Origin of the sequence: Paenibacillus sp. 2TAB26 (assembly GCF_052115145.1) — a bacterium.
GTDB lineage: Bacteria > Bacillota > Bacilli > Paenibacillales > Paenibacillaceae > Pristimantibacillus.
Genome location: NZ_JBFRGC010000005.1, coordinates 173014 through 288356 on the forward strand (window position 1 = coordinate 173014; position 115343 = coordinate 288356).

General features: G+C 43.9%; 88 protein-coding genes (2 of these 88 only partly in view). 10 read left to right on the top strand and 78 right to left on the bottom strand.

Going from position 1 to position 115343, the window contains the following annotated elements:
- The 5 genes in view from AB4Z50_RS06755 to AB4Z50_RS06775 are tightly spaced (at most 51 nt apart) and all read right to left on the bottom strand, a layout consistent with a single transcriptional unit that may run on beyond the window.
- On the bottom strand, positions 1 to 2522 hold the 5' portion of the coding sequence (locus AB4Z50_RS06755) for a transglutaminase domain-containing protein (RefSeq protein ID WP_441877212.1). 124 nt of this gene lie to the left of the window's left edge; 2522 of the gene's 2646 nt are visible here — the first part of the coding sequence; it begins with the start codon at positions 2520 to 2522; the stop codon falls past the left edge of the window.
- 6 nt (positions 2523 to 2528) lie between these two features.
- Positions 2529 to 3554 carry a carbohydrate-binding family 9-like protein gene (locus tag AB4Z50_RS06760; RefSeq protein WP_441877214.1) on the bottom strand — a complete coding sequence of 342 codons (1026 nt, stop codon included), beginning with the start codon at positions 3552 to 3554 and terminating at the stop codon, positions 2529 to 2531.
- A gap of 51 nt (positions 3555 to 3605) precedes the next feature.
- Positions 3606 to 4484 carry a sugar phosphate isomerase/epimerase family protein gene (locus AB4Z50_RS06765; RefSeq protein WP_441877217.1) on the bottom strand — a complete coding sequence of 293 codons (879 nt, stop codon included), beginning with the start codon at positions 4482 to 4484 and terminating at the stop codon, positions 3606 to 3608.
- Positions 4485 to 4517: 33 nt separating this feature from the next.
- Positions 4518 to 5804: an alpha-L-fucosidase gene (locus tag AB4Z50_RS06770; protein WP_441877220.1), complete on the bottom strand. Its 1287-nt coding sequence runs from the start codon at positions 5802 to 5804 to the stop codon at positions 4518 to 4520.
- Between the two features lie 19 nt (positions 5805 to 5823).
- Complete coding sequence (locus AB4Z50_RS06775) at positions 5824 to 7209, bottom strand: alpha-L-fucosidase (protein WP_441877223.1); 1386 nt, start codon at positions 7207 to 7209, stop codon at positions 5824 to 5826.
- Between the two features lie 135 nt (positions 7210 to 7344).
- Between AB4Z50_RS06775 and AB4Z50_RS06780 the strand changes: the two genes are divergently transcribed.
- Entirely contained in the window at positions 7345 to 9645 is a 2301-nt protein-coding gene (locus AB4Z50_RS06780; protein ID WP_441877226.1) for a helix-turn-helix domain-containing protein, read from the top strand.
- A gap of 84 nt (positions 9646 to 9729) precedes the next feature.
- On the opposite strand, the gene AB4Z50_RS06785 is transcribed toward AB4Z50_RS06780, so the two are convergent.
- The 7 genes from AB4Z50_RS06785 to AB4Z50_RS06815 all read right to left on the bottom strand — a co-directional run bounded on the left by AB4Z50_RS06785 (position 9730) and on the right by AB4Z50_RS06815 (position 21631).
- Positions 9730 to 11343 (bottom strand): extracellular solute-binding protein, encoded by a 1614-nt coding sequence (locus tag AB4Z50_RS06785; RefSeq protein ID WP_441877229.1) that lies wholly within the window; start codon positions 11341 to 11343, stop codon positions 9730 to 9732.
- 41 nt (positions 11344 to 11384) lie between these two features.
- On the bottom strand, positions 11385 to 12293 hold the full coding sequence (locus tag AB4Z50_RS06790) for a carbohydrate ABC transporter permease (protein ID WP_441877232.1): 909 nt from the start codon (positions 12291 to 12293) through the stop codon (positions 11385 to 11387).
- Between the two features lie 18 nt (positions 12294 to 12311).
- On the bottom strand, positions 12312 to 13241 hold the full coding sequence (locus AB4Z50_RS06795; protein ID WP_372239018.1) for an ABC transporter permease: 930 nt from the start codon (positions 13239 to 13241) through the stop codon (positions 12312 to 12314).
- 500 nt (positions 13242 to 13741) lie between these two features.
- Positions 13742 to 15172, bottom strand: coding sequence for a glycosyltransferase family 2 protein (locus tag AB4Z50_RS06800; protein WP_441877235.1), 1431 nt, complete (start codon positions 15170 to 15172; stop codon positions 13742 to 13744).
- A gap of 36 nt (positions 15173 to 15208) precedes the next feature.
- A complete protein-coding gene (locus tag AB4Z50_RS06805) occupies positions 15209 to 16258 on the bottom strand; it encodes a HEAT repeat domain-containing protein (protein ID WP_441877238.1) in 1050 nt (349 codons plus the stop codon).
- A complete protein-coding gene (locus tag AB4Z50_RS06810) occupies positions 16255 to 19413 on the bottom strand; it encodes a hypothetical protein (protein WP_441877241.1) in 3159 nt (1052 codons plus the stop codon). The genes AB4Z50_RS06805 and AB4Z50_RS06810 overlap by 4 nt, the downstream gene beginning before the upstream one ends.
- 25 nt (positions 19414 to 19438) lie before the next feature.
- Positions 19439 to 21631, bottom strand: a complete 2193-nt coding sequence (locus tag AB4Z50_RS06815; protein WP_441877244.1) for a family 2 glycosyl transferase — start codon at positions 21629 to 21631, stop codon at positions 19439 to 19441.
- Positions 21632 to 22036: 405 nt separating this feature from the next.
- Between AB4Z50_RS06815 and AB4Z50_RS06820 the strand changes: the two genes are divergently transcribed.
- A complete protein-coding gene (locus AB4Z50_RS06820; RefSeq protein WP_441877247.1) occupies positions 22037 to 24169 on the top strand; it encodes a heavy metal translocating P-type ATPase in 2133 nt (710 codons plus the stop codon).
- A gap of 60 nt (positions 24170 to 24229) precedes the next feature.
- Here AB4Z50_RS06820 and AB4Z50_RS06825 read toward each other — a convergent pair whose 3' ends face one another.
- From AB4Z50_RS06825 to AB4Z50_RS06835, 3 genes are read right to left on the bottom strand one after another with little or no spacing between them, the layout of a single operon-like run.
- A complete protein-coding gene (locus tag AB4Z50_RS06825; protein WP_076269692.1) occupies positions 24230 to 24412 on the bottom strand; it encodes a twin-arginine translocase TatA/TatE family subunit in 183 nt (60 codons plus the stop codon).
- Between the two features lie 26 nt (positions 24413 to 24438).
- A complete protein-coding gene (locus AB4Z50_RS06830; protein ID WP_441877250.1) occupies positions 24439 to 25638 on the bottom strand; it encodes a ZIP family metal transporter in 1200 nt (399 codons plus the stop codon).
- An 18-nt stretch (positions 25639 to 25656) separates the two neighbouring features.
- Complete coding sequence (locus tag AB4Z50_RS06835) at positions 25657 to 26520, bottom strand: multicopper oxidase domain-containing protein (protein WP_372239017.1); 864 nt, start codon at positions 26518 to 26520, stop codon at positions 25657 to 25659.
- Positions 26521 to 27053: 533 nt separating this feature from the next.
- Between AB4Z50_RS06835 and AB4Z50_RS06840 the strand changes: the two genes are divergently transcribed.
- Positions 27054 to 27779, top strand: coding sequence for a hypothetical protein (locus AB4Z50_RS06840; RefSeq protein ID WP_441877253.1), 726 nt, complete (start codon positions 27054 to 27056; stop codon positions 27777 to 27779).
- Positions 27780 to 27793: 14 nt separating this feature from the next.
- Here the strand turns inward: AB4Z50_RS06840 and AB4Z50_RS06845 are convergent, their stop codons facing one another.
- Positions 27794 to 30112 carry a glycoside hydrolase gene (locus tag AB4Z50_RS06845; protein WP_441877256.1) on the bottom strand — a complete coding sequence of 773 codons (2319 nt, stop codon included), beginning with the start codon at positions 30110 to 30112 and terminating at the stop codon, positions 27794 to 27796.
- Between the two features lie 89 nt (positions 30113 to 30201).
- Positions 30202 to 31614: an aminotransferase-like domain-containing protein gene (locus tag AB4Z50_RS06850; RefSeq protein WP_441877259.1), complete on the bottom strand. Its 1413-nt coding sequence runs from the start codon at positions 31612 to 31614 to the stop codon at positions 30202 to 30204.
- A gap of 151 nt (positions 31615 to 31765) precedes the next feature.
- On the opposite strand from AB4Z50_RS06850, the gene AB4Z50_RS06855 reads away from it, so the two are divergent.
- A complete protein-coding gene (locus AB4Z50_RS06855; RefSeq protein WP_441877262.1) occupies positions 31766 to 32674 on the top strand; it encodes a DMT family transporter in 909 nt (302 codons plus the stop codon).
- A gap of 106 nt (positions 32675 to 32780) precedes the next feature.
- Here the strand turns inward: AB4Z50_RS06855 and AB4Z50_RS06860 are convergent, their stop codons facing one another.
- The 3 genes from AB4Z50_RS06860 to AB4Z50_RS06870 form a co-directional block, all read right to left on the bottom strand.
- Entirely contained in the window at positions 32781 to 34235 is a 1455-nt protein-coding gene (locus tag AB4Z50_RS06860; RefSeq protein WP_441877582.1) for a DHA2 family efflux MFS transporter permease subunit, read from the bottom strand.
- A 264-nt stretch (positions 34236 to 34499) separates the two neighbouring features.
- A complete protein-coding gene (gene rsgA, locus AB4Z50_RS06865; protein WP_441877265.1) occupies positions 34500 to 35585 on the bottom strand; it encodes a ribosome small subunit-dependent GTPase A in 1086 nt (361 codons plus the stop codon).
- Between the two features lie 329 nt (positions 35586 to 35914).
- A complete protein-coding gene (locus AB4Z50_RS06870; RefSeq protein ID WP_441877585.1) occupies positions 35915 to 36913 on the bottom strand; it encodes a glycoside hydrolase family 53 protein in 999 nt (332 codons plus the stop codon).
- 234 nt (positions 36914 to 37147) lie between these two features.
- Here AB4Z50_RS06870 and AB4Z50_RS06875 point away from each other — a divergent pair, with 234 nt between their 5' ends.
- Complete coding sequence (locus AB4Z50_RS06875; protein WP_441877268.1) at positions 37148 to 37666, top strand: hypothetical protein; 519 nt, start codon at positions 37148 to 37150, stop codon at positions 37664 to 37666.
- Positions 37667 to 38147: 481 nt separating this feature from the next.
- Here the strand turns inward: AB4Z50_RS06875 and AB4Z50_RS06880 are convergent, their stop codons facing one another.
- From AB4Z50_RS06880 to AB4Z50_RS06905, 6 genes are all read right to left on the bottom strand, one after another.
- Positions 38148 to 44669 (bottom strand): endo-1,4-beta-xylanase, encoded by a 6522-nt coding sequence (locus AB4Z50_RS06880; RefSeq protein ID WP_441877271.1) that lies wholly within the window; start codon positions 44667 to 44669, stop codon positions 38148 to 38150.
- A gap of 1282 nt (positions 44670 to 45951) precedes the next feature.
- On the bottom strand, positions 45952 to 47145 hold the full coding sequence (locus tag AB4Z50_RS06885; protein ID WP_441877274.1) for a winged helix-turn-helix domain-containing protein: 1194 nt from the start codon (positions 47143 to 47145) through the stop codon (positions 45952 to 45954).
- Positions 47142 to 47339, bottom strand: coding sequence for a hypothetical protein (locus AB4Z50_RS06890; RefSeq protein ID WP_076269681.1), 198 nt, complete (start codon positions 47337 to 47339; stop codon positions 47142 to 47144). The genes AB4Z50_RS06885 and AB4Z50_RS06890 overlap by 4 nt, the downstream gene beginning before the upstream one ends.
- 490 nt (positions 47340 to 47829) lie before the next feature.
- Positions 47830 to 48276, bottom strand: a complete 447-nt coding sequence (locus tag AB4Z50_RS06895; protein WP_441877277.1) for a cupin domain-containing protein — start codon at positions 48274 to 48276, stop codon at positions 47830 to 47832.
- Positions 48277 to 48325: 49 nt separating this feature from the next.
- The gene (locus AB4Z50_RS06900; protein ID WP_076269679.1) at positions 48326 to 48769 is read right to left on the bottom strand and encodes an SRPBCC family protein; all 444 of its coding nucleotides are present in this window, start codon (positions 48767 to 48769) and stop codon (positions 48326 to 48328) included.
- Positions 48762 to 49103 (bottom strand): ArsR/SmtB family transcription factor, encoded by a 342-nt coding sequence (locus AB4Z50_RS06905; RefSeq protein WP_208629897.1) that lies wholly within the window; start codon positions 49101 to 49103, stop codon positions 48762 to 48764. Before AB4Z50_RS06905 ends, AB4Z50_RS06900 begins: the two co-directional genes overlap by 8 nt.
- A 510-nt stretch (positions 49104 to 49613) precedes the next feature.
- On the opposite strand from AB4Z50_RS06905, the gene AB4Z50_RS06910 reads away from it, so the two are divergent.
- Positions 49614 to 50591, top strand: a complete 978-nt coding sequence (locus tag AB4Z50_RS06910) for a tRNA dihydrouridine synthase (RefSeq protein WP_430057220.1) — start codon at positions 49614 to 49616, stop codon at positions 50589 to 50591.
- A gap of 263 nt (positions 50592 to 50854) precedes the next feature.
- Positions 50855 to 52063, top strand: a complete 1209-nt coding sequence (locus tag AB4Z50_RS06915) for a GNAT family N-acetyltransferase (protein ID WP_441877282.1) — start codon at positions 50855 to 50857, stop codon at positions 52061 to 52063.
- 109 nt (positions 52064 to 52172) lie between these two features.
- On the opposite strand, the gene AB4Z50_RS06920 is transcribed toward AB4Z50_RS06915, so the two are convergent.
- From AB4Z50_RS06920 to AB4Z50_RS06980, 13 genes are all read right to left on the bottom strand, one after another.
- Positions 52173 to 53090, bottom strand: a complete 918-nt coding sequence (locus tag AB4Z50_RS06920; RefSeq protein WP_441877285.1) for an N-acetylglucosamine kinase — start codon at positions 53088 to 53090, stop codon at positions 52173 to 52175.
- Positions 53091 to 53102: 12 nt separating this feature from the next.
- The gene (locus tag AB4Z50_RS06925; RefSeq protein ID WP_441877288.1) at positions 53103 to 54665 is read right to left on the bottom strand and encodes a glycoside hydrolase family 3 protein; all 1563 of its coding nucleotides are present in this window, start codon (positions 54663 to 54665) and stop codon (positions 53103 to 53105) included.
- A 17-nt stretch (positions 54666 to 54682) separates the two neighbouring features.
- Positions 54683 to 55825: an exo-beta-N-acetylmuramidase NamZ family protein gene (locus tag AB4Z50_RS06930; RefSeq protein WP_441877291.1), complete on the bottom strand. Its 1143-nt coding sequence runs from the start codon at positions 55823 to 55825 to the stop codon at positions 54683 to 54685.
- 25 nt (positions 55826 to 55850) lie between these two features.
- Entirely contained in the window at positions 55851 to 56555 is a 705-nt protein-coding gene (locus tag AB4Z50_RS06935) for a PIG-L deacetylase family protein (RefSeq protein WP_441877294.1), read from the bottom strand.
- A 2-nt stretch (positions 56556 to 56557) separates the two neighbouring features.
- Positions 56558 to 57526 carry a GNAT family N-acetyltransferase gene (locus tag AB4Z50_RS06940; RefSeq protein WP_441877297.1) on the bottom strand — a complete coding sequence of 323 codons (969 nt, stop codon included), beginning with the start codon at positions 57524 to 57526 and terminating at the stop codon, positions 56558 to 56560.
- 3 nt (positions 57527 to 57529) lie between these two features.
- Positions 57530 to 58750 carry an anhydro-N-acetylmuramic acid kinase gene (locus AB4Z50_RS06945; protein ID WP_441877300.1) on the bottom strand — a complete coding sequence of 407 codons (1221 nt, stop codon included), beginning with the start codon at positions 58748 to 58750 and terminating at the stop codon, positions 57530 to 57532.
- Positions 58750 to 59610, bottom strand: coding sequence for a carbohydrate ABC transporter permease (locus tag AB4Z50_RS06950; RefSeq protein ID WP_441877303.1), 861 nt, complete (start codon positions 59608 to 59610; stop codon positions 58750 to 58752). Before AB4Z50_RS06950 ends, AB4Z50_RS06945 begins: the two co-directional genes overlap by 1 nt.
- A 17-nt stretch (positions 59611 to 59627) precedes the next feature.
- Entirely contained in the window at positions 59628 to 60530 is a 903-nt protein-coding gene (locus AB4Z50_RS06955; protein WP_441877306.1) for a carbohydrate ABC transporter permease, read from the bottom strand.
- 105 nt (positions 60531 to 60635) lie between these two features.
- Complete coding sequence (locus tag AB4Z50_RS06960) at positions 60636 to 62090, bottom strand: ABC transporter substrate-binding protein (RefSeq protein ID WP_441877309.1); 1455 nt, start codon at positions 62088 to 62090, stop codon at positions 60636 to 60638.
- A gap of 59 nt (positions 62091 to 62149) precedes the next feature.
- Positions 62150 to 63055, bottom strand: a complete 906-nt coding sequence (gene murQ / locus AB4Z50_RS06965; protein WP_441877312.1) for an N-acetylmuramic acid 6-phosphate etherase — start codon at positions 63053 to 63055, stop codon at positions 62150 to 62152.
- Between the two features lie 571 nt (positions 63056 to 63626).
- Complete coding sequence (locus AB4Z50_RS06970; protein ID WP_441877315.1) at positions 63627 to 64490, bottom strand: MurR/RpiR family transcriptional regulator; 864 nt, start codon at positions 64488 to 64490, stop codon at positions 63627 to 63629.
- Positions 64491 to 64598: 108 nt separating this feature from the next.
- On the bottom strand, positions 64599 to 65960 hold the full coding sequence (locus AB4Z50_RS06975; protein ID WP_441877318.1) for a (Fe-S)-binding protein: 1362 nt from the start codon (positions 65958 to 65960) through the stop codon (positions 64599 to 64601).
- Positions 65953 to 67368: an FAD-binding oxidoreductase gene (locus AB4Z50_RS06980; RefSeq protein ID WP_441877321.1), complete on the bottom strand. Its 1416-nt coding sequence runs from the start codon at positions 67366 to 67368 to the stop codon at positions 65953 to 65955. The genes AB4Z50_RS06975 and AB4Z50_RS06980 overlap by 8 nt, the downstream gene beginning before the upstream one ends.
- Before the next feature lie 116 nt (positions 67369 to 67484).
- Here AB4Z50_RS06980 and AB4Z50_RS06985 point away from each other — a divergent pair, with 116 nt between their 5' ends.
- Positions 67485 to 68201: a FadR/GntR family transcriptional regulator gene (locus AB4Z50_RS06985; protein ID WP_441877324.1), complete on the top strand. Its 717-nt coding sequence runs from the start codon at positions 67485 to 67487 to the stop codon at positions 68199 to 68201.
- Between the two features lie 594 nt (positions 68202 to 68795).
- On the opposite strand, the gene AB4Z50_RS06990 is transcribed toward AB4Z50_RS06985, so the two are convergent.
- The 15 genes from AB4Z50_RS06990 to AB4Z50_RS07060 form a co-directional block, all read right to left on the bottom strand.
- The gene (locus AB4Z50_RS06990) at positions 68796 to 69410 is read right to left on the bottom strand and encodes an undecaprenyl-diphosphatase (RefSeq protein ID WP_441877327.1); all 615 of its coding nucleotides are present in this window, start codon (positions 69408 to 69410) and stop codon (positions 68796 to 68798) included.
- A gap of 1024 nt (positions 69411 to 70434) precedes the next feature.
- Positions 70435 to 74463: an S-layer homology domain-containing protein gene (locus tag AB4Z50_RS06995; protein WP_441877330.1), complete on the bottom strand. Its 4029-nt coding sequence runs from the start codon at positions 74461 to 74463 to the stop codon at positions 70435 to 70437.
- Between the two features lie 437 nt (positions 74464 to 74900).
- The gene (gene groL / locus AB4Z50_RS07000) at positions 74901 to 76535 is read right to left on the bottom strand and encodes a chaperonin GroEL (RefSeq protein WP_076269676.1); all 1635 of its coding nucleotides are present in this window, start codon (positions 76533 to 76535) and stop codon (positions 74901 to 74903) included.
- A 78-nt stretch (positions 76536 to 76613) separates the two neighbouring features.
- Positions 76614 to 76895, bottom strand: coding sequence for a co-chaperone GroES (gene groES / locus AB4Z50_RS07005; RefSeq protein WP_054026679.1), 282 nt, complete (start codon positions 76893 to 76895; stop codon positions 76614 to 76616).
- Between the two features lie 311 nt (positions 76896 to 77206).
- Positions 77207 to 78424 (bottom strand): DUF2264 domain-containing protein, encoded by a 1218-nt coding sequence (locus AB4Z50_RS07010; RefSeq protein ID WP_441877334.1) that lies wholly within the window; start codon positions 78422 to 78424, stop codon positions 77207 to 77209.
- A 16-nt stretch (positions 78425 to 78440) separates the two neighbouring features.
- Positions 78441 to 79571, bottom strand: coding sequence for a glycoside hydrolase family 88 protein (locus AB4Z50_RS07015; RefSeq protein ID WP_441877337.1), 1131 nt, complete (start codon positions 79569 to 79571; stop codon positions 78441 to 78443).
- A 33-nt stretch (positions 79572 to 79604) separates the two neighbouring features.
- Positions 79605 to 81440 carry a hypothetical protein gene (locus AB4Z50_RS07020; RefSeq protein WP_441877340.1) on the bottom strand — a complete coding sequence of 612 codons (1836 nt, stop codon included), beginning with the start codon at positions 81438 to 81440 and terminating at the stop codon, positions 79605 to 79607.
- 186 nt (positions 81441 to 81626) lie between these two features.
- The gene (locus AB4Z50_RS07025) at positions 81627 to 82220 is read right to left on the bottom strand and encodes a TetR/AcrR family transcriptional regulator (protein ID WP_441877343.1); all 594 of its coding nucleotides are present in this window, start codon (positions 82218 to 82220) and stop codon (positions 81627 to 81629) included.
- 70 nt (positions 82221 to 82290) lie between these two features.
- Positions 82291 to 83457 (bottom strand): YhgE/Pip domain-containing protein, encoded by a 1167-nt coding sequence (locus AB4Z50_RS07030; protein ID WP_441877346.1) that lies wholly within the window; start codon positions 83455 to 83457, stop codon positions 82291 to 82293.
- Between the two features lie 203 nt (positions 83458 to 83660).
- Positions 83661 to 84413 carry a twin-arginine translocase subunit TatC gene (gene tatC / locus AB4Z50_RS07035; protein WP_076269790.1) on the bottom strand — a complete coding sequence of 251 codons (753 nt, stop codon included), beginning with the start codon at positions 84411 to 84413 and terminating at the stop codon, positions 83661 to 83663.
- A 129-nt stretch (positions 84414 to 84542) separates the two neighbouring features.
- Positions 84543 to 84788 (bottom strand): twin-arginine translocase TatA/TatE family subunit, encoded by a 246-nt coding sequence (gene tatA, locus AB4Z50_RS07040; RefSeq protein WP_441877349.1) that lies wholly within the window; start codon positions 84786 to 84788, stop codon positions 84543 to 84545.
- Between the two features lie 54 nt (positions 84789 to 84842).
- Entirely contained in the window at positions 84843 to 85898 is a 1056-nt protein-coding gene (locus AB4Z50_RS07045; protein WP_441877352.1) for a molybdopterin-binding protein, read from the bottom strand.
- Entirely contained in the window at positions 85895 to 86389 is a 495-nt protein-coding gene (locus AB4Z50_RS07050) for a MogA/MoaB family molybdenum cofactor biosynthesis protein (protein WP_054026672.1), read from the bottom strand. The genes AB4Z50_RS07045 and AB4Z50_RS07050 overlap by 4 nt, the downstream gene beginning before the upstream one ends.
- 27 nt (positions 86390 to 86416) lie before the next feature.
- A complete protein-coding gene (moaC, locus tag AB4Z50_RS07055) occupies positions 86417 to 86896 on the bottom strand; it encodes a cyclic pyranopterin monophosphate synthase MoaC (protein ID WP_339207238.1) in 480 nt (159 codons plus the stop codon).
- A gap of 82 nt (positions 86897 to 86978) precedes the next feature.
- Entirely contained in the window at positions 86979 to 87578 is a 600-nt protein-coding gene (locus AB4Z50_RS07060; RefSeq protein ID WP_441877357.1) for a 5-formyltetrahydrofolate cyclo-ligase, read from the bottom strand.
- 154 nt (positions 87579 to 87732) lie between these two features.
- Between AB4Z50_RS07060 and AB4Z50_RS07065 the strand changes: the two genes are divergently transcribed.
- A complete protein-coding gene (locus AB4Z50_RS07065; protein WP_339207234.1) occupies positions 87733 to 89667 on the top strand; it encodes an ABC-F family ATP-binding cassette domain-containing protein in 1935 nt (644 codons plus the stop codon).
- A gap of 124 nt (positions 89668 to 89791) precedes the next feature.
- On the opposite strand, the gene AB4Z50_RS07070 is transcribed toward AB4Z50_RS07065, so the two are convergent.
- From AB4Z50_RS07070 to yyaC, 20 genes are all read right to left on the bottom strand, one after another.
- Positions 89792 to 90442, bottom strand: coding sequence for a response regulator transcription factor (locus AB4Z50_RS07070; RefSeq protein ID WP_076269667.1), 651 nt, complete (start codon positions 90440 to 90442; stop codon positions 89792 to 89794).
- Positions 90420 to 92816 (bottom strand): ATP-binding protein, encoded by a 2397-nt coding sequence (locus AB4Z50_RS07075; protein WP_441877361.1) that lies wholly within the window; start codon positions 92814 to 92816, stop codon positions 90420 to 90422. The genes AB4Z50_RS07070 and AB4Z50_RS07075 overlap by 23 nt, the downstream gene beginning before the upstream one ends.
- Positions 92817 to 92848: 32 nt before the next feature.
- Complete coding sequence (locus AB4Z50_RS07080; RefSeq protein WP_339207229.1) at positions 92849 to 93019, bottom strand: competence pheromone ComX; 171 nt, start codon at positions 93017 to 93019, stop codon at positions 92849 to 92851.
- Positions 93020 to 93148: 129 nt separating this feature from the next.
- Positions 93149 to 94078: a polyprenyl synthetase family protein gene (locus AB4Z50_RS07085; RefSeq protein WP_441877364.1), complete on the bottom strand. Its 930-nt coding sequence runs from the start codon at positions 94076 to 94078 to the stop codon at positions 93149 to 93151.
- Positions 94079 to 94126: 48 nt separating this feature from the next.
- Positions 94127 to 94354 (bottom strand): hypothetical protein, encoded by a 228-nt coding sequence (locus AB4Z50_RS07090; RefSeq protein ID WP_441877367.1) that lies wholly within the window; start codon positions 94352 to 94354, stop codon positions 94127 to 94129.
- Positions 94355 to 94417: 63 nt separating this feature from the next.
- Positions 94418 to 95161, bottom strand: a complete 744-nt coding sequence (locus tag AB4Z50_RS07095) for an ABC transporter ATP-binding protein (RefSeq protein WP_076269663.1) — start codon at positions 95159 to 95161, stop codon at positions 94418 to 94420.
- Positions 95162 to 95697: 536 nt separating this feature from the next.
- Positions 95698 to 96510, bottom strand: coding sequence for a class I SAM-dependent methyltransferase (locus tag AB4Z50_RS07100; RefSeq protein WP_441877370.1), 813 nt, complete (start codon positions 96508 to 96510; stop codon positions 95698 to 95700).
- Between the two features lie 104 nt (positions 96511 to 96614).
- The gene (locus AB4Z50_RS07105; protein WP_441877373.1) at positions 96615 to 98180 is read right to left on the bottom strand and encodes a 2-isopropylmalate synthase; all 1566 of its coding nucleotides are present in this window, start codon (positions 98178 to 98180) and stop codon (positions 96615 to 96617) included.
- A 963-nt stretch (positions 98181 to 99143) separates the two neighbouring features.
- A complete protein-coding gene (gene tsaD / locus AB4Z50_RS07110; protein ID WP_441877589.1) occupies positions 99144 to 100187 on the bottom strand; it encodes a tRNA (adenosine(37)-N6)-threonylcarbamoyltransferase complex transferase subunit TsaD in 1044 nt (347 codons plus the stop codon).
- 38 nt (positions 100188 to 100225) lie between these two features.
- Positions 100226 to 100714, bottom strand: coding sequence for a ribosomal protein S18-alanine N-acetyltransferase (rimI, locus tag AB4Z50_RS07115; protein ID WP_339207222.1), 489 nt, complete (start codon positions 100712 to 100714; stop codon positions 100226 to 100228).
- Positions 100711 to 101529 carry a tRNA (adenosine(37)-N6)-threonylcarbamoyltransferase complex dimerization subunit type 1 TsaB gene (tsaB, locus tag AB4Z50_RS07120; RefSeq protein WP_441877377.1) on the bottom strand — a complete coding sequence of 273 codons (819 nt, stop codon included), beginning with the start codon at positions 101527 to 101529 and terminating at the stop codon, positions 100711 to 100713. The genes rimI and tsaB overlap by 4 nt, the downstream gene beginning before the upstream one ends.
- Positions 101526 to 102014 carry a tRNA (adenosine(37)-N6)-threonylcarbamoyltransferase complex ATPase subunit type 1 TsaE gene (gene tsaE, locus AB4Z50_RS07125; RefSeq protein ID WP_441877380.1) on the bottom strand — a complete coding sequence of 163 codons (489 nt, stop codon included), beginning with the start codon at positions 102012 to 102014 and terminating at the stop codon, positions 101526 to 101528. The genes tsaB and tsaE overlap by 4 nt, the downstream gene beginning before the upstream one ends.
- 13 nt (positions 102015 to 102027) lie before the next feature.
- Positions 102028 to 103131, bottom strand: coding sequence for a thiamine-phosphate kinase (gene thiL, locus AB4Z50_RS07130; RefSeq protein WP_441877383.1), 1104 nt, complete (start codon positions 103129 to 103131; stop codon positions 102028 to 102030).
- Between the two features lie 74 nt (positions 103132 to 103205).
- Positions 103206 to 104075 (bottom strand): YitT family protein, encoded by an 870-nt coding sequence (locus tag AB4Z50_RS07135; protein ID WP_076269656.1) that lies wholly within the window; start codon positions 104073 to 104075, stop codon positions 103206 to 103208.
- Positions 104076 to 104276: 201 nt separating this feature from the next.
- A complete protein-coding gene (locus tag AB4Z50_RS07140) occupies positions 104277 to 105359 on the bottom strand; it encodes an HD-GYP domain-containing protein (RefSeq protein WP_441877386.1) in 1083 nt (360 codons plus the stop codon).
- A 121-nt stretch (positions 105360 to 105480) separates the two neighbouring features.
- The gene (locus AB4Z50_RS07145; RefSeq protein WP_256710986.1) at positions 105481 to 107157 is read right to left on the bottom strand and encodes a histidine kinase N-terminal 7TM domain-containing diguanylate cyclase; all 1677 of its coding nucleotides are present in this window, start codon (positions 107155 to 107157) and stop codon (positions 105481 to 105483) included.
- Between the two features lie 124 nt (positions 107158 to 107281).
- Positions 107282 to 108469 carry a class I SAM-dependent methyltransferase gene (locus AB4Z50_RS07150; protein ID WP_441877389.1) on the bottom strand — a complete coding sequence of 396 codons (1188 nt, stop codon included), beginning with the start codon at positions 108467 to 108469 and terminating at the stop codon, positions 107282 to 107284.
- Positions 108470 to 108522: 53 nt separating this feature from the next.
- Complete coding sequence (locus AB4Z50_RS07155) at positions 108523 to 109185, bottom strand: DUF6483 family protein (protein ID WP_441877392.1); 663 nt, start codon at positions 109183 to 109185, stop codon at positions 108523 to 108525.
- Between the two features lie 21 nt (positions 109186 to 109206).
- Positions 109207 to 110070, bottom strand: coding sequence for an alpha/beta fold hydrolase (locus tag AB4Z50_RS07160; protein ID WP_441877395.1), 864 nt, complete (start codon positions 110068 to 110070; stop codon positions 109207 to 109209).
- A 14-nt stretch (positions 110071 to 110084) separates the two neighbouring features.
- Positions 110085 to 110705, bottom strand: a complete 621-nt coding sequence (yyaC, locus tag AB4Z50_RS07165; protein ID WP_441877398.1) for a spore protease YyaC — start codon at positions 110703 to 110705, stop codon at positions 110085 to 110087.
- Between the two features lie 110 nt (positions 110706 to 110815).
- Between yyaC and AB4Z50_RS07170 the strand changes: the two genes are divergently transcribed.
- Positions 110816 to 111043, top strand: a complete 228-nt coding sequence (locus AB4Z50_RS07170) for a DUF1128 domain-containing protein (RefSeq protein ID WP_441877401.1) — start codon at positions 110816 to 110818, stop codon at positions 111041 to 111043.
- Between the two features lie 115 nt (positions 111044 to 111158).
- Here the strand turns inward: AB4Z50_RS07170 and AB4Z50_RS07175 are convergent, their stop codons facing one another.
- The 4 genes from AB4Z50_RS07175 to AB4Z50_RS07190 form a co-directional block, all read right to left on the bottom strand.
- Entirely contained in the window at positions 111159 to 111611 is a 453-nt protein-coding gene (locus AB4Z50_RS07175; RefSeq protein ID WP_076269650.1) for a hypothetical protein, read from the bottom strand.
- A gap of 221 nt (positions 111612 to 111832) precedes the next feature.
- A complete protein-coding gene (locus AB4Z50_RS07180) occupies positions 111833 to 113422 on the bottom strand; it encodes a UDP-glucose--hexose-1-phosphate uridylyltransferase (protein WP_441877404.1) in 1590 nt (529 codons plus the stop codon).
- Between the two features lie 33 nt (positions 113423 to 113455).
- Positions 113456 to 114442: a UDP-glucose 4-epimerase GalE gene (gene galE / locus AB4Z50_RS07185; RefSeq protein WP_441877407.1), complete on the bottom strand. Its 987-nt coding sequence runs from the start codon at positions 114440 to 114442 to the stop codon at positions 113456 to 113458.
- Positions 114443 to 114485: 43 nt separating this feature from the next.
- Positions 114486 to 115343, bottom strand: partial view of a galactokinase gene (locus tag AB4Z50_RS07190; protein ID WP_441877410.1) — the 3' portion only. Its footprint extends 315 nt past the window's final position; the window shows 858 of its 1173 coding nt (coding positions 316-1173); its start codon lies off the right edge, out of view; its stop codon occupies positions 114486 to 114488.

The window sequence follows — 115343 nt, forward strand, 5'->3', positions numbered from 1 at the left end:
AGCAGATGCGGGAAACCCGCTTCGCTAGCTGGCGGCACTGCTATAAAGTCCGGCAAAGACGCGTAAGTTGAATCACGAACAAACACGGTACGCGAAGGCAATCCCTTATAACGAGAAGGATCAAAAGATGCCGTCCATTCGGAATCACCTACGACAAGCACAATCGGCGCTCCAAGCTCGGTCAAAGGCTCAGCAAGCTCGCTAAGTTCACGGAATAAATGTTTGGTAGGCTCACGTTCTGGCTCCAGCCAAGCAACAATCGCCCCATTCATACCGATAAGCTCACCAATCGATTGGTCTGAACCATCGAGCATCGTAAACGTATCGTTTCTGTTCAGCGTCCCGAGTACTGGAATACCTTGCTTCGCACTTCGGAAAGTCAACGGAATATCCATTTGTTCTCCTGCACGCAGCTCAAAATAGGAAAAGCGAACGCATGCGGTACCATCCTTTAACCGAATACCTGTGGTCAATCGATAGCTGCCTTGCGCAAGCTCGAACGGCTCATCATATACATCTGATTTACCATTAGGGTAGACCAACGTTTTATATATGCCGTTCTCCAGCCGGGCGAACGTGAAGTTCTCAGAGTATGAAGCTGCCGGAGCTTCATCGGATGACTTGTTATCTTTAAGAAGTCGCAGCTTGCCGTTTTCCTTCTGCTCCAATTGCTGCATCGCTCGATTTGCAAATAACGCATCCTGCCAGCCACCGTTAGCCATCGCCATGTATTGCGGCTTCTGCTCACTCGGATGCAAGCGTGCTGGAATGCCTATGCTGCGGCAGATCGCCACAAACATAATATCGAGAGAAGCCTGATCCCCTTTCTTGATCTTAAAGGTACCAACTGGGTTGCCTCTGCCCTTCAGATTAGGAAGGTCCTCCCACAACGACCACTCTGAATCCAGATGGCGTATAAGCTCAGCAGTATTTTGCCGGAACGATACCACTTGGGCTTCAGTAAACACCTCTTGGAAAAAATGCTTATAAGGTACGATCATTTCATATAACACTCGCGGACAAAGGATATACCGCAAGAAGATGTCTTCGGGAAGCTCGCCGCGCTGCGACAGAGAACCGATGAGATGATCGTCAAGCTCCTTGCGGAACGAATCGGAAAGATCTTTCTCGTTCAAGCTCTCCAGCAGCTTAAGCGGCCATTCTCCAAATTCAGCGGAGCGTTCCTGCAAGAAGGCTGCGATCTCGCGGCTATTTCCCCGTGCCTTACGCAGCACATCCCACACCCGCTCCTGCGGAAGACCAGCAGCCGCGGCAATATCCGACGCCTGCGCTTCGCTTAGAAATGTTTGTTCATAGCTGCTGCGGATGTTCGTGCCTTCTTCCAGGCGGCTATTATGCCGCTGAACCTTCTCCTCGGAAAGCAAATCGAGAGCTTTACCATTACGTTCAGGAGGTGGAACCATATCAAAGTCAGTTATCACTTCGGGCTGCTGCACTTGATCCAGAACGATATCGAAGCGCACACGATCACTAACTGTAATCTTCTTTTCTCCCCACTTGCCATCCATCACAGCACGAATCAACAGATCTCCGTAGCCTGTCTTAAACGCAGCCTCACCCAGCTCGTTTGTCTTCAGCTCAGCAATCGGATAAAATTCAGCCATATTGTAGAGCTCGAAATAAACATTCGCGCCGCTGACCGGTTGGTTCAGCTCATCCTTCACAGCGACAGTGATGCTTCGAGTAGGCGCATAACCTTCAAGCAAATTAATTTCTGTAAACCAATTATCCGCAAGCGTAATATCCTCAGGGCCCGGGTAATTTGCGAATACCCGAGTATTGATCAGCATTGCCCGCCGGGCTGGAGGAGTGAACCAGCCTTGATCAAGGCGAGCTTCCGGCTCACAGGCGCCGATATAGTGCCACTGCCCGTCAGCCCAAGCTTCTACCCAAGCATGGTTATCGTCACAATGTGCCCAGCGCGGGGTGTACACTTGGCGAGCAGGAATGCCAATGCTCCGAAGCGCTGCAACAGCAAGTGTCGATTCCTCACCACACCGGCCTCGAGCATTTCGAATCATCGTAAGCGGCGAGATCGTCCGCAGATCGCTGCCAATGTAGTTCGCCTTCTCATGGCACCAGTAGTTCGTCTCCAGAATCGCATCTTCCATCGACAAATGCGCGGTACGCTCCGCCAGTTCACTGTACAAGATACCGCGTGAATCCTCGATGTTCTCCGTGTTCACACGGTAGGGCAACACAAAATGCAGGAAGAGATGATCCGGCACCCGTTTCCCCCAAGGCACTTTTCCCCGAATGTCCAGCGTCTGCCGCACATGGCTTAGAAATAACGTACCGTCATAATCAGCCATATCGTTTACAGGCATATAGGCGTACAAATATTTGAGCGCCCATGTCTCTTCATCCGTCAGCGGCTGCTGAAATATATCGAACAGCTCATGCTCTCTCGCCTTAGCTAGCAGCTGCTTCTCACGAAACTTGCGTTCAATCAGCTCCATCGACGCTTGCTCTAATGAAAATACAGAGGTTTGCAATGTCATTCGTACTCACTCCTTCCATAGCTTTCCGTCTTGCCTAATGCAGAAGCTCGACTTCCCATCGCTAGACAGCGTTGTGATTTGGAACATGGAGCGGGTCGTCTCAATGACAGGCGTTATGCTCCACTGCTCCCCGCCATGCATCAACGATCCCGCATCCGCAGTAAATTCACCGTGACTTGCGAAGTAATTGCGCTCACGATAATAGAGCTTGCGCAGCTCCCACTTTATGCGTTCATCCGGCGGCTGTTCGAACGAATCCGGGCCATCTTCCCCTGCAAACATGACATAACCCCATAGCTCAGGATAATGCATATTAATAAGTCCCATCGGAGACCATACCCAGTTGTCCTCTGGATAGGATTTGCCCGTATCCGGATTGATGATCTTGCGGTATTCGCCATCCTTCACTTCAACGCGCCATTCAACGCGGGAGAAATTGACGCGCCAAAACTCGCCATTTACTGGCGCTCTGCCTTCAGGCGCGCATTCGCGCAAGCTTTTCCAAGGCATCGCTACCTCAATGCTCCACTTCCGATTCGCTGCTTCCGGCCGATTCAGCTCGCCGTCAATATGTACGGCTGTCTGAAGCCCGTTAATGTCCCAGCCGTTAATCGGCGGACCACCGTCGCGGTATGGCTTAACCAGCAGCAGGTCCCACACGGTATTCAGCGCGTTAATTTCAAACTCATAATAATTGTGGCTGTCGCCATCGGGATCAATAAATATTTCAAAATCATTATCATAAAAAATGACCGAATCCCGCTCCGTCAACGTCGCCCAAATCTCGTCTTCAATCAATTCTGCCGCAAAATAGAAATAGTCGTCATCCCACAGCATTTTCACGCGGGTCTGCTTCGCAGGTTTGGGCCGAAGATCGCCTTCAATATCTACAAAATCATCCGTCCAGTCCGCTGCTGCCCAGAACGGCTTATCTACTCGCCCGTCAAGAATGAGCGGCTCCGCCGCGCGGCGACATACATAATGTTTGGGTGCATATTCGATGTTCGGCTCCTGCAATCCGCTTAAATTCATGTTATCCCTCCGTTTGAATTGCTATGAATCTATGAAAACGATGAAGCTCGCTTAAAGTACACATTCATGCCAGAAGCGGCGCAGGTTGTCCATCGCAATGCGGGAGGCGGATTTGCACTCTTCCATGCCTTCGAATTCGATCGTCATATAACCATCGTAACCCGATTCCTTAATAAGCTTGACGATTTTACGGATCTCAATATCCCCTTGACCTACAATCGCCCCGCGCAGGTAGTTACCGTTCGAGGTCAAAAACCAATCACCGTCACCCGGATGCTGATCATATGGGCGGAAGTAGAAATCTTTGAAATGGATAAGTGATGCATAAGGCAAGTTTTTCTTAACGCCGATGATCGAATTCTCATCCACGCACATAAAGTTGCCGATATCGAGTGTCGTCTTGAAATTTGGCCGGTCTACCGCATGAAGAACACGTTGAACCCGGTCGCTGGACTGTACGCTGAAGCCATGATTCTCTATCGTCGTTGTAATGCCATATTGCGCGGCATAGTCCGCGATGAGCTGGCTGCCCTTCACCATGAGATGCAGGTTCTCCTCGAACCACCGAATCGTCATCTTCTCCGGCGGAATGGTGAAGGCGGTTACATCATGGCGCATATGATTCATGCCGAGTCGATGCACAAGATCAACATGCAGCTTGACCCGCGCGACTTCCTCTTCAAACAATTGCTCCGTATCCTGCACGAAGTTCGCCGGCATCGAATAGTTGGAGAGGGCAATGCCAACCTCCTTTGCTTTCTCGCGTACAGCATCCGCCAGCTCAGGGTTGTCAACGAGCGTATAGCCATATGGAACAATCTCCATATGCTCGCCGCCGTTACCCGCTATCCAAGAGATGGCATCAAGAATGCTCATCTCTCCCGATTTTATGGCGCTTAGCAAGCTGTAAGAACTTAATCCAATTTTCATCGTTTCTTCCTCCTAAGTAGACAGATCACATGATTAGTTATGCGTTACAACTGCGCCTGAACCACCATACATATCAAGCTCCTCATCAAATTCCAGCTTAAGCACGGTCACTTGCTTGTGAGTGTCTTCCGCTGTCAGATGAATCCATGTCGTCCCCGGAATATTGAACCATGGCACTCCGCCATGAATTTCATGCGTAAGCTCTTTGCCGGAATGCAGCACAGTAATCTTTTTGACCTTGTTGCATAATCCCTTTAGGCATACATTCTCTTTCGGATCATCATACACGAACAGATACAATGACTTTTTATCTTTGGATATGGTGCTGCCCCCCAAATAATAGCGGGTCATAATGCCTTCATCAGTCCCAAACACCGCTTCTTCGTGCGTTCGAATCCATTCGCCTAATCCCAGCAAAATATCCTCTTGCCGTTTATCTATCGTTCCATCCTCCATCGGCCCGATATCAAGCAGCATGTTGCCGCCTAGGGTAATGCAATCACAGAACATTCGAATGATTTGATTTAATGATTTATATTTATCGTCCGTCGGTACATACCCCCACGAACTATTAATGGTTGTGCAAAACTCCCAAGGCCCCTCCGGCCGCGTTATCGGAATCCCTTGCTCTGGCGTCTTGTAATCCCCGTACCCTTGCAGGCGTGAGTTGATAATAATGTCTGGATTAAACGATTGCAGATACTGCTTGAATTCGGGCAAATTCCACTGCTCAGCGCTGCGTTCCCAATCGCCGTCGAACCAAAGAAGATCAACCTTCCCATAGTTCGTTAAAACCTCCCGCAGCTGATCATTGTTAAACTTCAGAAAAGCATTCCACTTTTCTTCATCCTGAACACCGTTTACCGGGCTCGAAAACTTGTTAACTTTGCTCAAATCATCCGGCACCTTGCCGCCTTCAAACACAGATGGATAATCGGGATGCGACCAGTCGATGAGCGAATAATACATCCCAAGCCGAATCCCTCTTTTCGTGACGGCTTCCGCATATTCCTTGATCAGATCCCGCTTTGCCGGCGTTTTCTTCACAACGCTAAGGTCGCTGTACTGTGTATCAAACAATGCTACGCCGTCGTGGTGCTTGGTCGTAAGCACTGCGTACTTCGCTCCCGATTGCTCAATTAAATCAGCCCATTTGTCCGCATCGAACTTCGAAGCCGTAAAGCCGTCCAATTGTTTCATATAATCGTCATAGCTCATTCTTCCGTTATAGAACGACCATGACTCCGAGACACCATCTACTGCATAAATACCATAATGAATAAAAATACCTAGCTTAGCTTCCTTAAACCATTGCTGCATAGCAGACTACCCCTCTCGATTAACGAATCCGAAACACATGCGCGATTGGTGCTTGTTCTGAGTATTCATTCACTGGCAAACGGACAATAATGCCGTTTTCTGCTTGGCTGTACTGCAAATGGTCTTGTCCGCCTACGAGATCAATCTGGCTGAAAGACTTCTGTATAGGGAGGTATAATTCCTCTTTCACAGCCTCTTTTTCATCCTTGTACAAATAAAAGGCATAAACCGTATCTCCTTTTCCCGTAAAGTGGCAATTGTCAGCAGAAAAAGGCTCACAAATTCGTGTTCCATAGATCGCCTCACCATAAACCTTCAACCAATCGCCCATCCCTTTGATACGGCTAATGGCTGTAGTCGATAACCTGCCGTCAGGCTGCGGACCAACATTCAATGCCAGGTTTCCGCCTTTCGCAACGATTTCAACAAGCAGATGGATCAGCTGTCGAACCGTCTTGTATTTGTCCTCATAACGGAAGGAGAATGAGGTGCCCATCGTAATACAGCTCTCCCACGGCACATTAAGCGGACGCTCAGGCAATGTCTGCTCTGGTGTTATGACATTTTCATAAGGGCCGCCGACCGTACGGTCAGCCGAGAGCAGCCAAGGCTGAATTTCCCGCGCCTTCTCAACCACCTCGCCTAATCGGATGTTTTGATCGCGGTAATCGTTTACCCAACCTGCATCGAGCCATAACATATCGATGCGGCCATATTTCGTCATCAACTCCATAATTTGCGCATGGGTGAACTGCACGAATTGCTCCCACAAATGTGGATATTGCTTCGGGTCATAGGAAGGTCCGCGCGCGGTAAACGAACCACGCTCCATGCCTGGCGCCCAGTAATATGGCGTATGCCAATCTGCCTTCGAGAAGTATGCAGATATTGCTAAGCCCTTTGCGCGGAAAGCATCAAACAGCTGCTTGCAAATATCGGCGTACTTATGCGAATGGAAAGGACAATCAGGGCTCGTAATCCGGTAATCCGTCGTATGGGTATCCCACATGCAGAAGCCATCATGATGCTTGGTTGTAAAATTTAAATACTTAAAGCCATTCTCCGCAGCAAGATCTGCCCATAGCTCAGGCTGAAAGCGAAGCGGGTTAAAGGTTTTGTTTAGCCCAAAATACTGCCGCTTCAATTCCTCTGCGTCTACATTCCAATCGATGCCATCGCGTGACCATTCCTCATCCTTGTCACTAAGCGCCCATGATTCAACTACACCTAACTGTGAATAAGGCCCCCAGTGCATCATAAGGCCCAGCTTCTGATCCTTGAACCACTCCAGCCGCTCCTGCAGAAGCGGGTCCTCTGGCTTTACCCATTGCTCTTCACTGCTGTAATTGTGGACACCTTGCTCAACAACTTGCTCTATTTCGTCTGTCGTCTTTATTTCGCTCATGGTTACCTCCAAGTATAGTAGGACTTTCGTAAGCTTTACGTTCATTGCCTTCTTCTGCTCTATGTCCAAATTGTAAATTTGTTGCTATGATTAGTAGCGACGAAAAGGATTGATCGATCATAGGGGGCAGACGAGATGAAACGAAACTACTTCAAATCCAAACTGTTTTTAAAATATATCTGGTCCTACTTGTTTATTTTGCTTATCCCATTAGTACTTATGACGATATTTATCTATCAAAATGCGGTAACCAATCTACGTACTGAAATTGAGCAATCCCGCCTCGGCCAGCTCACGCAAGCCAAAGTTATTGTTGACGGGCGGATGAAAGAGCTAAGTGAAATTGCTTCACGCGTCTCCTATGACAAGAGGCTAACTCCGTTTCGGGTTCACGATTCTTATTACAGCGGTGAAGCCATACAAGCTCTGGATCAATACAAAGCGACCAGCTCTATCATTAGCGAGATGTTCTTGTATTTTCACAAGGATGAAAATATTTATTCCGCAAAGGGTCTATCGAGCATGGATGTATTCGCAAACACCTTTACCTTTCACAATTGGAGCAAAGACACTATTTTTCAAGATTTGAATACGGTTAAATATCCAACGATGCGTCCAGCTGACACCGTAGTCCTAAGCGCTAATTTGCAGGATTCAATGCTCGCTTATCTTGTTCCCATTACGCCGTACAACCCTAATCCACATGGAACGATTATGTATCTAATTAAAGAATCAGAGCTTACGAGTTTAATCGATTCGATTCTAGGCAATTATCAAGGTTTGACTTATATTTTGGACAACAAAGGTCAAATTCTAGTAGACAATCGCCAGGGCGAAGCCTTAACGAATGCAGAGGCGCAGTCTCTATATAGTCTCGCGCCAGGCATTCACGATAAAACCTTAAATGGCAAGCCGCATTCCATCGTATCCGTAAAATCAGAAAATAATGGCTGGACTTATGTGACCGTCATGCCAAGTTCCCAGTTTCTCAGCAGCGTAGTGCATGTCCGCAGCTTCATCGTCATGCTGTTCCTCATCGTTGTGGTCGTTGGAGCGGCGATTGCCCTAGTGCTTGCTAGAATGCAATATCTGCCGATCTCTACGCTTGTAGAGTTCGCAAATTCCAAATCCAAGCCAAAGCATTCCGCTGATCAATCAACCGAAAACGGAAACGAGCTTGATCGAATCCGAACAGCGCTGCAGCAATACAGCTCGCGAGTTGATCTTCAAGAGCCATACGCTCGCAATCACTTTTTGTCCATGCTGCTGAAATATGGGAATGCGCAAAGTCTTTCACCAGAGCTGCAAGAGGCCTTCGATCTTCATTTCGACCAATCTCATCACTTTGTTATGGTGATTGGCTGGGATGAAATCGAAGATACGCAAGAGGAACGACAGGAGCGGCAAGAAATGATAGAACTGCTCTCCCAAATCGAATTCCCGGAGCTGGCTGCTCATGCCTATGGCGTAGAACTCCCTCAGCTGGATCAGCTTGCACTCATTATCAGCTTTAATAGGGATCAAGCCGAGCAGGAATTGGTTCCTGTGCGCCACATTGCTGAAGCGGTGCTCTACACGATACTAGAGACGTTTGATGTTACGCCTACGATTGGCGTTGGAACCTGCTATTCAAGCCCTGACCAGCTGAATCAGTCCTTTATTGAAGCTTGCTCAGCTTTTGAACTGCAAGCGACAAGCGGTCATGGCACGATCACTTATTTCGAGAAGCTGCAAGATACACCGGATCATACCTTCTGGATACCGAATAATTCGCTGCTCAAGCTTTCTCAAAGCTTGAAGCAAGGAAGCTATGATGTAGCTGCGCAAATGATCAGCCCATCGATCCGCAGCCTGCAATCATCCGAGCTGTCTGCCCTGCTCAAACGCTGCATATGCTTTGACATTTTGAATACAATGCTAAAAACCGCGTCCGAGCTTGGCATTCAAAATGTGATTCAAGACATGGCTCCTAATATGATTTACAGCCATTCCTTGGATGAAATCGAGACTGGCTTTCTGAATCTCGCCTCCCGAATCTGCAATCAAGTGGAGCGCAACAATCAGAAGGAGGAGCAATCACAGATTGATCGGATCGTTTCCTATATCGATGAGCATTTTAGAGACCATACGCTCAGCCTAGAAACGATTGCATATGAGTATGCCATTTCGCCATCACATGTGAGCCGTTCATTTAAGGAAAAGATGGGCCTTAACTTCATCCAATACATTTGGCAAAAAAGAATGGAAGAGGTTATGCATCATCTGAAAACGACAAACGCACCGCTTAAGGACATCATTATTCAAGTCGGCTATTTGGATACGCCTAACTTTATACGCAAATTTAAGAAAGAAACCGGCTATACGCCTGGTCAATATCGCAAGCAATTCTGGGAGAACGAACAGGCGCAATTGCTTTCTGATTCAGATGATGAATAATAAACAAAACCCGGTCAGCATTTCGCATGACCGGGTTTTTGCTGTTTCTGGGTTCATGCTCTTGTTCGTTTATTTATCTGTCAATTATCTGTCGTATGCGCTTTGGTAAAGCTCAGCAATCCGATTTCCGCCCATTTTTTTAATTTGCTCTAAATACTTGTCCCAATTGGAGAGCGGCTCCTGGCCCGTTACGAACTTCGCTTCCATCTGTGTAACGTAAGTGTTCAGATCAGATAACAAAGCAGAAGCCTCAGTTTGCTCTTCATTTGTCAAATAAACGTTAGGGTAAGGCGGTTTTGCGATTGGTGTAAGTTTCTCTGCATTTTGCTTATCGATCCATAGATCGAATTCGCTACGAAGGCCTACGGCAACATCGCTTGAGTTCATACCCGGCGTTAGAATACCATAGTTTGGTGTCATCGTTCCGCGGTATTCTTCACGGTCGATGCCGCCTGGAACAGGAAGCCATTCCTTTTCATGCGTTTCCTTGTTTTTATATTTCCACAGAAGGTTCTCAGGACCTTGATTGAACAAGGTAGCGCCTTCATAGCTGTATAGGTAATCTACCCAACGCATAGTTGCCTCTGGAGCCGGATTGCTGCTTGTGATGGCGAAGGTACCATTCGCTGAAATACCAGGGTGCTTGCCATAGACAGGAGAATCAGCAATTTCACTTTTCACTGGCGTCATCAACGGGTTGTCTTCGCTTGGTTCGCCGCCTAGCGTAAAGTAAGGGTAATAGTCGTTGAACAAAGCAATTTGATTGTTTTTCCCTTTTGCTTTCTTCTGTTCACCTGTTTGCGAGAAGGTCTCGTGGTCCAGCAATTCCTCTTTCCATAGACGGTTGAGGAACGTTAAATATCCTTTGTAACCCTCTTCTTGTGGCGTGTAATGTACTTTGCCATCCTTATCGGCATAAACGACCTCATCATAAATGCCCCAGAAACCGAGGAAGTACATGCGCAAATCGTTTAGTTTGTCGGATGTGAGCGGAATTTCATCCTGCTTACCGTTTCCATTCGGGTCTTCAGTCTTAACACGCTTCAGATAGGTGTACAGCTCTTCTGTCGTCTTAGGCTCTGTTGCCCCAAGAGTTTTCAAGAACTTGCCGTTGTACCACATCGGACCGCGGTACCAGACTGCTGCTAAGTCAACGTTCGGCAGCGCATAAATATGTCCATCTGGCGTGGTGAACGACTTGCGGATGTCCGGATTATCATCAAAGATCTTTTTAATATTTGGCGCGTAGCCTTCATCAATATATTTTTCAAGAGGAATAAGAACACCTTGAGTTCCGTAAGTGACTTGTTCTGCAGGTTTCAGATCCGCTGCATAGAACATATCCGGCAAATCTCCGCTTGCAAATACTAGATTTTTCTTGGTCGCAAAGCTGTCGATCGGGGCGTTCTGGTATTCCAGCTTAATGCCTGTCAGTTTCTCCATCTCTTGTAGTACAGGCATTTTGTTCCAGTCAGCAACGCCAACGTCCTGTGACATCATCTTCAAGGTAATCGGTTTACTGACAACCGGAAACCCTTCTTTGTTAACCCCGTCAGCCGTATTGGACGCGGACGTTTTGGAACCTGTATTGCTGCTATTCGTTTTCTCCTCATTGTTCGGCGAACCACATGCCGCTAATACGGAAGCAAGCAGCGTAATGCTGAGTAACAAAGATGATGCTTTTTTTAGCTTTTTCATCCTAAACCCTCTCCCTTTTTTAAAATTATTTATGAGCAAAATCAGCCCTTAACGGAACCAATCATGACACCTTGCACAAAGTAACGCTGAAGAAATGGATAAACGGCGATAATCGGTGCTGTCGCAACGATAATAACAGCGTATTTGACCAGCGCAGCGATTTCAGCTTTGTTATTAAGAGCTGATGCTGATGAAGCATCAATTACGCCCCCGCCCYGAGCCGACATTTCCTGCAAAACAAGAATTTGCCGCAACACAAGCTGTAAAGGATATTTTGCGGCATCATTCAAATAGATAAGTGCCGAGAAGTAGCTGTTCCAGTTGCCAACACCATAGAACAAAGCCATAACGGCAATGATTGGCATTGACAGCGGCAAAATGATTTTGACGAACAGCCGCAGGTTGGTGCACCCGTCAATTTGGGCAGCCTCTTGCAGTTCTTTTGGTATAGAGGATTGAAAAAACGTGCGCGCTACAATGATGTTCCAGATTGAAGCGGCCGAAGGAATAACGATCGCCCATATCGTATTCACCATTCCGAGTTCCTTGATGAGCAAGTAACTTGGTACGAGCCCTCCTCCAAAAAACATCGTGACGAGGAACATCCCCATAAAAAAGTTGCGTCCCATAAAGTCTTTGCGGCTTAGAGCGTAGGCAGCAGGCAGTGTAACGAATAAATTGATCGACGTACCTACTACCGTATAAAGAATGGTGTTGCCGTAACCTGTCCATATACTGGAGTTTTGGAACACCCTCTTATAACCTTCAAACGTAATGCCTTTTGGCCACAGCCACATCTCGCCGGAACCCACCAATTTCGGATCGCTTATCGAAGCGCTAATCATATAAATGACAGGATAGGCGACTACAATAAAAGCGAGAAATACATAAATATAGTTGCATATCAGAAACACTTTATCTCTTCCGGACTCTTTAACGGCGGAAATCATCGGTCATACCCCCTTCTTCTACCACAGGCTGTTTTCGTTGGTGCGTCTTACAATCTGATTGACAAGCACTAAAATAATGGCGTTAATGACGGAATTGAACAGGCCGATCGCCGTCGAGAAGCTATACTGGGCATCGACAAGCCCTGATCGGTATACGAAGGTTGAAATGACATCGGATGCTCCCATGTTAAGCGAGTTTTGGAGCAGCAATATCTTCTCAAATCCAACCCCAAGCAAGCTTCCCATGTTCAGAATTAAAAGAATGGTCATCGTAGGGATAATCGTCGGAATGTTAATATGAAGCACCCGTTGGAAGCGTGAAGCTCCGTCTATAATGGCTGCCTCATGCAGACCCGGGTCTACTCCTGAAAGCGCAGCCAAATATATGATTGTTCCCCATCCTGCGCTTTGCCAAACACCAGAGAATACGTACATCGTCTTAAACCACTTCGGGTCCGTCAAGAAATCTGGAGCATCAAATCCAAGCCACTCAATAAGATGTGTCACTATTCCCGATGAAGGCGACAAGAACGTAATGATCATGCCTGCCATAACAACGACTGAAATGAAATGCGGCGCATAAGTGACGGTCTGAGCCATTTTCTTGAAGGAACCACCCTTCAGCTCATTGAAGGCAAGCGCCAGTATAATCGGTATTGGAAACCCAATAGCGAGTTCATACAGGCTAATACTTAACGTGTTCCATATCAAGTCCCAAAAGTAATAAGAATGAAAAAATCGGACAAAATGGTCGAAACCGACCCAAGGGCTTCCGAAAATCCCTTTCGTTGGTATGAAGTTCTTAAATGCGATTTGTATGCCGTACATCGGACCGTAAGAGAAGATTAGAAAGTAGAAAAATGCGGGTGCAATGAATAGATACAATTCCCAATTTTGAAGGAGTCTTTTCCACATTCTGCTCTTCTCTTTCGTCGGTTCCGGAAGCATATTTGGTGCGTTCATTGGACTTGCTTCCTGCATAAAATCACTCCTTTCCCGTTTCGTTATAATTGCTTTTGTTTGGTGATTAGCGACAGGAATTTCGGAAATACTATCGCTTACATTCACAACAATACGGAACATAACAATTCTCGTAAATATGTCATTTCCCGTATCGCATGATAGCGCTTTATATTTATGAGGAAACATCAATTCGCGAACTACTGCGACTATTCAGATAACTTCTCAAATGTGTCATTTTTGTTGATAAATCGCCTATTTATCGGCAACCGCAAGATTTACCAATCGATTTTCGCCCCCCATACAAGCCCAAACCCCCTCAAAGAGTGGTCTATTCAAGAATGACATGTATGCGTTTTCATTGTTTCTAAGCCCATTGATCCTTTTTCTTATTGCGGTTGCCTATTTAGAGAATTTCCTATCGTTCAATTGCAAAAAAAAGAGCATCCGCATCTGCACGCAGCTACTCTTCCATTGCCATTTCAGCATCACTTATCGTTATCATTTTTCTCTTTGCTTGAAACAAAATTCTTTCTGTTCATTGCTCCCCATGAATGACGGCCTCTTCTAAAATTAAAAATACCTTCAACACGGAACAGAACAGTAAGCTGACGATAACCTAAGTTCTCCAACACGCCGAACAGCACAAGCAGCAAAGTTTCCTTAAGCGAGCTGTATTTGCGAAATGTAATTTGCTCGAGTAAGATGCTGCCCATTGATAAGGTAGTGCCGAGTAAAAACGCGATAACAAAAAAAGTAATAAAGCTGTCAAACGCAAGCAAGCCAAATAAATAGGCAAGTGGGATAAAGATATAGCCGAGTGCCTCAACAATTGGCCCGATTAATTCGAAGATCCAATAATAAGGCAGTGTCACCATGCCAATCTTGCCGTATTTCGGATTAAAAAGCATTCTTCTATAGCTTATCAGCGTATCAAAAAGACCAATTTGCCATCTTCTCCGCTGGCTTCTTAGATCCTTCATTGTTTCTGGAGCTTGAGTCCAGCAAATCGGGTCCGCTAGAAATTGTATTTTGTACTTTCTCTTCTGGTCTTTCATCGCCTTATGAAGTCTAACGATAATATCCATGTCTTCACCGATCGTATTCACTTTGTACCCGCCGCACTCAATAACGACCCTCTTATTAAACGCACCGAATGCACCGGAAATAATGAGTATGGAATTAAGCTTGCTGAAGCTCGTACGGCCAGTCAGGAAAGCACGGAAATACTCAATAATCTGAAATTTCGCCATATTGCTTTTCGGAATATTCATCTCCATAAGCTTGCCGTCTTTAATGATCGAGCCATTGGCAATTCTGACGATCCCTCCAACAGCAATCGTTTCGGGATTTTCCACAAATAACATCGTGAGCTTGATCAGGGCATCATTTTCCAAGATGGAATCGGCATCGATGCATGCAAAAATAGGATAGACAGACACATTAATGCCCGCATTAAGGGCGTCCGCTTTGCCGCCGTTTATTTTATCTACAAAAATTAATCGCTCGTATTGATTGCTTCGGTAAATGCCAGCTACTTCATTCGTAGGCAAGCTCTGCATAATGGGCTGGTTTACCTTTGTTAAATTGAACTCGTTTATGATCTTCTCTTTTGTGAAATCGGTAGAGCCGTCATTCACAATAATAATCTCATACTCAAAATAATTTAAAGCGAGCAGCGATTTAATATTATCAACTATCGTTTTCTCCTCGTTGTACGCAGGGACAATTATCGATATCGGAATCATATTTTTTGAATCAATGTATCGTTTATAATCCGAGGCTTTCATTTTTCGTAAATAACTAAACATATCTAGCGAAGCGATCAGCATTTGCCCATTATAAAAGATGTTTATTCCAATCGTATACAGCATACAAAACTCGCTGAAATAAATAATAAACATTCTGAGAATATACATGTTGTTAAAAACCATCCTCGTTTTTCTAAGTTGTCATTAGGAAGTCATTTCGATCACACTAATCACGGCATCCCGAGCAAATTTATCGTCTCCATCGATGATCCTTGAAGCGTAAGCAATACCTCCAGGAATGAGAACAAGTGCACTGGCGGCATGATGTCTTACCCACCACACACTGTCGCCTGTTGTTTTCCCTAAATCCGCTAAACTATTTTTGGTCCCAATCTTCTCAAGGCCCTTAGCAGCAGCTGCTCTAACCTCCCAATCATGATCATCAAGCTTGGTTAGCATAGATGCTTCATAATCCGGATTATTCAGCTCGCTCAGCGCTCTTATCGATGCGATTCTAAGATTCTTTTCCTCACTATTCAAATATTTAATATAATGCTCGCTTAAGCCTTCAAAACTGTAATCAGCAACCGCTTTTATTAGAATGCCCTTCATATAGTCATCACTTCTATCGATTGTTTGTCGAAACAGCTCTTCCTTTGAGCCGTCAAAAGCAGAAATAATTTCGATAATAGCTCTATGGGACAAGTTCATATTTTGGGAGTCATAGGTTAGAACATGAACTAGCCCCTCCAAATCACCAAGCTTCGCAAGAGCCAGCATCATATTATATATCACATCATTATTTTTGCTTGAAATAAGCGTAAGGATAGATGCCGTTGTATCTCTGAGCTGCAATTCCCCTAGATGCCGACAGGCTAAGGACTGAATATGAACGCTGTTTGATTGCAGTCTTTTGAGCAGAAAAGCTTTCGTTCCCGTTAATTCGTATATGTTCATCAACTGATCATGATGGGTATGGATAAAGGCAGCATCGTGATTAATGACGATATTAATGAACAGCTCTTTTTTTCTAGCACTTTTTCCGACGATTTTGTTCAGTTTTTGCACGATCGTTCGTTTATTTTTATTTTCAGTGTAAAAGTAGGATGTGAATACTTCTTCGAGCTGCTTCTTCAATTGGCTAGTCGCGGACTCGCTAAAGTAACGAAAAAACCAAATGACGATAATCGATATGAAAAAAAATGAAAATAACGCTGATGAAATGAGCAGCAAATATAATGCTTCTTTTGTCATATATCCTCCTGCGCAAAAAGTTGTTTAAGCATGTCGTAGCCTTTCTTATTGCGAGATACGTATTCGGGTTTCGTCCATGTATTCCATGTAAAGGTTCGGTAGCCGGATGACGTAACGCTTTCGGGAAATTGATAATCGACCTTCTGCGTTTTTTTATCCATAATAACGAGTGAAGCGACTATGCCATCCGTCATTCGAACAGCAACGCCGTCTCTTATGTTCTCGATTGCCCCTTGTTTCTTCTCATCATCGAATACGAGCAAGCTGGACGGGTCAGTAAAGTTCAAGCTTGCCCATGGAATTCTAAGATACAGCGTCTTGCCCTCAAAATAAAAATGGCTGCTGCTGTTGTCAAAGCTACCTGCATTCAAGGTTGATCCATCCTCATAAGCAGCGGGAACCGTTTTACCTTCGGGCGTTTGGTATGCTTTTGAAAGCTGCCGCATCATTTTCTCATAAATGCCGTTAGACGATACGGAAGTGTAATAACTGCCTTTGCTCGCATTATATTGCGGAATTACGAGTAATTCGGCTTGCTTCGTATTTTGAATGCTGACATTAAACTCTGCTCCAGACCAGTTTTCATTCACATCAGGAGCCAGCATATATTCGCCATTTTTTCTGTCAACGGTGTCCAAATAGATCATAATGTTCTTCTGATCAAACTTCGGCAGTTCACTGAATTCGGCTGTTATATAGAAATAAGATTCGTTAGCAGCATAAGAAATGGTGCGCAGAGGATCTGTTCCCCGCAAGGTCATGGCATACTCCGTCGGCGTAGGTGATTCTATCGCTAAAATACCGTATCGCTGAGCAGGATCAATGACATTGTGCCAGAGGCTTCCATGCTCATAAGGGATCATCAGGGAAGAGGTAAACCGGCTGCTTTTTCCCCATTGATCCGCCCATTCGTAAACAAGCCCGCCCATACTGCCGCTGTCCTTAATCATATTCATCATCGCAACGATGCCTTCTCCTTGCTCAGCCTCGCTGTTTTGACCATCCTTATGGCCAGAAGCGGATATTTGCGATGAACCTAGGCTTGTAGACAATCCAAATTCGCTAATAAGTACGGGATACTTTTTTTGAGTGCTCATAAAACGATCCAAATACTGCTTATAACCTGCATAGTCAGGTTTTGCTTCCTTCGTTTCCCCAGCTATAAATGCCGGATGATCGGGAAAAACATTGTACGCGCCAAAAAATCCGCTGATCACTTTGCTAGAAATAACAATATGATTAATATCCACTGAAACCGCGTCATCGAGCGTCTCTGGATTTGATGCAGCATGTTCGAGAATGTCTAGCTCTGGAATGCTGGTAATAGCTGCTGGATGCTGCATGTTGTAATTACTTTGCTCATATTGAAAGATACGATCCGATAGGGAAGCAAGCCACGACTCGGTAGGCGTTGCGTCTAAACCTGATGAAACATAGTCCCCATTATAGTTGTAAGAGGGATGTGCTTGATCCGTTGCCTTTACCTTTTGAGGACTTAAGCCTGGGTCAACTAAAAAACCAAGGACATAGCCTGACACATCATTCATGTACAGATCGGAGTTCATCCCCTCTTTTGTTTTTAACTTGGCATTCCCATGAACTGCGTTAATGGTATCTTGAATCGCTTGTTTGTAGGCTGTGTTGTACTCTTGATTCAGCAAGTCGCCTGATGGCGGCTCACTGCTCGGCGATATATTTTGAAGCAAATACAGCGGTTTATCTTGATGATTCGTATTGTAAATATCAAGCGCTCGATAAAAGCCTGACGGCATCAACGTGTATACTCGTATCGTATTGGCGTTCATTTGACCAATCTTCTCAAGCCACTCTGAATAAATAGCCGTATCCTCCGGGAAGCTTCCTTCAGGAATACCTGGTATTGCTGTGCCAATATTCATCCCTTTTACGAACATGCTCTTCCAAGCTCCGTTTTCATAAACGGAAAATGTATTGTCGACTATTTTGGATACGAGCTGTGTACCATTTGAAGCTGTCTCTGCTTTCGCCTGGAATGTAACGCTTTCATCCAATGGCTTTGTTTCCTTCAACAGCTTGGACATAAGCGGCACATAAAAATGCCAATAAAAATACGAATGATCCCCTTCGCTGTTTACACTGAATATTTTGTATAGAGGAGAAGCACCCCAAAACCGTTTAATCTTCTCCGGTTCCTTATAATCACTAAAATCACCCGCAAAATAATAGGAGCTCTTCTTGCCGGATTTATTTTCAATGATTGCTGGGAATCTAGTATTTAGCCCTAAGACCTTCAATTGCTCCTGACCTGCTTCCGTAGCGTTTAAGTCATACCATGCGATTACCGACTTATCGTCTGCAGGCTTAATGATTTCAAACCAGTTATAGTAATCAATCGTGTCCGTATGATAGCTGCCAGCATGATCCTCAGTCATGAACAGGCTGATCGATTGTCCTGTAAAGTCTTTGCCGCGCTCCAATATGATGATTCTGTTATTGCCAGCAATAACGATTCCCGCTCCCGTTAAGCTCCACTTTTTCCCGTATTGCTGCTCATAGGTTGCTCTTATCCAATTCGGTACATCTTCTGCCGACGATAATTCAGAGAAAAACTTGCCTGCCCACCCCTTAAAGCCGACGTTAAAAATAGCTTCAAGCTCCTTGGATACGTTTGGTGCAGTAGGCTCGCCTGCAATATTGTATTCGCCAATAACCGTTGTCCCTTTGGTATAGCTGGTAGCTATTAAACTAACCTCATCCATCGTCAGACCTGAAACCCCTACTGGTTCCACACCATTCACCTTCGAATTGCCAGTGCCATACGCATCCGAAATATAGATCAGATCTGGCACATTAGCCCGTTTATCAAAAGGAACAGCCGTTAATTTCCCATCAGCGAGGAAATTCCCATAATAATCCTTCGTGGCGTCATACGCTTTATTCGTTAAGGGGTTATTTATGCGCAGATGATCCATAATCCAAAACAACCCGCGCTGCTTGCTGTAATCCAGCTCCCTTATGCCGCTCGTTTCAGATGCTTGAGTCGGAAAGGTTTTATTAATGACAACGACATCAAGGTTTTTGCTCGGTGTAAGCAGCCAAACGATGAAAGGAATCGATAAACCAATTAATAAAGCTATAAAAATGATATAGCGAGCTTTCATATTTCTTTTTTTCATTTGTATTCCTCATTTTATATATGAATTAATTCATCGCTTGAAATCCCTTTTGCAAAATGTAATAGGAAGGCTTCAATCGTTCATGAAATGTCGGCTGCTCCCATTCCTTCCAGCTATATTCCTCCATTGCTATAGGCTGCTGCGTCGTTCCCGGCGTGCTGCCCGTCTTGATATGCTGTATGCCAAAGCTCATTCCATCTACCTTCAGCTTTGATATTTTTCCACGAGCATACATATCATCAATGACATATTTGTGGGAAGGGTCCATCACATTCAGCAGCTGCCACGGAATTCTCATTTCCACTTTTCCATCTTTATAATAAAAATCACTTAATGAATTAAAATCAGGGTTATCCGGATTGCCTATTCCGTATTGGAGCAGCCCCGTCTCATATCCTGCAAAAGGAACGACCGTGTTCAGCGGCGGAACTACATAGCTTTTATTTAAACTAAGCCTGATGGGGTTAAAAATACCCGTGTTCTTATGATGAAAGGCTGGGGTCTTATTGATGAGGCTCGTTTGAACCGCATATCTAAAATAGTAGTTGTCGTAATAGGCATCTACTAACACATGTGAGTCCGTTGGTCCATGAATTTTCACTACAAAGTCTGCATCCTTGCTAAATGTGGAGCCAAGCTGTGAGAAGCTTGTGTTCCCTTGTTCCTTTATCGTATCGATCGGTATGATCAACGTGTCCTTATTAAAATCATAATTTTCAGCATCAATCTTGAGATAGACATATCCCTCATCACTCTTAACGTATAGCTTGGTATGATCGTCAGCATACAAGGGAGTATCGTTTGCCCAATCATCGAACGAACCGTCAATATAACTGATGCTTTTGTCGTTGCCAGGATCAAGCGCTAATAAACCAAAATGCTGCTCATTCGTTTGAGCATTAAGCCAGTATGGCCGTGAATCAGGCAAATCCAAATCATTGTTGTTCCATGTTCGCTTAAACCATTCATCCTGCCACGAAAAAACCAATCCCCCTGCTAAATTAGCAGCGTGAATATCCTTCATCATTTTCATCAGCATATCGCCTTGCGTACGTTCATCTATAAAGCCCTGATTAAAGCCTGTAATTTTATTTTCATGCGCCTTGCCGCGAGAGGCTGGAATGCCAAATTCCGAAATAAGAACAGGCATGGAATGGAACTTCTTAATTTCCTCTAAATAAGCCAAGTAAGGATTTGGTTTGCCCCCGGCATCTTTAAAGTTAATATAATCGGTCTGATAGCTAAATGTATCGGGGTAATAGGGGTACACATGATAAGAGGCAAACATGCCGGCTTTATAGCTGTCATGCCATTTAATATGCTCGACGTTTACTTCTACAAGGTCTTCATTTTTATAAGGCTCGTTAGGATGCTTTAGCGGATCTGTCGTTACCCAATTGGAAAAGGCAACCGGGCTTTGCATGTTATAGGTTGTCATTTCATAATCAATCAGCTTATCTCCTACTTCAGTGAGAAAAGCCTCAAACGGAGATGCACCTACGGTATAAAGGTATTTGCCATCATAATGGCTGCGCTTTGCGTTATTTTCATTCGTGCTGACGACAAGCGAAGGCTCCCATTCAATACCAACAATCCATCCGATGACATACTTCGAAACATCCGAGGTATAATTGCCGTCCGCATGGCCTTTATTTACTGGCAAATAATGATTGCCATGCAAAATATTAATCGTATCTTTTACCGTAACATTCATAYCATTTAGAATCTTGTCATTGCTGCCAAAAGCATCATCGATTGTTGCTAGATCGCTCTCATTAACCCAAACGCCATGAAACACATAAATAGGCTTCTTGCCATTTTTCACTGCATTTTGATTAAAATCAAATAAGGCATTATAAAACTGCGGCCGCTGTATCGTGTACACTCTGATCGTGTTTGCATGCATATCCGAAATATAGCCAAGCCATCTATAGTATTCATCGTATGTAATGGCAACCTCGCCGGGAAAAGCGCCTGGTTTTCCAGCTCCAAGGTTCACACCTTTAATAAATGTTTTCGTCCATTGTCCATTTTCTAATACATAAAAAGAGTTTCCATCCACCTTGCTTACATACTCCGATGCCATTGGCGATGTGGGGTTGTTATGATCTGTTGCATTTATTTTATTTTTCAAAATAAATATGCTTGAATAGGCTATAGCGATTAAAATAAAGATAATAATTGAACCATACATATAGTTCTTACTCGAAATTTTCATTTTAAGCCCCCCGAAAACATTATAAGTATAGATTTGTTTCACTGTCTATTCGGCGCTATACCTCAAATATATCCAATTAAAAATTTATAAGGTTTGAAATCCAATCATTCTCAATTTGATCATACTATATCCAGCAGTTCATGAATGTCCTTTTTTACGACAGGCTCGAGCATCTATTCCTTCACATCGTACGCCATACATTATTTCGCATATTCAAACTCCGCAAAGCTTACCATTCCTTGTCTACCTGAATTTATGACGTTTCAGATGTGTACCGTTTCTAACAAACCGAATGGTGTTTACATGAATTTATAGCGGAATGGAGAAAATACGTTTGACATAAATGTTGGAATTGCATATTATATGAACAAGTATTCATATATTCAACTGGAAGAAGGATGTCTTATGAATGAGTATCGAATAAAGGGACTCTCTTGTGGCGGCTGTGCCCTCCGAATGGAGGAAGAGATTAAACAATTGGAGCATGGCTCGGATGCAAAGCTCAGCTACAACTCAGGAAAATTAACGGTTGATCCGCAAATTTCCATGGCTGCAGTTAAGAAAATTTTAAAGTCAGACAATGCCTATATCGAAGCAAGCTCGGAAGCAAATACGGGACACGATCATAGTTCCCATAGTCATGCTGGACATGATCATGATCACGATCACAGTCATTCCGAAGGCCATTCAAATATGCTCAAATTGCTCATCGTATCGGGCATCATCTATGTTGCCGCATTATTCCTTGATGGTGTGCTCGACAAACAAGCAGTCATTCTATTATATTTGACCGCAACGATTATTAGTGGCTACACCACATTTTTCCGCGGACTTAAAAATTTAATTAAAATGAAGTTTAATATCGATACCTTAATGACGATTGCGTTAATCGGAGCTGTATCCATTGGTGAGTGGAAGGAAGCTACTCTCGTTGCCATCTTGTTTGGACTAAATGAGCTGCTTGAAGGTTATGGTATGGAAAAGGCGCGCCGCTCCATGGAAGCTTTATTTCAAGTTGCGCCTAAAGAAGCTTTAAAAGTAGAAAATGGCCAAGAGATTATCGTTCCGATTGCTTCTCTTCAAATCGGCGATCTTGTAAAAATTAAGCCAGGTGAAAAAATTCCTTCGGACGGCATCGTCTCTGAAGGAAAAAGCTCGGTGAATGAATCGGCAATCACAGGTGAATCACTGCCGGTTGAGAAGGAAGCTGGAGAGCCCGTTTACGGGGGAAGCATTAACAACGAAGGGCTGCTTCTCGTTCAAATTGATAAAGCATACAAGGATTCCTCCTTGGCAAAAATTCTTCATCTCGTTCAAGAAGCACAGGAGACCAAAACGCCAACGGAGCTTTTCATTAATAAATTCGCTAAATATTATACGCCGCTCATTATGATTGTTGCTGCACTTGTTGCCCTTATTCCTCCGCTCCTCTTTCAGGGAGACTGGATTACATGGCTTTATCAAGGTTTATCCGTATTAATTGTAGGCTGCCCTTGCGCATTAATTCTTTCTTCGCCAATTGCTATTGTATCGGGCATTACAAGAAATGCACGGAACGGCGTACTCGTCAAAGGCGGCGTATTTCTAGAGCAGCTTGGCAAGATCGACACGCTTGCTTTTGACAAAACAGGCACGTTAACAAAAGGCGAACCGCATGTTGCCAAATTGGAAGCGTATGATGAAGAACGGTTTTTCCAAGCAGCTGGAGCTATCGAGAAATCGTCCTCCCACCCGCTGGCGAAAGCGATTATGAAGGAAATAGCGAGCAGAAATATGACAATACCAGAACCGGATGAAATTCAAACGATATCAGGTCGAGGAATTAAAGCGAAGGTTAACGGCATTGCATACTGGCTTGGAAATGAAAAAAGCATCGAGCATATTACGATTCCGGATTCTGTCCAAAATCGCATAGAACAATTAAAAAATGACGGTCTTACTCTTGTATTGGTGGCAGACGAGCAGCAAGTACTCGGTATGTTTGGCATTTCAGACGAAATTCGCGAGGAAAGCCGGTCTGTAATCGCATCCTTACACAAGCTGGGAATCAAGCGTACCATTATGCTTACCGGGGATCATCAGAAGACAGCGGAGAAAGTCGCTTCCGCCGTCGGGGTATCCGAGTTTTATGGCAATCTTCTGCCGGAAGATAAAGTGAAGAAGATTAAAGAGCTTTCAGCAAGCCACCATGTCGCGATGATAGGTGACGGTATTAATGACGCTCCTGCTCTAGCCTCTGCGCAGCTCGGCATTGCGATGGGCAAAGGAACAGACAGTGCGATTGAAACAGCCGATATCGTCCTCATGCAGGATCACTTGGGGAAGCTGCCCGAAGCCGTTTCCATTGCCAAAAAGGTCAATCGCGTCATCCGCTTTAACATTTGCGTCTCGCTCGGACTGAAAATAATCGCATTATTGCTTACCATTCCCGGCTGGCTTACCTTATGGATTGCGATTCTCTCTGATATGGGAGCGACTATATTTGTTACGCTTGTCAGCTTGACCATATTAATTGAACGAAAAAAGCGTGCAGATTAAATTCATACGCAAATAAACAAGAGCCGTTAGCATTATGCTGACGGCTCTTCGCTTGTTTGATCATTCGCGCTCCTTCGGCTGATCGGGTTTTTCATCCGGGTCTATCAGTCCTTTTGCCCCTTTTTTAAATTCTGACAGCGTCGTTCCAATCGCTCGCCCAAGCTGAGGCAGCTTGGATGGTCCAAACAGCAGCAAGCCTAAAATCACAAGCAATACAATTCCTGCAACACCTATATTCGGCATTCTGAACTCCCCATTCCCGTTTGGTTCTAGAAGTTAACTAACAAAGCTGTTACATACATCAGCAAAATGCCAAGTGTTAAACCTGAGAAATTGAGCCACGAAACGGCAGGTGCTTCTGCAGCCTTTGCATCCCTAACCATCATTTTAAAAATGACATAAATAACTTGTATAATGGCCCCTGCGCCAATACCGAAGAATAAGGCCGCCAGCGTTTGATTAAAGACAAATCCACCGATCCACGTTCCGATAATAGCAGGACCGCCGCCTAAGAGTGCTAATGCGAGGAAAGTCTTGTAAGTTGGTTTTGCTTTTAAAAGCGGCGCCGCTATGCCAATGCCTTCAGTAATGTTATGCAGCGTAAACCCAATAATAAGGAAGGATCCAAGCGCAGCCTCACCCGCGGCAAAAGCAGCACCTATCGCAAGCCCTTCACCGAGATTATGGAGACCTATTCCACTCGCGATTTTGAAGGATACCTGCTTGCCAGGATCATTATGCTGGATTGCCTTTTTGGATTTCGTCTGATCAATGGCTATGAGGAATAAGAAGCTTAATGCCGCACCGAACCAGACTAGGCCAGTGCCTTGAAATACGCCGGGTGCTTCCGCACCAAGCTCTAATCCTTCTTGTATGGTATCCACAGCAAGAAAAAATAAAAGTCCAACTGTAAATGCCAATACCGCCTGAATGCCTTTGCTTGAGAAACGACGCATAAAAGGATACCATAGCAATCCCAGCCCAACTGGAACGACACCGACATAAAAACCAATTAGTGAATATTGCAGAAATCGATTGGTATCGGCAGTTGGCGTTTTCATTGCAGCAGGTACATCCCCTGTAAATATTAATCCGTTAGAGGTGATAAGCTTAATTTGATGAGGATCTCCCTCCACCCAAGGATAAGGAATATAGATCGTCGAGCTGCCGAATCTCTCAAGCGTAGGACTAGGTGAGAAGGAAGCATTCCAAAAAGAATCATCGACAACAACTTGAGCAACCGTCAGCTCCTTTGGCCCAGAATTAAGTATACGAACTTCAAATCCATCATCCGTCAAAATAATACGTTCAAAATTGAGCACTTCAATCGGAGCCGCTTGCTGTTCTTCTACACCTGTACCCCATGAAGCGATAACAGAAATCAAGCCAGCCAGCAGCAGCAAGGGCATTATGCCAAGCAGCCAGACTGCTTTTTTACCCAGCTTTTTATTTATTATTTCACTTTGCACATCGCACACCCCCTCTACTTAACCGACTTCAAAAAATCCCATCCAGCCGAGCTCCGTAAACTCACTTTGATGAGCATGGAACATATATTTTCCAGGAGCGGGAAACGTAACTTCAATGATGCCTCTCTCCCCTTGGCACTGCATAATCGTATCTGTATATTGCGGCCTCGCATCTGGGTCAGCGCCGGTGGCATAATAGTGAAAGAAATTAGCATGCAAGTGAAAGGAGTTAATCGGATCAAATTCCGTTAAATTACTTAAATAAATACGAACCAGCTCACCCGTTTTCACCTTAATCGGTCTAGATTGGTACGCAAATGCGTAGCCATTGACCGTGTAAACCTCGTTCTCGCCATCTAAGTCCAGATCAAAGCCATTCATGACCATACTTAGCTCTTTTGCAGGTTTCCTTGGTTTCTTAGGATCAATAATGAAGTGACCATATAGGCCCTTGTGAATATGTCTAATCAGCGGAGGAACATGACAGTGATAGGGCTGCAGCCCTGCTGGCTTGGCTTCAAATTCATACACAAATTCACTGCCCGTCGAAATAGGCTCTAAACCATCCATGTGGGTTGGATGAATACCGTGAAAATGTATGGAATGCGGGTGCGCGGACCCGTTCCCGAACTTGACTCGTACGATATCCCCCTCCGTACAACGAAGTGTCGGCCCTGGAATCGTGCCGTTGAATGTCCATCCTGGAAATTTAATGCCCTTCGCTATTTCCACCTCAGCATCCCATGCCTGTATATCGTATTCTCTAATCGTCCTGCCATCTGGAGAAGTACTAACGACCCCATAATCAAAAGCCGTTAATGCTTTTACTGCCGCTTCAAGCCCCGGCGTTGAATCAGTTCCCGGATCATAACCATGCGCCATCCCTTGTTTCATCTGGTCTTTGAGCGTATGATGCATTTCTTCCTTCCCCATCGCATGAACAGACCTGCCAAATAATGCACTTGTATTTAAGAAACTGCCTCCGATCACACCTAGTACGCCGGCAGCCCCGACCTTAAGGATGTTTCGTCTTGAGAACTGCCGATTTGGATCAAATACCATTCGATTCACCTCCATGTTAATATAAGGGATTAATTTTGCCCTAATGCAAAATTATTGATAAAAAAAATTTATTTCACTTAAGGACAATTAGTTTACCTGAGGAAACTTTTTTGGTATGAGTAAAATATATGCTAACCTAGGCATGTTGTAAAGTGTTTTTTTTGAAGCTTGTATATGCTCGGGAGCATACTGCATCATTGAAAAAAAGGCTTCCCTCGAGTTCGATAAACTCACGGGAAACCTCTCTCTCCTATTTCGTAGAAGAATATGAATCACAATAGCCTGCAACATACGAGCAAAAATCTTCGTTTAGAATTGTAGTTCATTATTAATTAAAGTGGAGACAAAACTAGATGAGAAAAAAAGTACTGCTACCTCTTCTTATTCTTTTGATAATCGCAACAGCTGTGTTATTTATCATAAAAAGTCTTCAAGCTGATCCATTAAAAAAGTCCCTTTCCATTGAACAGAAACCATCCGAGAATTCATCTGATACACTCTTAGTCAAAGACGAAAATGGAAAAAACTTAAAGCTAAAGATTAATGATATTCCTCCGTATAAGCTATATTTACAATCGCAAGAGGATAGCAAGACTGAAATCGAGCGGACCCAATCAGAAGCGCTCACTCTCTCCACTCCAGAACATTTCATATTGTTAAAGTACAGTTGTGGTAATAAGCAATGTTCAACCATTTTAGTGAAGGAAAGCAACTCCACAATTACAAGTCTCGCTTTGGGTGACGGCATTTTTCAAGACTATCAACTATCTCCGGATAAAACAGAGCTGCTGTTACGATACGGTTATAGCGAAGGCGGAGAAATTGTTCGTCATACGCTGATTGCTGTTGATTTATTAACTATGGAAAAAATACCTTTTGAATCTACAGCGTTAACGAACGAATACATGTCTACTCCAATCTGGCCTATACTCGACTATCAATGGATCGAGAAAGATCGGTTTATGATCGAGTCGGCTGATTTAGCATCATCAGATTATGAAGCAGTGAAGCACTGGTACACTTCAACTGAAAAGAAAACAAAAATCGTTGAAATCTTTATAAATAAAGCTAAAAATTAGAGCCCATTCCTTTTTTATTTCTTTGTGGGCTCTTTCGGTGTGTAGATCGTTTTATCATTTCCATCAAGGATTAGCGCTGATTTCGCTGGTATGACCTCGCCTTGAAAGTTAAAAGAAGCTTCCGAGAAGTTAGCCACTACTTTCAACGCTTTACCATATTCCGTCATCTGAACGAGTTTGTCCTCTGTTAGAACTTTATAATCCGTCATTTCTTCCTTTATCGCTTTTTTACTAAAGTTTGACCATACCTTAGAATGATTCACTATGGTTTCCTTATGTTTTTCCCACTCATGTTTATCTAGATGATATAACGGAGGCACATTATAAAGAATTTCATACAGCATTCGATTCGAAATTTCATCTTCTATTTTTAAAGTTCCCCAGCCCCACCAATAAGTCGTGATCACGGAATTGTTGTAAACTAACTTATACAATGGGATCGTGTAGCTAGAATCCAAAAACAGTTTCTTGTACTTTTCCTTTAACGGTATTTGTTTAGCAAATAATTCAGGAACTCCGCCGTTGCTCGAATAATATCTTCCTACATAATATTCGCTTTCTTTATTTGTGCTCATATCCTTATCCATCCATGAGAATGATGGCGTCTCTATTCCATGCGCAAAAGCAACCGTTTGGTTAGCAAAATCGTTGCCACCCTCTGTTCCAACGACCAGCTTCCATTCTTTTTGCAAATACGCCATTCGCTTTATTCTAGCCTGAATATCTTCTTCTTCCGTAGTAATATGCTCTGGCGAATAGTCATCGAAGATTTCTCCAGTACCATCCGTATCTAGAAACCATGAGTTAAAAGCTAAACCTGTATTGAAAATCGATGTTACTCTTTCTTCTACACTAGGCAGGGCAAGCGTTGGGTTGAGTTTTCTGCCTTCTCCTTGGAACCCTACAATTTTTTTCCCATTCTTATCGGTTACTGTTGCATTCTCGTAAAGGGAAGTATCCTTAAACTTAGCCGTCGTCCATTTCTCTTTTCCTGGTTCATGGATTGAATGATACGAGTCATAGGTGCCAATTAAATAACCAAGACTTTCTGCCTCTTTGACAAACGCAGGTTTAATAAACCCTTCCTGCCAATCATCCAAACCAATCCACATATTGTCGAGCCCAGACTGCTTCATATCCTTTATGACATCAATCGTATTGGCATCTGCCCACTTCTCAATGAGATCCACTGCAGCACCAAGCACGCTTTTTAACAATCGTTTATTCAGATCAATCAATTCAACAGCGTTCAAATTTTCTATACCGCTGCTTAATAATCGCTGAGTTTCTTCATCTAAGTCAGTAAATATTTTGGAATCATAAAATTCTTTTAGCTGCATGACCGCACTTAAACTTTTTACGATTCTGTTTATCGTGTATTTGTCTACATAGTCTAAACGATTTAAATCGTCAAAGGCGGATGAAAGCTCTGCTCCATCTTCCACTTTAGTTTTTAATAGCTCCTGAATCCATAATCTCAGTTTTTCGGGAAGATTGCTCCTCAGCTTTGCCCATTGTATATTTTCTTCTGAAATGACCGTTCTGTCCCAAAAATAAGCATGCGGTGCTCCGTAAAGCTTTTCGATATTGCTATTTTCTTTAGCCTTATCCGCCAAGCTTTTGAATTCACCCTGTTCAATCAAATAATCTTTATATTTTTTTGCGACAGCTGTTGGATTTTTTTTCGTTACATAAATTCTAAAACCGTATTCCTTTTGTTTATTAATCACTGGAAATTCATGATGAAAAGTAAACTGGATGTCGCTATCGGTATTAAAAACAATTTCATTGTTATATGCATTTTTAATGATGTACATCAACGAGTATTCGCTTTTATCAGCTGCAAAAAATGGCATCGAGAAAGACTCAATGACTTTCATTTCTTGTTCACTCAAATACTCTTTCCACGTCTGATCATCGCTTGGAATATACTTTCCTTGGTTTAATGGAAGCATATACCCATCACCCGTTACGATTGGCCATGCAAAGCTATTTTCCTCCGCCTTGCTGGATTTGATCGTTACATCTACATAGTTCGCTTTTTTTTCAATTTCAACGTCCATTTGTTTCTCTGGATAGGTCCAGCTAATTTGGTCTCCGCTGTTTTTTACATTTGAAACTGTCATTTTGTCCAGTGGTTCCGATGCTTTTTCAGTCATTCCACCCGACTCGACCTCAAGCGCGAAGGTTTCTGGATCTACGTTAAAGCTAAAATCCACATCTTCTATTTGTGCATTTACTTCTCCGCCACGCGTATTATTGTCGTCCTTGCACCCCGCAAGAACACTTACTGTGATTGCAGCCAGCATGATGATGGCTATTATTTTTTTCATGTCTCGCACCTCCTGAATCAGACTACATCAGGGGTGTTACGCCAATGTTACAAAAAATATGTTCAAGCAACTAAATATTTTTTTTCCAATCATAAAGTCCGCGATAAAGCCGTTAAGCGCTGCATTCCTTCCCTCAATAATGCCTCACTCGCAAAAGAATAACTGAGCCGGATCCACGATTTCAGCTCGCCGAGCGGATCAAATATTTCTCCGGGAACGAAGGAAATGGATTGCTCCCTGCTTTTTTTAAGAAGAGCTTCTCCTGAAATATTGCTTGGAAGTTTAACCCATAAATTAAGCCCGCCCTGTGGTGCCGTCCATTCCCAGCCTGCTATGGCAAGCTCCTCTTCCATGATCTCTTTATGAACCTGCAGCGCAATACGAAGCTTTTCCACATGCTGCTGCAGCCTCGGTGAGGCGAAATAATGCAAAAATATTTTCTGATTAAGCTGCGGAGTCCCGTTATCCGCAAGCGCCTTCGCTTTGATTAACTGCTCCATGAATGGATAGCGGCAGGCTGCAGCACAAATCCGCAGACCGGGCGCAATATATTTGCTGAAGCTGCTAATATAGATGACCCAGCCCTCCGTGTCATAAGCGAATAAGGGAAGCGGGGGCGGCTCAACAAAATACATATCTCGAAACGGATCATCCTCCACGATAAGGCAGCGGTAACGCTCCGCCAATTCCACCAGCAATTTGCGCTGCCAAGCTGGAACAGTATAACCGGTCGGATTTTGGTGGGTTGGATTCATATAGAACATACGCGGCTTATGCTTGCGCATCAAGGCTTCTACTTCTGCCAAGTCATAACCTTCCGGTGTAATCGCAACAGGAATAAGCCGCGCGCCTTGCCTGCGAAAAATATCCATCGCTACGCCGTAGGTCGGTCGCTCAATCAACACCGCATCCATCGGTCCAAGCATAATCTGGGCAATCAAATTTATGGCCTGCTGAGCACCTGATGTGATTAACAATTCCTCCGATGACAGCTGTAATCGATGATGCTCTCTGAAATGCTGGCTCAGCGACTCGCGAAGCTCTTCATCCCCCTGAACACTGGCATAAGTCCCCATAACCTTAGGATAGAGATCAAATACTTTTTTCACATAGTCCGATAAGAACAAATTCGGCAGCAAATTAGGATCAATCAGCGCTTGAGAGAACTGATACTTAGCTGGAATTCGGTGAATATCAGATAACGAGTTATTCACCGCATAAGAGGTAACGACGGTGCTCTCTTCCAACCCTTCAGAAAAGTCATCGTCCTCCGATACGTAATATCCCGATTTGTCTTTTACATACACTTTGCCGTCCTCAGCCAGCAATCTATAGGCTTTAAATACCGTGAGCCGATGCACATTGATCTCTTCAGCAAGCAATCGTATCGACGGTAATTTTTGATGGGCTTTCCATTCCCCTCGCTCTACACGGTTCAAGATATAATCATACACTTGCCGGAATAACGGATGGGCTTGATGCGCTCCCGATTCTTTTTTCATCTGTTCATAACACCTCTTCGCGGCTACCTATTTCTATTATTGTACACGAAATATTTATCCTTCTGTTCTGTTCCATACAATCTGTTCTGCCTTGCTCCCTATATGATTAACAAAATACAATCTCGATCCGACATCTAAAGGGGAAATGAACATGATTTTTTTGGCTTATGCGCTCGTATGTCTTATATTTGGCACAACCTTTCTGGCAATTAAAATCGGAGTAGACGCCGGTGCTCCCCCTTTCTTCTCGGCAGGGCTTCGCTTTTTTCTGGCTGGCGCTATTCTGTTTCTCTGGATGGTTTGGAAACGCAAGGCTAGCTTCTCCCTGCTGCTGCGCAAAGAGATGCTGTTCACTGGGGCGACTCTGACGTTTGGCACCTTCTCTACGCTGTACTGGGCGGAGCAATATGTATCTTCTGGACTCGCGGCTGTGTTATCGGCTACGGGACCCATCATGATTTTGCTGCTGCAAACGGCTATTCTTCGGCAAAAATCTCCCAAACACTCGCTATACGGCTGCATTATTGGCTGCATCGGCGTGCTGCTGTTAGTTTTGCCCAATCTTTCGGTGGATGTATCACCCTTGTGGATTGTAGGCTGCGGAGCCATACTCATAGGAGAATGCTGCTATGCAACAGGTGCGCTATATTCCAAAAAAGTAATCAACCGCATGTCCGATGTTTCACCGATAGCCATGAACGCGGCACAAATGATGGTTGGCGGAGCGATGATGTTCATTTTATCTGTGTTCACCGAAGAGGTGCACCTTGAATCCTTTGCATCATTTCAGACGGCAGGCTCATTAATTTATCTGATTGTGATTGGTTCCATGGTTGGGCATACCTTATTCTACTGGCTCGTAGCAAAGACGAATCCCGTTTTCCCATCTACATGGCTCTATATCTCTCCTCCGATTGCTGTAGGAGTCGGCGTACTCTTTTATGATGAGACAATCTCTTGGATTACACTTCTTGGTATCATTACGATTATTGGTGGAACCGTCCTTGTAAATGCAGGTGCACTCAGACAGTTAATTGTTAAGCGAAGATTGAAGGAGTAGAGTGTTTAAAAGATWAAAAAAGGCAGCCAATAAGTTCATTGAACTTATTGGCTGCCTCTAATTTTTAAAAAGATGTATTTTGTCCAAGTTACTCGAACAAATCTGATTAAGCAGTCTGCTTCTGCTCATCCTCTTGTGGTGCCTTCGTTTTGCGAATGAAGAGACCGATAAGAATTGCGAGGACAGAGAGAATTCCGCCGACGATAAACGCACTGTGAAGACCAGCTACCATTGCAGGTATTCCTTCAGCAGGGTTGGTCGGATCCGGAGATGTAGACATATAATCTCTCATGCCGGAAGACATAATGCTTACGAACAAGGCTACACCAACCGCACCTGCCACTTGCTGCAGCGTGCTCATAACCGCCGTACCATGCGCGTACAATCTGCGCGGCAGCTGATTAAGCCCTGTCGTCTGCGCTGGCATCATCACTAATGAGATACCAATCATCATCAAGATATGTAGGAATACAACATATCCGCTCGTCCATGCTGCATCAATTCCAGAAAACAGCCAAATGGATACACTCATCAAGATGAGACCCGGTATAACGAGCACCCTTGGTCCAAATTTGTCAAACAAAATACCGGAGACCGGTGCCATAATACCATTCAAGATACTGCCGGGCATCATAACAAGACCAGCGCTAAGTGCAGTAAGCATCATGACATTTTGCAAAAATAGCGGAAGCATAATCATTGTAGAGAACATAGCCATCATAAGTACAAGCATTAGCACCGTAACGAGCGAAAACATGGGGTAACGGAAAACACGCATATCGAGCATCGGTTCCTTCACCGCAAGTTGACGCCATACAAATGAAATCAAGCTGATTCCGCCTACAATCAGGCACCAGACAACTTTAGGATCTGACCACGAGCCTTCTCCTGCGCTGCTAAAGCCATAGACGATGCCCCCAAAACCGATGGAGGAGAGCAGGATGGAAATAATGTCGACCTTTGGTTTCGTCAATTCACTTACATTTTTCAAATAAATTGCTGCATAAACGATAGAAACGACCGCCAAAGGAATGACCAGATAGAAGAGCCATCTCCAGTTAAGCGAGTCAACGATAAGACCAGATAATGTAGGCCCAATAGCCGGAGCGGACATCATGACCAGACCGATCAATCCCATTGCGCCGCCCCTCTTCTCTGGAGGGAAAATGATAAGAATCGTATTCATCAATACAGGTATCATTAATCCTGTTCCCAAAGCTTGAACAACACGTCCGACAAGCAGAAACTCAAATATTGGTGCTGTCGCACATATCACCGTACCCGCAAGGAATAAAATCATTGCCCCGAGAAACATTTGACGTGTGCTAAACCATTGTTGCAAAAGTGCTGTTATAGGGACAAGAATACCGACTACGAGCATATAGGCTGTAGCCAGCCATTGTACAGTCGTTTCCGTGATGCTGAAATATCTCATGAGCTCTGGGAAAGCAATGTTCAGCAAGGTTTCATTCAGAATCGATACAAATGCGCCAATAATGAGTGCAGCAACGATCGGTCCTTTCTTGATTTTGCTCAAATCTAGGTTAGAATTAACCTCCATAGTAGGGCCGTTCAAGAATACTCCTCCTCCAATTTTCTCTTCTCTTTTCGGACAATTGTCCGCATTACTTACAAAATATACCGAACATTTGTCCTCATTGTCAATAACCTAAATTATGACACTAACGAAATGAACATTCAACTTCTTTGCTTCATGAATTCCGTTGAATATTTCAAAACTTTACAGCTTGATCCCTCAAGTTAGCATCTATGCTGAAGGCATAAAAAAAGAGCCCTAATCTTTCAAAGGCTCTGTGGGACTGACTTATCTTTTTACTTTTCTTTGTTTCATATCTGTGCTAATCTTTTTCCATTTTGCTTTTTCAGAGGCTGCCAATCGCGCATCTTCCTTACGTGCTAGATACGCCAACTCACGTTGGAGTTTGAGATAGCTTTCAAAACGAGCCTGCTCCAAAGATCCATCAGCTATTGCCTTTCGGACAGAACAGCCTGGCTCTTGCTCATGCTTGCAGTCATTGAATCGGCAAGTATTTGCGATTGAATCTACGTCATCAAATGCACCACGGAACCCTTCATCGGCCTCCCAGAGCTGAAGCTCCCTCATACCAGGTGTATCAATCATCAGTGCTCCACTCGGTAATTGAACAAGCTCGCGATGCGTCGTCGTATGACGACCGCGATCATCCCCGCCACGCACATCATTCACTCGTTGCAGATCAACACCGCTCAATTTGTTAATCAGTGTAGACTTACCTACGCCCGAAGAACCTATCAGCGCAATCGTGTTGCCTATACTCAAATATGGTGCGAGCTGATCTAGCCCTTCTCCTTGCGAAGCACTGACTACATGAATAGGGACAGCAATCGCAATGGACTCTACCTCTGCGATGCGTGCATCCAAATCGTCGCATAAATCTGCTTTGCTTAGCACGATGACCGGCGCAGCGCCGCTTTCCCATGCAAGGATCAAGTAACGTTCCATCCTGCGTATATTAAAGTCATTATTTAAGGCATTCACTAAAAAAACAGTATCAACGTTAGCGGCTACAATCTGCTCTTCTACCGTGTCTCCAGCCACTTTACGGGAAAATTTGCTCTTTCGTGGCAGCAGCGCATGAATCGAAGCTTTCTGTTCCTCCAGCCTCGGTTTTATAACTACCCAGTCACCGACTGCTGGAAAATCCTCTCGACCTGTTGCTTCAAAACGCAGTTTACCCGTTACTTCGCCCATGAGCTCGCCATGCTCACTCAATAGACGGTACATGTTTTTATGCTCCAATATAATTCGCCCAGCACTATACCCTTGTTTGGCATAAGCGGCAAAATGATTAGAAAAATACTCATTCCAACCTAATGATTGTAATACCGTATTCGTTGTTTGTTGATTCACTGCGGATTCCCCCTGTAATTGGTTATTCATATGGCTAACGCCAAAACCAGTCACAGTTGAATCCTCATTTGGGAAACGAAATTATTGTTCGCTTGAAAGGAGGATTCCTGTGACCCCGACTGCCGCACCTTCAATAATAGTTAATTTCTCCATTTTCATCTCTCCCCTCAAGCCAGCTTAGCTAGCTTGCAACTAAATTTCTCCATTATTGTAGCATGAAAACGAAACATTGCGAAATAACGAAAACATAAGGTTTCTTTCTCTCCTTCTATAGCTATAGAAAAAAGACCTATCGCCAGTTCTAATGAACGAGAGATAGGTCGTACTCATTAATTCAAAAAGCCGTCAAGCGCAATTGTTGGTTTGCCGTCCGCCTGCCAAGCTCCCTTATTATAACCTCCGTTATAACCAGGGGTCGCTTCCGGTTCCCAATAAAACACGCCAAGCCCTTTTCCACCTGCAATATTACGTATTTTTGTCTTTATATCAGCGACAAAGCTTTTGGCAGCGGCAGGCTGGTTATAATCCATACCAATTTCGGTAATCATAACCGGCTTGCCATAACGCGATATCATATTGTTGGAGTTGCTGACCGTTTGCGTAACCTTAGTCGACCAATCAGCACTGGTAGGATAAAGTGACATCCCGATAATATCGAAGGTCGCTCCGCTCGCGATCAGTCCGCCGATATTCCAGACAAATAAACTGTTGTCATAACCGTTGGACAAGTGGACAATCGTTTTTGTAGCTGAACTAATGGACTTGACCGCATTGTTGCCAGTGTTGATCAGCCAAGCGTAGTTTTGCATGTTTAAGGAAGCTTTCCCGTCATTCCAGAGCATGCCATCGTTCGTTTCGTTGCCGATTTGCACCCAATCAGGCGTGACACCTTTGCTTTGCATAGCTGTCATTACCTCACGCGTATGATTCCAAACAGCATCCATCAGCTGCTGGAACGAATAGCTCGCCCAAGCAGCGGGCTTAGTCTGTTTTCCGGGGTCCGCCCACGAATCGCTGTAGTGCAATGTAAGCATGACGCTCATCCCAGCATCCTTCGCCCGCTTCGCCAAGGTTGCAGCGCGATCTTTATTCATATACCCATTGCCATAGTTCGAAGAAGGATTGACGAATACTCGAATACGTACGGAGTTGATTTGGTAATCCTGCTTCAAAATTTGAATAATGTCCCTAGTTACACCGTTTTTGTCCTTCCACGTATACCCTTGCGCCTCCATAGCGTCTACCCAGCTAATGTCCGCACCTTTGGCAAATGCAGGTGCTGCGCTGACGTGCGGCACAGATCCCCCATTCACCCCAAAAATAGTCATTAACAAGGCGACAACAAGCGTCAAACTGTAAAACCTTCGTTTCATACATTCTCCTCCTTCACCTGAATGTTGAAGCATCGAAATTAAATGTATGCGCTTTCAATGTTGTGTTCTTATTATAGAGGCTGCCAAGCTTTGGCAAACAGGATACAATTGCAACATCCGTTATGTTATTGAAGTCAATTACAAAAATGATTAGACTAATCTTAATAACGGAAGCGGGAGGAAAGTCATGTGGAGGATTCATTATTGAAGAAAAATGGCCTATATTCCTTACCTCTGCACCAAGAATCTAAAATGAAGTGGTCGCTCCACATTCTATATAGCTTTATAATAGTCTTGTTTATTAGCTTCATCATGATACCCGGAGATGGTCAAGAAAAAACCATAGTAAACATTTTGTTTCTAGCGTTCGCCATTTTTTTCGGATACATATGGCTTGCTATGACTTTATTTAACAAACCTTATTTAAAAATCACCAATGAATCTCTCGAATACAAATGGTTATTCGGTCGCAAAGTTATCCTAATGAACGATATATACAGAGTAGAGTGCTTTTCCGAAAGTGGAGTCAATAAACTTGGAATCTGGGCTAGCGAGCGAGGAAGTCGTTCATTTTGGGAAATTACAAACCGAATTTTGGGCAGGGACTATTCAGTAAGTATCGTAATGTCCAATTTTCAAAATATTAATTTTGAAACATTACGTTTAACTATACTTTCAAAAATCAATAGTGCGCATAACCTTCCATGATCATTTCTCTAACGAACTGTATAATGCTTATTATGTTGAAAACTGATTTGTTTTTAATTTAACGAATCTAATTAACGTTATATCACGAGTTACAGGGTTTCATGAGCTACTTTGCTCGAAATAACGATTCTGGGGTTCGTTACAATTGTAATTCATTATAAATGGTACAAATAAGATCTGCTGGGTTCGTAAGCTATAGGTTTGATAAGGGGAGGACATCTTTCTGTCTAAGCAACATCAAAAAAATAGGAGCTGCTCCAATTGTAGATAGATCTACTTTTGGAACAGCTCCATTTTGCTTTATATATGATTTGTAACAGTCACTTCATCACAAACTGAGTACATCTCAACCTTTTTATGCACCATATGATGTCCTCAGAGCGATTCAACTCTTAAGATATTTACTTTTCAATTCAAGTAGAGCGCCCTGCAGACCATATATTCTACAGGGCGCTCTACTTGTTTCAGTACTAATTAGATATTACGCAGACATCATTAACAATTGATAAAGAATGACTGCCGCTTGGGCGCGAGTAGCCGTTCCTTTTGGATCAAACTTGTCATTGCCGACGCCATTGATGATGCCAGCTTTATGCATAGCTGCCACCGCTTCTTTAGCGTAGCTTGCAATAGCCGGTTCGTCATTGAAGGATGCTGCCGCTTTCTCATCATTCATCGTGATTCCTGCTTTCTGAATCGCTCGGTATGCCATTGCAGCCATCTCTTGACGAGTAATCTTGTTGTTAATACCGAAAGAACCATCAGTCAGACCGGACACGATACCGAGCTGCTGAGCCGTAGCGACCGAGTCGTAATACCACGCACCTTGCTTAACATCTGAGAATGTACTTGTTGCGTTCGGTTGTTTCAGGTCAAGCGTTAGCATTAACATTTGGATGAATTCAGCTCGTGTAACTGAACGGCCTGGCGCGAACGAATCCTTCGTCACACCATTTACGATTCCGCGTGCAGCCAATCCATCTATACTGTCACTTGCCCATGCGATTGCTTTCGAATCGCTGAATTTAACTGGACTAGCGATGGCAGCATATTTGCTAAAATGCTTCGCATTAAATTCCACCATGCCAGTATCCTTGCTATAACGGCCATTCTTGATGATTTCAAGTTTGCCATCATCCGACAAGTAGTAGATCACGATTTGATCCGGGCTCTCTCCAGGCTTCAGCGTGTAAGGTATTTCAACCTTCACCTGCTTGCCTTGACCGAAATCAGTAATTTTCTGACCGTCAACACTTAAGTTGAAGTCATAAACTGTATTCGAACCTACTAAAGTGCGTGCTGCTTCTGGCAGCGTACTGTTATCCACCTTGGCAACACTTAATTCAATACTGGTTTTGCCTGCGGTACCTTCGAATAAAGATACAGGCAACTGTACAGATACGAGCCCGAAAGAAATCTCAATACGTTTAATGCCTGCTTCTTTGGCTTCATTCACTTGTTCAACTGGTATGGATACTGTAATCAGTTCGGCATTCTCRACACCAAGAACGACTAACTTCATCGTTCCATCCTTCGCTTCAGGCAACGCCTTCTTCACATCATCGGCTTTGACTAGAGCTTTAGCGTTACCGCTCGAATCCACTTCTGCCTTCACTTCACCAGGTTTAACAGGAGTTTGATCCGTCGGTGATGTTGGCGTAGTATCCGGGTTAGTGCTATTGCTATTCGTCGTTGCTTGCGTTACTACGGATAGTACGGATTCTCCAGCATCATTGACAGCTGCAACCTTGTAGTAATAAGTAGTTGATGCCGACAAGTCACTATTTTGGAACTTGCTTTCAGTAATCAGCTGCGTGTTGACTTTGCTGTAACTGCCATCAACAGAAGCGGAACGATAAACGTTGTATCCCGTTGCGTTCTCCGAAGCTGTCCAACTGACCTCAATCTCGCTGCTGCTCTTCGCTTTCGCAGAGACATCAGTCGGTGCAGCAGGGCTTGGATCAAGGTTCAGATAACCTTCTGGATTGATAACCGCATAGTATGCCGGCTTGGCTACCAACCCCTTATCAAAGAGCAGAGGGCTTCCCGAAGCACGCCAGCTCTGGGAATCCGCCTTGCCCCAGAAGGTAACGCGTTCGATGCTGCTCGCATACTTCTTGAAAATAACGAATAGCTTCGCATATAGCTCAGCCTGTAAAGTCTCCTCTTCCTTCGTGAGCGTGCCCGTTGATGGGATATCCAGCTCGGTGATGCTAACCTTCACGCCTGCTTGAACAAAACGAGCAATACTTGCTTCTACGGTGTCTGTATTCAAGCTCTGGATCCAGTAATGCGCCTGCATGCCGATGCCTTCCACTAGCAAACGTCCGGGCTCTTTATTGCGATCGTCCGTTTTCCACTTCTCGTTAAGGTCTTCAGCCATCAGCGCCATACCTTCCCGTTTCCATGCCTCATTCTCGTTATAGTCGTTGTAATACAGAGTAGCTCCCGGATCAGCCAAACGCGCGAACACAAACGCATCGTAGATATAGTCGGCGCCGCTTTCTCCCTTGCTCTTATCAGCGCCGTTCTCATAAGCCATGTACCAAGGGGAATCCTTACGCAGAACCGTTTTCCAGTCCGTAGGAATGCCCGATCCGCCGTTAAAGGCCTCGTTCACGACATCCCAAGATACAACTTTGTCCTTGTAGTGTCCAGCAACATTGTTGATATACTGTTCCATGTTCGCCTTGGCTTCTGAACGAGTAAGTGGTTTGTTACCTTCGCCCGTAGTCAGCCAAGGAGCCGACTGGGAATGCCAGACGAGCGTATGACCATGAACCTTGATATTGTTCGCCTGAGCCCAGTTCACTAGAATGTCGGCATTACCGTAGTTGTACACGCCATTAGCAGAGCTTAAATACTGCGGCTTCATATCATTCTCAGGCGTCATGACGTTGTAATGATGCTTATACATGGCCGTGTTCTCAGCATCAGTCGTCTGATTAGGACTCATAACGTTACCGATTAGGAAATAATCCTTATAAGTATCTGCGATTGAAGTTAATGTCAGATCCCACTTAGGAATCTCCTTCAGATCGCCAACTTGGCTGATCACAATCTGGTCAATGTACCACACATCAGCATGTGTAGCTACATCGTTAGTAACTAAACGGAAATCGATTGATTCCAACGTTCTCTCCATTAACGGCGTTTGAACGTTTACCTCTTTCCATTGACCGATCGGCAGATTGCCTGGATTACTTGGAAGTTTGTTTGCGCTATTGGCGTAATCCTGATTAAGTACCAGACCAGGGCCAGTAAGCATACCTTTGCCTTCGTTACCGACAGCTGGGGCATAGAACCATGCAGAGATATTATAAACTCCTCCTGCAGGAAGCGGCTCAGCAAGAGTCAGCCGAACAGCGTTGTCTGCGCTGGTATAGCTTGTATCAGGTACATGTGTAACCTTAAAAGCGCTATCGTCGCTCTTCCCAGCACCAGTTTCATTGATCCACTCAATCTTTGAGGATGCAGCTGACGTAAAGAGGCTTCCTTGCTCCGCTTTATTGTCGAAGTCGAAACGCAACAACTCCTTGGTCTCTGGCTCCTCCACTGGCGCAGGCGGGCTTATGAGTTGCAGCTTTACCTCATCTAAATAGAAAGTGAAATCTGTCATTTGTGCGTCGTTGTGAAATACAATAGCGCTAACAGACTTATGGTCTGCAGGTACAGTGAATTCCAACGCTACATCCGCCCACTGACCAGCTGCCAGATTTACCTTGGTTTTCCCAACGGTGCCGTAAGTATCGTTGTTTCCGCTATCTTTGGTTTCTACACGTACGCCCAATGCGGCGTCCTTCGCACTAAGCGCTTTGGCTGTCAGCTTATACTTGCCGCCTGGCAACATCGGCATCGTAGGCAAGGTATTGCGGAGAGAAACCCCGCTGTAGTTGTTCGCAGCAGTCGGAGCTACGCTCAGACTGCTAGTACCTGCGGCAGCGTATTCCTGTGTCCGACTAACTGTCGCATCACCGTTTTGTTGAAGCGTGTTGCCGCTTTCAAAACCCTCATAGTAAATGACATCCGAATTTGGCATGAGGGTGAATGAATGTTGTATAGGAGCCGCAATCATATTGCCAGCGGCATCTCTCAGACGCATGATGTATATGTTGCAAACTTCACCTTTGTTTTTTGTAATACTGTTGAATGTCACTTCAACTGATTTGTTATCCTCAGCCCACTTAAGCGTAAAGTCGTCTGAGAAATCAAAGCCGATGCCAAAATCGCCTTTGTTCATAGGCTCATCAAATGTAATCTCGAGCGTATCGCTGGCAGTCAGATCCACCATGTCATTCAAACTGAAAGCAATTTCAGCATGAAAGTCAGTCGTTGTCGCCGTGAGTAAAGGACGGTTTCCGTCGTCCTTCAGGCTGTTCGGATACGGCGGCCAGTTCGGTTGAGGACCTGTCTTCTGAACTGTTGCTGATGCGTTCCAGCTGACCGTTTCCTGATTGTTCGCCAGCTTAGATTTGTCGATCGAGATCTCAAACGTGCTGCCTGGCATAGCCTCCATCTGCAACTTTTTCAGTGTGATGACATTAAAAGCATTATTTAGTATGCGGTTATTCTCATTAGGGTTCGTCGTTACGCCGTAATTGATAATCCAAGCCTGTTCAGTATCCTCCTGCAAAGATTGTGTCAGCTTGTTGCCATCGGCGTAGACTTCTACCAGATCCTTATTGATTTTGCTGGTAAAGCCATACATTACAGCCGCACCATTATCATTTGTAGCGGTGCCGTGGCGCAGTCCTGTTGCTAAGTCGATGCCTTGGAAGTATACAGTCTTGCTGTCCTTAGCAGTACCAACGGTCGTAATTTCATAACGCCCGATCTTAACTTGCTCATCCGTTAAATTAAACACAGCTGTGCCGTTGACAACATCGGCTGTCCACGTGTCCTTCGTCGGCTTGTTATTTCCGTCAAGTATCGTTAGTTTAACCTTCGCATCGTCAGAGTGAACCTTGATTATCGCAGGAATGCCTTCGGTGACAATCTCATTTTCGGTCCACAGCGTGTACTTGCCTGGGCGAGACCAACGGATGTAGGAGCTGTCGACATCGTATGGAGAAATCGTCATGTCAGAGATTTTGTCGTAAGTCCCTATTCCATAGCTTGGCGGGTCGCTTTTTGGGTAGAGATCCTTAACTTCCAGCGGCTTATTACTGAATGCCTTGTCCATAATAGCAATCATGAACGGCACGTCTCTATCCTGGATGGCGTGAGCACCGTCGCGCACACGTACAGCAATATTGTCACTGTCTAGAAACTCATAGACTTCTTTAGCCGCACTCATCGCCATAACAGAGGAAGGTGGGGTCGTCCAATCAAAGTTATTATCTGCGACAAATGCGATGAGTGGTCTCGGTGCCATCAGTGCCTCAACGGCATGTGAATCGAACGGCATATAATCCATATCCGTCTGTTGGTGGAATCCAGCCGCTGTTCCAAGACCCATCCAGAATGATTCGCCAGAGTACTGGATGCTATTGAGTCCTTTCTGGTTCCTGCGATAAATCCGGTCGAACGGTACGTTATAGTTAAATAATTTGCCTTCAGCGGTGTAACGGAAGCTGGATACACCAGACTGTCCGCTATCTACAGGCGCTGCCGCACCGACACGTTCGTCCATGGCTGCCGACATCAGAGCATATTTACCGTTTATAGAAACGCCTGTTGTAATCGACTTATATGGGTTGATATTCCATTGATTTTTACCGTCGTTAGCTTCGGCGCTAATCTCCATTGCGTCAATGATGCGGGAGACAGTCCATGCCGCCGTCATTATCGAACCCGTATTGAAATCATACTCGTAGGGGTTAAATGGGTATAGCTTATAGTAGTCTCCGTTTCTGCTAGCTCCCCAGTTAGAGACACTAATTACAGCGTAGCCGTTTTGGATCGCCATGGCTGACTGGCCGAAACCAAAGGCGATGATAACTGGCCAGCCTCCCTCAGGCGCTGTGCCCGTAGGTACGGTGACATTGCCAAGACTCGCAGTCACGGTTCTGTCGTTGTCTTTTATAGTGACATTGATTTGGTTAGTCTGGGCATTCACTGTGATGGCGCTCTTAGTCGTCGGGTACTTTCTGCCATAATAGTAGTACTGAATCAGGTCTTTGAGTTCTTGCCTGCGTTCGAACCAATCTTCGTCGGTTTCAACTCGGCCCGTTGTGCCGCTAGTGGGATCTAGAAACTTAAATAGATCGTTAAGTCCCGGTGACTTGGGCAAAGAGGTAATATCCTGTGGGAAAATATCGCGGGGCGGTGTAGGTTGTAAAGCCGTCTTATCGACCTTTGCGTTAATAATCACATTCTTCTGATCGGCTTCTATCCCAATTTTATCGATCTGGACACCGAGCGTACCCATTCTAGTAATGCTGCTGAGTGCAAGTTCGTATACATTTTCGCTTACTTTCGTCAAAGATCCCTTCTCCGCTAATGAGGAAGCGTAGTTAGATACTGCGGCGGGGGTGCCAGCGCTGAGAATGATATCATCTGCCGAAAGATTTGATACAGCTGCATTGAAGGTCAGTCTTATGGCGGTGCTGTTCCTCACAAACGCTGTGCCGCCAACATTTACCACGTTAAAGGTGATCGGGTTTCTATGGATATCAACACTCTTTTCCAAGTCGTCCACACCGTCCTTGGTAATCTTAAGATTGACGGTGCCTTCATTAGTAACCCCGCTAATTCCGAGATTATATTGAGTGCCGTTAGACTCGTCCACCACAGTCAACGTTCCTTTGGTTACACTAGCGGTACCATCTGAGATGGTAATGTCGCTCTCCACTAATTCCCGTACTGGTTCTTCAAAGACCAGTGTAATTACATTTGATGTCGTACGATTCTCCTCGCCATTCGCCGCTGCGGTGTAGTTAATTTTTATGATTTCATTATTATTAGGCATATTCTCATCAGCAAACACTAAATTCATATCAACTAAGGTAAGTGACATAATTACAACTAGAAACAATGAAATAAAGCGCTTACAATATCTCATGCTTTAGTCTCCTTCAACTTTTAACTTTTTCCGCAATAAATCTTACCTCCATTTGCGATAGACCTACTCAGCCGTATATTGTAGTGGTGGTAACGAGACCCGTTACTTTACTGGTCGGCTTTGTTCGGTTTCCTTGGTTACAATCACCTCCTTCATATCCTTTCATTTCAAGCGATTGGATACTGGTACATGACCTTCATTTGGTAAAAGTGACAGCCTCGCAGACAAAACGATAATATTACGTAAAAAAGCGTAAATGATATGACTAGTATGACTAGTATGTTTTAATACTATCTCACAACATTTAGTAGCGTCAAGAAATTTGTAAACATGAAGCTCAGAATATCTTACTATGATGATCTCCATATAACGCAGGACAGAAAAAACGCTCAAGCTGTTTCTTCATTTTGCTCCAGGACATGTAATCCTCCTATGTTCTATATCATAAAGTCATCTCTGACATTTATGGGGGATAGGGCACATTTTCTAAAGTGTCCACGACTTCGAACGATTAAGACAGTAGCTCCACATGTTATGATTTCAACAGTTCTTTATTTCGGGTAATCTGTTAAAAACAGATACATCTATATGAGTCTTGAATGGAGGGCTCCCGCTCTTAAATGTATTTCTCAAATAATGAGCAAGTACTTTTCTAATTAGCGAATGGTTGAATATCGGAGAATGTTAGTGGAATGGATTGAAGAATGATTTTTTTCGGGAATGTTATTCGGGTCACTTAACTTTAAAAACACTTATATCGAATATATATTTCAATTCATTAAATCCTATAAGCTATAAGCTAACAAAGAACGGTACTACTTTTTCAATCACAGCACTAAAGCATGTAAAACAAAAAAGATTAACGACGAGATTACCAATTCTACGAGAAGCTCCAATCAATTGGATAACAAAATAAGGACGTAAAAATATATTTACGTCCCCAACTACCCTATTCACTGACCCGAAATTTTTATAAATTAAGGAACAAACAACTTCTACATGCCCGCATGCGGGAACATATAGATCTACATTTCCAGTTCCAACCAAGCCACATACTCAACATGTAAGGACTGCTGAGCGTTGCACAATTTCCCAGATATAAAACCGCCAAGCGGTCAGCATAACTTTACATGAATGACCATCAAGCGAGCCGTTCGAGAATTTCTAACGTACCTGCAAAACGATAATATAACTTAATTGTGCTATCCTTTTACACCACAATCTTCTCAACTTCGTATTACGCGGAAACTCGTCGGCAAATGGTACCAGGGAACTGAAAATATCAGTTCAAAGACTCTGTCGAAATCGTCTTGCATCCGTTGAATAATGCGAAATTTTGGAAACAATTATTTAAGGCTGTTCGCAATTGMTTTGTTGGCTTTATGCCGTTCTCGTACCATATATTTTTAACAACAAGCGTCCCGGCTTTTCGCTCCGCGATTACCTCGGCTCGTCCGATGAGGCTTTCTCCGTATAATAGAGGCAGCACATAATAGCCGAATTTCCGTTTGATTGCAGGCGTATAAATCTCCCAAGTGTAATCGAACCCAAATAATTCTTTGATCAGTTTTCTGTCCCATATGAAATTATCTAGTGGGGCAATCAGCTCGCAGCGCAATTTCGGCGTCGGATTTTGCAGGACGGCTGCAATAAGCGGTAAATCCTCCGCACAGCAGTACAGTGTATCCTTCATTTGTTCCACGGCAACAGCAACAATGCGAGCTTCGTGCAACAGCTGGCGGAAAACCTCGTTGCGCTGCTCCGCTTTCAATCCCCATATGTTCAGCCAGGCATCGGATGCGCGATTCCATAAAAGGCCAACAGCTCCGATTCGACGCAGTACCCGCCACTTATGATGCTCAAGCTCGCCCTTCAACGGCTCCGGCGCATTCAGCAGATTTGGCTGTATGTACTTACCGGCGATATCGTAATATTTACGCGTTCCTTTTTTGTGATGGATAATCAAATCGCCTGTCGAGTACATCTGCTCCAGAACCGACCGGGATGAATTGTTTCCGCTGCTCCAGTGGATGACCGATTGCCAAGTGAAATTTCCTTTCAATTTTAGATCATTCGAACTTAGCACACCGTGATTTTGGATGTGAGCCAGAACTTGTTGTACCAACGCTTCCATTTCGGGATAGCGCTTAGCATGTTGTCTTGCAGCCTGCCTGTACCGCTCAAAGTACGGCCAGTTCTCGACAGGGATAATAGCCAAATTTTTGTCGGGATAATCTACCAAGAATCTATCTTTATACTGTAACTCGTCGAGCATGTTCTTGGTAAATCCTCTGATACGCGACTGCAACACCAGTTCGGCGTTTTTTCCGCAAACATCGATGGGATCGTATTGAATACAACCGACCTGCCGCACAAAATCCAATACTCCCTGCTTTCCAGCAAATTGATATTCGCCCAACAGCCCGTGCTTCAATAACAGAAACTGCCGTGCCTGGCGGTTCGTCATTTGAATCATGTACGCATCAGCTCCTTATCGAAACAAACGGAAGCTGCTTGCACCTGATGATGGATGGCGAGGTTGCTTATCTCAATAAAGTTACTATTTGCTTGTTGCCATAATGCTGGTATCCATTGGGGAGCTTCATCAGCAATCCCCTTTCCTAATTTTCCAATCACCGAAAATTGCTCTTTTTCAACAATTTCAACCACGTCTGTTCCCCCGATCTGTTAGAACACTAACAAAAACAAACATACGTTCCCGTAATATCTTATCATTGTCTTGAGCATAAAAACAAGAGATAATGAACTGCTGCCCGTGTCCTACGTGTAAGCAATCATTAAAGCAATGTAATTGAGCGAATCTGTTACATCTCATTTATTATTTCAGAATTATCAATATTAGACACTCCACATGTGTGGAGTCAGTGGCTCACTTCTCAACTGTCTTTTGATTATTATATTTCTGAATCTACCATATGTATTTACCTCTTTACGTGTATGCGATACACAACCACAAATATGTAGTTTATATAATTCTATTGAATTCTTGTAGACAACTCGTCTACGACATTTCAGGATATTCAGCTTGTAAAATTCTTTCGTCTACAATCCGTCTACAATATTAGGGTATAACAAAGCCCCGTCCTAGTGCGGGCGGGGCTTTCATGGTGAAGATCCACAATTCGCTGGAGTGTGATGCTTAGGTTGTTTTGAGAGATTGCATGATCCATTCGACAGGTTGTTCCAGGATTACTCCGTCTGTCTCCACCCATTGGGTAAGGCTATTCTCTTTGGCTTGAATAACGATAAAATACATATCTTCCGAAGCGGATGTATTCTGCAACGCCCTCACTCCGTCAGGAGCAATTCGAACGGAGGTTCCTTCGAACACATCAAATTCGTTTCCGTCCACTTGAAATTGACCTTGTCCTTTAAGAAAGATGTAGAGTTCCTCATTTTCTTTGTGTTTGTGATAGAAAGGGACTTCCGCCTTTGGGGGCAGATTATTGAGTGAAACTTCCATGCTCGTAAGTTGTAAGGATTCTTTTAGAAAGATTTTCCCTTTTAGCATTCCTTCCGTGACGTTTCCAAAATCCGAAAATGTACCTGCATGGTTAACCGAGTAATTCGCTTGATTCGGCTCCAATTTGCTCACCTCACTTTAGATCTAATTGTTTCAGTAACAGAATGATAAACTAAAAGGCTGGCAGGATGTTGCCTGTTTCGAGCAAGCTCTTTAAATTGTTGAGAATGACAGGCCAGCCATTATTAAATCCTTCCATCTTGCCTTCATCTTTGCGAATATCCTTCTCTAATAAATCCTCGTGGCGTAGCGTCAGTTTTACAGTAGAGTTCAAGGGTGATAATTCATAACTAACCTTAGAGAATCGCTCTCCTTCAACGTCTCTGATGCTCCAGGTAACTGTGAGTAGACGATACGGCTCACATACAAGAACTTCACCATGATGATCAACCTTATCTTTATCCATCAATTTAAAGCTGGAGCCAACTTGCCAATCTGAAAAGATTTCACGACCGAAAAAATACTGCTTGGTGAATTCACTGTTAGTTAGGGCTTGCCAAAGCTTCTCGGGCGTAGTTGCGATGTAAGTCGTATAAACGAATGAAGTCTTATTCATGGTTAGAATCCTCCTCTAAGGCTTGCTTTAGTGTGTTTAATGCCTCAATCCGGTGACTCTCAAACTTGCCGATCCAGCGTTGATAAATTTCCCCGATAGGTATCGGATTAAGATAATGCAGCTTTTCACGGCCTTGCCAAACGACAGTAACAAGGTTTGCTTCTTCCAGCAGCTGAAGGTGCTTCGTAACAGCTTGACGAGTCATAGTCATTTGTTTACAAAGTTCTCCTAAGGATTGTCCGTTATTAGCGAACAAGAAGTCGAGTAACTCTCTGCGAGTTCCATCGGCAAGTGCTTTAAATACTTTGTCCATGCCCTTATTATATGCAACCATTTAATTGCATGTCAAGCTTCACAGTAAAATTGCTCAGCTCCCTTTTTTGCATGTCCAGTCAAATACTTAATCACTACCGACACACAGCACTCAACGTACATGGTATGCGGGAACAGGTCGACAGGTTGCACGGTTTGAAGCGTATAGCCGAATACGAATGGCAGCAAGTAGCTTCAACTTTCTGGGATAGAAACCTATATCACTCTCACGCCAACTTACAACTATTCCAATGCCTTATTCATCTATATGGTCAATTTCCGGGACTAGCGTTTGTTCTCTTATATTAGTCAAATCATTATAGCGAGAATGGTGCAGATCGAAGATGTACTTCATACAAATGCAACAACATCAGTTTTGATGTGTGATAGGTGACCGTTACCAAATATATGTCTGTCGCTCATACAATCGATTCTGTGCATCAAACGAAAAAAAATGATATTATGTATGTTGGGTAAAAGACTTTACTACGGCTTTTATTGATTTTTATATATTGCAACAAGAGGAGATATTATGAGTAACGAACACAACTTTTGGCTTGATTTACCAAAGCCGTTTTTTATATTAGCACCAATGGAAGATGTCACAGATGTTGTATTTCGTCACGTCGTTAGTACAGCTGCGAAACCCGACGTATTTTTCACWGAATTCACAAGTACAGATAGTTATTGTAACCCTGCAGGAAGAGCCAGTACTCGTGGCCGGTTAACGTTCACAGAAGATGAGCAGCCAATCGTCGCTCATATTTGGGGCAATAAACCTGCATTTTTTGAACAGATGAGTATTGATATGAAAAAACTAGGCTTTCGTGGTATCGATTTAAACATGGGATGCCCCGTCCAAAACGTCGCATCCAATGGAAAGGGTTCTGGATTAATACAACATCCTGAACTTGCAGCCGAAATTATTCAAGCAGCAAAAGCAGGCGGATTGCCGGTTAGTGTTAAAACAAGATTGGGATACTTTGAAATTGACGAGTGGCGCGATTGGTTAGGGCATATATTGAAACAAGATATTGCGAATCTTTCCATTCACCTTCGTACAAAAAAAGAGATGAGTAAAGTAGAGGCGCACTGGGAGCTCATTCCTGAAATAAAAAAATTACGCGATGAAATTGCACCAAATACGTTGTTAACCATTAATGGAGATATTCCTGACCGCGCAACTGGTTTAAAATTGGTAGAACAATACGGCGTTGATGGTGTCATGATTGGCCGCGGCATTTTCACCAATCCGTTTGCTTTTGAAAAAGAACCTAAAGAACATAGCGCGAAGGATTTTCTCAACTTACTACTTTTACAGCTAGATCTTCACGATAAATATTCAAAAGAAAACGAACCACGTCCATTTAAACCACTTCTTCGCTTTTTCAAAATCTATGTTCGTGGATTTAGAGGCGCAAGCGAACTAAGAACTCAATTGATGGATACGACGTCAACAGATGAAGTACGTCGTTTAGTAATACCTTTTTTAGACCAAGAATTAGAATAAGGTATTTATCAAAAAAATGAGAGACCTCCCAAAAGTTCAATGAACTCTTGAAAGGTCTCTCATTTTTATATGATGTGGCCACAGAGACTTCTCAGCCAGCTTACCGCATGAAGCGTTGTCATACGGTGTTCACGCTCCTTTATTGACGAAATTTATTATAGATATTAATATTTTTATTAAGATAATAATTTCTAATATCATTAGTCCCTTTTTTCAGTCTATTTAAATTTATCCTAACATTGCGAAGCAGGAGGAAATGAAAGATGACGACGGCACCTGACAAAAACATCATCGTAACGAACCAGCCAACGAGAGAGCAGCTTGAAAAGATTTACGATATTTTAGATGAGTGCTTTTCAGTAGGCCGAGTTTTTTTCCAAGAAAGACTGGATCTCGATAGCACATATGATCCAGAGACAACATGGTTCGCAATGGTCGACGGTGAGATTGCTGCTAATGTGCAAATTTTCCCTCTTTCTATTAGAGTCGGTCAAGCGATCTTGAAAACTGGTGCAATGGGCAGCGTCGGTACAGCTCCGAATTATCGTGGAATGGGCCTTACGCACAAAATTCTTCATGCACAAACAGACTACATGAAAGAAACCAATTATGATATAAGTTTACTTCTGGCTAGTAAGCATGCATTTTATGAAAAGGTTGGCTGGGAACTTATTCCCGAGACTGCTTACGCTATTGAAAAGCAAGCAAGCTTTGAGCAGCAAAGCAGCTATGACATCGTTCCTTTTGAGCCTCGTTATCTTGATGATATCCGTTTCATATACGAACAGTTCAATCAGAATCGCACCTATACTGTAGTCCGTAATGAATCATACTGGAATGATCTAATAAACTGGCCGGAATGGAAAAAAGCAGACTGTCTGCTGCTCCGCAGAAATAAAAAAATTGTAGCTTATGGCATGATTGAAAAGAAGGATACTGAACAAGTATTTATTAATGAATTCATGTATTTGAACGAGGCAGTGGACGGTGTTGAACATTTATTTCATGCCTTATGTCAGCTGCGCCCAAGTGCAAAGCAAATATTAGCGATGCTGCCAGAGGATCATAAGCTATATTCCTTTTATCAACAACATCAAGCGCAATCCATTCCAATTAATCAGGCGATGTGGAAAATGATCAATCTACATTCTACATTCCAAAAGCTTCGGCCTGAATTGGAACATCGACTTAACACTAATAACTTGATGGCAGATCAAGAACTGTACATAGCGCTTCAATGCGGAGAGGATCATATATATCTTGATTACAAGCAGAAGCTGCTTTCCGTTTCCGATGTTAGTCATGCTGAGTCCTATGTCGAGGTAGAAGTGGATGAACGTAATCTCATAACTTATTTGATGTTCGGCTATAATGCGGCAGGCAGAGCAAAGGATAGTGCTGAACAGGCAAACATTTTGCAAGCTCTATTCCCGAAACAGCAGGCCGTGTTTTATTTGACCGACAAATTTTAAGTCATTTTCCTTCAACTGATGTTGCTTAATAGCTTATAAAAAGGGGTGTGTCGCAAGTCCAGAACTGCTCGGACTTATGACACACCSTAATTTCGCATAACGCTAACTACTAATCGTTTTTCATTTTTGATCTTCCTAACAAAACAGCACCATAGGCAGCATCCCTAATCGGCAAGATCAGCTTTGTTTGCGGGTAGGTTCGTGCAAGCTTTCGTTCCAATGCATCTTTTACAAAACGAGATTTTTGCAGCACACTTCCTGCAACGGCAATCGGACTTTCATATAACTCTAGTCGCTCAATAACAGGCACCACAAGTTCAAATAGACTGGCTGCACATTGCTCCGCTAGCTCAAGCGCTTGCGCATCCCCTTTCTCGCATGCTGTCGTCATGATCGGTGCGAGCTTCGCAATATCTTTTTTTGTTGTATTTTTATGATAAACAAAGCCAATAATTTCTTTCACAGTGCTTAGCCCAAGCTGCTCGTATACTAGCGCTGGAATGATTGTATCCGTCATTCTTCCGTCCTCTGCTTGAACTAAAATGGACAAGAGATTGCGCCCAATGCAATAGCCACTTCCCTCGTCATCAATGAGATGGCCAAAGCCTCCTGTGCGATGCTGCTCTCCCTTTTCATTCACCCCGAAGCAAATCGACCCTGTACCGGCAATGAGAATAATGCCTTGCATCGCATTTTGTGCTCCGTATAATGCGGTTTCTTGATCACCTGTAATCGTTAACGGCCCTATGTAACCATTATCTCTCACATGCTTCTCCAAAAAATGAACGACTGTCGGATTGCTTACGCCTGCTGCTCCTATACAGATATGAGTAACTTCCTCTAAATTGCTGCAGTAGAGCTTCGTTCGATTAAAAATTTCCTCAAAGGAGACAGCAATCGCATCAGCATCCCCGCCGTTATAATTAATTGGTCCTACAGTAAAGGTTAATAAAGCATCTTCCTGGTCATGGATAATTGTGACAGCTGTCTTGGTGCCGCCTCCATCAACTCCAACGATATATGCCATACTCATATCCCCCTAAAGCTGAATCGTAATGTTGGCAGTTGGTGTAAGCTCACCATTTAAGATTGGAATAAGTGATTTGAATGCATCTAATGAATACTCAAATGCTGCAATTCCGCAGAACTCACCATCGATTAATGTTAAATCATATGGTCGGCCTAATGTAATGGCCGTTACTTTACAGTCTGCTGCCAACAGCTTCTGTACAAGTGCAAGTTGACCTCTGTTTTCACGCGCATTGAACAAGCCGATTACAACATGCTTGTAGCCTTCAGCCTTTTGCAGCGCAGCTTTAATCTGCTCCTCGCTCGGATCAATGCTGATAATCTCATACGCTGCATGAAAATGCTCACCCATATATTGCGGGAAGCTAAGATCTTGATTGACACTGCTGGATGCAAGATCGGTGCGATAGGAGTAGGAGCCCATAAATAATACTTGCTCATCACCTGTTTGAATAGGATCAATCTCACCGTTAATGCGGCAGATCGTTTCCGTTCGCATCAGATCATTCGCACGGCGATGTACATCGCAGCCAACTATTTCGTAATCTAGCTCCTCAATAACTGCATATTGGGCTTTATAAGCTAAAATTTTTGTAACAGCTGCATCAATAACCGCTTCATCCAAATCACCGTTTGCAACAGCTTCTTCTATTAAATGAATCGCTTCTTTAACCGTTTTAGGCGTATGACTAATAAATATCAAATCAATACCTGCTTTAACGGCCCCTAACGCTCCTTTTGCAGTACCATAATAGCGTTTAATCGCATCCATTTCCAAACAATCCGATACAACTAAACCTTTAAATCCTAATTTTTCTTTTAATAGCTCTGTAATAATCGTATAAGACATCGTTCCCGGCAGCCCGGACTTATCGATTTGCGGAAATAAAATATGTGCGCTCATAATAGCTTGAGCACCTTGCTCAATTGCAGCCTTAAACGGCAGCAGTTCAAGATGCTCTAATTCCTCTACCGTTTTTTCAATCGTAGGCAAGCCAATATGCGAATCGACATTTGTATCACCATGACCTGGAAAATGCTTAAGCGAGGACATTACGCCTCCACCCTGTAATCCCTTCATCATTTCAATCCCATATTGTGATACCTTCTGGGCAGAATCCCCATAAGAACGAACGTTGATAACGGGGTTCAAGGCATTATTGTTAATGTCCATCACTGGCGCAAGATTGAAATTAATACCTAATGCTTTTAATTCTCTGGCAGTCATTCTACCTGCTGCATACGCATTTTCAGGTCGGCCTGATGAAGCAATTGCCATTGCCCCAGCAACATTTGTCGCGTCCTTGGGCATTCGAGTAACACGACCGCCTTCTTGGTCAATCGTAATAAAGCCTGGGAAGCCTGTATGTGTCGTGAACCATTGCTGCAACTCAGCTACAAGCCCGCCTAATTGATATTTATCTTCGATATTATGTGAAAATAATATAATATTGCCGACTTTATACTGCTCGATTACTTCCTTCAGCTCAGGAGATATCTCAGTTGACGGGAAGCCTGTGACGAACATTTGCCCGATCTTTTCACGCAAGTTCATTTGTTTTATTGTTTTCATCAATTGCTCACCATCCACTAACGATATAAATGATATTGCTGTTTCATTTCTGCAAATTGCTTGCTTTCCTCTGCAAACTGTTCAAGCAGCTGCTTTGCTCGAATATTTTCCGTACGATACATGCTGTCCCCGCCCAGCAAATCGATAAATGGGCGTGAGCCCTCCTTCACAGGAGGCAGGAATGAAAATTGCTCATACAAATCTCTTATCGCGAATAATAAGGTTACGCCAACTTCTAACGGCTTCATCACTTGGATGTCTGTAATATATATTTGTACCCCGCCACATCGTTCGCCAACATGCTTAGATGACGTCGGCTTGAAATGAACAGGACGGAAATGCACACCTGGCATTCGTTTGGCGTTCATCTCATCTGCCAATTGCTGCGCTTGAATGAAGGGAGCGCCAATCATTTCAAATGGGAACGTTGTACCGCGTCCTTCGGAGCAGTTTGTACCTTCAAATAAGCATGTACCTGTATATAATAACGCTGTTTCATATCGCGGTATCCCAAGTGAAGGATGAACCCAAGTTAATTTTGTATCCGGTAAGGACATGCTCCGTTCCCAGCCTTCCAAACGAACGACATGAAGCGAAGCTTTCCAATTCATTTGATCATTTGCCATCATTGCCACTTCACCTGCTGTGAGGCCGTATCGAACAGCGAGCTCGTAATTTCCAACAAATGATTTGAAGCTAGGCTTTAAAATATTCCCTTCCACGTTTACCCCATTAAGCGGATTAACACGATCAAGAACAACAAATTCTATGCCTGCCTTAGCACAATCTTCAATTGCATAAAGCATCGTATATATAAATGTGTAATACCGTACACCAACATCTTGAATATCGTACACAACGATATCTACTTCATCCAGCATTTCCTTTGTTAAACGCTTGGAGTCTTTACGGTATAAACTATAGACCGGAACATTCGTCAAAGGATCCATATACGTCTCTACTAATGCCCCTGCATCTAAATCTCCGCGAACACCATGCTCAGGTGAAAACATCGCAGTAAGATTAAAGTTTTTATGCAAAATGGCAATCGTTGATTCAAAATTTTTTGTAAGCCCTGTCGGCGCTGTAATTAATCCTACACGCTTGCCTTCAAACCATTGACGATACTTCGTAATCGAATCGATCCCATTTAACACCATATAAAGTTGCCTCCTTACTGAACTGTTACCAAAGACTAGATTGTCTAACCTTCATCGTTTCAGCAGGCACCATAAAGGCTTCTGCATATGTTTTTCTTGCTTCACAGCCGCGAACAACTGCTAATGCTTTATAGTAATCCATATATTTGAAAGATTTGCTATTCGTCACAAACCAATGTTTGCTTAAAGCATCAATCCATAGATCATATGCCGCCTGATCGAAATCCACGTATAGGTAAGGGACATAATCAACACCATCTTCCCAGTTTTCGGAATAATATAGTCTTGCTGCAAAGTGAGCAGGAAGATCACGTTCAAAGGATGACAGGCTTGCGAAGAAACGAGCATCATTAACGATATGATGCGTTAGCGCATGATCCTTATGCATACTATTTTTCCAATGTGTTATAATAATGTTTGGCTTCACAAGGCGGATAACATCACAAACCTCCATACGAACTTGTTGATTGTCAGGCAGCTCTCCGTCACAATAATCAAGTACAATGGCTTCACCGCCGAGCATATCAGCAAATACTTCCGCCTCTTTCACTTTTTGCTGACGGTACTCCTTCATATCCCCTCCTGCTGGCACACCTCTTTCACCTGCAGTTAATGCTAGTGTCACAATGCGGTCTCCCTTTAAGCTATGACTAGCTAATACACCACCGGATGCTAGTTCCACATCGCCAACATGTGCTCCAATAGCTAATACTGTTAATTTTTCGCTCATCTTTATAGTTCCCTCCGCAAGATAGAAAATTGTTTTTCAATACTAAATCCTGCTTTTTGATAGATTCGAAGAGCGGGATTATTACTGCCAGTGAATAAAGAAATATATTGACATCCCGCATGTTGAAAAGCCTCGACCATTCGGAAAAACAATATACTGCCGAGACCATGACCCTCATGCTCGGGGTGAACACCGATACCGCAAAAAAATGCTCGACCATTCGGTTGTGAAATAATAGGACCTGCAAAGCCAACAACCTCGTTGCCATGCACAGCTGCTACAAGAGGTGAGCCATCCTTCACATACGATACAATATCCTTTTCCCACTGCGGATTTTGCAAGGCTGCAAGCGTTGCTTCAAGCCCATTATGCAAATCAGGGGCATAAGGAATAACATAATAGCCTTTACTATTTGCTTTATCTTCTTTGCTTGTCATATCTTCAGGAACACTAAAGTTTCCGAGTCTTAAGTACATGCCGCATTGCGTCGCCCGATCCACGTACCCTCTAGCGATTAAAGCATCGTATAATGGCTGGTCTCTACCGATGCCTGGGGCATTATTGTGCTCATGCTGCGGCGCACTTGGAATATTCCATTTCAGCTTAATAGGGTTAAAAAACAATACTTCCGCCTGTCTTTTTCCAAGCACTTGGAATCTTTTTTCTATACCTAAAAGAAAAGCATCGTAATACTCTAGAGAAGCGTCTTCGGCATCAATAATAACACTCGTAATATAGCCGGCCACATCTCCTAGCGGCAGGTCATCACCACTGCAACCAGCTGCAAAACCAACAATACCTTTTTCATTGCAGCCTACCCATATACACTCCGCATCGAAATAAGGATGATCAATGAAACTATCTTGAAACTCCCGCTCTGTAAATGGTTTGTAATCATATTTTGTAGCCTCTCGATTCCAAAGCTCTACAACTTCAGAAAGATCTTCAAATGAAAAGGGTCTGATTTGCATCATTCAAACCTCCTGTGAACGTCCAAGATAAGGCCAAGAAATTTTGCCCATGACTACTGGCTGAGAAGCTCCTGTTACTAGTGGAATATTGTTTGGTAAGCGCTTCATCGTATAATACGCTAGTACAGCAAATGCAATGGCCTCCTTAGCATCACTATTGCCACCGACATCCTCCTGCGTCAGCACCTGCACCTTATATGATGCAAATAATTGCTGCAAATCACGCAATAACGTTTGGTTATAGCTGCCACCGCCACCAATTAGCAATTGCTGGGCTTGATGCTGTGGCGCAATATACCGTTCATAGCTATCTATGATGCTCCATGCTGTTAAGTGTGTAGCTGTTGCAACAACATCTTCAGCTTTCCAGTTCTTAGCCTCCATCCATTCAATAATTTGTGCAACGTATGGTTGACCAAATCGTTCTCTGCCTGTCGATTTCGGTAAAGGCATCCTATAATAATCATCTTGCTGCATCCATTTCAAAAGCTCATCAATCACTTGACCGCTCGCAGCAATTCTACCGCCAACATCCATCGTCATTGGCGCAAATAATTGCGATACAAGCCCATCGATAATCATATTTCCAGGACCAGTATCAAAAGCAAATACCTGTTCCGGCGAGGCATTTGCAGGAAGAACAGTCACATTCCCTATTCCTCCAATGTTTTGCAGAAGAAGTGTTTTCTCTGGATTGTTAAACAATAAATATTCAGTAAATGGTACTAACGGCGCTCCTTGTCCACCCATTGCCATGTCAGCGACTCGAAAGTCTGATACGCAAGGAATTGCTGTGCGATTCGCAATTACTGCACCATCACCAATTTGAACCGTACAATGCAGGTTATAGCCGTCCATAACATTTTCTTCCGGAGCATGATAGATCGTTTGACCATGTGAACCTATTGCAAATATTTGTGATGGTTCAAGCCCGCATTTCCCTATAACGGACAATGTGGCTTGGGCGTATAATTCACCAAGCCACATATTCATTGCGCCAACTTTATCAATCGTAGCGTTATACCGGTCAAAAAGCTCAAATATTGCGTTTCTAACTTGCTTCGGAAAAGCAGTGTTCTCAAAAGCCAGCAGCTCAATCTCTACTCCTTGCTCTTTATCCGGCATTGGAGAAAGCTTAATTACCGCTGCATCAATACCATCTACTGATGTACCAGACATCAAGCCAACTAAGTATGTTGCTTCAACTTTTGATTGTTTGTCCATTAGCCCTTCACCGCTCCAACTGTTACTCCTTCAAGGAAGTATTTTTGTAAACTGAAGAACAAAATAAACATTGGAACTGCTGAAATTGTTGCACCTGCCATCATTGGTGCAAAGTAAGTTGTATTCGCAAAGCGGAAGTTTTTCAAGCCGACCTGAATCGTTTGCATATCCATCGTATTCGTTACTAGGAATGGCCAGAAGAAGTCATTCCATGCTGCCATGAACGTTAGGATAGCCAGTACTGCCATAACTGTTTTTGATAGAGGCATAATGATATGCCAGAAGATTTTAGGTTGAGAACAACCTTCGATTTTAGCAGCTTCAATAATTTCAACTGGAATGGAAGACATGAACTGCTTAACCAAGAAAATGTTATACACCGTTACGATACTTGGCATAATCAAAGCTGTATACGTATTTTGTAATTCAAAAATATTTACAATCAATATATATAGTGGAACCTGTGTGACTTGGCCAGGAATCATCATCGATCCTAGCAAAATAGCGAACAAAATGTTTCTTCCTTTAAATCTCATTTTTGCAAAAGAATACCCCGCAAGTGTAGCAAAAAATACGTTAGATACCGTGATACAAGCTGCCACAATAAAAGAGTTCATTAGACAATCCCATGAATGCGGGCTGAAGTTAAAGAAGAATTTATAGGATTCAAATGAAATCTTCGACGGGATGATCGAATAGCTCATTGCACCAGCTTCTACCGGATCACCGAACGAGGAAATGATCATAAAGTAAATCGGGAAAATGGTAGCTGCGGCAAATAGGATAAGGAACGTAATAATTAGACCGTTACGGACGAACAGATACCCTTTGCTTCTGATGTTATTGTTGAACAAACCCATAGTATCCTGCCCCTATCCTAGTATTCTATTTCTTTGCCCAAAAACTTAAATTGAAGGTATGAAATAATTGCGATAATCGCTGCTAGAAGTAATGATTGTGCTGCTGCCTCACCAAACTCAAAATATGTGAACGCATTGTTAAAAATCAACAAACCTACCATTGTTGTTGCATGGTCTGGTCCACCGCCTGTCATAAGATAAGCGTTTTGGAATACTTGGAAGGAACCAATGACACCTGTAACAAGTAGGAATAGCGTGGTTGGCTTAAGGAAAGGAACGACGATAAACCAAAGCTTTTGCAAGAAAGTCGCGCCATCAATATCAGCTGCTTCATAATAGCTGTTATCAATACCGAGCAATGCAGCTAAATAGATAATAATCGCTGTACCATGACTTGATAGCCATGACATTAATACAAGTGAAAACATGGCAGTTGCACTGGAACCAAGCCAGTTTTGATTAGTAATCCCAAAAAACGACACAACCTGATTGGCAATACCTGATTTTAACGGATCGAAGATCCACAGCCATACAACAGCAAGCGCTACACCTGATGCTACAGCTGGCAAGTAATATACTGCTTTAAAGATTGTTTGTGTTCTTTTCTTGAAAGGTATAATCAAAATTGCAATTAAGAAGGATAGAAAAATATTAAATGGAACCGTTAATAACGTATATACTAATGTGTTTTTCAATGCTTTCCAGAAAAGTTCATCTGAAAATGAGTTAACGAAGTTTTCCAGGCCAACATATGTGGACCCTAATGGACGATATTCTTGTAAGCTGATCATAAAAGCATTGATTACTGGATATGCGGTAAATAAAGAAAACGCAATAAGTGCTACTGCGATAAACGCGTATCCCCAACCTAAGTCACTTTCGAGTTTCAATTTTTTTCTTTTAGTCAACGTTTGATTCATTGGGTCGCACCTCTCTTCTTAAAAAAGTAAAAGCTCTAGTCTAATTTAGAAGGAAAGCTGTACGTTGTAGCTACGTACAGCTTTCACATGCTAGGTTATGACAGATTAGTCAACTACAATACCATCTTCACCGAAGGCTTTAATTGCTGCTGCTTTAACTGCATCATACATTTTTTGTGGACTGATCTCATTTGCAAGTAATGCTTGCAGTTTAGGAACGATGACTTCCGTTTCAATTTTAAGTGCTTCTGCGGCTAGATCAGTTGGGATATCTGTACGCGCCGGAACCGCTTTGGACATCATGATTTGGTCTGCTTTAACGTTCTCTTCATTGCGAGGATATTGTTCAAGCACTGCAGCATTGCGTGCAGATTCTGTAATTGGTGATAAGAACAGCTCATTACTGTAGTTAGCCGCAATGGTTCCCGAAGATAGGAAATTAATGGCTAAACCAATATTTTTAACATGCTCTTCAGAAGGATCCTTTTTGCCACGAAGCGCAATGTAACCATCAACAACAGCTGTAGGAATGTAATCAGCACCGTTAAATGTAGGTGTAGGAAGCGCAATGTATTCAGCTTCGATTGAATCCGCTACTGCAGAACCATCATTCGCTTTAATTTTTTCATTGTTTAGACGAGCAGAGTTTTCAAAGCTAGCTAGGCCTTTACCAGTGATCATGGTTTGACCAGTTAAGAACATGTTCCAGCGCTTGCCTGCATCGATAGAACTTAGTTCTTTAGGCATTGAGCCATCATCGATCATTTGACGGATAGCTTCAAGCAGACCTAAGAAGTTTTTGCTTGTGTAAGAGAACTTAAGGTTTTGATCAAAGTAGTCTGGCAAACCGGCAGATTTAGCCATAATACTAAGATAGTCCTTAGATGTAACACCAGATGTTGCGAAAACAAAACCATACTGAGTTGTTTCACCTTTAGCGTTTTTAACAACGCCTTTACTAATTGCATCGCGGAATTGGTCATATGTCCAACCGTTTTGTTGAACGTTTTTCCAATCGATACCCGCTTTCTCTAAGAACTGTTTGTTGCCACCGATAGAATGAATGGCCAAGTAAGCTGGCAAACCATATTGAGAATCGCCCAATTGGAAGTATTTCATTGCAACTTCATCATAATCTGCTTTAACTTCATCTGAAAGTGCAGCATTAAGGTCAATTAGAACGTTTAGCGCTGCATATTTAGATATTCCTGTAGAACCAACCCAAGCGATATCTGGAGGAGAACCCGCATTTACTTGAGTATCAAGTTTTTGTGTCATATCTTCCCAGCTCGCTGGTTCGATTTTCAAAGTTAGGTGTGGATACAATTCATTAAACTCTTTTTCCATAGCAGTAAAACGCGCTTGGTAGTTAGCCGATACTGGAGGTAATAATGCAGTAATCGTATCTTTTTTTAGCTCAGAACCACTGTTGCTGCTGCCTTTGTTTCCGGAATTTGTAGCGTCTGGAGCGTTTTTCCCGTTTCCTGCACAAGCGGTTAATAGTGATAACATCATGATTACTGACAAAAATAGAGTTAATACAAATGATCTTTTTTTCATCGATAACAGCCTCCTCAATTTTTAAAAGCATCAATCCCGTTACTCCATTTCTTTTCCACCTAAGCCAATGATGAGATCGCTTGTTTCAACCGTCCTCCATTTGCGTTAAGTGCTTGTTCTGCTTCCTTTGCATCCAACCCCGTTTTAATCATCATTATTGCCAGCTTACAATTCATAGATGCTCTTTCAAGTGTTTCTGCGGCGGTTGATGTGTCTACACCAGTCGTATTCATAATAATACGAACTGAGCGATCTACCAGCTTAAAATTACTTGCCTTTAGATCAACCATTAAGTTGTTATACGTTTTCCCTAACTTGACCATTGTGCATGTTGTCAGCATATTAAGCACCAGCTTTTGAGCAGTTCCCGCCTTTAATCGAGTCGAGCCGCTAATGACCTCCGGCCCTACAACAGGTGAAATACAAACATCTACAATGGGTTCAAACTTTGAGCCTTTGTTGTTACAAACACCGATAGTGGCTGCTCCAAGCTCCTTTGCTTTCGTTAAAGCTGCAATAACATAGTTTGCACTGCCGCTTGCCGAAATCCCAATTAGCACATCATTGTTTGTTACACCGATGCTTTCGATTATTGCGGTCCCTTCATCAACATCGTCTTCACAGCCTTCAACCGCACTACGCAAAGCAATATCGCCACCAGCGATATAGCCCTGTACCAAGGAAGGATCTGTACCAAAGGTAGGAGGACATTCTGAAGCATCCAAAACACCTAATCTTCCTGATGTGCCAGCTCCTATATAAAACATTCTTCCACCATTAGACAACCTATGATGTAGAACATCTACCGCCTTTGCAATCTGCGGAATTTCCTCAGCTATAGCTACTGAGACCAGAGCATCTTGTTGATTCATTAACTGGACCATTTGCTCCGTCGTACATTCATCAATCATTAATGTGTCTGGATTCACAGCCTCTGTTGTTAAACCCGCAAGGTAGTCATTCATAGTCATCCTCCGTCTTGTTAACAATATTTCACATATAAATTACTAGATAAGTGAGGTTAATTAACATGAATTATTTTTTTATATTAATACACTGCCTTCAATCCGTCAATAGATTTTGAAATAATATTTCATAAAGAAATAATATTCTGTTTTTTTATTTCAATCTCTATACACACTGTTATATCACATTTACAAACCGCTTACAAGGTACTTTTTTAATTTTCATTAAACGCTTACAGTACTACCGTTACAGCATTCCTAAAAAAAGAAATCGCTGTCATATGCGCTTATTTCCAATTCAAATGAAGCATGAAATTACACAGTCTCTAATCAACCAGTAGACGTTTTGCCTACAATTTTTATTCATTTTCAACATTAAAATAGCGTGCAAAGCTCTTAATTGTCGAATTAAACTAATCATTATATGGTTGGATTAAACGCATTTGTTACGTAGCTAATCTAACATCAATTGAGTGAGTATTATGTTAGGTATAAAAATAAATGCATGAAATACACAAAGAAAGCATTGATCAATGATCAATGCTTTCTTCCCCATTCATTAAAGAAGAACCTAATATCTCAGTTTTTTCTTCACTATATTATGTGTTTTTGTCAAGTAGGTTTTTACTTCCTCATATTCTGCACTTGCGACACCAGCAAATAAGATGTCGATAATCGTAAGCATAGCAATACGCGAGCCCATAGCACCACTGCGAATTGTAATTTCAGGTGTAGATATACTAAGAACAATATCCGCTCGCACGGCAAGCTCACTTTTATTGTACTTCGTAATCGCAATACATTTCGCTTTGTTCTTTTGAGCAATGATCAGTGCATCAATAATATCACTAGTTGCGCCAGAGTTGGAAATGAAAATGGCAACATCATCTTTCTCAAGTAACGTTGCTGCTGTGAGCTGACTATGACCATCCGTATAGGCATGGCACATCTTATTAATTCGTGAGAACTTCTGTTCCCCGTCCATACAAACGATTCCTGAGGCACCTATTCCAAAGAAAACAATTCTCTTGCTATGGCATAATAATTCTACAGCTCTTGCAATTTCTTTTCGGTCGATGACACTAAGCGTATCCTCAATGGACTTGCAATTATTCAAAGAAATATTTGAAATAATTGTCGAGAGATCATCGCCCGGCTGAATATCTGTATATTGAGCCTTTGGATCCTCATCACGAGAGCCCAAAGAAGCGGAGATACTCACAATAAAATTGCGGTATCCGCTGTAACCCATCGTCTTACAGAAACGAAGGACAGAGGCATCACTTGTTTTACTAGATTGAGCTAATTCCTTAATCGATAAATGAGGGATTTCTTCTTTATTTTCTAAAATGTAATCTCCAACCAATCGTTCAACTGGAGTAAAGCTTTCTCTCATTTCACGAATCTTAATTAATATGTTGTCATTTAAACTCATAATCTACCTACTCAAGATTTAATTAACACCTTAAATAATATCATAAACAATTTAGACAACCTAATACAATAGCAAAATACATTTTGGCAAACTTAAAATTAATATTTGTTACTCTGATACAATCATCCGATCATGCAAAAAATCAACGATGTGCATCGCTTTCATCGTCTGATCAGGCTTATGCTTTTCTATTCCAAGCTTCATTTGAAGCAGACAGCCTGGATTACTCGTTAGCATATAGCTTGCTTGTGTGTTGTTCGCATGCTCCATTTTGTGCTCAAGGATGGAACCCGCCATCTCAGGCTGTACGACATTGTATATGCCAGCAGAGCCGCAGCAGCGATCAGACTCACCCATTTCAACATATTCAGCGTTAACTACTTCCCTCATTAATTTACGTGGAGCGCTCGAGCCTTTCATCACATTGCGCAGATGACAGGAATCCTGATACGTCACTTTGACTTTCCGGGCATCTTGAGAACTTTCTTTTTGTACAAATTTCGGTACACGTCCCTTTTCTACAATCAATGTACTGACATCGATCACTCTTGAAGCAAACCATTTTGCTGTCTCGCTGTACTTTTTATTTTCCTGCATAAGATGGTCATATTCAACGAGCAGCGCACCACAACCGCCTGCATTGGATACAATGTAGGCGACATCGAGCTGTTTGAATATATCGATATTCACTGCTGCCAGTTCGCGAGCGTCATTCATTTCCCCACTATGAGCATGCAGCGCACCACAGCAGACCTGACTTTCAGGAATATATACGTCAAAGCCCGCAGCAGACAGCAGCTCAACTGTATTCACATTCGTATCTGCGAATATAACATCCATGATACAACCGCGAAACATCGCAACTTTGGCGATTCGTTCACCCTTCGCAGGATAAAAAGTGCCCAGCCGCTCAACTACACCCTTTGAACTGGCAGATGGCAAGATAGACTCCATCTCAGATAATTGTTTAGGCAACAGCTTCATTACACCGGTTGATTGCACTACTTTTTGCAAGCCGGATTTTTGATAGACCGCAAGCGAGCCTCCAAGCAGCTTCAAGCTGCTACGTTTCGGAAATAAATGTTTGAAAACCGTCTTGCGAATACCTTTAATCGGCAATGAATGCGTTGCGTGCTCCTCGATCGCTTCTTTCGTCTGTTCAATTAATTGACCATACTTTACATCTGCCGGACAAGCTGGTTCACAAGCACGACAGCCTAAGCATAAGTTCATTTGATCTTGGAACTGCTGGTCTGGAACCATTAGTCCATCTACAGCTGCCTTCATCATCGCAATGCGTCCACGTGGAGAGGCAGGCTCCATACCTGTTTCATGGAATGTCGGACAAGCAGGCAAGCAGAAGCCGCATCGCATACAATTTGTTAGCTGATCGTAGTCAAGCTTCTCTAATAAAGTACGAGCAAGAGGATGAGCATGCTCGATAACCGGTTTTCCTGTAGTACTAGCCATGCTGCACCACCACCCGTTTCCTCGCTTCCTTAGCAAACATCTTACTAGGATTCAAAATATTCATTGGATCGAAAGCGCCTTTGATTCCTTTCATTACTTCAATTCCCGCTTCCCCAACCCTCCATTCCAAATAAGGGGCTTTCACAACGCCGACCCCATGCTCACCAGTAATCGTGCCACCGAGTTCGATTGCAGCTTCAAAAATTTCGGCAAATGCCTCCTCAACACGATGCACTTCTTCGTGGTCACGTGCGTCAGTCGTTGAGGTTGGATGCAGGTTTCCATCACCTGCATGCCCAAAGGTCGCTATATTCACATTATATTTTTGGGCGATTGCATTTGTACGCAATATCATTTCCGCAATTTTAGAACGAGGTACAGTAGCATCCTCAAGTATCGTCGTCGGGCGCAGGCGAGCAAGTGCGGTAAATGCGCTGCGTCTAGCTGTCAGAAGCTTTTCTGCTTCTTCACGATCCGCTGCTACCTCAATTCGATCCGCCTGCTCTTCCTTGCAAATAAGCTGTATTTTTTCAATATCACGTTCAACCACTTCTTGTTCACCATCCTGCTCAATAATGAGGATCGCGGCCATATCTAGTGGCAAACCGATTTTCGCGAAATCATCAACAACCCGAATGGTTGGATTATCCAGTATTTCCAAGGTCGCTGGAATAATTTGGTTTTTAATAATTTTAGATACCGTATGTGCTGCACCATAAATATCCTTATACATCGCAACCATCGTTTTCTTTGTTTTTGGCTGTGGCACAAGCTTAAGAATCGCCTCTGTAATAACGGCAAGAGTTCCTTCAGAGCCTACTAATAGTTTCGTCAAATCGTACCCAGCGACATCTTTAGTCAATTTCCCGCCAGTACGGATGATTGAGCCATTTRCCAGCACAGCAGTTAAGCCAAGTACATAATCTTTTGTGGTTCCGTACTTTAAGCCTCTTAGACCGCCTGAGCATTCAGCGATATTGCCGCCTATTGTAGAAATTTTCATACTGCTTGGATCTGGTGGATAGAATAGTCCTAGCCCTTCAACATGTGAAATGAATTGTCCAGTAATTAGACCAGGCTGGACAATAGCCGTTAAGTTTTCCATATCCACTTCAATAATTTTATTCATGCGATGCATAACCATCACAATTCCGCCTTGCAATGGTACTGTACCACCGCAAAGATTCGAACCCGAGCCTCTTGTTACAATCGGAATAAGATTGCTGTTAGCTATTTTCATAATTTCTGAAACTTGCTCTGTTGATTCTGGATAAATAACTGCATCTGGCAAAGCCTGCAACATCGGCGTTCCATCATAGGAATGTGCGATTAACGCCTCCTGATCTGTCCGAAAAAATTTTTCCCCTACAATCTCTCGTAATTGTTTAACTACAGCTTCATTCAACATGAACGATTCCTCCATAACTAAATTGAGCAGGTCATCTGATGACTTTGTGTTGATTATAGTGTAATAAAGTTGTACAGTATAGTCTATAGTTTTATTTTCGGGAGGTTTAAAGCTCTATGCAGCCGATAAAGGTAGAAACTGAAAAAGGACATGAGCTTGTGCGAAGAGCCATTCTCTCACAAATTGAGGAAGGTCTCTTACATCCTGGTCAAAAACTACCGTCCGTAGTTGACTTGAGTACCTCCTTTGGAGTAGGTCGCTCCACCATTCGTGAAGCATTGAGCGCATTAAAGGCAACAGGCTGGATAGATGTAAAGCATGGCGGAGGTACCTTTGTCAATAAAGTATTGCCTACCTTGCAGAGCAACTCGCGAGATCCATTCGAGGAATCGGAAAGTGTAAAAGAGATACTGGAAGTTCGTATTTGGCTTGAAAGCGGCAGTGCTGCATTCGCTGCCGAGCGTCGAAATGATAGGGATCTCGAGAACTTAAAGCAGATTATTGAACAAATGGAGCAAGCGTTGGAAATGAATAATACACAAATGAGTGAACATGCGGATATCGAATTTCATCTAGCTATAGCAGCTGCCTCACACAATAAGCTGCTTAATACATTAATGAGTTCACTTACTTCTAAGCTGACCGAAACAATGGGAAAAACTCGTCAGCTGTGGTTTTTCGAAGACAAGTCCTCTTCCACACTTCTCTTAAAAGAGCATCAATCCATATATAATGCAATATTAGCTCAAAACAGCGAGCTGGCCAGCCAGCTCATTCAAGCTCATTTGCATAAAGTCGAGAATGTACTGAAACGCAGAGACATTCTCGACTAATTTTGTTTAATATAGAATCAATGATAGAATGACAATTCTATCTTTGGCTTTATTTTTTTCAATAGGCTGATAAATACATACGGCATTCATTTCAATTGCTTCGCTGATCAAATGGTTATGGAATGGGCAATACGAGGCATAATCTTTGATTACGAATGAAGGGAGATGCGTGGTATAAGCTAATACTGAGAGATGCTTAAATCATAATGATTTGTGCATCAGCTTGACTCACTATTTTGAAAGAAATCTATCCATACTTATATCAATAAAAACATCTTGCCGCCCATGATATTCCTGACCGCGCAACGGGACTCAAATTAGTGGAATATTACGGCGTTGATGGTGTCATGATCTTCAGTCAACAGATGAAGTACGTCGTTTAGTAATACCATTTTTAGACCAAGAATTAGAATAAGGTATTTATCAAAAAAATGAGAGACCTCCCAAAAGTTCAATGAACTCTTGAAAGGTCTCTCATTTTTTTACACTATGTGGTCAAACGGTGTTACCGCTCGTGGAAACTATTACTGCTACAGGCTTCTCTGCCTGATATCCGACTGGATCTATTATCTTTTTCTATGTGCATAATTTCTCTTAATACTCCTTTGATCTATTCCCTTTCGATTTAGTTAATCGAGATAGAAGCAATTTTTCGCATTCTGCATAACCCCCTAACAATTTCTGAGTCAAGCTTAACTTAGGAACAACAAGGTAAACAATTGAGCTTGAAATGATGCTTATAATAGCTCCTACTAGGACATCTGCTGGATAGTGGACACCGACCCAAATACGAGAAATACCAACAAGGGAAGCTAGTATAACCCATAAAAGCCACCAGCCTTTTCTGAATAACCAAAAGGAAACACAAAATGAAAAGAACAATATTGTATGATCGCTTGGAAAAGAATTATCAACTGCTTTTTCAATTAATTTATTAACATTTGCCAACTCAGCAAATGGTTGATTATTCGAATGAAAATTGCCTGCTATTTTCCCAATAATTTCAGCAAATACAACAGTAATGGTTGCACAAACAATCATCATTCTACTCTGTTTATGTCGAGTAAACCAAATAAAGATAACACCTAAAATCAAGAAATACACCATAAACTCAGCAATAAAAACCATAGCAGGATTTAAGTATGGATATTGTTTCCCTAGGTCATTAACCATTCTAAATAATTTAATATTTTCTTCTAAAAAATTCATTTCACACCACCTCCTCTGCCTTTATTTCTTATATCTTAAAAGACAGATAGACAAACAACCATCGATTCCCCTAACAATTAAGGGTTCCTATGTTACATTATTGTCATTTTGTAAATTTGCTTTAATCTTCACATAGGCAGTTGCCCCCGTTGGCAGCGATTACCTCCCTCTCCTCCAATATCCTTATTCATGTTGAATTTCGACAAACGCAAAAAGACCTCCCAGAATAATCTGGAAGGTCTCAAAGTTATAAAAATATTGATAAACAGGATTTTCACTGACGAAAACCCTTGATGTATAAGGGTTTAACCCCTTATTACATCATGCCGCCCATGAGACAAATACGTTTTCATGTGTTTTTTGAGTCTATTTATGTGTTATTTGTCCGATTTTCTTCAAAAACTAGTTCGATAAATCCATGTGAGTAGAGTATGTAAGTAGAGTTCGTGGGCAAAATGCGGGCATGTTGTGGGTATGGATTTGATAAGGCCTATGTTTCATGCGGGCGGCTACCTCTCTACGATTGCAACTGTTCGCTGTCGCTTTATGCCGTGTAGAATCAAGGTTTTTCGCAAAACCCTTTACTTCAATTCACTTGGTTTATCGTGTCTTGTTAAGAATCTTTCGGCAGTTTTGTTACCTCAGGCTATCTTTCATCAATTCTTGACTTAATCTTCTAACTGAATCCGGTCTAATAGAGTGCCGTATACTGTCAGAAAACAGCTTAGAAAGAAAAAGAACCCCTGATTGGCTCTTAAGAAGCAGCTGGCTCCTCACTCAATCGGGGATTCAAACCAATTTTATTATGGACCTTTTAAAATCACACGATATTTATCAATAGAGCAGTGTCAGAATGTATGTGATTTTTTTCACCTCATTACAAACACATAAATATTCTTGGGATAACACTTGCAAACACTTATGAAATCTTTCACCGGCTAGATGATGCGTGCTTTGCTGGCACGTAAACACAAAAAAAACCACTTCCTAATCGTTCCTTAGGAAGTGGTCATTGCCTTACTTATTATGAATAACTGTGACTACTTCGCAAATCAAAGTCGAAATGATTAATTAAGTTTGACTGAATCAGTAAATTTTGAATCGCCACTGCCGCTTCTGCATAAGTTAGATTCGACTTAGGTGAGATTGTCATTACGTTTGTCCCATTAAATACATGTGCAGCAAGAACCTCTTTCACTGATGGCTCTGCCCAACTGCTCACCTTACCATAATCGGTGTATGTTTGGTATATGGCTAGGTCTGTCCCGATTAATTTTGTAATCTTCATCGCTCTTGAGTACATAACCATAGCTTCTTCTCTTGTAATCTGCTGGTCGAGCCTGAAGGTTCCATCCGGATAACCCGTTACAATACCATACTCGTTGGCTATAAGGATGGCCAACGCTCTGTCCCCTGTTACGCTGACATCCTTGAATTTATTTTGATGAGTTGAACCTTTTCTGTACAAGCCCAAGGCTCTGACAATATATTCTGCAAAATCCGCTCTGGTAATGGCTTTGTTGGGCTCAAACTTCTCATGATTAAAGATAACGAGTCTCGAGGCCAGATCATTAACCGCGTCTTTGGCCCAGTGGTTTTCTACGGATTTCACAATAATTGGATTCCATATGACAGAGTAGCTAGAGTTGGTCATGGAGTTCAGCTTAGCTTGCCACTTATTATCATTGTGCAATAGCTCTGTAGGCACATGGCTGTATGTTCCATCTGAGTTGAATACAATACCTGTTGTAATCTTTTTGGGGTCAACACCTGCCGGAATCTCCAATATCCTTTCTACGTAATTGCTGAATCTATTGATTATTACCGCTTCTGTTATGCCATCTTTTTTTGTAACCTTGGCTACAATCTCGAATTCAACTGGCAGTAATATGAGCTCTGCACGATTGGACTGAACAAACTCAGAATATTTGGCAGCCATAGATTCATCTACCTGGGCGATCTTCACTTCAATTCTGATATTTACAAGATTGTTTTCTGAGACACCCAAGCTTTCTGCAACCTTGCTTATTGTAAGTTCTTCAGCCGGAATCACATACTCTACATTGTCATGCTTAACAGAAATATTGAAATTGTTCGTTTCCAATTTCCTGATGATATCACCGGTCAGTACAACCTTAGCCACCTCGGACTTGGTATTCGAAATGAGCACTTGGATGACATTGCCTACAGTATTTGCATTGTTATTTAATATTTCATCAATCTTGCTTCCAATGACTTTGTTATCCACCTCTACGATTACGGTTGATTTACCGTCTTCTGTCGTATTGGTTAGCTTGCCTGCATTCTGTGCTTTACCGTTGACCATGACGATAACAGCATCTTGACTTGGTTGGGAAGGTGTATGTGTACCGCCTCCATCATTACTCGCAGCATCCCTGGTTACCGTGATCGTATACGTCTTGATCGTGTTGTCTTCTGCGGTTACCACAACTTTAATCGTGTTACTTCCCACGCTCAATCCGATGGACCCCAATTGCTGTCCGCTTGTTACAGAGTTTCCGTTTACAGTGATGGTCGCATTCTCGTCAGCAGCAGTAGGACTTACGGTAATGCTGCTTACTTGGTTTTCTACGTTTACCGTATAAGAGATTGTACCTGAATTAAAGGCAGGATTGAGAATGCCATTGCTTACCGAGAGTTCTGACAAATTAGCAACATTAGATAAAATCGTATATCTCTCACTCATCACATCACTGCTATCGAATCCTGCTCTCACCGCAATTGCTTTGATTGTTACAGCTTCGTTCACAGTGATGGGCCCGACATAATGAGTGCTCGCTGATGTCGGTGTACTTCCGTCCGTCGTATAATAGATGTCGGCTCCGGTCGTTTCGCTGCTTAAGGTTACGGTTGTTCCAGATGCGACTGATTTACCTGAAGGGTTTGCTGTAACATTACCCGCCTTCGGCAATTGTTTTCTTAATACAGCATCATTGGTCTGTGATATATTTGAGCTTATCGTCACTGCTTCATCGAGATGCCCCGCAGCCGTTAGAGTAGATGAACCTGCAGGCAGCCACATGACAGCTGTTCCATCCGATTGGGTAGCTGCATGGTAGGTGTAGTTTCCACCAAGAGTTCCAACCACAGCAGACTGAATGGTTACAGCTGCGGCAGGTGTAACAGATACATTAAGCATGAATAGATCATCCCCGCCGGGAATATTCTTAATTGATCTCGGATTCGTGCCTTCCATGACTACCGAGCTAATATTGCCGACTGCAATATAGACATCCTTGCCCATGATAGAAGCTCTTTGCGCTGAGACTCCCTGCCCTCCTCGGATATATACATCTCCGGCAGTTTTTGCAATCGTGACGGTATTGCCAGCTGCGCGCACCCCAACACCACCGAGATTTGTTTCTCCATTACCGCCCTTAACAGTCAAGTTGGCGCCGTTCTGAACCTTTATAGTCCCCGAGCCGGCGTAAACCGCATGAGCTCCGTTTCCTTTGCCGTGTCCGCCTTGTACGGACATGGTACCGCCGGATACTACAAGATCCTTCGTACTAATGTGAATTCCCAAGCCGCCATTCACCTTAGTACTGTCACCGCCTTTAACCACGACTTTTGAATCCGTTATTGCTGTGTCTTTATAATAGTTAAAGATCGCTGCTCCACCGATTGCTTCAACACTGTTACCACCATTAGCATTGATGGTTGAATTCGTTATTGCTGTATCACCTTCTAAAGTAAAGATACCGACTCCGCCGTTCTGTTTGTTACTGTCTCCTCCTTTAGCAATAATCGTCGAATCTTTAATCGTCAAACTTGAAAATGCATAAATGGCATTTCCGCCCATTAAATGCTCCGCATCTCCTCCGTTTGCCGTAACTACACCCTTATTAATATGAATATTTCCGCCCTTGCTGTGGTCACTACCCATGAAGGAAGCCACTATTCCTTCACCAGCATTATAATTCGTACCATTACTAAATCCGCTCGTTGCTGTTACCGTTGCATCATCAATATAGATATTACCGTACTCTACAGAAATAGCATCGCCACCAGATTGACTTAATGCTTTGCCACCAATTGCAATGACGTTTACTCCGCCTTTAATTGTCAAGGTCGCACTGTCATCCTGACTCTCAAGCGTAGTCCGAGCAATTAATCGGATTCCTTTGCCTGCAACTGAAATATTGTCCGTGGAATCTCCACCCATCGTGGTTAATACCCCATTACCTTGAATCGTAACATCCTGATTGTACTCAGAAAGAATGCCGTGTTGACTCGGACCTCCCTTTAGTGAAACTGCACCATTAATATTAATTATAGCTTTATTAGTATCCGTATCCATTTTAAGAAGTTTAATTGCGGGCTGACCGTTCGGAGCTTCGATGTTCAGATTATCTAAGTTCAACGTGATATCGTTGTGCGCAACCACATAGGTATTGTTGCTACTTATGCTGGAATTACCTTTAACCGTGACCGTAGAGTTGTCTGGTGAGAGAATCGCGATTTGAACCTCATGTGACGGGGCAGACAGAATCTCTAAACTATCATCGCCAGATAACTCAATCGTTTCATTACTACCAGCCCACCGATAACCCTCGTTGTTAATTGAATATTGAGGTTCTATTAGCCGTGACCCGCTGCCTGTTGTTACTGCTGCGTTCACTGTAAAACTTACAGGAAAGCTTTGGGCTAGCACATTATTGCCCGAAACCGTTACCGTAGCTGCATATGTACCTACTGAGAGCCCTGTTACAGGAGCTACAGAAAACTGAGAGCTAGTGCCCGCCGCAATACTTGAAATGGCGTTTGTAGAAAGAGTGAAGGCCAACGGACTACTGCCGCTAAGTCCAATAGTCAGCTCGTCTGCCGATTCTGTCCCTGTGCTGTTCACGGTTACGGAAAGTGGAGCTTGTGTGCCATATCCCTCTGTTGCGTTATCAAAGGGGAAATTTGGATGAGTAACCTCAATGCTGGATGAAGACGGGGCAGCGCTCACAGACAGTGATGTAAAAGGAAGCATCGAAATGACCAGAACTGCCGCAAGAAAAGAACTAAACAATCTACGTTTTCTCATAAGTACCTCTCCTCGACGTTGATAAAGTTTAGGTCTACTAGACTCCTATAGACCTAAGTTAAATTATATCAATAATTCGACATTTTTTGCTACTATTTACTATATTCTCAAGCTTACATTTTCGCTCCTTTGATTCATATATAAAATGCACAGGTTCTGCTAGAATTCTAAGGCACCCGTACAAACAAACTAATGTGATGAATCAGTTTGTTTGCATAATAAAAATGCTTCTCAGCAAGTTCGATTTGAACTCGCAAGAAGCATTTTTATTATTCAATATGGTCTAGATGTGGTCAAATGACGCTTTCTAACTTAAGATTCCTTGCTGGGCAGGGATTTTAGGTCAGTTTTCCGCATGGAGCTTTAGTTCCATCGGCAATCGAGTCTACCGCTAAATCGCGGTCGCTCATCATCGAATTGCTTCGATAATGGCTTGACTACATCATGCCGCCCATTCCGCCCATGCCGCCCATATCTGGCATGCCAGCGCCAGCACCCTTAGGTTCTGGTTTGTCAGCAACAACCGCTTCAGTTGTCAAGAACATAGCTGCAACGGAAGCTGCGTTTTGTAGAGCTGAACGAGTTACTTTAGCAGGGTCAACGATACCCGCTTCGAACATGTTAACCCATGTTCCAGTAGCTGCGTTGTAGCCTACGCCGATTTTTTCGTTTTTCAGACGCTCAACGATAACCGAACCTTCTTGACCAGCGTTCGCAGCGATTGTGCGAAGCGGCTCTTCAAGGGAACGAAGAACGATGTTAACGCCTGTTTGCTCATCGCCTTCTGCTTTAACAGCAGCAACAGCGTTGTATACGTTAATGAGGGCAGTACCGCCGCCCGATACGATACCTTCTTCAACCGCTGCACGAGTGGAGTTGAGGGCATCTTCGATGCGTAGTTTGCGCTCTTTCAATTCTGTTTCTGTAGCTGCGCCAACTTTGATAACTGCAACGCCGCCTGACAATTTTGCAAGACGCTCTTGAAGCTTCTCACGGTCAAAGTCGGAAGTTGTTTCTTCCAGTTGAGCGCGGATTTGATTCACACGAGCAACGATGTCAGCGGAGTTGCCGCTGCCGTCAACGATGATTGTAGTTTCTTTAGTAATGCGGATCTGACGAGCAGAACCTAGTGATTCAACGCCAGTCGATTTAAGCTCAAGGCCTAGCTCTTCTGTAATCACTTGGCCGCCTGTAAGAGCAGCGATATCTTGAAGCATAGCTTTACGACGGTCACCGAAGCCTGGAGCTTTAACAGCTACGCAAGTGAATGTTCCACGAAGTTTGTTCACTACTAGAGTAGCTTGAGCTTCGCCTTCTACGTCTTCAGCGATGATTAGCAATTGCTTGCCGGATTGTACGACTTTCTCAAGAACCGGAAGGATCTCTTGAATGCTCGTAATTTTTTTGTCAGTGATAAGAATGTAAGGGTTGTCTAGGACAGCTTCCATTTTATCAGTGTCAGTAATCATGTATGGAGATACATAACCACGGTCAAATTGCATACCTTCAACAACTTCTAGCTCTGTAACAAAGCCTTTCGACTCTTCTACAGTGATAACGCCGTCGTTGCCGACTTTTTCCATAGCTTCAGCAATAAGTTGGCCTACTTCATCGTCAGCAGATGAGATCGAAGCAACTTGTGCGATCGATTGTTTGCCTTCGATTGGTTTCGAGATTGCTTTAAGCTCTTCAACAGCAGCTTTAACAGCTTTCTCGATACCTTTGCGGATAACCATAGGGTTAGCGCCAGCTGTAACGTTTTTCAAGCCTTCGCGAATCATCGCTTGTGCAAGAACAGTAGCCGTAGTTGTACCGTCACCAGCAACGTCATTTGTTTTTGTAGCTACTTCTTTAACAAGTTGAGCGCCCATGTTTTCAAAAGCATCTTCAAGCTCGATTTCTTTTGCAATGGAAACACCATCATTTGTGATAAGCGGGCTTCCGAATTTTTTCTCAAGTACCACGTTGCGGCCTTTTGGACCTAGTGTTACTTTAACTGCATTTGCAAGTGCATCAACACCGCGCAGCATTGCGCGACGAGCGTCTTCGCTAAATTTAATTTCCTTAGCCATTAACAGAAACCTCCCAAAATAGTTTAAGTAGAACTGCTTAGTTTATGTGTTGCCTTCTATGTGACCCTAAGCGGGTTGTTATTCAAAAATCGCGTGAATTTCGCTTTCTTTCATAATCAAATACTCTTTGCCTTCGTATTTGATTTCAGTGCCTGCATATTTGGAGAAAAGAACGCGGTCGCCTTCTTTAACTTCAAGAGCAATACGAACACCATCTTTCAGCGTGCCGCTTCCAACTGCAATCACTTTGCCTTCTTGCGGCTTTTCTTTCGCCGAATCCGGCAATACGATACCGCTAGCGGTTGTTTCTTCTTTCGCGATTGCTTCGATCAATACGCGTTCACCCAAAGGTCTGATCATTGAAAATAGCCTCCTTCAAAATTTGTCGCTGCTTATATTCTCGTTAGCACTCGAAACCTTCAAGTGCTAACAACTATTTTTATCATACTCATTTTCGTTATTAATTTCAAGTGCTTGGTTTCATTTTTCCGTTTATTTACACTAGGCAGAAGGAACTAAATCTTTTTTACGCGGATTGGCCCGTCCATTGTCATTCGCTCAAGCTATTATTATGCGCCAACTATATCTTGAGAATACGATAATGCTCAAATCGCTTCCACAGAAATACGACCGTTTGCTCTTTTTAAAACGACCTCAGGATCAGTAGAGATTTACTTCAAAGCCGCATCGATTCCAAAAGTCTGTCCTGACCACGCCTTTTTAGAAGTCCAAGCCTCGTCTGCTCCACTCCAAAATGGATGCTCGCTTGCTAGGCCAAGCGGCAAGAACACCGCAGCGCATAAATAGAGGCTTCCCGTAGAAATGTACCGCTCGCCAACATCTCGCTGATGTCCGCAGAAGCCGATTGTAAGCCATCCATCCGCTGTAAAATTGCCTGGCACTTCAAGCGTTCTATGAATCGCTGCGGTAAGCGCACAGCGTACCTGAGGTGCTGTGACGGACGCCGGCAAATCATCATTTAGAGCATGCTGAGCTAGGCTTTGAAAGGCTCCGAAACGATAGGCAAGCGAGCGTCCAATTGGCGGGTATGTTCCATCCGTTCCAATTAGCCGCTCAAGCACTTCTGCATAACGCCGTGAACGGCTCGCAACAGCACCCTGCATGGCTCGCCATTCCTCGTGCTCATCACCTGCTGCGGCAAGTACATCGACCAGCATCGGCTGAATAACGAAGCTGTTATAGTAATCCCAGTGGAAATCCGGACCATCACTATATGCGCCGTCACCCAAATACCACTGTTCATGCTGCTTCAACGCGTAATCGATCCGCATCGGGTCCCAGTCAAGCTCGCCAAGCTTAAGCAGCGCCGCTTCAATCGTTGCTGCAAACAGCAGCCAATTCGAGAAGACTGGCTTTCTCGATCTCGTTTGCTTCAGCGCCGTAATTACATTTGCCTTCACACGCTGCTCCAGCTTTTCACCAAGCTCTATCGGAGCACGCAATATCGCAAGCGCCAAAAAAGCAGCGTCGACAATCGGCTGGTAACCATCGCTAAAGTTCATATAGTCTGGCGAAGCTGGATCAGTGCCCGCATCCACTGCTTCACGAGCAAGCGCGGCATAACGAATTCGCAGCTCCTCTTCGTGTCCATTAATGTGCTGATTCTCAAGCCATGGAGCCATGCCGGATAAAAGGCGTCCTAACGCTTCCAAATGCGTGAATTTCGCTCGGTCAGCTTTAAGTTCAGCGGCAGCTTTCTCATCATCAGTCTCTCCAGCAGTTATTGCGATTTCTATAGGCATCTTCTCTTTAAGACGGCGCTCCGCAAGGGCGCTAAGCACAGGTTCGCCAATAGTGAGCATCTGCTCCAGCCAGTATTTGCGCATAGGAAGCGTTTCGTTTATCTGTGATCCACTTTCGATTTGCATGTTCGTTACCTCTCCTCTACCAGAATGTCGAGGAATCCCCTCTTAATCGCGCTAAACCTTCTACGAAGAAATAGTCACCATAAATAAGCGGCACATCAATGTTTCTCCGCTCTGGGTAATGGCTTGTCCCATGCAAAATCAAGCCTTCCTCCGCTTCATCATCCCAAGCACCGTAATTCTCGTACAGTGAACGCATTATTCGCTCGCCTGACGCTTGATATAGCTCCGATTCTTCTGCAGGAACTGATTTTGCGATTTCGAGCAGACCGCAGGCAGCACAAGCACCAGCTGACGTGTCGCGATAACGTTCTACACCTGAAGGCAGACGGAAATCCCAATGCGGCACCGAATCCTCAGGCAAGTTCGCAAGGAAGAAATGGGCAACCCGCTTCGCCGCCTCCAAGTACCGAGCCTCGCCCGTATAACGATAGCTGAGCGCCATCCCGTAAATCGCCCACGATGCTCCGCGCGACCACGCTGAGTTTGGCGCAAAGCCTTGTCCGCCGTTCACACTTACAAATTCACCCGTATGCGGGTCAAAGACTACAATATGATTAACCGAACCGTCCGTCCGTATAAAATGCTCCAGCACCGTATCCGCATGCTCCATCGCCAAATGCTTAAATCTTGGGTCGCCCGTTGTCTCGCTCGCCCAGTAGAGCAAAGGCAGGTTCATCATGCAGTCAATAATTGCCCAGCCCTCATTGCGATCCCCCTCACCCCATGGGTTCCAAGCTCTAATATAGTTTCCTTTTACATTAAATCTTCCGCTAAGTACACTAGCCGCTAACAACGCTCGTCTGCGGGATTGCTCTTCACCAAGCAGCTTATAGCGGGCTACACTCGTTAGCGACCACATGAAGCCGATGTCGTGATCCAAGCGATCATATCCGAACAATACTTCATCCAATTGCTGCTCGCATGCTTCGGCAATATCTTTATATCGATCATCCTTCGACTCTGAATCACGGTACAACAGCCATAACAAGCCCGGCCAGAAACCGGCTGTCCACCACTGAGGCGCCTCCAGCACATACGTTCCATCGACGCTCGCATGCGGAAATCTTGCACCAATCCGATTACTTGTTCTCGTAACCTTCTCATGTACATTTGCCCAAGCTTCATTTGCCCAATTGATCTGCTCCATATCCTTACTCGCTCCTCGCATCGAATATTGTAGTTATGATTCAAATTGAAAAATAAAATTTGCAATTAACGGCACTTCAACTGCTGCTTTCCATTCAAAATCAAGCGTATACCAGAATCGCTCAACGCCATAATGATCGATATCGCTCCTTGCGGTAACGACCGGCTTCCAAACCTGATGATCATAATTAATAAACAATTGGCGTTGTCCTGTTAAAATCACTCGACCTTCCTCGACCAGCTCGGGAACTAGAAACGTAATGAACCGCTCTGTAACTTGCCGCTCAGCATCCGATTCATCTCCATTTGGCATCATCCAAATCGTATCCGTCAGCGTCAGGCGCGGCAGCTTTCCCTTTTCCCAAAGAAATCGGCGCTCCAATCGCTCCAGCTTGGAATGGCCATACGTCGAGCTGATTTCCAGCGCAAACTTATCCATCTTCGCATTTGTTGACGCTTCCATAACTGCTGCTCTAAACGTAGCCCCATTTTGCTGATGAGAGCCATCTATTATAGGAACCGAATGACCCTTAGAGCCATTGCACCAAATTGAATACCGTTCCGGGCCAAAATATTTCGCCGTATATTTTCCGCTGCCCAAATCCGCTAAATAAGCTTGTCCATCCGCATGTATGATGAAATGGCCCACATCATTGTGGTTATGAGGCTCCTCATTATGGCCCCCTTTTGCCGCAAAGCTGTAGTTGCCACCGTTCTCACTTGCATGTCTAGACAGAAGCCACTGCACATCAGATAAATAATAGGACTCGGCAGGCCAGATCGTTTTACTTTCAGTCGCCACCATCCATTCTTCTTTCACCCACAGCAAATTACGAATCGCCGGCGCCCAGCGTCCGCAATGATCAGCAGAATACTCCGCTCTAAGGCTCGCATCCGGTACAATGACCTCTGCAAACTCCTGATGCAGACAGCAGCTGAGCCCCATAAATATACCGCTTTCAGGACGCGAATCACTAAAGTTAACGACCGTGCTGCTTCCTGTAAAACATTTCTGCTGAAAAAGTGCAATCTCCTTCACCTTATTCGATGCAAATAAGTTGATTTCCCCATCTGTTGCCGCTTTTAACATCTGAGCAAAATATACATAATATCCGAAACCATACTGCCAATATAAATAACCTTCCGCACACGCACCGTCATCGCCAAATCCACTCAAATAACAATCAAGCGAATGAAGCACACGTTCCAGCACTTGCGACAGCCTATGCGAATCCTCAATAAGATACAACGCTGCTGCCCCAACCGAACCCGCGCATACAGCCGCCCAATTGTGATCCGCTGTCTCCCACCCATATGGGCCTTGCTCCAAAAAAGGACGGAATAGGCGATTCTCTACCTCAGCCTCTATACGCCTTCGCAGCAAGTCCGGCAAGCGGTCACCTAATAACAACTTTACCTCACTCAGTGCAAACCCCGTCTCCGCCGAAAATAAATCGATGTCCAGCCTGTCTGATCCTTCATTAAAATGAGCAGGCAAACACCATGTAAACTCATTGCAAACCGACCAGATCATATTAAGAGCGGCAACTTCGTAATCTACATTTTCCGGCTCCTGCAGCGCCATAATGACATACGAATTCAATCTTTTTCGCCTCTCAAAATATACTCTTTCATAAGCTAAGCGCTCTCCCGTATCTCCATAAACACGAAATAGAGAGTAAGTGAGCTCGGGATCAGGGGTAAGCATGAAGCGATCGGCATCCCTTTTAATCTCTTCAAGGAGCTGTTCATTAATGGACTGATTCCACAGTTGCGAACTGGGCTTCTGGATTTCACCGCCTGAGGCTAGAAGCGTCAGCCCTTTTTTCCTATGCTGCTCCAAAATCTCCTGTATCCGGTCACGTTTCATTTGTATAATCTCGCTCCTATTCTGCCTGCGCAGCTGCTGGCTTTATACTAAACGGGCATTATGCGAAACTCCATACTTTCATAATCATTGCACCTAAATTGTACCAGTAGTTTATGAATAGCAGAAGGCTGTAACAAAAAAATACCGTACGGCGATTTCTCGCGCACGGTATTTCATGGTTTTCAGCTATTCGCCTCTATAGTACAATCCACCCAAAATAAATAGGGTTAAATCCTCGACGATCGCTTCCTGTGATGAACGTTCTTCTTCATGCAAGATAGCCCAGTATTGGCTATTCCGATGAAAGAGCAACGTACCGATAATGGAAAACAAGGTGTTATCTAAGGAGTTGAATTGAAATAAACCTTGCTCCTGACCCTCTTTGAGCCAGTAGCGGAGCTTCCCCCACATCGGCATCACATGCTTGCGTATCTTCTCAATTCGATCCGTGTTCATGATAACTTCTTGCTGAATAATGTTAATTAATTGATAGTCGCTGTAGCGGAAATTAGTTACCTCACGAACAATAAGTCTAACACCCTCTACCGGATCTATCTGCATTGGGTCTAGCTCGGCAATTTGATTGTTTGGAAAATAATAATCAAATAAAGCATAGAACATATTTTCTTTCCCGCCAAAATGATACGAGACGAGCGCAACATTAGCTCCAGCCTCTTCGCATATTTGCCTAACGGTCGTTTTATCGAAGCCGTTTTCCGCAAACAGCTTTTTGGCAGCTGACAATATTCTAATTTTAATATCCGCATCTCCTGTTGTCATGACGGGCCCCCATAAAAACAATATCTTTTATTTTGAACCACTTCTAAACCAACAGCAAACTGCAGTTGAATTATCTTTTTTGCCCTGCAATTATTGCTGTAGGCTGTACTGCAGGAGCGGCTTGGCGCTTCAGCGCAACCGCAACTACGCTAACCGCAAAGGCAACGACTGCAATAACGCTCAGTGACAAAGAGTCAGCTGTAGCAGCTGGGCCGCCGAACAAAATATTCATCGTACCTTCAACTGCATACGTCGCTGGAAGAATATCACCAAGCTTAACGTAAAAGTCGGATAACAATTCACGCGGTACGATCGCACCAGAGGTAACAAGCTGTGCCGACAATAAAATAATATTGAACAGCATGCCGCTTAAACCAAACAGGTAAATAAACATTTGCGAGACGAATATAAATGTTAATACGAACATCAGCTGGAACAACCAAATATGAAGGAATCCTTGTTCCATCTGACCGCCAAATGCAGCAAGCAAGGAAGAACCTACTAACGAAACAATGACACCTGCTCCTACATTAATTACGCTTCTTGCGCCGAAACGTTTCCATCTGCTTGTTGTTGCTCCTAGTGAAAGGGAAGATTGCTCAAAATTCATACCCATGATCATCGCGCCGACATAAGAAGCAAGCACCAGCATCATCGGAACCATTTGATTGTTCATTCCTTGTATCACGTTCGTTGACTGAATTTCAGATTTAACCCGCTCTGACAATCCTTGTGCCGCTGCTCCAGCTTGCTCTGCTGGCAGCTGCATGTTGCCAAGTACGGTTTGAATGCCGCCCGTTACGGCCTGCTTATTTACTTCTGCTGTTATTTGCCCGGCTGCACCACTCATAATACTTTTAATCAGAGCTGGATTTGATTCGTTTATTACATATTGAATGGAGGCTGTACCATCGGCTGCTGAGGCCTTTTGAGAGAAATCCGCCGGTATCCATACGACCATCTGCAGTTCACGCTCATTCAGCTGCTGCTTCGCCTCATCAATGCTGCTGATTTCACTCATGTTAAAAGGCAAGTTCTGAACAAGGTTGCCAGCAATCTTCTGTCCCATCTGTGCATCTTCATTCACAATAGCAATATGCAAATTTTGTACGCGGTCCGTAACACCGTTATAACCTGTCATCCAAATGACCGAAAAAATAACTTGGAACATGATTGCCGTAAATATACCAACGATAGTCGTTGGACGTTTCATAAAAGCAATTAGTGCATTTTTCAATATGATCCACTCCCGTTTTCTCTATTTAAACAATTGTTTTAAACAACTGTTTAAATATTATGCGGAAATAATGTTTTTGTCAACCATGCAAACTCGCCTTCGGCGTCCTCTGGATGCTAAAGCAGCTTTGACGGAGAAATAAAAGCCCTTTATAAGCTTTCTTATATAAAAAAAAGAAGAAGAGGACATTCCCCTTCTTCTTCCTATGCTTCAGACATTGACTCGCCATACTCCGCTTCCCATTTTGCATCAGCGGCAAGCTGCTTTTTGTGTACCGAGCCTGATAAAAACACACTAATCTCATACAGAACGAGTAATGGGATCGCCACTAATATGTCCGATATGAAATCCGGCGGCGTTATCATAACTCCAATAAGCACCATGATGAAATACGCTAGACGGCGCATTTTGCGAAGCCGCTGTGGATTCACTAAACGAATAGCTGTCAAAAACATGATGACTAGCGGCAGTTCGAATAATAGCGATATCGGAATGAGCAGATTAAACATAAACGTAAAATACTGCGCGATACCATATGTTTCCTCAAGGTTTAAATGCTGTGATACTGTTCTTGTGAAATTAAAAGCGAGTGGAAAGACGACAAAATAAGAAAACGCCAATCCAATTAAAAACATGATTAGTGCAAATGGAACATATTTAAGCGTGGAACGCTGCTCGTTCTTGCGCAAAGCCGGCTTTACGAATGCCCAAAGCTGATATGCAATAACAGGCAAAGAAATAATTAAAGCGATGACAAATGCAAATTTCATATACATGCCAATGCCATCCCAAAGGGAAAACGTATGTAACGAAATTGTATTAGCAGGCTTCTGGCTCATTAGAAAGTTATAGGTAGGCTGTGCAAATATAAGTCCGACGACTAAGCCTAACGTTAAAATAATAAGCACGTAAATGATACGCTTGCGCAGCTCGCCAAGATGCTCCAAAAGCGGCATCAACCCTTCTTCACGAAGAAGCGCTTTACGTGATTTATGCTCCGATTTGCTGTTTCCTTCCGATCCCACCTGCACGATACCTCCTTCGCCTAGCGGTAAACCTTTTTTTCAAGAAAAAAGCGGGCCCGATTAATCCGGTAGCCGCTTATTGTCTTTATCATTATTTTCCGAGCGACTTACTTCAACACGGCTCGAATCTTTGTCCTTGCGATCACGGTCACGATCATCATCATCCATGATCTCTCTTGCTCCGGATTTAAACTCACGCAATGTCCGTCCGAATGCACGTCCAAGTTCTGGAAGCTTGTTTGGTCCAAATAGTAGCAAAGCAACCAACACGAGCAGTATAACACCTGTTGCACCAATTCCTGACATTTGCCAACCTCCTCGTAATTTTATGTAGCAGCATCATTATTAAGCAGCTCATACTTAACAGCTGTTTAAGCCGCCATATCCCATGCTGACAATATCTTCACGAACAATCGTATCTCCCGCTAAAATCCGCGGCAGCAGCACATCGAATGATGTATATGGATCATGCATGACGCATCCTGGAAGCCCCATTATCGGCACTCCGTTTAAATAACCAATAAGCAGCATTGAGCCTGGCAGCATCGGAGTTCCATAACTTACGATATCCGCACCTGTTTCCTTTATGGCTCCAGGAGTGCGATCGTCGGGATCTACCGACATTCCGCCAGTCACTAGTATCATATCATAACGTTGTGCAAGCAAATAGTGTATTTCCTTGACAATTGTTTGTCGATCATCGGGTGCAAATCGCTGCTCTGCAACTTCTGATCCAAGCTCCTCGAGCTTGCTTCTTACTGCCGGACCAAATTTATCTTCAATTCTTCCGTTAAAAACTTCGCCGCCTGTCGTCAACAAACCGACGCGAAATTTACGGAAAGGGCGAACGCACAGCGGCGAAGCTCCGCCATTCGCTTCACGGTATTCTGCTGCAAGCCTCTCCACTGTCTCCACCTTCGATTTGGGTACAACAAGCGGAATGGCTCTTGTTGCAGCCAGCGCTTGACCCGGCTTAACGACTGTTTTTGCCTTAATCGTCGCTAATGCAATTTCACCCAGCTCATTAATGGCATCAACTAATGCCTTATCAATCTCCGCAAGGCCTAGCTGATTTGCTTTAATGCTTACCTTGCCCTCATGCGGCTCTGAAAGAATGAGTTTCTCGTCATATAACGCTTCAGCCATTCGAATGGCTGCATCATCCTCATGAAGCTCGTTTTCTCCAAGCTCCATAATATAGATATGCTCCTTGCCAATATCAAGCAGATTAGGAATGTCTGCTTCTACCACAACATGACCTTTTTTGAACAATCGACCCTTAAACTGACCTGGGATAATTCGCGTTAAATCATGAGCCAGTCGCAGCCCGATCGCATCATATACGGAAACTTCTCTTAGCGTAGTCGATCCATGCTGTTCTGTTCCGTTCTTAGCATGATGCTGCTGCTGACTCATACGCTATGTTCCCCCAGTTCTCCGGATAAAATGCCCAGAGCATGCGGCAATTGATCCATGATCGCCATTAAGCTCTCGTGTACGCCCTTTGGGCTCCCAGGCAGGTTAACTATTAATGAGCTGCCTCTAATGCCGCAGACGCCTCTTGAGAGCATTGCTCTTCTTGTTTTTTGGAGAGCGCCCATACGCATCGCTTCCGCTATTCCCGGAACAGCACGGTCAATAACCTTGAGCGTTGCCTCGGGCGTAACATCGCGCTCTGCAAGACCTGTGCCGCCCGTCGTAAGCACAAGATCCGCATGGAAGTACTCTGTCATTTCTATGATGGCTGCCATTATCTCATCCTGCTCATCCGGTACAATCCGATAATCAATAATTTCTCCACCCAGCTCTTCCTCAACCAATTCACGGATAACCTGGGCACTCGTATCCTCACGTTCTCCACGTGATCCTTTATCGCTTGCTGTCAAAATTGCTACTTTCCACCGCATTTACCATTCCTCCCATTCCTATTTCGCTCATGGGTTTGACGAAATTCGATAATCGCCGCTTTTTCCGCCCGTTTTTGAAACCAGCTGCGTAGGACCGATAACCATATCCTTTTGCAGCGCTTTGCACATGTCGTAGACCGTTAGAGCTGCGGCAGACACGGCTGTCAGTGCTTCCATTTCCACGCCGGTTTTTCCTGTTGTCTTTACTGTACCTTCTATGTAAAGCTCATCCGTTCCGTTATCGCTGAAAACCACATTGATGCCTGTGAGCGGTAGCGGATGGCACATTGGAATCCAATCTGACGTTTTTTTGGCAGCCATAACTGCAGCAACCTGAGCCACAGCCAGTACATCGCCCTTCCCAATCTTGCCAGCTTTAATTTGTTCTAATGTATCTCGGTTCATCGTTATCCTAGTTTGAGCGACTGCCGTGCGGGAAGTGACTTCCTTGTCAGAGATGTCTACCATTCGCGCCCGGCCCTGCTCGTTAAAATGTGTCAACTCCACCTCAAACGCTCCTTCTAGCGCTAATGAACGGTTCGCCTTTAACGTTCATAGCTCGCTTGGCAATCATTCTGCTGCATTTCCTCTAAACTAAATACATGTTTTTTTCAGTAATCAAGCCATCCATTTTCAAATCATGCCCCTCGAGAGGCACCTCATCAATGAGCTGCGCCTCGAACGACATTCCGAGCCAGTACGGCTTAGAAGCATTGTTTTGAACAGATTCAGCAAATCGGTCATAATAACCGCCTCCATAACCAAGGCGGCCCCCTTGAAGGTCAAAGGCTAGTCCCGGCACAAACACAACACCCAGCTCGCAATTGTCCTTAAATGGCTGCGCCGTATTCGGATTCGGCTCCATAATCCCATATGCACCAGGCATCAGATCATCCCAGCTCCGCAAGGTATAGAGCTCCATGGAACGATCTGCTGCGATGCATCTTGGCGCAATGACTTCTCTCCCTGTTCGCCAGCCCCATTCAATGAGACCTGACAAATCAAGCTCGCTCCGAAAAGACACGTACACCATAAACGCGCCAACCGAATGGCTTTCAATAAAAGCCATCGCTTTCGTGCAAGCTGCTTCTGACCATAATCGCCGCTGCTCGACTGGTAATTTATTTCGTTTTATCGTTATCTGACTTCGTATGTAAGCCTTATCGCCCCGTTGATTTGGTTCAACCAAAAGCATTCACCTATTCTAGTTCCCATCATTTTCTTTCATTAATTGTAGTTTAACATTGTTGTGCAACTTTCGCCAATGCTAGCGCTCGTTTATGGTACACTAATATGTAGTATGAGCATTCGTTCTTTACCATTTATTTGTTGGAGGTTTCAAAATGCTGCTGCAGGTTTCTAACGTAACAAAAAGCTACGGCGTAAATGTCGTATTATCCAATATTTCGATGCAAGTGCTGGAACGAGAACGTATTGGTCTCGTAGGTGTGAACGGTGCAGGCAAGTCTACACTGCTCAAAATCATTGCAGGCGAAATGTCCGCAGATTCTGGCGCTATTCATAAAGCCAAAGAAACTAAAATTGGTTATCTCGCTCAGAATAGCGGATTGCAATCCAATCGAACGATTGGTGAAGAAATGCTTGCCGTTTTCTCACATCTAATTGAAGCAGAGCAAGAGCTTCGTGATCTTGAAGTCAAAATTGCAGATCCCGAACTTCATCAGGATGAGAAACGTTATACAGCCATACTCGATCGTTATGCCAAGCGTTCAGATTGGTACCGCGAGCAAGGCGGTTTCGAGGTCAACACGCGTATTAACAGTGTTCTTCACGGTATGGGTTTCGGAACATTTCCAGCTGACACTTTAATATCAACATTAAGCGGCGGCCAGAAAACACGGCTCGCACTCGCTCGCATATTGCTTCAGGCACCAGATCTGCTCATGCTTGATGAGCCTACCAACTATCTCGACATTGAGACTTTAACGTGGCTAGAGTCCTATTTGCGCGGATATTCAGGTGCCATCTTAGTTGTATCCCATGACCGTTACTTCCTAGATGCTCTTGCTCAAACCATTATCGAAATCGAGCGTCATACCTCCAAGCGGTATACTGGAAATTACAGCCGCTATATGGAGTTGAAAGCTGCCGAATACGAAATCAATATGCGTCAATTCGAAAAACAGCAGGACGAAATTTCGCGTATGGAGCAATTTGTCCAACGAAATATTGTTCGTGCTTCAACGACCAAACGTGCACAAAGCAGACGGAAAGCTTTGGACAAAATGGATCGCCTGGACAAGCCGCAGGGTGATTTAAAAAAAGCTCATTTCACTTTTGAAATCGAGCGTTCGACAGGCAAAGACGTTCTTGCTGTTAATGAGGTTTCCGTTGTTTTCCCAGGTAAGGACACACCTATCTTTAAAAATGTATCCTTCCAGCTCACTCGTGGTGAAACCGTTGCATTAATTGGTCCGAAYGGGATTGGGAAATCAACACTGCTAAAGGTTATTGTCGGTCAAAATGAACCAACAACAGGTACAATTAAGTTTGGAACTCACGTCAAACTCGGCTACTATGACCAAGAACAAACGAGGCTAAACGGCCAAAATACTGTTCTTGAAGAGGTCTGGGGCAGTTACTCCCATATGGAGGAGGCACGTATTCGTACGGTGCTCGGCAACTTCTTATTTAGCGGCGAAGACGTACTCAAGCGAATTTCTTCCCTTAGCGGCGGTGAGAAGGCACGTGTATCTCTAGCAAAGCTTATGCTTGCAGAGGCCAATGTCCTTATTTTGGATGAGCCTACCAACCATCTCGATCTTTTTAGCAAAGAAGTTCTTGAAGCTGCATTGCTTGACTATGAAGGAACCTTGCTCTTCATTTCACATGATCGTTACTTCCTAAACAAGATGGCTGAACGAATTGTCGAACTAAAGTCATCAGGTACTGATCATTTCCTAGGAAATTATGACGAAATGATAGAGAAAAAAAGTGAAATCGAAGAAGCACGGCTCGAAGCACTGTCAAAACAGGCTTCAAACTCAAAAACAACAGCCGTATCCGACATTTCACCTGCCAACTCTTACGAGGCGGACAAGCAAGCAAAACGTGAAGAACGTACACGGCAGCGTAAAGTTGAACAATTAGAACTGGAAATCGCTACGCTGGAGCAGCAAATAACCGATTTGGAATTACAGCTCACTGATCCTGCGATTTTTAATGATTACATCCGTATTCAAGAAATTCAAGCTGCCATTGAAGCTGTTAAAACCTCACTATCGACCGCATATGAGGAATGGGAACAATACATGTAAGTTTCGTAAATCAATTCGTAAATCAATTAAAACCGGCAGCTTAAGGATAATCCTTTAGCTGCCGGTTTTATTCATTCCTATCCTACTTAACCACCTAAACAAACTAGGGGTAACTAACCTAATTCTAGTATTGTTCTAAGCTGATCAAGCCTAAACGCTGTGCTTCCTTAATTGCTTCCGAACGGGACCGTACGTTGAGTTTATCAAATATACGCGACAGCTGATATTCGACATTCCGCTGGCTAACATGAAGCATGGCTGCCAATTCTTTATTGCTAATTCCAGTAGCTACTTCATGTAATATGGTCTGTTCTTTCTCATTAATCGACACATCTTCAACAGCTACTTCTGTCCGTCCGATCGTTACTTCATGCCTTCTAAGCTGCTTTAACAGGGTAATCGGAATAACCGTGTCCCCTCTCATGGCACATCGAATCGCATTATGAAGCTGTTCTCTTGATACTGTCTTGGAAATAAAACCAGAGACGCCTGATTCAATCAGCAAGTTAAAATGTGAGCCAATCTCATAGCCCGAGTAAATAATAACTTTGCGCTCCGGATCCTGTTGAATAAGACGTTTCGTTAATTCCAATCCACTAATGCCTGGCATATTCAAATCACATAAAATGAGATCAAATTGCTGGATTTGTACAATATCGAGCGCTTCAATGGCGGACAAAACGACCGATACCGACATCTCGCTGTCTTGCTCAATCATTGTTTTGGTTCCTTCTCCGACAGAAGGATGGTCATCAACTAATAAGATACGAATCACGCGATATACCCCTCTCCGATCTACCGGCTGTCATGATCTCTGGCAGCAAGATGACAACCTCTAAGCCGTTACCGCTTTCCGAATAAAATGATATGTCACCTTCCAGACCAGTCACCCGCTCTTTAATGCCTGACAAGCCCATATGTTCAAAAGAAACACTCATTTGATTTACATCCATACCGACACCATCATCTTGATATCGGAAATATATCGTTCCTTTGCGCAGCTCAAGCTCAAGAACAACTAATTTAGCTTGAGAATGCTTGTCCGCATTACGCAGCAATTCCTGTACGATCCGGTAAATCGCCGTAATTTGTTCCTCGTTAAGCGGACGATTAAATGATTTTGCACGAAAATCCACTGCAAAGTTAACACGCATTTGAGTATGCTCGATAATCGATTCAACAGCCTCGACTACTCCCATCTCCTTCAAAAGCGGTGGACGCAGTTCATTACAAGTTTCACGAATTTGATGGATAACATCGAGTAATCCTTCTTTAATATCCTCCAGCTCGCGTCCCAAACTATTCGAAATCGGATAGTCCATCATAATGGCTTCAAGCTTCCGGTACCAAAGCAGCTGATCTTGCAGCGCTGAGTCATGCAAGTCAGCAGCAAGTTTTCTTCTCTCGTTCTCAGACAAACAGAATAGAAGGCGCAGCACCCATGGTGAAGTTGAATGCTCTTTGCGTACCTCCGACTCTAAATCCTCAATTAAACCTTCAATTAAATATAGATTCTCAAATACGATGCTGGAATAATTGGACATCGTCTTAAGCCAACGAAGCTCGTCCGAATTAAACCGCGTATGATTGGTTTTCATGCCTATCCACAAAATATGGTACCTTGACCTTTGTCTGCCTATTACGAGACCGAGTCCATAAGGCAGCTCGATTAACTCGCCCACCTGTAAGGAATTTACAGTTCCGAGCAAAAACTCAGCAGTGATAAGTTCCTCAGGATGATCGCCCATCGGGTATACGGTATTCTCCGATTGCTCAATAAGTAAAAAAGTAATCCGACTAACTGGCAGCAGATCACTAATCTCTTGTTTAAGCACAGCTTCCAAATCGCTTTGCTTCATTACTCTAGCGATTTTTCGCGAGAAACGATCCAGACTATCCTGATAACTATACATCGCCTTAAAGAGCTTAGGTCTGAACCTTTGATCAATTTGTTCCTTCCCATATAAAAACAACGTCATTCCGATGTAAATGACAAAAAATACGCCAAACCACGCGGACCATGACGGATTGTTCTCTCCTAGTAATACGAACGCTACAAGTGCCGCCACAATGACAGCTGGAATAAAGGCTAGCGCCGTATAATATTTAAATCTAGTTAGAATAAAGTCAATATCAAATAATTGATTTGAGGTAGACAGATAGAAATAAACGATAGGTAATAAGAATAGGAATAGCGCAGTAAAAGCGGCTGGAAAAACTTGGTCCTTGCCAATAATTTGAGGCAGCAAGTTCATTAATGCAAACGGAGTAAAAGCAACTAGATGCGAGATCAACGTGATTGTGAACAGAGAATGCAACTTTGTACGCCGATGCTKTATAAACTTTCGCACAAGCATATAAACGCATACAAAATTACCTATCAGCACAGAACTGCTATAGGCTATTTGAATATAGGTATAGATGTTATTTGACGCTAAATCTGTCCAGATATAAATTAAGCTTATGATCCCTACAAAACCCACAATCCCATATAAAGTGTTCAATATTGATTTACTAATAAAATGAACATCGAATCGCTTTAAATAAATGTTCATGAAGCTCATAAACAGCAATGGTATGTTGGGTAGAACCAAATAAATAATAGTAAGCCCAACAGAATCGCTTCGACTTGATGCTGCAGAACTATAGTAACTTAAGCCAATCGAAATAAAAAACAAAATAAGAATGATTACAGCCTTATCATTCCTTCGTTTTGCATACAAAAATCCTGAAAACGCACAAAAAATAATGAGTGAAACACCAGGGATATACAACTGAATCAGCAGCTCCCATAACGAATGGTCGCCTGTCCACCCCTTGGGAAACTCAATTTTCTGTGTAACTTTATCCTTATGTAAAACAAGAACGTAATCTGCGGATTCAATTGAATTATATTTCTTTACATACTCAAAATCCTGTACTGAATCACCGTTTATTTCTAAAATCTGATCGCCTATTTCAATACCTTTTACATCCGCTTGTCCAGCTGGTTCTATCGACTTAACAAAATAACGATTACCTGGCTCCTCCACTAGTACAGCACCGATTGAAGGAATTCTTACGATTACCGAGGTTAAATATAAAACAGAACCTAACAAGACAAACAGGAAGAGGATTGCAACAATTCGGTTAAATAAGTTAGGTCTCATGCACTCCTCTTCCTTCCCTACAAATCAGTATGCTAATTCCACATGTATGCGTAGCCGCTATTTTTTTCGTTTTTGTTCTTTAGTTCGCCAAGAAGAGCGCGTTGTTCAGCAACTGAAACACCTGCTACTTGCATTTGTCCACCCATAGCCATAGACATTTTTTCAGTGTTGCTTACCAACTGACGAATAGCTTCTTTTAACATATTAACTCCTCCGCTTCTCTACTACTATATTAGTAATCTTTTCTTCTTCTCTACTATAACAGGAATAGATACGACAGGAAACGCAAAAGTGATTCGTATTTACCGAAAGACGTTTTGCGTGGTTTGTTGTTATGCATTTTTAGAGTTTATTATGTGCAAAAATTCCGCTTTCCAAGGACTTATTTCCTGTATGGAGTCTACTAATTCCTCAAAGCGATTATAGTGCATCCGACTCATGACAGAGCCATATAATATAGTTCCTGTTCTTTCACAGGTTTCAAGAAAAAGCTCTCTTTTCATCGCAATTTCTTCGGAAGTTAACCGGCCCTCAAAATACTCTTTAATCCAGCGATCTTCTTCTGCTTCTCCTTCTATTAAATACAGAGTAAGCAAGGTGCATTTACGTTGAAGAAAATCACTTTTTTCATCCCATCGCAGCAAATCTCGGAGGTCATTCTGAATTTGAGCTGAAACACCTATTTCTAGCGCATATTCTGCAACGGTTTCATTCCAAGGGCGACCAGCCAACATTACGCCGGCCATACACGCTAGTTGAAGAAGCGTAGCAGACTTTTGTTTTACGACATCCAAATAGGATTCCTCGTCGTTCATTTCATTCATAATATCAAGCATTTGACCATTTGCGGCCTTCAGAAGCTGCGCATTCATCATTTCTGTGAGTGCCAATCGAATCTCATGATTAGATGTGCTGCTTAACATTGCTTGCTGCGACAAGGTTAGTAGAGAGGATGCTATATGAATGGCAATAGGCATTGGGACTTTCATCCAAGGCTTGCTTGGAACATCCTGATCCTGCAAATCATCCAATATATCCGACGCCAAAATAAATAGTTCGACTGCAGCAGCTGCTTTTATGGGGTCTTCGCCTTTTCCGCCAAACATGCGGTAATGAATAACCGTCAGTTGACCAAATCGAATCGTCTCTTCAAGCTTGTCCGCAATAAACTGCTCTGCATAACGTGCAAGAGGCTCAGCTGTAAAGAAACGCTGAACCAATAAACGCATGTGTTGACCAATGAGTGGAATACAATCGTTCACAATCGATCCTCCGCCAAATCAAGATCATTATATTATACTACTAAATCGTTACATAAACATACGCTGAAATACAGTTACGAATCGTCCTATCCGATGTAGTGTCCTTATGCCGTTGCAGTCGCCTCTGCGCTTTTGTTTTTTTTGCTTTTGATCTTCTTGCTTCTGACTCTCCCCCTCATTCATTTGACTGATTAAGTTTGTAATCATCTCCATTCTCTTCTCCAATAGTTTTCTGCGCTCGACTGACGGACTTTCGATGCGATCTCGATGATCCATTTACTAAAAAGCCCTCCTTGAGGAATACATGTGCAATAAACATACTTTCAGTTTTTGTTTTTCTTATATGCTGACACTCCCATTCATCTCAACTGCGTGATGCATATAAACGGCTTCCATTGTCATGCCGCCACCAGGCAGCTGTGCAATAAGTGTAGACGGGTTATCGCAAGTAATGAATTCTCCCTTGCGCATCACGCATACGCGATCGCAATTGCGCTGAATTTCCTCCATATCATGAGAAGCGACAATAATTGTTTTCCCTTGTTGTCTAAGAATCTGCAGCAGTGACCAATAATCACGTTTGGCTTGCGGATCCAGTCCTGTTGTGGGTTCATCCAAAAATATGATTTTTGGATCGTTCACCAATGCGATAGCTAGTGCCGTACGTTGTCTCCAACCGCCTGATAAACGTTTAACTAGTTTATCCGAATATGGACTAAGCCCAAACTGTTCAATGATGTGATCCAAATTATTTTTCCGTTTATAAAAACCTTGGAAAAGCTCCATTGCCTCTCGAACATTCATTTTATCTACTAAGGTTGTGCTTTGCAGATGAATTCCGATGTCTTCCTTCAATTTTTCTGCATCCAGCACCACATCATGTCCATAGATGCGTATACTGCCTTGGTCGGGCATACGAATCCCCATTAGCATCTCTAGCAACGTCGTTTTTCCCGCGCCGTGCGTACCGATAATACCGAATATTTCACCTTCGTTTACTTTGAAGGAAACCTGATCTACTGCCTTATTCGCACCATAGTACTTGCTGACCGAGCTTACCTGAATGATCGTTTGCTTATCCATTCCTTGGTTAACCTCCATTCACACTTAAGCATTGCCTATCACTAAAAGCTATAAGGTGAGATTTATGTTTTGGTATGCGTCATAGTTTCAAGATAACGCATACCGTTAACTTTTTCACCGAAAACCTGTCTAGTAATTCACGCAATTTTTTTGCGTGACCGCAATGCTAGCGCAAAACAAAAGGAAGCTTACTAATGATTCCAAAAGCTGCTATAAACAACCAATCACCATTATCCACAGAGATATCAACAGTTCTGTATAAATTGTTAGTTAATTCTGTCGATAGTACCTACGTATAAGAGTAGCATTTTAGCGGAATCCGTCGTTTTATAGGTACAATTTCTTACATTTATTTATTTTATCCACGTTATACACATTATCCACAGTTATACCCCGCAAATAATATCCCCTTTCCGTTCACAATATTGATCTTTCGTAAATCCAGTGTTTTCGGGCATTTCACTCTTTTATCCACAAAATGAAGCCTCATTGTGGATAACTTTGTGCACAACACTAATTTTGGTAATTTTTTATGGCTATTTTCTAATTCCGATGTAAAGCAAATGTGAAGCTGAACCTAATAAATGAATATTTTCAGCAGAATCATAAATCATTTGCATGAAATCGGAGAATTGTTTGTTTCCCTGAGACCTCCAATAATCGAACTGCTCCGATGTAAGGGCTCCTGCAACGCTGGAGGAACCAATCAACTTGACCGTTTCAAATCCTTGCGCTTCCATAAACGGCGTAATCGTATCGATATCATAGTAATAGGCTCCCGTGAATCTGCCTTCATCTTTATGATTAAAAACGCCCGAATCCATAAACTGCTGAATCTCATCCATTGAATCGAGAGGCTTCCAGCTTTGCGGATAAGCAAGAGCATTTAGCAAATGCCTAATACGTGTCATAAAGGCGATAAACACATACCCCCCACTCCGTGTTACACGATATAGCTCCTTAACCGCCTGTTCACGATCCTCTTCCTTCTGTAAATGATAGAGCGGCCCCATCATCAATGAAGCATCAAAAGTCTCGTCTGCAAACGAGCTCAAGCTTCTAGCATCTGCAACGTGGAAACCTTTAAAACGATCTGCCAACCCAAACTCCTCTGCCTTCTCAGCGGCTAATTGTACCAGCCTTGGGGTCAAATCTGTTAACGTGACATCATAGCCGCTATCAGCTAGTTCCATCGCATATTTTCCAGGACCGGCGCCATTATCCAAAATATGTCCACTCGCAGGCAAGTAATTTCGAATAAAATGCCAGTTGACGATAAACTCAAGGGGCGCTCTATCGAGACGCCCCCATTCATCAAACTGATTATAATATTGAATAATTTTACTCATCACATATACCTCCTTGAGGTTTTATGCCCACAGCAGCGCTTATTCCCATAATAGAAAGAACTCACTCTACTATGGGAAAAGCAATCCGTTGGCCTTATGAGAAATTAGTTGGCAGCTTTAGTTTGGATTACTTCTACTACTCTGCTGCCTGTCGTCATAACTGCTTGATTGCACGCTGAAACATAGGCTTGAGCGGCTGCAAGCACAATATCACTATGAATGGATGTACCGCGGAATCGTTTCTGTTGATGAATAATGCTGACGACCGCTTCACCGTGAGCATCCTCGCCAGTTGATAGCGAATGAAGCTCCAAATCCTCGAACTCCGCTGCTACTGGAATCGCTTGTTGAATGGCATGGATCACTGCCTCAATAGGGCCGCCTCCCATTGCGATATAAGATTGTTCTACACCAAACTCATTCTCACGGATGGTAACCGTCGCTGTACGTGAAGGCTGCGTACCCGCGTGAACATGCAGATCAACCAGTACATATGGATCTGGCTGCGTCTGTGTCAGCTCACCTGCGATACGAATCAATTCATCATCTGTCACGATTTTTTGAGCATCAGCGACTTCCTTGAATTTATCGTACACATCCTGCAGCTGCACTTCTGTCATATCGATGCCATACTCAGCAAGGCGATGTTTAATCGCATGGCGGCCGGAATGTTTGCCTAATATAATCATGTTCCGCGAAATGCCCATCGCTTCCGGATCCATAATTTCATACGTGTTACGGTTTTTCAGCAAACCGTCTTGATGGATGCCCGATTCATGCTGGAATGCATTGCGGCCAACGATTGGCTTATTGTAAGCAATCGGGAAATGCATAGCGCGACTAACCAAACGAGAGGTTTCATAAATTTCGCTAATTTTAATGTTTGTTTCTGCTTGAATAGCATCCTTGCGCGTTTCTATTGCCATAACCAGCTCTTCTAGAGAGCAGTTGCCCGCGCGTTCGCCAATCCCGTTTACAGTCACTTCAATTTGTGTGGCACCTGCATTAATAGCAGAAATACTGTTAGCTACAGCAAGGCCTAGGTCATTATGACAATGGGCACTATATCTCACCGTTTCTCCGCCTCTGGCTTGCTTGCGCACCGCGCGGAACAGCTCGCTCATTTCCTCTGGCATAGCATAACCAAGCGTATCCGGCAGGTTAATGATAGTCGCACCTTCCGCAATAACCGCCTCAACGAGCTGAATGACAAAGTCTCTGCCAGATCGTGTGGAATCCATTGCAGAAAACTCGATTTCATCTACGAATTGCTTGCCGTAAGCAACCATATCTCTCGCGATCTTAATGACCTCTTCCCGAGATTTGCGAAGCTGATGATTAAGATGAATATCGGAGGAGGATATAAACAAGTGAAGGCGTCTGCGTGCTGCATCCTGTGTCGCTTTCACTGCAGCGTCAATATCAACCTTTACCGCTCTCGCAAAACCTGCGATCTCTACATGCTGAAGCTCACGTGAAATTTGCTGTACAGCCGCGAATTCGCCTGGGCTGGAAACCGGGAAACCTGGCTCAATAACATCAATGCCAAGCTTGCCAAGCTGGCGTGCAATAATAATTTTACGTTCAGGATCAATTGAAGCACCTGGTGACTGCTCACCATCACGAAGAGTTGTATCAAAAATTTGGATTTTTTTCATTTCGTTTGTCATTGTTAATTCCTCCTAGGGATTCGTTTGGATGTATTTTTTTCATTTTTGGGTACAAAAAAAAGCGCGTCGTCTCCTTGTAAGAGACGACGCGCTTACGCTGCCGTGGTACCACTCTAATTGACCGATTCTTGCTGCAGAAGCTTAAACAATGCTGCCTTGCAAAAAAGGCAATATTGAATAGCTTGCTGCGGGAACCGAGCCCGCTTAAATGCCCGATGACGGCGGCTAACCGTAACGTTGTAGACAAAAACTGTCTTTTATGACAGCTTGCTTCCCACGTTCCGCTCCCAGGCGAGATTCAAACCTCAGCTTCGACTGCGTCACACCACCCCGCAGCTCTCTGTACGATTTCAATTCGTTCATCTGCTTTTGATGAACATATCTTGAAATTCGTTTTGCCAGCCTACTGTTCTACTGCTCCTGTTCATTGCGTTTTTACTCTATATGGATTGTTGCTGCTCATTAAATCGTTAAATCCTTCACTTCAAGACAACAAGAAAAACCTGTCATCTCTTGAATCAAGAGACGACAGGTTATTATGACCCGCGCGGTACCACCCTTGTTGACACCCATACGTTCGCAAACGAGCAGGGACGCCCAACTTAAGCATATGGCCAACTCCGGATGTTGACTCACATGCACCCGATTACGGTGGTTAACCGTAACAATGTACCTGCATGGCTATCAGCATGAACTCATGCTGCCATCGTTTCCACTGTTCCGCTCCCAGGCGAGTTTCAAGCATCCTTCGACTGCGTTGCACCATCCCGCAGCTCTCTTGTGTCATAACGACGTATGAATGATGCACATTCATAGTGACGTTTCAGACATTCCCGGACAAGCTTTACTATTCCTGTTCTTTGCGTTTGTAACGTATGAAGTTAAAGTTTGAAGTATTGTTGCTTATTATATGCTCTAATAAATTGTCTGTCAATTCCAATTGAAAATATTTTTTATTAGCCCCTATTCAGCCAACGAATGTGGCATATTGCTCACTGACCAGCTCTCAAGCGATAAACCAGGGTCAGCTTTCATGTCAAGATCTGTGAATTGCGACCGTTTTAGCTTCAAATAAGCCGCTGCTCCAATCATTGCAGCATTATCTGTACACAGCGAATTCGGCGGTATAAGCAGAGGCACACGTTCTGACACGCACTTTGCACTTAAAGCTGCCCTCAAGCCCTTATTCGCTGCCACGCCGCCACAAAGCAGCAGCTGCTTCGCACCATATTGTTTGACTGCGCGCAGAGCTTTTGTGACGAGCACCTCAGTGACTGACTCTTGGAATCCGCGAGCAAGTGCCGCCTCATTCAGGACTAAACCTTTCATTCTCGTCTGATTAATAACCGCTAGTACTGCCGATTTCAAGCCGCTAAAGCTAAAATCATAGCTATCCGGTTCCAGCCATGCACGAGGCAAAGTAATCGATTCGTCTGCTTCGACTGCAAGCTTGTCGATATGCGGCCCTCCTGGGTAAGGCAAGTGCAGCGCACGCGCTACCTTGTCATATGCTTCACCGACTGCGTCATCCCTAGTACGGCCAACAACTTGGAAATCACCTTCACTTTTTAACAGCACTAACTCTGTATGGCCCCCCGAAACAACTAGCGCCATACATGGATATATAATGTCATGAACGAGCTCATTTGCATAAATATGACCTGCAATATGATGCGTACCGATCAATGGAATATCTAATGCCATAGACAGGCTTTTGGCCGCTACAATACCTACGAGCAAAGCCCCTACAAGACCGGGACCTTGTGTGACTGCGATAGCTGACATATCCTTTAGCGTCAGCCCTGATTCCTTGACAGCCTGTTCTATTATCAATGTAATCGACTCTACATGTTTACGCGATGCAATCTCGGGAACTACACCGCCATATCGTTCATGTATTTCAATTTGGCTGGACACGACATTCGATAAAATATGTTTTCCACCGCGAATAACCGCCGCTGACGTTTCGTCGCAGCTCGTTTCAATCGCCAAAACAAGATCATTCATTGGCTGTTCATTCACTGCCTGTTTCGATTGATTCACATTCATTGCTCCCTTACCTTCAACCGCTCTTTGTCTAGCTCAGCCCACATTATAAGCGCGTCTTCATTGTTGTCCGAGTAGTACCGCGGGCGTATGCCGGCAGGCTCAAAACCGTATTTCCGATAAAGGTTTTGCGCAATTTCATTGGAGGGACGAACCTCTAGCGTCATCTTTACCGCGCCAAAGAAAACTGCCGTCCGCTGCAGCTCATTAAGCAAGCAGTTTCCTAAACCTTGCCCGCGATAATCTGAGCGTACCGCAATATTAGTTACATGCGCTTCGTCCATAATAACCCACATGCCGCCGTAGCCTATTATTTGTTCCTCATATTCCATAATCATATAGCGAGCAAATAAGTTGTTCATGAGCTCATTCGTGAATGCTTCCACAGTCCATGGACTCGTAAAGGCTTCCTGTTCAATCGCAACGATAGCGGGTATGTCTGCCATAGTCATCGCTCGAAAAATGAGTTTGTTCACTTCTAATTTCATGCCTTAGCTTCACCTGCCTGCTTTGCCTTCCATACGACCTCAGCCTCAGTTAGCTGAGTGTAGTTAGGAATAAGAGTATGCGGATCTTCTATTAGACCTGACTGCAGTCTTTTGAGGCCAAGCTCTGCTATCCATTTGCCCTCTTGGATAAAGGGTTGAAGCTGAACGATAACGCCTGCTGCCTCGCCAATCTGCTTCAAGCGCATCGCGCTTTCTTCGTGAAGCGACAGGTCGCCGACAAGTGAGATGCTCCGTATGCTTCCAGCCGGCAAATTCGCTAATCGCTGCTCAAGCTGATCTACAAAATCCTTCATAATACGAACGCCATCATCCAGCCAGCGAGTCCATTCAGATGCATCCGTCATCAAGAAAGCCGATGTATACACCTGACCGCGCCTTGCATCCATAATCGGAAATACCCAATGCTCGCCATTATGCATTTTCTCCAGCTCCGCAATTCCGCTCACCTGCTGATGCCAAGCGCCATATGCTATGGCCTCCAAGCTGGACACGCTCACCAGCGGCTTGTTCCATACCCATGCCAACGTTTTTGCTACAGAGATCGCGATACGCATTCCTGTATATGATCCTGGTCCATTCCCAACCGCAATCGCCTCGATGTCCGTAGTAGCAAGGCCGCTTTTTCGCAGCATTTCTTGAATATGCGTCACAACGTGTACAGAATGGTTTCTTTCCGCTAACGTTTGAATTTCCGCAAGCACCTCATGACCGCTAACGATAGCAGCTGCCATCGACGCCGTGGACGTATCTAAAGCGAGTATCGGTCCCGTTTGATTTCTCTGCTCATTACTCATCTGTCTGCTCCTAACTTGCTTAAAGCTTCACACCAGCCTGCGTAAATTTCACCATAGCCGGTCAATTGTATGCGCCGTGCTTCATCGCCAAGATGCTCAATATACAGCTCCAACCTCTCAGTTGGCAGCAGCTCCTTGATCAAGCTAGCCCATTCCACAATCGTTACGCCATCGCCATAAAAATAATCATCCAAACCAAGCTCATCCGCTTCCTCCAGCGACAGCCTGTAGACATCCATATGATAAAAGGGAAGCTGATTCCCTTCATATTCTTTAATAATTGTAAAAGTCGGACTATTCACAATGCCTCTCACACCGATTGCGCCTGCAAAAGCTTGTGAAAATCTAGTTTTTCCCGCGCCCAGATCACCATCCAATGCAAGCAATGTACCTGGTTTTACCCAAGCTGCAAGCTGTTCGGCTAGCGTTACAGTGTCATGTTCCGTTTGTGCCAGCCAAGTGGCATGGCTTATCTGTTGTTGCATGCTATTCACCCGTTCATGTCGAAAAATGATTATATCCGCGTTTCTTAAGCAAAACTCTCTTCTCCAAATGAGGCAGCGACTCTTTTTCCTTAAAAGCTTGATCATGTCGAATGAGCTCAACAGCGGGCTCACCCATCTCGGTTTCTCCAATAATAAAAAAAGGAATACCTTCTTGATGAAAAGCTGCTCGCATCGCTTCCGCATGTTCTGGTGCCATCGTGCCTAGCAAGACGTAATCTTCTCCGCCATACAGCATCCATTCCAGCGGATCTATTCCTACACTTGAAGCGTAAGCGGCCAAGCTGCCGCTCTTTGGCAGAAGCTTCTCATAAAGCACGAGGCGAAGCCCCGACGCTTCAGCAATTTCCCATGCTTCGCTCGCCAGGCCGTCGCTTACATCATTAAGTGAACGACAGCTCCCATGCTCAAGCAGCAGCCTTCCCGCACGCACTGAAGGATTTGGCCGCTGATGCGCCTGCACTAGCAAACCTTCCCTACCCGCGCTGAAATCCGCGGGCTGCAGCACCACGCGCTCCTCCTCTGCAAGGAGCGCATGCAATCCCGCCGCCGACATGCCTACGGCGCCGGTCACAAACACTGCATCGCCCGGCTTTGCGCCCGAGCGACACAGCTCACGCCCTGCTTCCACGGTGCCAACCACCGTTACAGCGACAACCAAATGCTCCGGCGCCGACGTCGTATCGCCGCCTACAATGGCAACCCCGTAGCGCTCGGCGCACTCGTACAGCCCATCATACAACCTCCGCATTCGCTCCGGCGTATACGATGGCGGCACGCTGACCGAGACGAGCGCATGCAAAGGCACGCCTCCCATCGCGGCAATATCGCTAATGTTGGCGGCAAGCGCCTTATAGCCGACATCCTCGTCCCGCATCGTCGACGGCTTGAAGTGTACCGTCTCCACCATCGTGTCGACGGCCAGCAGTATCCGCTTTGGAGCAGCAATGCCATCCGCAGCAGAAGCGGGATCAACTACGGCGGTATCATCGCCTATCCCTATAACCACGCCGCGCTCGCGCTGCCAAGCACTTCCTTGCATGCCTGCCGTCCAATGATGAATACTCGCAAACTCATCCAAATTGCTGGTCTCCTTCATCTCAAAGCAAAAGTGGGCCGATCTGTGCAAGCCAAATCGGCCGCGCATTTCTTAGAAACTGACTACTACCATCATTAGTGAATATCCCGTTTCTTAAACCGTCCGCCCTTCACATCGTGAATATTGCCGACGGCAAGAAACGCCACAGGGTCAAGCTCATGAACAATCGACTTCATCTTCGCCTCTTCAAGCCGCGTAATGACACAAAAAATAACGCGTTTGCTGCCGCCAGTAAAGCCGCCTTCGCCATGCAGGTAAGTAACTCCGCGTCCTAAACGGCTCATAATCGCTGCGCCGATTTCCTTCGCTTCATCGCTAATGATCCACACCGCTTTGGATTCATCGAAGCCCTCGATCGTAATATCAATCAATTTATAAGCAATATAATACGCGATAAGCGAATACATCGCCCGATCCCAGCCAAACACGAAGCCTGCACTGCCGAGAATGAATAAGTTGAAAAACATAACGGTCTCGCCAACCGAAAGAGGAATACGCTTATTAAACACGATCGCAACAATTTCGGTACCATCGAGCGATCCGCCAAACCGAATAACCATGCCAACGCCAATGCCCAAAATGACACCGCCGAATATAGCAGCTAGAAAAGGCTCTACCGTAAGAGGCGGTACGGGATGAAGCAAAAACGTTCCTAGCGACATGACCGAAACGCCGTACAGCGTCGATATTGCAAAGGTTTTGCCGATTTGCTTGTAACCAAGGAACAAAAATGGAAGATTAAGAAGAAAGAGAAAAAGACCAAGCGGCACTTTCGTTAAATAGGAGGCCATGATCGATATGCCGACAATACCACCATCAATAATATGATTTGGTACTAGAAAGATTTCCAGCCCAACTGAGACGAGCGCAGCGCCTAGTGTAATAAACAGCACTCTTCGCAACACTTCGAGCTTGGACAGTTTGTGGTGCTGTAATGATCCCATAAATGTACGCACATCCCCCTATTAGCTCTATTTCTCATTATTTTACCTTAAAAAGTACCAGATATAAAGCAACTCTGTCATTATTACAAAAAAAGAAACCTTCCACTTTAGCAGCAATTTGCCTCTAAGAGAAGGTTTCTATCCGTGTTTAATATTCAAGTAAGCGCGAAAGACATAGCGCCTATTTCCTACAAAAAATAATTACAACTCCTTTACGATTGTAATATGAAGCTCGTTCTTGAGCTCAATCTCATAAGGCGATGCCGGCATTGTGCCGTCTGGCTCCATAATAATTCGTATACGGGGACGATGGACAGCGAGCTCCGTATTTTCTGAAACGACACCAACTTGACCAGTGCTAAGCAAAAGCGAAGTCGAAACTGGATATATTGATATATGCCGACAGAACAGCTTAATCAAGTCCAGATCAAAAAAGGTGCCGCCGGCAGCAAATAAAAACTCAATCGCTTCGCTTGCCGTGTACCGTTTGCGATAAGGTCTTGGTGAAGTTAATGCATCAAAAGTGTCCGCTAATCCTACGATTTGAGCGTACATATGAATCTCACTTTCCTTGAGCCCGCGCGGGTAACCTGATCCGTTAAATCGTTCATGATGCTGAAGCGCGCAGTGTGCAGAAACGATAGATATATCGTGATACTTGCGTAATATATCGAACCCGTCCTTCGCATGGCTTTTGATGACTTCACGTTCCGCCAGCGATAAACCGCCAGTATGAGCCAGCAGCTTTGGCGGCACCTTTGTCATACCAATATCGAAGAGCAGCGCGCCAATGCCAAGCTCTTCAAGCTGATTGCGATTAAAGCCCTTTGCCATGCCCATAATGCCTGAAAGCACAGCCACGTTAAAGGAATGCTGAAATAAATAACCTTCCATGGCATGAATGCTCGTTAAATTAACCAGCATGTTTGGTCTTGAGGATAAATCCTGCATAATTTGGCCGAATACCGCCCGAAAATTGCGGCCCATATCCGGTGCGATCGTTCGCCCTTTTGTTACGGTCTGGTCTTTGAAGGAGTTCATCGTTTTGTAAATAGTATCGACCGCTTGCTTACGCGTTTCATCACGGATCGTATCTTCAGGAATCAGATCCTCCGTCAACCCATCCTCTATGAATAGAAAATCGATGCCTAAGTTCCGCAATCGATCGATGTAACGATCATTCAATTCAACCCCTTCTCCTAGAAGCACGTTGCCGTTTTCTTGAAAAATGGGTTTAGCCACCTTGTCTCCCGGCTTGACCATTCCAATCTGCGTTTTTCTCATTAGATTAGTTCCCGCCTTTGATAGTTTAGCGATTGTAACCGGATCAAATCCATTTTATCAGAACTATGTCCAACTGACTATGCAGCAAACACGAAAAAGCCTAAACATATTGTTCAGGCTGCTAGGCTAATTTTCGTTTAACAATCCGATTACGTCCATTATACTTGGCCTCATATAATGCGGCATCTGCCTGTGCAAGCAACTCTCTTAAAAAAGCTTTTGGATCTACTAAATCGGTTGGGTCAACATGTTCAATAGAGATTACGCCCATGCTTATCGTTACCGATACCGGCTCCTCAGAGGTTCCCGTGTTTATTTTATTTTGCTCAACCGATTCCATAAGAATCTCCGCTATCTGATCGGCTTGGTCTCGGTTGGTATGCGGCAAATACACCGTAAATTCTTCTCCGCCATAACGAGCTAATATATCCGTAAATCGCAGAACTCCTCTAACGGCATCAACCGTACCGCAAAGCACCTCATCACCAATTAAGTGGCCATATTTATCGTTAATCAATTTAAAATGATCGAGGTCAAATAAAAATATAGAGAAGGGTATGCCATAACGAATATTAGCAATCACTTCTTGCTCCAATTGATGGAGCAAGTAACGCCGATTATAGCAGCCGGTCAAACCGTCAGTAATCGCCATATGCTCAAGCTTCTTATTCGCTTGAAACAGCTCGTCCTGCATAATAAGCAGATCGCGATTTCGATCTTGAAGCAGCTCGTTCTGAACATTCGTTTCTTCGACTAGCAGGCGAAGCTCCGTCACATCTTGGAAGGTCAGTACTCTGCCTACCAATGTCTTCTTATTGTTCAATATAGGCGCAGACTGTACGATAATATGCCTATGCTTGTCATGCTGAATTGCAATTTCCATCTCAAGCCTGTCCATCGGACGCTTATTCTGCTCTTCAAAAAAAGCAGCAATATCTCTAGTAACCTCGCCTTTAAATTGCGGTCCTAGATGAGCGGAATTAAACTTGTCGCCAATGCGCAGCCTCAGAATCGGCTTTATTACTTTATTTACATCAATAATGATATCGTTCTCATCGAGCACGATAATACCCATCGACATCGTATTCATTACATCTCTTTGTACGGTTTGAATAATATCGAGTACTTTGTTCCGTCTAATGGCATGTACCAAATAAACAGCGGCAACAGCCATTCCTACTGAAATAAGCGGAATATATTGATTCATTTTTTCAATTAATAGAACATTGATAAATAAATCTGTTATAGCAAACGAAACGAGTACAAACATACCGTTTATTGCGGTTTTGATTAATGTGCGCTGCCGTACCGAATTTTCGCCGCGCAGCTTGTAGAACATAATAACAAAAGAAACGGTTACATAAACAATTAATTGCGTAATCATAATCCAGTACAACGGCCCTTGCTCTAGCTGCTTGAGCGGACTTAGCTGATCGTTAATTCGTAGAAACATGCCATTTGGGTTAATGATAACCACAGCTACAGAAATAAGCGCGGGCATCGCTAAAATGAACAACCGGCTCTTTCGTATAACATACGACTGGCCGGTGAGATATACGATGAATACGAACCATCCAATTCCAAGCAGAGAAAGCCCTACATACGATATGGAAACGTAAAATAGTCTAAAGAGCGCAGAAGTTGTCGTCTGGGACGCAAATTGAAAAAGCGTCCAACACATAAAAACGACATGCAAAGTCAAATACATACGATGCAAAATCGTAACGTTGCTGGAGGCAAACACGTAGAAAAACAAGCCGAGCAGCACTAGAAACATACTAAAGTCTAGCCAGATCATCCATTCCAATACGGTTCACCCATTCATTTGATAGCCATCTTCTTCCATTGTAGCAAATGTTAATACTATCGACAATTGCTTACCCTCAAAAAATTCAAAGTGTAACATTCGCCAATAAGCAATATTATTTGGAGATATGATTAGGCCATCGTTCGGAAAGCATATGCTCCAGCGACGGGGAAATGTTCAGAAACTGACGAAATTGCTCATACTCTTCCCATTTTTTCATAGAAAGCCCATGCTGCTCTGAACGGACCGCGCGAATGAGCAGATTTTTTGGCGTATGCTCTGGATCTACAAATTCCAGCATCGAAACCTTATACCCCAAAACCTCCAGCAAAGTTCCTCTTGCGGCATCCGTGGCGAGTGCGGAAAAACGCTCCTTCAGCAGGCCTTGAGAGAGTAACGGAGATAAAACATCACTCTTTACCTGCTTGAACAGCTCATGCTGGCAGCAAGGTACCGACATAATAACGGAGGCTCCCCAATTAACAGCTTTGGCAAGCGCAGCATCCGTAGCCGTGTCGCATGCATGCAGAGTGACAACCATATCAGCAGCTTGCAGCTCTTCATATTCAGCAATGTCACCTACGAGAAACTTAAGCTTGTCATAACCCAGCTTCTCCGCAAGTTCCGAACAGAAAGCAATGACATCGGCTTTCAAGTCAAGTCCAATAATGTTAATATTCCTCTTCTGCTCCACTGCAAGCAAATGGTAAAGCGCAAACGTTAAATAAGATTTGCCGCAGCCAAAATCAACGATCGTAATTTCCCTGTCCGTTGGCAAATACGCAAGCACATCCGTTACCATCTCTAGAAAACGATTGATTTGTCTGTATTTATCCTGTTTTTTGGCGTGGACAAGCCCTTCCTGCGTCATAATGCCAAGCTCAACAAGAAAAGGGGCCGCTTGACTCTCGGACAAAATACGCTGTTTCTGCCGATTATGCTGCAAATTCGCTTTGCTCGAATCACCAGTTGGCGGTTTCTTTAAAATAGCCGCTTTCCCTTTTTTGCTAAAGAGCAATTGAACGTCAGCCTCGTTCGTTTTTACAAGCGCCTGACGGTAGTTCTCCTGCAGCAAATCGATGACTCGCTCAGCCGCTTGCGGCTCAGCAACATTGTCATGCGTAACCTTGTTTGCAAAATGATATTCAAATTGATAAAACAAGCCGTTCTTCATCTCAATGGGACGAATGATTGTTTTAGGCGCTGCGGTTCCGTCCTTCCGCTTCGGCTGGCTAAGCGTAGCCTGCAGCAGCTCTTTGCCAGTGATCCATTTCGTAATTTCTTGCTGCCATTGTTCCGTCATGCTGTCCAATCACTCCTAAATCAGTTTTGAAGCTAAGCTCATTATACGTACGCTTATGCTATATCGTCTGTTTGCTGCTTGGCAAGGTCTTCAATTCCCTGCTCTATCTCCTCGCGCGGCAGCCCTCCCGCTTCAAGCCGTTCGTCTGGTTGTAACAATATTCGTTTATAGGCTGCTTCTGCTTCCTCGTTCGTCAGCGCGTTATCTTCAAGCAGCTCATGCATCATATTTTCAACAGCGTCATAACGCCCTTCTGCTTCAAGCCATTCCATTAACAAACGTTTCGTTGCTAGGGGCAATTCATAAGGCTTCAGCCGCTCAAGCAGCTCTTTTATTTGTTCGCGGGGCTCGGTAATCGTTGGCGCCGCATCTACTAGCGATAATCTTAGAAACAAATGCAGCGACTTCACATACGCGATGAAGCTCTCATCCTCACGTCCCAAGTCGGCAGTCAATTCAGCTTCCTGCTTCATCAGAAGAGCGATGGCTTGCAAATGATCCGTTTCCAAGATCCCGTTCGTCGTCATCATTTTCAGTAAGTCTTCATCCGAAAGGGAACGAATAAGCTTACTGCTTAGCCTAAACTTTGTATCAAGAAGCTCATCGATGTAGAGCAAAGCCTCCTCGTGCTTGCGCTCTCGCCTCAAATTCATAATTTGACCGACTGCTTCTGTCATTTGCTCAATCATTCGCATGAAATAATCGCGCTGAAACATCTGGTTCCCCCTCTCGCCAAACTACTGCTGCTCATTCTTTACAAAGCTAAGAATAGCATTGATCAATTGCTTCGGCTCTTCGATCATTCCCATATGACCTGCGCTGCCAAGCTCCACTTTCACGGCCCAGCCGTTTGATGCTGCAAAAACACTTTCCACCGGAATAACCTTATCTGACACCCCTGCAACAAGAAGTACAGGCAGCTCAGATTGCTCGATTACCTGCGTCCGGTTTGGACGTGCCTTCATTCCTTTTGCAGTGCCGATTGCGCCTTGCAGGGATGTGCCATAGCCTATTTTCTTTCCTTGCTCAACCTCAGCGGACAAAACCTCCAAATTATCGGGAGCAAACAGCTTAGGAATAAGACCATCAACAAATGTCTTCACGCCATCTTGCTCGAGAGCCGCTGCTGCTTTATCACGGTTTTCTTTGGCAGCGTCACTATCTGCTAGCGCTGTTGAATGGATCAGGCCAAAGCCAGAAAGCTTCTTCGCATATTTTTCAGCGAATGCAAGAGTAATATAGCCCCCTAAGGAATGCCCAAGCAATACTGCATTATGAATTTGCAGCTTGATAAGCAGCTCAGCAATATCCTCCGCATACAACTCCATCGTATAAACCTCATCACTTGGCGCAGAGCTTCTTCCATGCCCGCGTGCGTCTGGCGCAATAATACGTACAGATTGCTCTAGCCCATCCAAGATATGCTCCCAATAGGAAGAGCTTCCGCAGTAGCCATGCAGCAAAACGACAACCTCGCTAATGCCATCCGCCGCGCCTCCGTCATCCGGATGGGAATCATAATATGCAAGCTCCAATCCGTTATTCAAAAAAAGCTTACGCTGTGCGATTGAGTATACTTCTTTGCTATTTTCATTTGTCATTTGTTCATGCTCCTCTACACGGATGGAATTTGTAATGCTTGATTAACATATGACAAGCTATCCGAATGCTGGCCCCAAGCTGAATCTACCGCGCACGCGATCTCGCTTGCCATACGCATCACTTGGTAAAGTGAAGTCGTTTGCAGCATCCAGTAAGCCTTGGGTCCGTTAGCATTTACTACGCCTGCAATACTATAATGCCCGATTGCTGGAAGTCTGCGGCCGATTGCCTTTCCTGGCTCGATCGGTCCTTCGTGCAAAATAAAACGGCCGATGGAAGTTGGTTTGCCAAGGCATGCATCAATGGCAATGACAACGTCATCTTTATGCAGCGACTGAGCGGCTTGCTGAACCGCATGCGCATCACATGGCTTGTCCAATGTTCCAATGACATTCGGCCAACCTCTCTCCTTAAGCATCGTTCCCACTAATGGACCAAGAGAGTCCCCTGTGGAACGATCACTTCCTATACATACAAATACAATGCCGCTGCGATTCATATACTTATTTGCAATGGCACAAAAAAAGGACTCCAATTCACTGCTCGTTAGCTGTTCCGTCGTATTGCACCTGCCCTGTCTTCGATTGCCAATCGTATCTTGTTCAATTGTATCCAATTTTAAGATACTGTTCAATTTGTGGTCATTCTCGTTTGAAACATGTTACAATTGCAGCATTGCAAAACGTTCGAACAAGCCCATTTCCGAAGCCGAATTCGGCTCGCAAAAACTTTAGGAGGCACTCCATGACGAATTTAGACTTACAAACGCAAGAAAATGTAGCGTTTATGATTGAAGTTATCAAAACAAAGCTGAAAATGGCTTCCGCTGCAGCGATGCAGGCATCTAACTTTGATCTCAATAAATATGAGGATATAAAAGATCTGTACGAAGTAGTCGCTTCAAAAGAGAAATTCAGCATCAGCGAGGTAGAAGCGCTCGTTTCCGAGCTTGGAAAGCTGCGTTTGCAATAAACTATTTACAAACATAATATTCCAGTATCAGACATTTATTTTCATTTTTCTACAAAAGAAGAACCGAGCCAGGCAACTTCGCCGAACTCGGTTCTTTTTATTGTTCATTCAGTATTTACTCCAGCTCTTCTACTTCTATTTCCGCAGCTTCTATAGACAGCTTTATCGATACTTCCTTATGCTCGCCTTTTAGAAAATGTGCGATTCGCTCCAGCTTGTCTGCAAGTGCAGGTCCGCTTAGCGTCGTATTTAAATGGTAATCGAAGCTATCCGACGGAAGCTTGCGCTCCGCGAAAGCAGACTGGCCGGACCAGCCGCGCTCTCCGCCAGCATTCGTTCTCGTTATGAGCTGCTCTTGGACGGGATAAAACTTATCTGATTTATTAACAACTCTTTCGTAAATCCGAAGCTTCTTCAGCAGCATATAATATTGCGCGGAATGCTTGAAGTTCCAAGCTTCCCGAATGTCTTTAAGCGTGTAATCCATCTTCCAACGCTTTAATTTTTCCACTTGCTCATCAGTGCTAAGCTGCAAAAAGTCGTCTAACGGCAGCATTTTTTCGGACATCTTGACCCCTCCGATAAATAGTTTATAGAGAAATAAAAATATAATTCAAAAAGGTTTGTTTATTCTATAAAAAATACCATAAATTTTGTCACTTTACAAATTAATATAATTTCACAATGCATGATTATAAAACATTATATAAATTGCTTCATTTTTAAGCTTGATAGCAAAAAACCTCCATCCAATCGCTAGTGACCCGCGTGGATAGAGGTTTTATTATTTTATGCTCTTTGGAGCCCTATAGACGTTAAGAAACGTTCAAAGGCTGCGGCGCCATCAGCTGTGCGCTTGTATACGCCTGCGTCCTTCAACACCTCTAGAAACTTGCTGCCCGTTTCAGCTTCAACGATTTTTTTCGCTTGTTCAGCAGTATTTGAAGATCCAAAACGATCGATTAGAGCTAGCAGCCACTCCGCATGCTTATGGAGCGGATGAGAGTCCGCATGAAGCTCTTCTGGAACAGCAGCTGATGCCCCTGACAAATAAGCTGCAATTTGCTCTAGTTCATCCTTCAAGCGTCCTGGCAGTACCGCAAGTCCCATGACTTCAATCAAGCCGATATTTTCTTTCTTCACATGATGCAAATGCTGATGCGGGTGGAAAATGCCGTCCGGATGCTCTTCGCTCGTGTGGTTGTTGCGAAGCACTAGATCAATCTCATACTCGCCATTGTCCCGTAGACGCGCTATAGGCGTAATGGTGTTATGCGGAGTATTGGTGCCATCGGCCTGCTTCGTAAATGCCAGCACATCTACAGCCTCATCGCTATAATTACGCCATTCGTCGAGAATACGGCAAGCTGCACGATGAACATCCGCTTTGGACGTCCCGTTAACCCGAACGACTGACATTGGCCAGTTCACGATGCCAAAGCGCAAGCCTGGCAGCTTAGGATCAGTAAACAGCGTATCTGTTGATGCAGCTTCCATCGGAAACACATGGCGGCCGCCTTGGAAATGATCATGGCTTAGAATCGATCCTCCGACTATCGGCAAATCAGCGTTCGAGCCAATGAAATAATGCGGAAACAATTCCACGAAGTCGAGCAGTCTCGCGAATGAAGAATGTGAAATAACCATCGGCTCATGTGCGCCTTTGAAAATGATGCTGTGCTCATTGTAATAAACATACGGTGAATATTGCAGATACCACTGCTCTTCTTGCAGTGTGAGCGGCAGGACACGCAGGTTTTGACGAGCTGGATGATCAGGACGGCCAGCATAGCCAACGTTTTCTACGCAGAGCAAGCACTTCGGATATTTCGCCTGCGGCATCGTTTTGAGCAGCGCAATCTCCTTCGGATCTTTCTCGGGCTTCGAGAGATTAATCGTAATCTCAAGATTTCCGAATTCTGTCTCGTGCAGCCAATAAAGGTTTTTGCGAATGCGGTCCATCCGAATGTAGTTCGAATCGATGCTCAGGTTGTAGAATGCGTCCGTAGCTGCTTTTAGCCCCTGCTCCTTCGCCAAACGCTGAAATGCAGCGCTGGCTTCAGAAGGACGCGGCAGCAAGAAGCCCATAATGCGAGCATCAAGCAAATCGCGATATGTCGTCGTATTATCTGGAATGAGTCCGATTGTATAACCATAGTCAAGCAGCGGCTCCAGAAGCGGTACTGCGCTTTCGAGTCGCTCCTCCGGCACTTGGCCTTCAAAAGGCTCAGTAAAGTGAAAGAGATCAAGCAGTTCGTTTCTCGCTGCATGCGTATCAAGCTGATCGTTCAGCAGATTGCGCTGCAATCCAAATTGCAGCAAGCGTTCTATAAGAATCAGCGCATCGTTTGCTGATGTTGCTTGTTGCTTAGTTTCCAAGGTGATGCAGCTCCTTTCCTTTAAGCGTCAACCCTAGTCGTTGTATCCATTTGGATTCGCTTCATGCCAGCTCCAAGCGCTTTTGATAATGTCCTCAAGCTTATCCCGCTTCGGATTCCAGCCCAGCTCCTTGCGAGCACGATCTGATGAAGCTACGAGAATAGCAGGGTCGCCCGCACGGCGAGCTTCGAACACAGCAGGGATTTCTTTGCCAGTAACTGTGCGCGCAATTTCAATAACTTGTTTGACAGAAAAGCCTGTTCCGTTGCCTAAATTGTATACTGAGCTTTCAGCTCCGCTGCGAAGACGATCCACTGCAAGCACATGGGCATCGGCAAGGTCGCTTACATGAATGTAATCACGGACACACGTACCGTCTGGCGTCTCATAGTCTTCTCCAAATACCGAAATATGAGGACGTTGACCAAGCGCTGCTTGGAGCACGATAGGAATCAAATGGGTTTCCGGGCTATGGTCCTCGCCGATTTTTCCGCTCTCATGAGCTCCCGCCGCATTGAAGTAACGAAGCGAAACAAATTTGATGTTATGAGCAACATCGAACCATTTCATCATTTTTTCCATTGCAAGCTTCGTTTCGCCATAAGCATTCGTCGGAAGCGTGCGATCGTACTCGTCGATCGGCACGTTCTCCGGTTCGCCGTAAGTTGCAGCTGTCGAAGAGAATACGATTTTACGAACATTGTATTCATTCATTTTCTCAAGCAGGCAAAGCGTACCAAATACGTTATTGTGATAATATTTGCCCGGGTCCTTCATGCTTTCGCCAACAAGCGAATTCGCAGCAAAGTGGATCACTGCATCGATTTCATTTTCCTTAAAGACGGTATCCATGAAAGCTGCATCGCGAAGATCACCCTCATACAATTTGCCTCCAAGCAAAGCCTTGCGGTGACCCTGCTGCAAGTTATCGACGATAACGATTTCCTCGCCGCGTTCCTGCAATGCCGCTACTGCATGCGAGCCGATGTAACCAGCCCCTCCAGTTACTAATACTGCCATGATTCATTTCCCCTCTCCATTTGGTGTCGCATGATCATGCTATTTATACTAGGCGCTCTACGCCATTTCCGATTGTGCATACATAGAAGTCAGCAGTTAAGCCTGTTGCTTCATTATACTTGCGGCCTACCTCTGCTTGGAACGCTTCAACGCTGTCTTCGTGAACGAGCGAAACCGTACATCCGCCGAAGCCTGCGCCTGTCATACGCGAACCTAGTACGCCTGGTACGAGGCGAGCAGCCGCAACCATGGCATCCAGCTCAGCACCCGTTACTTCGTAAAGATCGCGCAGCGAATCGTGTGAACCGTTCATTAATTGTCCAAACTGCGCAAGGTCGTTTGCTTTCAATGCTTTGATGGATTGCAGTACACGGTCGATTTCTTCTACCACATGCTGTGCGCGTTTGCGAACTGTTTCATCCTTGATCAGATGTTTTGCAGAGTTAAATTGCTCCAGATTAATCTGTCCAAGAAGCGTAAGCTCAGGGAATGCTACTTTAAGATCCTGTACCGCCTGCTCGCATTGTGCGCGGCGCTCATTATAAGCAGAGTCAACCAAGCCGCGGCGTTTGTTCGTATTGCCTATTACCAGCTTATAGCTGCCGGAATCAAATGGAATGAGATCAAATTCCAGCGTATCGCACATGAGCAGGATGGCATGGTCCTTTTTGCCGTTTGCAACCGCGAATTGGTCCATGATGCCGCATTGCACGCCATTAAACTCGTTTTCGGATTTTTGTGACAGCAATGCGATTTTCACTTTATCAGTTGGAAGTCCCTCAAGTGTTTGCAGTGCAAAAGCTGTTACGACCTCAATGGATGCAGAGGAGGAAAGTCCTGCACCATTTGGAATTTCGCCATGATACAGCAAGTCGTAGCCGCTGGAGAATTTCACGCCCGC

Excerpts from the sequence above, each read along its gene's own strand:
- AB4Z50_RS06760 (WP_441877214.1), bottom strand. The coding sequence starts at position 3,554 with ATGAATTTAAGCGGATTGCAGGAGCCGAACATCGAATATGCACCCAAA.
- AB4Z50_RS06765 (WP_441877217.1), bottom strand. The coding sequence starts at position 4,484 with ATGAAAATTGGATTAAGTTCTTACAGCTTGCTAAGCGCCATAAAATCG.
- AB4Z50_RS06770 (WP_441877220.1), bottom strand. The coding sequence starts at position 5,804 with ATGCAGCAATGGTTTAAGGAAGCTAAGCTAGGTATTTTTATTCATTAT.
- AB4Z50_RS06775 (WP_441877223.1), bottom strand. The coding sequence starts at position 7,209 with ATGAGCGAAATAAAGACGACAGACGAAATAGAGCAAGTTGTTGAGCAA.
- AB4Z50_RS06780 (WP_441877226.1), top strand. The coding sequence starts at position 7,345 with ATGAAACGAAACTACTTCAAATCCAAACTGTTTTTAAAATATATCTGG.
- AB4Z50_RS06785 (WP_441877229.1), bottom strand. The coding sequence starts at position 11,343 with ATGAAAAAGCTAAAAAAAGCATCATCTTTGTTACTCAGCATTACGCTG.
- AB4Z50_RS06795 (WP_372239018.1), bottom strand. The coding sequence starts at position 13,241 with ATGCTTCCGGAACCGACGAAAGAGAAGAGCAGAATGTGGAAAAGACTC.
- AB4Z50_RS06800 (WP_441877235.1), bottom strand. The coding sequence starts at position 15,172 with ATGTATATTCTCAGAATGTTTATTATTTATTTCAGCGAGTTTTGTATG.
- AB4Z50_RS06805 (WP_441877238.1), bottom strand. The coding sequence starts at position 16,258 with ATGACAAAAGAAGCATTATATTTGCTGCTCATTTCATCAGCGTTATTT.
- AB4Z50_RS06810 (WP_441877241.1), bottom strand. The coding sequence starts at position 19,413 with ATGAAAAAAAGAAATATGAAAGCTCGCTATATCATTTTTATAGCTTTA.
- AB4Z50_RS06820 (WP_441877247.1), top strand. The coding sequence starts at position 22,037 with ATGAATGAGTATCGAATAAAGGGACTCTCTTGTGGCGGCTGTGCCCTC.
- AB4Z50_RS06825 (WP_076269692.1), bottom strand. The coding sequence starts at position 24,412 with ATGCCGAATATAGGTGTTGCAGGAATTGTATTGCTTGTGATTTTAGGC.
- AB4Z50_RS06835 (WP_372239017.1), bottom strand. The coding sequence starts at position 26,520 with ATGGCGCATGGTTATGATCCGGGAACTGATTCAACGCCGGGGCTTGAA.
- AB4Z50_RS06840 (WP_441877253.1), top strand. The coding sequence starts at position 27,054 with ATGAGAAAAAAAGTACTGCTACCTCTTCTTATTCTTTTGATAATCGCA.
- AB4Z50_RS06845 (WP_441877256.1), bottom strand. The coding sequence starts at position 30,112 with ATGAAAAAAATAATAGCCATCATCATGCTGGCTGCAATCACAGTAAGT.
- AB4Z50_RS06850 (WP_441877259.1), bottom strand. The coding sequence starts at position 31,614 with ATGAAAAAAGAATCGGGAGCGCATCAAGCCCATCCGTTATTCCGGCAA.
- AB4Z50_RS06855 (WP_441877262.1), top strand. The coding sequence starts at position 31,766 with ATGATTTTTTTGGCTTATGCGCTCGTATGTCTTATATTTGGCACAACC.
- AB4Z50_RS06860 (WP_441877582.1), bottom strand. The coding sequence starts at position 34,235 with ATGGAGGTTAATTCTAACCTAGATTTGAGCAAAATCAAGAAAGGACCG.
- AB4Z50_RS06870 (WP_441877585.1), bottom strand. The coding sequence starts at position 36,913 with ATGACTATTTTTGGGGTGAATGGGGGATCTGTGCCGCACGTCAGCGCA.
- AB4Z50_RS06900 (WP_076269679.1), bottom strand. The coding sequence starts at position 48,769 with ATGAATAAGACTTCATTCGTTTATACGACTTACATCGCAACTACGCCC.
- AB4Z50_RS06905 (WP_208629897.1), bottom strand. The coding sequence starts at position 49,103 with ATGGTTGCATATAATAAGGGCATGGACAAAGTATTTAAAGCACTTGCC.
- AB4Z50_RS06915 (WP_441877282.1), top strand. The coding sequence starts at position 50,855 with ATGACGACGGCACCTGACAAAAACATCATCGTAACGAACCAGCCAACG.
- AB4Z50_RS06920 (WP_441877285.1), bottom strand. The coding sequence starts at position 53,090 with ATGGCATATATCGTTGGAGTTGATGGAGGCGGCACCAAGACAGCTGTC.
- AB4Z50_RS06925 (WP_441877288.1), bottom strand. The coding sequence starts at position 54,665 with ATGAAAACAATAAAACAAATGAACTTGCGTGAAAAGATCGGGCAAATG.
- AB4Z50_RS06930 (WP_441877291.1), bottom strand. The coding sequence starts at position 55,825 with ATGGTGTTAAATGGGATCGATTCGATTACGAAGTATCGTCAATGGTTT.
- AB4Z50_RS06935 (WP_441877294.1), bottom strand. The coding sequence starts at position 56,555 with ATGAGCGAAAAATTAACAGTATTAGCTATTGGAGCACATGTTGGCGAT.
- AB4Z50_RS06940 (WP_441877297.1), bottom strand. The coding sequence starts at position 57,526 with ATGCAAATCAGACCCTTTTCATTTGAAGATCTTTCTGAAGTTGTAGAG.
- AB4Z50_RS06945 (WP_441877300.1), bottom strand. The coding sequence starts at position 58,750 with ATGGACAAACAATCAAAAGTTGAAGCAACATACTTAGTTGGCTTGATG.
- AB4Z50_RS06950 (WP_441877303.1), bottom strand. The coding sequence starts at position 59,610 with ATGGGTTTGTTCAACAATAACATCAGAAGCAAAGGGTATCTGTTCGTC.
- AB4Z50_RS06955 (WP_441877306.1), bottom strand. The coding sequence starts at position 60,530 with ATGAATCAAACGTTGACTAAAAGAAAAAAATTGAAACTCGAAAGTGAC.
- AB4Z50_RS06960 (WP_441877309.1), bottom strand. The coding sequence starts at position 62,090 with ATGAAAAAAAGATCATTTGTATTAACTCTATTTTTGTCAGTAATCATG.
- murQ (WP_441877312.1), bottom strand. The coding sequence starts at position 63,055 with ATGAATGACTACCTTGCGGGTTTAACAACAGAGGCTGTGAATCCAGAC.
- AB4Z50_RS06970 (WP_441877315.1), bottom strand. The coding sequence starts at position 64,490 with ATGAGTTTAAATGACAACATATTAATTAAGATTCGTGAAATGAGAGAA.
- AB4Z50_RS06975 (WP_441877318.1), bottom strand. The coding sequence starts at position 65,960 with ATGGCTAGTACTACAGGAAAACCGGTTATCGAGCATGCTCATCCTCTT.
- AB4Z50_RS06985 (WP_441877324.1), top strand. The coding sequence starts at position 67,485 with ATGCAGCCGATAAAGGTAGAAACTGAAAAAGGACATGAGCTTGTGCGA.
- AB4Z50_RS06990 (WP_441877327.1), bottom strand. The coding sequence starts at position 69,410 with ATGAATTTTTTAGAAGAAAATATTAAATTATTTAGAATGGTTAATGAC.
- AB4Z50_RS06995 (WP_441877330.1), bottom strand. The coding sequence starts at position 74,463 with ATGAGAAAACGTAGATTGTTTAGTTCTTTTCTTGCGGCAGTTCTGGTC.
- groL (WP_076269676.1), bottom strand. The coding sequence starts at position 76,535 with ATGGCTAAGGAAATTAAATTTAGCGAAGACGCTCGTCGCGCAATGCTG.
- groES (WP_054026679.1), bottom strand. The coding sequence starts at position 76,895 with ATGATCAGACCTTTGGGTGAACGCGTATTGATCGAAGCAATCGCGAAA.
- AB4Z50_RS07010 (WP_441877334.1), bottom strand. The coding sequence starts at position 78,424 with ATGCAAATCGAAAGTGGATCACAGATAAACGAAACGCTTCCTATGCGC.
- AB4Z50_RS07015 (WP_441877337.1), bottom strand. The coding sequence starts at position 79,571 with ATGGAGCAGATCAATTGGGCAAATGAAGCTTGGGCAAATGTACATGAG.
- AB4Z50_RS07020 (WP_441877340.1), bottom strand. The coding sequence starts at position 81,440 with ATGAAACGTGACCGGATACAGGAGATTTTGGAGCAGCATAGGAAAAAA.
- AB4Z50_RS07025 (WP_441877343.1), bottom strand. The coding sequence starts at position 82,220 with ATGACAACAGGAGATGCGGATATTAAAATTAGAATATTGTCAGCTGCC.
- tatC (WP_076269790.1), bottom strand. The coding sequence starts at position 84,413 with ATGCCGCTTTTGGAGCATCTTGGCGAGCTGCGCAAGCGTATCATTTAC.
- tatA (WP_441877349.1), bottom strand. The coding sequence starts at position 84,788 with ATGTCAGGAATTGGTGCAACAGGTGTTATACTGCTCGTGTTGGTTGCT.
- AB4Z50_RS07045 (WP_441877352.1), bottom strand. The coding sequence starts at position 85,898 with ATGAGTCAGCAGCAGCATCATGCTAAGAACGGAACAGAACAGCATGGA.
- AB4Z50_RS07050 (WP_054026672.1), bottom strand. The coding sequence starts at position 86,389 with ATGCGGTGGAAAGTAGCAATTTTGACAGCAAGCGATAAAGGATCACGT.
- AB4Z50_RS07080 (WP_339207229.1), bottom strand. The coding sequence starts at position 93,019 with ATGTTAAAAGAAGCTATTCGTCAGTTGGTAAGCAACACTGAAAAAATG.
- AB4Z50_RS07090 (WP_441877367.1), bottom strand. The coding sequence starts at position 94,354 with ATGGATCATCGAGATCGCATCGAAAGTCCGTCAGTCGAGCGCAGAAAA.
- AB4Z50_RS07095 (WP_076269663.1), bottom strand. The coding sequence starts at position 95,161 with ATGGATAAGCAAACGATCATTCAGGTAAGCTCGGTCAGCAAGTACTAT.
- AB4Z50_RS07100 (WP_441877370.1), bottom strand. The coding sequence starts at position 96,510 with ATGAGTAAAATTATTCAATATTATAATCAGTTTGATGAATGGGGGCGT.
- AB4Z50_RS07105 (WP_441877373.1), bottom strand. The coding sequence starts at position 98,180 with ATGACAAACGAAATGAAAAAAATCCAAATTTTTGATACAACTCTTCGT.
- tsaD (WP_441877589.1), bottom strand. The coding sequence starts at position 100,187 with ATGAATGATCTTGTTTTGGCGATTGAAACGAGCTGCGACGAAACGTCA.
- rimI (WP_339207222.1), bottom strand. The coding sequence starts at position 100,714 with ATGAAATTAGAAGTGAACAAACTCATTTTTCGAGCGATGACTATGGCA.
- tsaB (WP_441877377.1), bottom strand. The coding sequence starts at position 101,529 with ATGAGTAATGAGCAGAGAAATCAAACGGGACCGATACTCGCTTTAGAT.
- tsaE (WP_441877380.1), bottom strand. The coding sequence starts at position 102,014 with ATGCAACAACAGATAAGCCATGCCACTTGGCTGGCACAAACGGAACAT.
- thiL (WP_441877383.1), bottom strand. The coding sequence starts at position 103,131 with ATGAAGGAGACCAGCAATTTGGATGAGTTTGCGAGTATTCATCATTGG.
- AB4Z50_RS07135 (WP_076269656.1), bottom strand. The coding sequence starts at position 104,075 with ATGGGATCATTACAGCACCACAAACTGTCCAAGCTCGAAGTGTTGCGA.
- AB4Z50_RS07140 (WP_441877386.1), bottom strand. The coding sequence starts at position 105,359 with ATGAGAAAAACGCAGATTGGAATGGTCAAGCCGGGAGACAAGGTGGCT.
- AB4Z50_RS07145 (WP_256710986.1), bottom strand. The coding sequence starts at position 107,157 with ATGATCTGGCTAGACTTTAGTATGTTTCTAGTGCTGCTCGGCTTGTTT.
- AB4Z50_RS07150 (WP_441877389.1), bottom strand. The coding sequence starts at position 108,469 with ATGACGGAACAATGGCAGCAAGAAATTACGAAATGGATCACTGGCAAA.
- AB4Z50_RS07155 (WP_441877392.1), bottom strand. The coding sequence starts at position 109,185 with ATGTTTCAGCGCGATTATTTCATGCGAATGATTGAGCAAATGACAGAA.
- AB4Z50_RS07160 (WP_441877395.1), bottom strand. The coding sequence starts at position 110,070 with ATGACAAATGAAAATAGCAAAGAAGTATACTCAATCGCACAGCGTAAG.
- AB4Z50_RS07170 (WP_441877401.1), top strand. The coding sequence starts at position 110,816 with ATGACGAATTTAGACTTACAAACGCAAGAAAATGTAGCGTTTATGATT.
- AB4Z50_RS07175 (WP_076269650.1), bottom strand. The coding sequence starts at position 111,611 with ATGTCCGAAAAAATGCTGCCGTTAGACGACTTTTTGCAGCTTAGCACT.
- galE (WP_441877407.1), bottom strand. The coding sequence starts at position 114,442 with ATGGCAGTATTAGTAACTGGAGGGGCTGGTTACATCGGCTCGCATGCA.